Raw genomic sequence first — 115,343 nt, 5'->3', positions numbered from 1 at the left:
GCTACCGGGCGCTGATCGACGAAGTTAACGTTTGGGTTTTACCCGATATCGGTGAAGAGCCTGGCGGTGGGTTGACGCTAAAAGGCCCCACGGAGGATGAAAAGGCGATCGAAAGCCGCCTCGAGGAAGGATGCTACTACCTGCTGTTTGATGCGCGCACCCACCGTGGCGCTAATCAGGAGGTTCGCGATTGGGTTAGCCGCGTTCTTTCGCCAACCCATCTCATCTGCCACGCCGACGAACAGTTCCAGCGACTGTGGTTTCCCGCCTACGGTTTGCTCCCCCGCTGGCACCATGCCAAACCCGGCCATGGTGAAAAACCCGCCGGACTGGAAACGCTGACGATCACCTACTATCGCGATCACATCGAACATCGGATTATCGCGCAGATCATGAAGACGTTGCTGGCAGAGCATCAGGTACAGTTAAATATTCAGGAGATCGACTACGATCAGTGGCATGCGGGTGAAATCGTCAGCGATATCTGGCTCAACAGCGCCAACTTTACCCTACCGCTGGATTTCTCGCTGTTCGCCCATTTGTGCGAAGTCCCGTTGCTGCAAAACTGTATCTCGCGGGACTGGGAAAACGATGCGGCCCGCTGGCGAACGGGCGAAATGAGCCTGGCGGCATGGTGCCAACAGCTGCTCGCTACAAAGGCCATTGTGCCGCTAATCCACCACTGGCTCATCATTCAAGGACAGCGCAGTATGCGCGGGTTACGCATGAACACCCTCGGCTGGTTTGATTTTAAATCAGCGTGGTTTGCACCACCGGATCCTTAGATCCGGCTCTTGATTGCCGCATAGCAACAAAATCATTACACTAACGCCGTTCTCAACGGGGTGCTAAATAAAAACATACACAAAATCATTCACGCTGCATCAAGGCGGCAAGCGAGTGAGTCCCCAGGAGCATAGATAACTATGTGACTGGGGTGAGCGACAAATCTGCCGGGAGCAGATTTGAACGCTGCTTGCAGCGGCCCCGAAGGGGCGAGGCCCGGAGATGGGCCGAGTAACGCAGCCAACACAGAGGCAGCGTGAATGATGAAGTGTATGGGCTGAGAGATACCCGTCGAACCTGATCCGGATAATGCCGGCGAAGGGATTTGAGGCTGCAACTCAAGTCCTTTGCCACCCAACTTTATGAGGTGCAAAGTGTTTAAAAAATGTCTTCCGCTTTTACTGCTGTGCGCAGCGCCTGCTTTCGCCAAACCTGTACTGACCGTATATACCTACGACTCGTTCGCAGCTGACTGGGGCCCGGGCCCGACAATAAAAAAAGCCTTTGAAGCTGACTGCAACTGTGAACTGAAACTGGTCGCGCTGGAAGATGGCGTCTCGCTGCTTAACCGCCTGCGCATGGAAGGAAAAAACAGTAAAGCTGACGTCGTACTGGGCCTCGATAACAACCTTCTGGAAGCCGCCACCCAAACCAAACTGTTTGCCAAAAGCGGTGTAGCAAGTGAAGCCGTAAACGTGCCCGGCGGCTGGAAAAACGATACCTTCGTTCCGTTTGATTACGGCTATTTCGCCTTCGTTTATGATAAGAACAAGCTGAAGAATCCGCCCAAAAGCCTGAAAGAACTGGTAGAGAGCGATCAAAAATGGCGCGTCATTTATCAGGACCCGCGTACCAGCACGCCGGGGCTGGGCCTGCTGCTATGGATGCAGAAAGTCTATGGCGATAAGGCGCCGGAGGCCTGGCGCGCGCTTTCGGCAAAAACCGTCACGGTCACCAAGGGCTGGAGTGAAGCCTACGGCCTGTTCCTGAAGGGCGAAAGCGACCTGGTACTCAGCTACACCACCTCTCCGGCCTATCACATCATCGCCGAGAAAAAAGACAACTACGCCGCAGCCAACTTTAGCGAAGGCCACTATTTGCAGGTAGAAGTCGCCGCCCGTACTGCGGCCAGCAAACAGCCGGAACTGGCCGAGAAATTCCTCAAGTTTATGGTGTCTCCGGCCTTCCAGAACGCGATTCCGACCGGCAACTGGATGTATCCGGTAACCCAGGTCGCCCTACCGTCTGGATTCGAGCAACTGAATAAGCCAGCCACCGCGCTGGAATTTACGCCGCAGCAGGTTGCGGCTCAACGCCAGGCATGGATTAGCGAATGGCAACGCGCCGTCAGCCGTTAATTCCCGGCTGGCTGGTTCCAGGGCTTACCGCCGCCACGCTGATGGTGGCCGTTGCCCTGGCCGCGTTTCTGGCGCTGTGGTTTAACGCCCCACGGGGGAAGTGGCTCTCACTGTGGCAAGACGACTACCTGTGGCACGTGGTGCGCTTTTCTTTCTGGCAGGCTTTTTTATCCGCAGTGCTGTCGGTCATCCCGGCGATTTTCCTTGCCAGAGCGCTCTATCGCCGCCGTTTTCCAGGACGACAGGCGCTGCTGCGCCTGTGCGCGATGACGTTAATCCTGCCAGTGCTGGTCGCAGTCTTCGGTATTCTTAGCGTGTACGGTCGTCAGGGCTGGCTGGCCTCGATCTGGCATACATTCGGGCTGGAATGGACGTTTTCGCCGTACGGTCTGCAGGGCATTCTGCTGGCGCACGTCTTTTTCAATCTGCCGATGGCCAGTCGTCTGCTGTTGCAGTCTCTGGAGAATATTCCCGGCGAACAGCGACAGTTAGCCGCTCAGTTAGGTCTGCGCGGCTGGCATTTCTTCCGCTTTGTTGAATGGCCGTGGCTGCGTCGGCAAATCCTTCCCGTCGCGGCGCTCATCTTTATGCTCTGTTTCGCCAGCTTCGCCACCGTTTTGTCGCTGGGCGGTGGACCGCAGGCCACAACCATCGAGCTGGCGATTTATCAGGCGCTGAACTTTGATTACGATCCCGCCCGCGCCGCCATGCTGGCGTTGATCCAGATGGTTTGTTGTTTAGCGCTGGTGCTCCTCAGCCAACGTCTGAGCCGCGCCATTGCCCCCGGTACCACGTTGGTTCAGGGCTGGCGCGATCCCGACGATCGTCTGCACAGCCGCCTGGCAGACGCACTGCTGATTATTCTGGCCCTGCTGCTACTGCTGCCGCCGCTGCTGGCGGTAATTGTCGATGGTTTTAACCGCCATATGCTGGATGTTCTTAAGCAACCTGTACTGTGGCACGCGCTGGGAACCTCGCTGCGTATTGCGCTGGCGGCAGGTGCGTTGTGCGTTGTTCTCACCATGATGCTGTTATGGAGCAGTCGTGAACTGCGTGCCCGACAGCAGGTGCTGGCAGGTCAGATGCTGGAACTTAGCGGCATGTTGATCCTCGCCATGCCGGGCATCGTGCTGGCAACCGGCTTCTTTCTGCTGCTCAATAACACCATTGGACTCCCCGAATCAGCCGACGGCATTGTCATTTTTACCAATGCGCTGATGGCGATCCCTTACGCGCTGAAGGTGCTGGAAAACCCAATGCGGGACGTCACCACCCGCTACAGTATGTTGTGCCAGTCGTTGGGAATTGAGGGATGGTCGCGCCTGAAAGTGGTTGAACTGCGTGCCCTGAAGCGCCCGCTGGCGCAGGCGATGGCTTTTGCCTGCGTGCTGTCGATTGGCGATTTTGGCGTGGTCGCGCTATTTGGTAATGAGGATTTCCGCACCCTGCCGTTTTATTTATATCAGCAGATTGGCTCTTATCGCAGTCAGGATGGCGCAGTTACGGCGTTATTGCTGCTAATCCTGTGCTTTACGCTGTTTACCGTTATTGAGAAATTGCCGGGTCGAAATGTTAAAACTGATTGATATCACATGGCTTTATCACCATTTGCCGATGCGCTTTACGCTGTCGATCGCGCGCGGTGAGCAGGTCGCGATCCTCGGGCCCAGCGGCGCCGGGAAAAGTACGCTGCTGAATCTGATCGCCGGCTTCCTCACGCCTGCCAGCGGTACCATGTTGATTGAAGGTGAAGATCACACCGCCACGCCTCCCTCACGTCGCCCCGTTTCGATGCTGTTTCAGGAAAATAACCTGTTCAGCCACCTGAGCGTGCAGCAAAACATCGGCCTGGGCCTTAACCCGGGATTGAAGCTGAACGCATCGCAGCGGGAGAAAATGCATCACATCGCCCAGCAAATGGGGATCGACTCACTGCTGGAGCGCCTCCCCGGTGAGCTTTCCGGCGGTCAGCGACAGCGCGTAGCGCTGGCGCGTTGCCTGGTGCGGGAACAACCCATTTTGCTGCTTGATGAACCGTTCTCTGCGCTCGATCCCGCCCTGCGCCAGGAGATGTTAACGCTGGTTGCCGAGGTCTGTCGCGATAAACAGCTTACGTTGCTGATGGTGTCCCACAGCGTAGAAGATGCGGCGCGAATTGCGTCCCGTTCGATTGTGGTCGCCGACGGGCGCATCGCCTGGCAGGGCAAAACGGATGAGTTATTAAGCGGTCAGGCCAGCGCCTCGACGCTCTTGGGCATCAAAGCCGAGTGATTGATTTCCCAGGCCGGATAAGCGTCAGCGCCATCCGGCAAAAGAATCGTCAGAAACCCACGACTTTACGCAGAATATCAATATACACCGGCATCAGCGGATGGCGCAGTAACGCCACCAGCGCGACCACGCCGATCCCAAGCGTCAACGGCGCCAGATACAGTAAACGGCTGCGGGGGAAATACGCGGTTAAGCGATCGACTGCCGCTTTGCCGCTACGCCACAGTCGCCAGCAAAACCAGCCCCCTACCCATAGCAACAGCGCCGTCGCCAGCAGCAACCATTTAAAATCCCCGCTCTGCATCTCAGAAGGAATATCAATTGCCGCCCCCGCCAGGATCCCCGGCAGGAAGTAGAACGGCGGCCACAGTACGCAACCAATAATATTCGGGACGATAAATTTAGCGACAGGCAGATCCAGCATGCCCGCCACCATTGGCACCAGCGGACGCGTCGGTCCCACAAAACGCCCCACCAGAATGGTAAACATGCTGTGCTGATGCAGCGCGTGCTCGGTTTTATCCAGCAACGCCTTGTTCTTTTTCATGAACGACCAACGATGCAGCGGCTTTTTAAAGCGCCAGCCCAACCAGAAAGAGATCCAGTCCCCCAACAGGCAACCAATGATGCCCGCAAGCCAGGCATGCCAGAAGTTCAGTTCGCCACTGCCAATCAGCGCCCCCAGTCCCGCCATCATCACGGTACCGGGCAGAATCAGACCAACCAGCGCCAGTGACTCCAGAAAGGCCACCAGCAGTACGGCGATCAGGGAGTACAGGGCGGACTGAAGAATAAAGTGTTCCAGCAATGCTTGCATAATGTGTCCGTCAGATTTACGAAGCAGGGATTTTGATAACCCGTCTCAACTTCGTCAAGCCATCAATTGTCTGAATAGATTGCGAGTTATGACAACTTTCAGGACACATCATTCACTTTTTATTCACATCCGGCGCGAAACTCGCTCGGACTGGCGCCAGTACATTTTTTGAAAACGCGAGAAAAATAGAGCTGATCGTCAAAGCCAACATTGCGCCCCACCGTAGCAATGGGCATACGAGTGGTACTCAGCAATAGCTTGGCCTGGCTGATACGCTGATCCTCGCGCCAGCTTAATACGCTGATACCCAACTGCTGACGGAACAGATGCGACAAACGGGAAGGCGACAGGCAGACGTGCTGTGCGACGCTGGCAATATCAAAATTACTGTCCGCCAGGTGATCGCTGATGTACTGGCAAGCGTCGCGCACGCGGTTGTCCATGGGGGGATGCAGCGATTCATTAATGGCTTCCATACGGCGGAGCAATAACTGTTCCAGTAAATTAATCGCCAGCAGTTCGGAATAGCGACCTTCTCCCTGCCCGGCGTTAATTATCTGCCCAAACAGTTCGTTAAAATGCGGCTGATGTGCTTCATCCGGACGAAAGAATCCAGTCTGGGCAAAAATGGCCGGCCAGGTCAGCCACTCCTGCCAGTAGGCTCGTGGGCGAAAGTAAACCCACTGGTGATACCACTCGCTGGCATCAGGATGGCGTCCGTAGTGGTGAATTTCTCCGGGCGGAAACAGCAAAATATCGCCAGGCCGACAGACAAATTGTTTGCCCTGATTATTGATAACCCCTTCGCCACGGATAGTGAGATTGAGGATATAGCCCTTCATACCCAGCGGCCTGTCGATAAAAAAATCCAGGTATCCGTTCGCCTCGATGGGGGTTAATCCGGCCACCAAATGCGCGTTAAACGAATAGCCTGGCAGCAGGGGATCGTTTTGCGTTTCAGCCATAATTTCAATACTCCCTATGTTCTGCTAAGAAACAATTTGTCCATATTACGCCAGACATCATTGCCGTCGCCCCTGCGGGCCGCTGTGTTTGCGGTAATGGACCATCAACCCCGCTTGTGAAAAGCACTTTGTAAAAAATATGTACTGCGCCAACGTTAAAATCGGCTAACAAAAGTGTCTATAACTACGGCAGAAATGTCCACATTGATTATTTGCACGGCGTCACACTTTGTGATGCCACAGCATTTTAGTCCATAAGATTAGCGAATCCTGCCTGACGGTTTTTATCCCTACTAACTACTGTTTATCCATACCTGTATTTTTGGATGGAGTAAGACGATGGCGATTGCAATTGGCCTCGATTTTGGCAGTGATTCAGTACGCGCTTTGGCAGTGGAATGTGCCACCGGTGAAGAAATCGCCACCAGCGTAGAGTGGTATCCACGTTGGCAGGAAGGACAGTATTGCGATGGCCCAAACAACCAGTTTCGCCATCATCCACGCGACTACATTGAATCGATGGAAGCGGCGCTGAAAACCGTGCTGGCCGAACTGAGCGTTAAACAGCGTGCGGAAGTGGTCGGGATTGGCGTTGACAGCACCGGTTCAACCCCGGCCCCCATCGATGCCGACGGCAACGTACTGGCGTTGCGTCCGGAGTTCGCTGAAAACCCAAATGCAATGTTTGTCCTGTGGAAAGATCACACTTCAGTAGAAGAAGCTGAAGAAATTACCCGTCTGTGCCACACACCGGGCAAGATCGATTACTCCCGCTATATCGGCGGTATTTATTCCAGCGAATGGTTCTGGGCCAAAATCCTGCATGTGACCCGTCAGGACCACGCGGTTGCCGAGGCCGCGGTTTCGTGGATTGAACTGTGCGACTGGGTTCCGGCCCTGCTCTCTAATACCGTACGTCCACAGGATATTCGTCGCGGTCGCTGCAGCGCCGGGCATAAATCCCTGTGGCATGAAAGCTGGGGTGGTCTACCGCCAGCCAGTTTCTTTGACGAACTCGACCCCATCCTTAACCGCCATCTGCAATACCCGATGTTTACCGATACCTTCACAGCCGACCTGCCGGTTGGCACCCTGTGCGCCGAGTGGGCGCAGCGTCTGGGACTACCGGAAAGCGTGGTGATTGCAGGCGGCGCTTTTGACTGCCATATGGGCGCGGTCGGCGCGGGCGCACAGCCCAATACGCTGGTGAAAGTCATTGGCACGTCGACCTGCGACATTCTGATTGCTGACAAACACAGCGTCGGCGAGCGCGCGGTGAAAGGCATTTGCGGCCAGGTTGATGGCAGCGTGGTGCCGCATTTTATTGGCCTCGAGGCAGGCCAGTCCGCGTTCGGCGATATCTATGCCTGGTTTAGCCGTGTGCTGAGCTGGCCGCTGGAGCAGCTTGCCGCGCAGCACCCGGAGCTGAAGACCCAGATTAAAGCCAGCCAAAAACAGCTGCTACCAGCGCTAACCGAAGCCTGGGCGAGAAATCCGTCGCTGGATCACCTGCCGGTGGTGCTCGACTGGTTCAACGGTCGCCGTACGCCCAATGCCAACCAGCGTCTGAAAGGAGTGATTACCGATCTGAATCTGGCAACCGACGCGCCAGCGCTGTTCGGCGGTCTGATTGCCGCCACCGCCTTTGGTGCACGCGCCATCATGGAATGCTTCACCGAACAAGGCATTGCGGTTAACAACGTAATGGCGCTAGGCGGCATCGCCCGTAAAAATCCGGTCATCATGCAGGCCTGTTGTGACGTGCTCAACCGTCCGCTACAGATTGTCGCTTCAGACCAGTGCTGCGCACTCGGTGCGGCTATCTTTGCCGCCGTTGCCGCGAAAGTACACACCGATATCCCAGCCGCTCAGCAACAGATGGCAAGCGCCGTGGAAAACACGCTGCAACCTCGACCAGAGCAGGCTCAACGTTTTGAACAGCTTTACCGCCGCTACCAGCAGTGGGCGGTTAGCGCTGAACAACAATACCTTCCGACTGCCGCTCCGGCGCAACAAACCCCGGTAGACCAGGCAACCCTGACACATTAAGGACACGACAATGACGATTTTTGATAACTATGAAGTGTGGTTTGTGATTGGTAGCCAGCATCTGTATGGCCCTGAAACCCTGCGTCAGGTAACCCAACATGCCGAGCACGTCGTTAACGCGCTGAACACTGAAGCTAAACTGCCCTGCAAACTGGTTTTAAAACCGCTGGGTACTTCACCTGACGAGATTACCGCTATTTGTCGTGACGCTAACTACGACGATCGCTGCGCAGGTCTGGTGGTCTGGCTGCACACTTTCTCTCCGGCCAAAATGTGGATTAACGGTCTGACTATCCTCAACAAGCCGCTGATGCAATTCCATACCCAGTTCAACGCCGCCCTGCCGTGGGACAGCATTGATATGGACTTTATGAACCTGAACCAGACCGCGCACGGCGGCCGTGAGTTCGGCTTCATCGGCGCACGTATGCGTCAGCAGCACGCCGTAGTCACCGGTCACTGGCAGGACAAACAAGCGCACGAACGCATCGGCTCCTGGATGCGCCAGGCCGTGTCCAAACAGGATACCCGCCATCTGAAAGTCTGCCGTTTTGGCGACAACATGCGTGAAGTCGCGGTCACCGATGGCGATAAAGTCGCTGCGCAGATCAAATTCGGCTTCTCGGTAAATACCTGGGCCGTAGGCGATCTGGTGCAGGTAGTGAACTCCATTAGCGACGGCGAAATCAACGCGCTAATCGATGAGTATGAAAGCACCTACACCATGACGGCGGCAACGCAAGTCCACGGTGAGAAACGTCAGAACGTACTGGAAGCAGCCCGTATTGAACTGGGGATGAAGCGTTTCCTGGAACAGGGCGGATTCCACGCCTTTACCACGACATTTGAAGATTTACACGGCCTGAAACAGCTCCCGGGTCTGGCCGTACAGCGTCTGATGCAACAAGGCTACGGCTTTGCGGGCGAAGGCGACTGGAAAACCGCCGCTCTGCTTCGCATCATGAAGGTGATGTCAACCGGTCTGCAGGGCGGCACCTCATTTATGGAGGATTACACCTATAACTTCGAGAAAGGCAACGATCTGGTGCTCGGCTCGCACATGCTGGAAGTGTGCCCGTCTATCGCGGTGGAAGATAAACCGATCCTCGACGTTCAGCATCTCGGCATTGGTGGTAAAGACGATCCCGCTCGTCTGATCTTCAACACCAAAACTGGTCCGGCAGTCGTTGCCAGCCTGATCGATCTTGGCGATCGCTATCGCCTGCTGGTTAACTGCATCGACACGGTTCAAACACCGCACTCCCTGCCGAAACTGCCGGTGGCTAACGCATTGTGGAAAGCCCAGCCTGATCTGCCGACCGCATCTGAAGCCTGGATCCTGGCCGGTGGCGCGCACCACACCGTCTTCAGCCACGCGCTGGATCTGAACGATATGCGCCAGTTCGCTGAAATGCACGATATCGAGATCGCCGTGATCGACAACGATACCCGCCTGCCGGCCTTTAAGGACGCGCTGCGCTGGAACGACGTCTATTACGGTTTTAAACGTTAATTATGTTGTTGCCGGATGGCTCTGCGTTTGCCCGCCATCCGGCACAGAGGAATCAACATGTTAGAAGATCTCAAACGTCAGGTGCTGGAAGCCAATCTGGCGTTGCCTAAGCACCACCTGGTCACCTTGACCTGGGGGAACGTGAGTGCCGTCGATCGCGAGCGCGGCGTGTTTGTGATAAAACCTTCCGGGGTCGATTACAGCGTTATGACCGCAGAAGATATGGTCGTAGTCAGTATCGCCACCGGTGAGGTTGTAGAAGGTACGAAGAAACCCTCCTCCGATACCCCAACGCACCGTCTGCTGTATCAGGCATTCCCGACCATTGGCGGCATTGTTCATACCCATTCGCGTCATGCAACCATCTGGGCGCAGGCGGGCCAGTCGATTCCAGCCACGGGTACCACCCATGCGGACTATTTCTACGGATCGATTCCCTGCACACGGAAAATGACCGAGGAAGAAATCAACGGCGAATATGAGTGGGAAACCGGTAACGTGATCGTTGAAACCTTTGAGAAACAAGGCATTGACGCTTCGCAGATGCCTGGCGTGCTGGTGCACTCTCACGGTCCGTTTGCCTGGGGAAAAAACGCCGAAGATGCGGTACACAACGCCATCGTGCTGGAAGAAGTCGCCTACATGGGGATCTTCTGTCGCCAGCTCGCGCCGCAATTGCCGGATATGCAGCAAACCCTGTTAGATAAACATTACCTACGTAAACACGGCGCAAAAGCTTACTACGGCCAGTGAAAACAATCTGAGCGCGCCCGGAATCTCGGTGGCGCGCTCTCTGGTTATTCCTTTATATATTCCGCAAACGCACTTCGATACACACAGTTATTAGCACAAACGTATTTAATCACGTTGTCATAATGTCCCTGCGCCTCTTCACCATCCAGTGAATGAAAGAAAATGTAATCTGTAATCGTTGACTGCCAGCGCTGTCCATTCAACAGATAATTAATCACCGTATCACGATGACCATTTATTCTGTCATGCCCTTGCCAGTGAAAGAAAGCATTCCCACGTTCAATAATCTCAGTACGCCAAATTTGACCTGACCATGTTCTATACTCAATATATTGACTTACTGATTTAATTGTAGGGTTAGATAACTGAGTATTAACAAATAAATAGTGTTCATATCCTACCTGTAACGCCTGAGTATAAATATCCATAATAGGCCTCCATAATACTACGCACCCAAGCTATTGATATAAAACACTCGAGCTATCAGATGAATAAAATTATATTCAGCGATAAAAAGCAAATTATACAGAGAGATATTCCCGACGAAATCGAACCGAAAATCCGTTTTTATCCAGACAATAGCAAGCCATAAAAATATATTATATTCAATCTGCTAACCCGAGTATTTGATTAAAATAGTTACACTAACCATGAATAAAAACAAATAAAAAAAATAACCATTTTTCCTGAACCGAGGGATGAGTAACAAAACCGTACGAGCACGATTCCGAAAATGACATAAAAATCCTGAAACGGACTTCCAATTAATGAAACAAACATAATTACAAAACAATAATAAATAAAAATAGCCATGACAGGCCAATAAAATAATTCAAGGAAGAGTTTTCAATTAAGGCATTCATTTATTAAATACCAACCTCTATCCTGTAACACTTTTACTGCGGAGGGCATTTTACTGTTACTGTCACAATAACTTCCTACAGTTCTCATTTTTAACTGTACAAAATAACAGTACAATCGTGTAAACCAGGCTATAATAATGCCTGGTTTTTTAATGGGTACGCAGCGTGGCGCAGGCAGGCTTTATTTTAACCCGGCACTGGCGGGACACTCCGCAGGGAACTGAGGTCACATTCTGGCTGGCTACAGACGACGGGCCGCTACAGGTCACGCTCGCACCTCAGGAGTCGGTCGCGTTTATTCCTGTCAGTCAGGTTCCTCGCGTAGCGTCATTATTACGCAATGAAAACGGCTATCGTCTGACGCCGCTGCAATTGCAAGACTTCCACCGCCAGCCCGTTTCCGGCCTGTATTGCCGCTCACATCGCCAGCTCATGCGGCTGGAAAAGCTGCTGCGTGAAAACGCAATTACCGTCTACGAGGCCGACGTGCGTCCGCCGGAACGGTATCTGATGGAGCGTTTTATCACCTCACCTGTGTGGGTTGAAGGCGACAGACATAACGGTACGCTGGTTAATGCCCGGTTGAAGCCGAACCCTGACTATCGACCGCCGCTGAAATGGGTCTCGCTGGATATCGAAACCACGCGCCACGGCGAACTCTACTGTATCGGCCTTGAAGGCTGTGGGCAGCGTATTGTCTACATGCTCGGCCCGGCAAACGGCGATGCCTCAGCGCTGGATTTTGAACTTGAATACGTCGCAAGCCGCCCGCAGTTACTGGAAAAGCTCAACGACTGGATTGCCCGTCACGATCCTGATGTGGTAATCGGCTGGAACGTCGTGCAATTCGATTTACGCGTCCTGCAAAAGCATGCTGAACGTTACCGCATTCCCCTGCGTTTTGGCCGTGACAATAGCGAGCTGGAGTGGCGCGAACATGGCTTCAAAAACGGCGTATTCTTCGCGCAGGCTAAAGGTCGCCTGATTATCGACGGCATTGAGGCGCTTAAATCCGCATTCTGGAATTTCTCATCCTTTTCACTGGAAACGGTGTCACAGGAGCTGCTGGGCGAAGGGAAGTCGATAGATAATCCCTGGGACAGGATGGACGAAATAGATCGCCGGTTTGCCCAGGATAAGCCCGCACTCGCCACCTACAATCTCAAAGACTGTGAGCTGGTCACGCGTATTTTTCATAAAACCGAGATCATGCCATTTTTGCTGGAACGATCGACGGTAAACGGCCTGCCGGTCGACCGGCACGGTGGTTCCGTTGCCGCCTTCGGCCATCTCTACCTACCGCGAATGCACCGGGCGGGCTATGTGGCACCGAATCTGGGGGAAGTTCCCGCGCACGCCAGCCCCGGTGGCTACGTGATGGACTCGCGCCCGGGTTTGTACGACTCCGTGCTGGTGCTGGATTACAAAAGCCTGTACCCGTCAATTATTCGTACTTTTTTGATCGATCCAGTGGGACTTATCGAAGGGATGGCACAGCCGGATCAGGAACACAGTACCGAGGGGTTCCTTGACGCCTGGTTCTCACGCGAAAAGCACTGTCTGCCGGAAATTGTTACCCAGATCTGGCATGGGCGTGATGAAGCCAAACGCCGCGGCAATAAGCCGCTCTCACAGGCGCTGAAAATCATCATGAACGCGTTTTACGGCGTGCTTGGCACCACCGCCTGCCGCTTTTTCGACCCGAGGCTGGCTTCGTCTATCACCATGCGCGGTCACGCGATCATGCGTCAGACCAAAGCGCTGATTGAGGCTCAGGGTTACGACGTCATCTATGGCGACACCGACTCCACCTTTGTCTGGCTTAAAAAGGCGCACTCGGAAGACGATGCGGCCCGGATTGGTCGGGAGCTGGTGAGCTATGTCAACAACTGGTGGGCGCAATCGCTGAAGCAGCAAAACCTGACCAGCGCGCTGGAGCTGGAATTTGAAACCCACTTTTGTCGCTTTCTGATGCCGACCATTCGCGGTGCAGATACCGGCAGCAAAAAACGCTACGCCGGAATGATTCAGTCAGGTGCTGAGCAACGCATGGTATTTAAAGGTCTGGAAACGGTACGCACCGACTGGACGCCGCTGGCCCAGCAGTTTCAGCAGGAGCTGTACCTGCGAATTTTTCGTAACGAGCCTTATCAAGAGTTTGTTCGCGAGACTATCGACCGTCTGATGGCGGGTGAACTGGATGAACACCTGGTGTACCGCAAACGCCTGCGCCGCCCGTTGAGCGAATACCAGCGGAATGTTCCGCCGCACGTTCGCGCCGCGCGGCTCGCCGATGAGCAGAATGTCAAACTGGGGCGTCCGCAGCAGTATCAGAATCGTGGCACGATTAAATATGTCTGGACGATAAATGGACCTGAACCTGTTGATTATCAGCTATCTGCACTTGATTACGAGCATTATCTGACCCGCCAGATCCAGCCGGTTGCCGAGGGAATTCTTCCCTTTATTGATGATAATTTTGCTACACTACTCACAGGACAACTGGGGTTATTTTGACGCGTGACGAAACCGCCGCCATCCAGTACCATAGCGCCCTTTCCATTCCTGGACCCATTTAACACCCCTACCACTGATTTATTAGCCTGGTAGCGGGGTCGTATGCTCTCAATAACGGGGACTAGCCCGGAAAATGACGAGTATTGCCTGCAATTAAAGATATAGAGCCGAACATATATGCCTTTTACACTTGGTCAACGCTGGATCAGCGATACAGAAAGCGAATTGGGACTTGGTACTGTTGTCGCCATGGATGCGCGAACCGTCACTTTACTTTTCTCATCGACGGGTGAAAACCGTCTGTATGCGCGCAGTGATTCCCCCGTGACCCGCGTGATGTTCAATCCTGGTGACACGATTACGAGCCATGAAGGCTGGCAACTGCATGTCGATGAAGTAAAAGAAGAAAACGGCCTGCTTGCCTATATCGGAACCCGCCTTGATACCGAAGAAACCGGTGTAACGCTGCGTGAAGTGCTGCTCGACAGCAAACTGGTTTTCAGTAAACCCCAGGATCGCCTGTTTGCCGGCCAGATTGACCGTATGGACCGCTTTGCGCTGCGCTATCGCGCACGTAAATTTCAGAGCGAGCAGTACCGTATGCCGTGGAGTGGCTTGCGTGGTCAACGTACCAGCCTGATCCCCCACCAGCTCAACATTGCCCATGATGTCGGCCGTCGTCATGCCCCTCGCGTGCTGCTGGCAGACGAAGTGGGTTTAGGTAAAACCATTGAAGCTGGGATGATCCTGCATCAACAGCTGCTGTCAGGTGCCGCGGAGCGCGTGCTGATCATCGTCCCGGAGACGTTACAGCACCAGTGGCTGGTCGAAATGCTGCGTCGTTTCAACCTGCGCTTTGCGCTGTTTGATGATGAGCGTTATGCCGAAGCGCAGCACGATGCCTACAACCCGTTTGAAACCGAACAGTTGGTTATCTGTTCGCTGGACTTTGCCCGTCGCAGTAAACAGCGTCTGGAGCACCTGTGTGATGCCGAATGGGATCTGCTGATTGTCGATGAAGCCCATCACCTGGTGTGGAGCGAAGACGCGCCCAGCCGTGAATATATGGCCGTTGAACAGCTGGCAGAGCGCGTACCAGGCATCCTGCTGCTGACCGCAACGCCGGAACAGCTGGGCCTGGAAAGCCACTTTGCGCGCCTGCGCCTACTGGATCCAAGCCGCTTCCACGATTTCGCCCAGTTTGTTGAAGAACAGAAAAATTACCGTCCGGTCGCCGACGCCGTCGCCATGTTACTGGCTGGCAACAAGCTGAGTAACAATGAGCTGAACATGTTAGGTGACATGATTGGCGAACAGGACATTGAGCCGTTACTGCAGGCGGCAAACAGCGACAGCGAAGACGCCCAGAGCGCGCGTCAGGAGCTGGTTTCGATGCTGATGGACCGCCACGGCACCAGCCGCGTGCTGTTCCGAAATACCCGTAACGGTGTGAAAGGTTTCCCGAAACGCGAGCTGCATACCATCAAATTGCCGTTGCCAACCCAATACCAGACGGCCATTAAAGTCTCCGGCATTATGGGCGCGCGTAAGAGTGCGGAAGACCGCGCGCGCGACATGCTCTACCCGGAGCAGATTTATCAGGAATTCGAAGGCGACACCGGCACCTGGTGGAACTTTGACCCGCGCGTGGAATGGCTGATGGGCTACCTGACCAGCCACCGCTCGCAAAAAGTTCTGGTTATCTGCGCGAAAGCCGCCACTGCGCTTCAGTTGGAGCAGGTTCTGCGCGAGCGCGAAGGTATCCGCGCCGCCGTGTTCCATGAAGGGATGTCGATCATTGAACGTGACCGCGCTGCGGCCTGGTTTAGCGAAGAAGATAGCGGCGCCCAGGTGATGCTGTGCTCTGAAATCGGCTCCGAAGGGCGTAACTTCCAGTTCGCCAGCCATCTGGTGATGTTTGATCTGCCGTTCAATCCGGATCTGCTGGAACAGCGTATTGGCCGTCTGGACCGTATTGGTCAGGTGCATGATATCCAGATCCACGTTCCATACCTGGAAAAAACCGCGCAATCCGTGCTGGTGCGTTGGTACCACGAAGGTCTGGATGCGTTCGAACACACTTGCCCGACCGGACGTACCATCTATGACACGGTATATAACAATCTGATCGGCTACCTGGCTGAGCCAGAAAACACGGATGGCTTTGACGATCTGATCAAAACTTGTCGCGAACAACATGACGCGCTGAAAGCGCAACTGGAGCAAGGTCGCGATCGCCTGCTGGAGATCCACTCTAACGGCGGCGAAAAAGCGCTGGCGCTGGCTGAGAGTATTGAAGAACAGGACGACGATACCAGCCTGATCGCCTTCGCCATGAACCTGTTTGATATCGTTGGTATTAATCAGGATGACCGTGGCGACAATTTGATCGTACTGACACCGTCCGATCATATGCTGGTGCCGGATTTCCCTGGGCTGCCGGAAGATGGCTGTACCATTACGTTTGAGCGTGATGTTGCCCTGTCGCGTGAAGACGCGCAGTTTATTACCTGGGAGCATCCGCTGATCCGTAATGGTCTGGATCTGATCCTCTCCGGCGACACCGGAAGCAGCACCATTTCTTTGCTGAAAAACAAAGCATTACCGGTCGGTACTCTGCTGGTTGAACTGGTCTACGTCGTTGAAGCGCAGGCGCCAAAACAGCTGCAGTTAAACCGCTTCCTGCCGCCAACCCCGGTACGCATGCTGCTGGACAAAAACGGCAACAACCTTGCCGCGCAGGTTGAATTCGAAACCTTTAACCGTCAGCTCAGCGCCGTTAACCGCCACACCGGCAGTAAACTGGTCAACGCCGTTCAGCAGGATGTTCATGCCATTCTGCAACTCGGTGAAGCGCAGGTAGAAAAATCGGCCCGCGCGCTGATCGATGCGGCACGCAAAGAAGCGGACGAGAAACTGACGGCTGAACTCTCCCGTCTGGAAGCGCTGCGTGCCGTTAACCCGAACATCCGTGATGACGAACTCAGCGCCATTGAAAGCAATCGTCAGCAGGTGATGGAAAGCCTGGATCAGGCGGGATGGCGTCTGGATGCCCTGCGCCTGATCGTCGTGACGCATCAATAACGGAGCCTGACATGGGGATGGAAAACTATAATCCGCCGCAGGAACCCTGGCTGGTTATCCTGTATCAGGATGAGCACATTATGGTGGTCAACAAGCCGAGCGGCTTGTTGTCCGTGCCGGGTCGTCTGGATGAACACAAAGACAGCGTGATGACGCGTATTCAGCGCGATTATCCGCAGGCTGAATCCGTACATCGTCTGGATATGGCAACCAGCGGCGTGATTGTAGTGGCGCTAACTAAAGCGGCAGAGCGCGAGCTAAAGCGCCAGTTTCGCGAACGCGAGCCGAAGAAACAGTATGTCGCACGCGTCTGGGGACATCCCGCTCCGGCCGAGGGGCTGGTTGATTTACCGCTGATTTGCGACTGGCCGAATCGGCCAAAGCAGAAAGTGTGTTATGAGACCGGAAAATCGGCGCAGACCGAGTATGAAGTGGTGGAGTTTGCGGAAGATAACACCGCCCGGGTCGTGCTCAAACCCATTACCGGACGCTCCCACCAGTTACGTGTGCATATGCTGGCATTAGGGCATCCGATCCTGGGCGACCGCTTCTACGCCCCGCCACAGGCCCTGGCGTTAGCGCCGCGCCTGCTGCTGCACGCAGAGATGTTAACTATCACGCATCCCGAATACGGCAACAGTATGACGTTTAAAGTTCCGGCAGATTTTTAAACGCAGGACCCATGTAGGCCGGGTGCTTCGCTTGCCCGGCCTACATTCATTAACGTAGGCCGGATAAGGCGCTAGCTGCCATCCGGCATAACGATTATTTAAAGCCTTTCTGTTCTTTAATTAGCTCGTAAGCTTTTTGAATTTCCTGCGCTTTTTGCTTCGCCATTTCCATCATTTCTGGCGGCAGACCTTTCGCCACCAGTTTGTCCGGATGGTGCTCGCTCATCAGCTTACGGTATGCGCGCTTAATGGTGGTCGCATCATCGGTCGCTTTCACACCCAGCACATTGCAGGCGTCTTCCAGCGTCGGACCGCGTTGCGCCTGCTGCCAGCCACCAGCGCCGGATTGCTGCTGATATCCGCCGCCGAACTGAGCGCCGCCCTGCATCATGCGCAGAAACTGATCAAACTGGGTACGTGAGATCCCCAACTCTTCAGCAATCACATACAGCACTTCACGCTCGTTAGGATGCAACGACCCATCGGCAAAAGCCGCCTGGATCTGAATCTCCAGAAACATGCGGATCAGATCGAAGCGACCAAAACAGACGCTGCGAAACTGACGCATTTTTTCACGTAATGGGTAATTGTCCGATTTTCCCACCCGGAAGGCATGTTGCGCGGCGGTACGCGAGTCGCCGTGCAAATTCATTCGATCCATTAATTGACTGGCGATATGGATATCGGCTTCCGTGACGCGACCTTTGGATTTGGTCAGATGCCCCATCACCTCAAAAGTGGTGGCAAAAAACAGCGCCTGGCGTTCACGCTGGTTGGCAAACCACGCCATTTTGCGCATGCGGGCTTTGTCGAACATGTGGCCAACTAACAGGCCCAGAACCACACCCCAGAAGCCGCCGCCCATCATTAAGGCCACGGCGACACCAATTATCTTTCCCCAATACTGCATAGACTCCCCAAATCTTTCTGCTCTCAGCCAGGATATGTCCCACAATATAAGGTGCTTTTACCGATTTACGGCTGCGGTCAATTGTGGGACATCGCCTATAATTTGCATTATCATACCTGTCATTCTATGCCGTGCCTAACACCACAAACGCTATACCCGTTGGATTTCGAGTTGCAACAAGGCGGCAACGCAGTGACCAATTCGTCTGGAACGAAGATGCAGCTTGAAAGGTGGCGGGATAAAATGGGCAGGATTAATACTAGCGAAGTGAAGATGAGATAAGTTAGGCTGTGACCGTTTGTCACGCGCGACGCTACTGATGATGGAACAATAAATACAACGTATGAAAAAACGTATTCCCACTCTTCTGGCCACCATGATTGCCAGCGCCCTCTATAGCCATCAGGGTCTGGCAGCCGATCTCGCCTCACAGTGTATGCTGGGCGTGCCAAGCTATGACCGTCCTCTGGTACAGGGCGAGACTAATGAATTACCCGTCACCATCACTGCTGACAACGCGAAAGGGAATTACCCGGATGACGCGGTGTTTACCGGCAATGTGGACATCGCACAGGGTAACAGCCGTCTGCAGGCCGACGAAGTGCAGCTTCATCAGAAGCAGGCAGAAGGCCAGCCGGAGCCAGTTCGTACCGTCGATGCGCTGGGCAATGTCCATTATGATGACAATCAGGTTATTCTGAAGGGGCCGAAGGGCTGGTCTAATCTGAATACCAAAGATACCAACATCTGGGAAGGTGATTATCAGATGGTAGGCCGTCAGGGGCGCGGAAAAGCCGATCTGATGAAGCAGCGTGGGGAAAACCGCTATACCATTCTGGAAAACGGTAGCTTCACCTCTTGTCTGCCAGGTTCCAATACCTGGAGCGTCGTCGGTAGCGAAGTCATTCACGACCGTGAAGAACAGGTCGCAGAGATCTGGAACGCCCGTTTTAAACTGGGTCCGGTTCCGGTCTTTTACAGCCCATATTTACAGTTACCCGTCGGCGATAAGCGTCGCTCTGGTTTCCTGATACCGAACGCAAAATACTCTACCAATAACTATTTTGAGTTCTATCTCCCGTATTATTGGAACATTGCGCCCAATATGGACGCCACCATCACGCCGCATTATATGCACCGTCGTGGCGGTATCATGTGGGAGAACGAATTCCGCTACCTCACCCAGGCGGGCGCAGGTCTGATGGAGTTCGACTATCTGAATTCCGATAAAGTGTACGAGGATGATGACACTCATAAGAAAGATGATAATTCACGTCGCTGGCTGTTCTACTGGCAACACGCCGGTGTAATGGATCAGGTATGGCGTTTTAACGTCGACTACACCAAGGTCAGCGATTCCAGCTACTTTAACGACTTTGACAACAAGTACGGTTCCAGTACCGACGGCTACGCCACGCAAAAATTCAGCGTCGGCTATGCGGTACAAAACTTTGATGCGACGGTTTCGACCAAGCAGTTCCAGGTCTTTGACGATCAGAACAACAGTAGCTATTCCGCTCAGCCACAGTTAGACGTCAACTTCTATCAGAATGACGTCGGTCCGTTTGACACCCGAATTTATGGGCAGGCGGTCCATTTCGTCAATACCAAGGACTACATGCCAGAAGCGACGCGTGTTCATCTTGAACCAACGATTAATCTGCCGTTGTCGAATAACTGGGGAAGTATCAATACTGAAGCGAAGCTGCTGGCGACGCACTATCAGCAAACTAACTTGGATTGGTACAACAGCAACCCGCGTAACGTTAACAAGCTTGATGATTCAGCCAACCGCGTCATGCCGCAGTTTAAAGTTGACGGCAAGATGATCTTCGAGCGCGATATGAACATGTTAGCGCCGGGCTATACCCAAACGCTGGAGCCCCGTGCTCAGTACCTGTATGTACCGTATCGCGACCAAAGTCATATCTATAACTATGACTCATCCCTGCTGCAATCTGACTATAGCGGACTGTTCCGTGACCGTACCTATGGCGGTCTGGACCGCATCGCGTCTGCTAACCAGGTAACGACCGGGGTCACATCTCGCGTTTATGATGACGCGGCCGTTGAACGTTTTAATATTTCTGTGGGTCAAATCTACTATTTCACCGAGTCTCGCACCGGCGATGACCATATCGAATGGGAGAATGACGACAAAACAGGCTCATTGGTATGGGCTGGCGACACCTACTGGCGCATCTCCGAACGCTGGGGTTTACGCAGTGGGATCCAGTACGACACGCGTCTGGACAGCGTTGCAACCAGCAGCAGCAGTATCGAATACCGCCGCGACGAAAACCGTATGCTGCAGCTGAACTACCGTTATGCTAGCCCGGAATATATCCAGGCAACTTTGCCGAATAAAAACGACAAGAACTATTGGAATGCCCCTCAGTATGAAAACGGGATTTCACAGGTGGGCGCGGTAGCAAGCTTCCCGATCGCCGACCGCTGGTCGATTGTCGGGGCTTACTACTTTGATACCAACGTGAACAAAGAAGCGGATTCCATGCTGGGTCTGCAGTACAACTCCTGCTGTTACGCCATTCGCTTCGGCTACGAACGTAAGCTGAACGGCTGGGATGACACTCAGAAACATGCAGTTTATGACAACACGATCGGCTTTAATATCGAACTACGCGGCCTGAGTTCTAACTACGGTCTCGGCACCAACCAAATGTTGCGTTCTAACATTTTGCCGTATCAAAGCTCTTTATGATCTGATTGATTTACAACGTAATCCGCTTTGCGGTTAATTGAAATGGAAAAAGTATGAAGAACTGGAAAACGCTGCTTCTCGGTATCGCCATGATCGCGAATACCAGTTTCGCTGCCCCGCAGGTAGTCGATAAAGTCGCAGCCGTCGTCAATAACGGCGTCGTTCTGGAAAGCGACGTCGATGGCTTAATGCAGTCAGTAAAACTTAATGCGGGTCAGGCTGGTCAACAATTACCGGACGACGCCACGCTGCGTCATCAGATCCTGGAACGTTTGATCATGGATCAAATCCTCCTGCAGATGGGTCAGAAGATGGGTGTTAAAATCTCTGACGAGCAACTGGATCAGGCGATTGCCAACATCGCCAAGCAAAACAACATGACGCTGGATCAGATGCGCAGCCGTCTGGCACAGGATGGCTTAAGCTATTCGACCTATCGTAACCAGATCCGCAAAGAGATGACCATCTCTGAAGTGCGTAACAACGAAGTTCGCCGTCGCGTTACTATCCTGCCTCAGGAAGTGGATGCCCTGGCGCAGCAGGTCGGCAACCAAAACGATGCCAGCACCGAGCTGAACCTGAGCCACATTCTGATCCCATTACCGGAAAACCCAACTTCTGACCAGGTTAACGCGGCTGAAAGTCAGGCGCGATCTGTTGTTGATGAAGCGCGTAACGGTAGCGATTTCGGCAAACTGGCTATCACCTATTCCGCTGACCAGCAGGCGCTGAAAGGCGGCCAGATGGGTTGGGGACGTATTCAGGAGCTGCCGGGCATCTTTGCCCAGGCGCTAAGCACCGCGAAAAAAGGCGATATCATAGGCCCAATTCGTTCTGGTGTCGGCTTCCACATCCTGAAAGTTAACGATATGCGTGGTCAAAGCCAGAGCATCTCCGTGACTGAAGTTCATGCCCGCCATATTCTGCTCAAGCCATCGCCGATCATGACCGATCAACAGGCGCGTCTGAAGCTGGAACAAATCGCAGCTGATATTAAGAGCGGTAAAACAACCTTCGCGGCAGCGGCTAAAGAGTTTTCTCAGGATCCGGGCTCTGCCAACCAGGGCGGCGATCTGGGCTGGGCTGCAGCGGATATTTTCGATCCCGCTTTCCGCGATGCGCTGACCAAACTTCACAAAGGCCAGATGAGTACCCCGGTGCACTCCTCTTTCGGGTGGCATCTGATCGAGCTGCTGGACACGCGTAACGTTGATAAAACTGATGCGGCGCAGAAAGACAGAGCTTATCGTATGCTGATGAACCGTAAATTCTCGGAAGAAGCGGCAACCTGGATGCAGGAACAGCGCGCCAGCGCCTACGTTAAAGTTCTGAGCAACTAATGACTCGTATTCAACGCGTTGTGATCACTCCCGGCGAACCCGCCGGGATTGGCCCGGACCTGGTGGTTCAGCTCGCCCAGCGTGAGTGGCCTGTAGAACTCGTTGTCTGTGCGGATGCCGCACTCCTCAGTGACCGGGCAGCAATGCTCGGTTTACCGCTTTCACTCCTCCCATACTCTCCAGATACCCCAGCCAGACCGCAATCAGCAGGTACGTTGACGCTGTTGCCGATTGCGCTGCGGGCGCCTGTTATCGCGGGTCAGTTGGCGGTAGAGAACGGACAATATGTAGTGGATACGCTGGCTCGCGCCTGCGATGGTTGTCTGCAAGGTGAGTTTGCGGCGCTGATTACCGGTCCGGTACACAAGGGCGTAATCAATGACGCAGGCGTCCCGTTTACCGGACATACCGAGTTTTTTGAAGAGCGCTCACAGGCGAAGAAAGTCGTCATGATGCTGGCGACTGAAGCACTGCGCGTTGCCCTGGCAACCACTCATTTGCCTCTCAGAGCCGTTGCCGACGCCATTACGCCTGCTCTGCTTAAAGAAGTGATCGGTATTTTGCATCATGATTTGCGCACCAAGTTTGGCATTGCCGATCCGCATATTCTGGTGTGCGGTCTTAACCCGCATGCCGGTGAAGGTGGTCATATGGGAACGGAAGAGATAGACACCCTCATTCCGGTCCTTGATGAACTGCGTGCGCAGGGGATGAAATTAAACGGCCCGCTGCCCGCAGATACGCTGTTTCAGCCCAAATATCTCGACCACGCGGATGCCGTGCTGGCAATGTACCACGATCAGGGTCTCCCCGTGCTAAAATACCAGGGATTTGGTCGCGGTGTGAATATCACGCTGGGCCTGCCCTTTATTCGCACATCCGTCGATCACGGCACCGCGCTTGAACTTGCGGGTCGTGGGCAAGCAGATGTCGGCAGTTTTATTACGGCGCTTAATCTCGCCATCAAAATGATTGTTAATACCAATGAATAATCGAGTCCATCAGGGCCACTTAGCCCGTAAACGTTTCGGGCAAAACTTCCTCAACGATCAGTTTGTGATCGAAAGTATTGTCTCTGCTATTAACCCGCAGAAAGGTCAGGCTATGGTCGAAATCGGCCCGGGCCTGGCAGCGTTGACCGAACCTGTAGGCGAACGCCTGGACAAGCTCACGGTCATTGAGCTGGACCGCGATCTCGCCGCCCGCCTGCAAACACACCCGTTTTTAGGGCCGAAGCTGACGATTTATCAGCAAGATGCCATGACCATGAACTTCGGCGAACTCGCACAAACGATGGGTCAGCCGCTGCGCGTATTCGGCAACCTGCCGTACAACATCTCCACGCCGCTCATGTTCCATCTTTTTTCCTATACTGATGCCATCGCCGACATGCATTTCATGTTGCAAAAAGAGGTGGTCAACCGTCTGGTTGCAGGGCCAAACAGTAAAGCGTATGGTCGATTAAGTGTCATGGCGCAGTATTACTGCAATGTGATCCCGGTACTTGAAGTGCCGCCATCCGCATTTACGCCTGCGCCTAAAGTCGATTCCGCCGTGGTGCGTCTGGTCCCTCACGCGACAATGCCGTACCCCGTTAAAGATGTTCGTGTGCTGAGCCGTATTACCACTGAAGCGTTTAATCAGCGTCGCAAAACGGTACGTAATAGTCTCGGCAACCTGTTTAGCGTTGAAGTACTGACAGAACTGGGCGTTGATCCGGCGATGCGAGCGGAAAATATCTCTGTCGCGCAATACTGCCGGATGGCTAACTATCTGTCAGAAAACGCGCCATCGAAGGAGAGTTAAACATGATCAATTCGCCCCGAGTGTGCATTCAGGTACAAAGCGTCTACATTGAGGCGCAATCCTCACCTGATGATGAACGTTACGTTTTTGCTTATACCGTGACTATCCGCAATTTGGGGCGAGCGCCTGTGCAGCTGTTGGGGCGTTATTGGTTGATCACCAATGGTCATGGCCGTGAAACCGAAGTTCAGGGCGAAGGCGTGGTTGGCGTTCAGCCCCACATCGAACCTGGCGAAGAGTACCAGTACACCAGCGGTGCGGTGATTGAAACACCGCTGGGCACCATGCAGGGTCATTACGAAATGATCGATGAGCAAGGGATCGCCTTTACCATCGACATTCCCGTGTTCCGACTCGCCGTTCCTACACTCATTCATTAAAACAATAGCTATGGCAACATACCTCATTGGCGACGTTCACGGTTGTTACGATGAACTGGTAGCCTTGCTGCACCAGGTTGACTTTAATCCAGAACAAGACACCTTATGGCTCACCGGCGATCTGGTCGCGCGTGGGCCAGGGTCGTTAGACGTTTTGCGCTACGTTAAATCGCTTGGCGACAGCGTACGGTTAGTCCTCGGTAATCACGATTTACACCTGCTGGCCGTGTTTGCTGGCATCAGCCGTAATAAACCGAAAGACCGGCTCACGCCGCTGCTTGAGGCACCGGATGCTGACACGCTGCTTAACTGGCTACGTCGCCAGCCGCTGTTGCAGGTTGATGAAGAGAAGAAACTCGTCATGGCGCATGCAGGGATTACCCCACAGTGGGATCTGCAGACGGCGAAGGACTGTGCTCGCGATGTTGAAGCTGTGCTGTCGAGCGACTCTTATCCATTCTTCCTTGATGCCATGTACGGCGACATGCCAAATAACTGGACCCCGGAGCTGACGGGGCTGGCGCGCCTGCGTTTTATTACCAACGCGTTTACCCGCATGCGTTACTGCTTCCCCAACGGTCAGTTGGATATGTACAGCAAAGAGTCGCCAGAAGATGCGCCTGCCCCGCTGAAGCCGTGGTTTGCCATTCCTGGGCCTGTCAGTGAAGCCTATAGCATTGCATTCGGGCACTGGGCATCGCTGGAGGGCAAAGGCACGCCAGAAGGTATTTACGCGTTAGATACGGGGTGTTGCTGGGGCGGGGATCTCACCTGTCTGCGCTGGGAAGACAAACAGTACTTTGTACAGCCATCAAATCGCCATCTGAATCTGGATCCCGGCGAGGCCGTCAACGCCTGATAGTCGTCTGCCGGATGGCGGTGCTTACACCTTATCCGGCAAACGAATGTGCAATCTGTAGGCCTGATTAGCGCAACGCCATCAGGCATCCACATTAACGACGTTCCAAAATCTCGAAGCAGTAGCTGTGGGAGTTTTGCGCGTCAGCATCGTGGAATTCACTGAACACCGATTCCCAGTCATCCGGTTCGTAGTCCGGGAAATGCGTATCCCCTTCAACTTCCGCATCAATGTGTGTCAGATACAGTTTTTGCGCTTTCGGCAGGAACTGCTCATACACACGCCCACCGCCAATAACCATGATTTCAGGTTCATCGCCACAGGCCGCGATCGCTTCCTCAACAGACTTCACCCACTGCACGCGATCGTCGGTGCCAGGCTTGCTGCTGATGACGATATTTTTACGCCCTGGCAACGGTCGCCCGATGGATTCCCACGTGTGGCGTCCCATGACAACCGGCTTGTTTAAGGTATTACGTTTAAACCAGGCGAGATCGGCAGGTAGGTTCCATGGCATGGCATTTTCCATACCGATGACGCGATCTACCGCTAACGCCGCAATCAGACTGATCATTGAATGTTTCCCGGATACAAAAAAATTGTCGCCACTATACGGAAAGCGCAATCTTTCGTCGACTGGCGGAAAGAGGATGAGCATGAAAATTTTCCGTTCTGCTGGCGAACCGACCTATTTAAGGTGGTACGCCAGCATTACAGTAGTTCAAAAACAGCCAATTAGCAGTAAAGTTTGCAGAACATCACATTTTTTACCCTATGCTGACGGTTTCACTTCCGGCTCATCGGCGACGTCGCCCGTATGCTTACCTTCATCCGTGCCTTGCCAGCCATGGCGTTGAATTAATGATAAGTGCTGACGATCTTCCGCAATAATTTCACTCAGCATTTCGCTGGTGCGTTTATATACCGCCGCGCGGGACGTTGCGTCATTTTCCCCTTTCACCATCTCCTCAACCATCAGCGTGTTGAAGCGGCGGAATACATCGGCCCGCTCACGCGCTTCATAGCGTCCAAGCCCAAGACCTTCCAGTGCCAGACGTCCGGTCTTCAGCGCGCCCTCAAAGGTTTCACGTTCCGGCATCTCCACGCCAGCCTGGCGCAGGCGGATGTAATGATCCACGTCGCGCGCACGGGCAATAATTTGCAGATGCGGGAAATACTGTTTCACCATTTCGGTCAGTTGCAGGCTGGTTTGCGGATCATCAATGGCGTTAATAATAACTTCAGCTTTAGCCGCCCCGGCAGACTCCAGCAGATCCATCCGCGTCGCATCGCCATAGAAAACCTTCATGCCGAATTTACGCAGCGTTTCGATATGGTCCGGGTCATGATCAAGAACCACCATTTTGACCCCGCTTGACAACAACAGACGACCGGTTATCTGACCAAATCGCCCAAACCCGGCGATGATCACCCGAGGTTGTTCCTCGTCGATTTCATCTGCTTCCCGCTCTTCACCGGTCGCCGATTTTTCCAGACGCGTCAGAATTACCAGTAAAATCGGCGTCGCCGCCATCGACAGCGCCACCGCCAGCGTCAACGATTTCGCCCAATCAGGATCAAGCACGTTTGCCATTTGCGCCGCGCCAAACACCACGAAGGCAAACTCACTGCCCTGCCCTAATAACACGGCAAACCATCTGCGCTGCTTGTTCGGCACCTGTAAGGGTTTCGCTATCAGCCACAGCATGACGGTTTTGATAACCAGGAAACCGACCAACAGAATGATAATGCGCAAGGGATTATCAATCAGCGTACCAAAGTCGATAGACATCCCGACGCCGATGAAAAACAGTCCCAGCAGCAGCCCTTTAAATGGCTCGATATCGCTTTCCAGCGCGTGACGATACTCAGAGCTTGCCAGCAGCACGCCAGCCAGGAACGCCCCCATCGCCATCGACAGTCCAACCTCTTCCAACAGCAGACCGAAGCCAAAAACGAGGAACAGCGCAACGGCACTGAATACTTCCCGCAGGCCAGAACGAGCGACAAAACGCAAGGCCGGACGCGTCACATAACGCCCCAGCAACACCACCAGCACCAGGGCGCTCGCCACCTTAAGGGCGGAGAGCGCAAACGCCCCAAGCGTTGTCGATGCTCCGCTCGCCGCAAGTAATGGGATCATCGCCACCAGAGGAATAGCGGCGATATCCTGGAACAACAGCACGGCAAACGCGCTGCGTCCCATTTGCGAAACCATCAGGTTCCGCTCATTCATCGCCTGCATAGCAATAGCCGTGGAGGAAAGCGCCAGCGTCATGCCGATCAGTTCCGCTACCTGCCAGCGCAGGCCGAGGAACATACAGAACAAACCAATCAGACCGCCGCATACCACCATCTGCAGCGCACCACCACCGAACACCGAGGCCCGCAGTTTCCACAAACGTTGCGGATCCAGCTCCAGACCGATGACAAACAGCATCAGCACCACGCCGATCTCGGCAAAATGCAGGATTGATTCAGCGTCGGTCACCATCCTCAGACCCCATGGTCCAATAATGCACCCTGCGATGAGATACCCCAGCACTGATCCTAGCCCCAGTCGCACGGCAATGGGGACAATCAGCGCCGCCGATCCGAGATAAATCAGCGCCTGTATTAGCGTATGGTTATCCATGATGAACCTCCTGCCACTCCAACAGACGCTGTTTGTAATGACGCGCCTGCGCCTGCAGAGTTTCATCATCACAGATAAACGTACAGTGCATCGCAAACGGCGGCAGCCATTTGAGGCCACAGTAGAGCGCCGTTGCCTGTAAGGGCTGGGAAAGCACATCAAATCCGGGATGGGAGCCAATATCAAAGTGGTTTTCGCCGCCGCCGGTCGTCACTGCCCACAGCAGATGTTTACCGTGGAGCGCAGTCCCGCCGTGGCCATACGCCCAACCGTGCGAAAGGACCTTATCCATCCACAGCTTGAGTAAGGGAGGAGTGCTATACCATTGCATAGGATGCTGCCAGATAATCAAATCAGCGCGCGCCAGCGCATCCTGTTCTGCGGCAATATCGATATTGAAGTCGGGGTAGAGCTGGTAGAGCGAGCGGATCTCCACGCCCTCCAGCATCCTTGCCTGTTCAAGCATCCGCTTATTCGCATGCGAGTGCTGCGGATAGGGATGCGCATAAATGATGAGGATCATGATTAGCCTGTTTCACTGCATTATTGTAATAACAGTGAGTTTAGTCAGTTAATCCGCAGGCTAACAGTCAATATTATTGAGTGGTTGAATGGAGAAAACTGAACTAGTTATCCAGTTCGCTCATATCTTTAACCTGATCGCGGTTAATTTGTTCCGTCTTACCCGTTTGCGCATTTTTGTACGACACCAGGCCTGTATCATCATCGACTTGCGGTTTGCCGTCGGTCACGATTGTTTTGCCATCGGTCGTTTTAACCGCCTGGTTCGAGGAGCAACCGGCAACGGTGAACAGTGCTGCTGCGGTAAAAATAGAGGTGATCAGAATATGTTTTTGCATGGTGTTCTCCCTGCTTTTCAGTCGTTTTCAGTGATATACCCGTTAACTGTAGGCTAACTGACTGAGTTGCAGGGAAAATACAGAACACTCCTAATAACCCGTCCTGGTCACGGGTTTACTGCGGATCGTCATTTGGCTGGTTTGCGCCAGCGTCAGACCTCGCGTTTCCGGGGCGAAAGCGATGGACACGAGCAGGCCGATCAGCGAAATTCCCGCCCCCATCAGCATGACATTACTGATCCCGTATTTGGTGATGAACACCGGCAGCGCCCAGGTTGAAACAATGGTGCCGATACGGCTTAAGGACATAATCACCCCGACGGCAGACGCACGAATATCGGTGGGAAACAGTTCGTTAGGGTATAGCCATTGCAGGTTTCCAGGTCCCCCAGAGAAAAACGCGTATACGGCAAACGCCAGCACCACCAGCCACGCGCCCATATCAGGGATTAACCCTAGCACGGCCAGCGCCAGCGTCATCATAATGAAGCTGCCAATTAACAGCGGTCGTCGGCCCGCGCTATTAAGCCAGAACATGGGAGGAATGCACCCCAACATAAAGCATAAGCTGATTACCACATTTCCTAACGCGGCGCTTTTCCCGGCACCAAGCCCCAGCAGCCCCACAATCTGCGGACCAAAGGTATAAATGGCAAACATCGGGATCACCTGACAAGTCCAGATAGCGGCGACAAACAGTACAAACGGGAAATGACGGCGATTAAATAGCTGAAGAAAGCGCGTCTCCTGCGGCGCTTCTTCGTCGAACACCACCGGTTCGCCGAACAGTTTGATCATCATCTCCTCACATTCTTTCACCCGACCTTTACGCAGCAGCCAGCGCGGCGATTCAGGAAGATCGAAACGCCCAATCAGGATCAAAATGCAGGGGATCACCGCGCTGCCCAACATCCAGCGCCATCCACCCTCAACATCATACAACCAGTAGCCGACCAGATCGGCACAGGTGGCGCCGACATACCACATAGCGGCGATAAAACCGATGGAGAAAGCGCGTTGGCGGGTATTGGAAAACTCGGTGATCATCGAGGTGGCGATCGGGTAGTCGGCACCAATCACAATACCGATCAGCACGCGCATTACCAACAGCTCAACGGGCGAGGAGACAAACATGGTTGCCGCCGATATCACGCCAATGGCGATAATATCGATAATGAACATTTTGCGCCGCCCGACCTTGTCGGAAATGTAGCCAAACAGCGACGTCCCCACAAACAGCCCCGCGAGCGTACCGGCGCCCAGCAGACCAATCCACTGCGCATCCAGTTTCAATGCTGGCGTGAGCTGTTCCAGTGCCACGCCAATCATCACCAGCACATAACCATCCAGAAACGGCCCACCGCTTCCCCACAGCATTATCCGGCGGTGAATAGAGGTGAATTTGATGTCATCAAAGTTCCTGGGCTGCTGCATGGTTATGTCCTGTTTTATTTTAACTTAATGCCTGATGACGTTACGCTTATCAGGCCTACGCATTGTTCCTGTAGGCCGGATAAGGCGAAGCCGCCATCCGGCACCAGGTTTAGCCGTAGCGGAACTCCACGCCAAACGTCCCACGCGGGTATTCCCATTTTTCCAGCGCTGTATCCAGTCCGAGAATGCGGCACGTTCCGCATTCCAGGCATCCGGCATAATCAAAACGTACGCTACCGTCATCCTGCTTTTTATACAGGCCAGCCGGACAGGCCTTAATCAGCACCTCCAGCGCCTGTTTATCAGGATCGGTTTTGAGAATGATATGCGGACTGTCTTCATCCACATTGAACTTATTGACGCCCAGTTTGACGTCCACGTTGACGGGAGATGTCATAATACGGTCACTCCTTTCAGGCCATCTTTCATCAGGTTGATGAAGCCCACTTTCTTCGCATGGCGCAGGATTTTTTTACGCATTGGCACCGGTGCCGAACCATCCACGGTGAACAGGTCGCGCGCAATGCTGACCGCCATTTCCGGATAAGCGGTAAACATGCGTGGGTTATCAAGAAAAGCGGGTAGCTTTTGATACATGCGCATATCGCGCATTGGGCCTTCGTCCAGATGCTGACGGTATTCCTCCAGCGACTGCTTGCTAAAATCGTCGCGCTTCATTGCGGAAAGCACCGTTTTCGCCGCCGCTTCACCTGCGGATATGGCGAGATCCATACCGCGAATGGTAAAGCCGAGGTTCATACACATTCCGGCAGCGTCACCAGCAATCAATACGCCGTCCCCCACCAGTTCTGGCTGCATGTTTATACCGGCTTCCGGTACTACGTGCGCGGCATATTCCACCAGCTTGCCACCGGCGATAAGCGGGGCAACCGCCGGATGCTGTTTGAAATCTTCCAGCATTTGCGGAACCGATTTTTTCGCATCTTTCAGATGATGAAGGCCGCAGACCAGTCCCAGAGAAAGGGTCGTTTCATTCGTATAGAGAAAGCCACCGCCCATCAACCCATCGGTGGGCGATCCGGCAAACAGACAGGCAGCCCCTTCGTTCCCTTGTAACTGGAAACGATCTTCAATTACCGATTTCGGCAACTCGATCAGCTCTTTTACGCCGACGGCAACATGCGATGCCTCTACGCGCTTTGCCATACCCAACTTTTCAGCCAACAGAGAATTCACTCCGTCGGCAAGGATCACCACTTTGGCTTCCAGAATATCGCCATCGGCTTCCACGCCCACGACTTTGCCCTCGCGCTGCACAACGTTATCCACGCGGATACCGGTGATGAGCTGAGCGCCCGCCTCTTCGGCCTGTTCCATCAGCCAGGCGTCAAATTTACTGCGTAAGACAGAGTAAGAAACCTGCGACGATTTGGCGTCTTCGCCGTTGCAATAGTCGATGGTCATCGCCCCTTTGTCGGTCATAAAGGCGAGTTTTTCGTGGGTGATGATGCGTTCAATGGGGGCCTGCTCAGCAAAGCCGGGAATGATGTTCTCCAGGCTATGCGCATACATGCGCCCACCGGTGACATTCTTCGCGCCAGCAGAATTGCCGCGCTCGATAACCAGCACCTGTGCGCCCTCCCGAGCCAGCACCAGCGCCGCAACCGAACCCGCCAGACCTGCACCCACGATGATGGCATCAAAGATATCTTCGGACATACGTACTCCTGTCAGCGGCAGGACACCTTCGCATCCTGCCCGAAATGGTTTAACGCGCTAAAGCAGCCGTCAGCGCAGGCAGGATCTTCAGCGCATCGCCAACGATGCCAAAATCCGCATACTGGAAGATCGGCGCATTTTTATCTTTGTTGATGGCGAAAATCGTCTGCGCGCCGTTGGCGCCGACCATATGTTGGATCTGCCCGGAGATCCCCACGGCCAGATACAGTTCAGGCTTGAGCATCAGGTTGGAGATGCCGACGTAGCGTTCGTGTTCCATCCACTTCTCGTTTTCCGCCACCGGACGGGAGCACGCCAGCTCGGCACCAATCGTCTGGCACAGCGCCTCCGCCAGCGAGATATTTTCTTTGCTGCCGATCCCGCGTCCCACGCTAACCACCAGACGGGCTTTGTCGAGGTCGACGCTGTTGCTCTGACGTGCCTGAGTTGCCGTACGAGTAACGGCTATAGCCGGAGCCTGCCATGACACACTGTGCACCTCGCCGCTGCGGGCGGTATCCGGTTGCTGCGCGTCAAACGTTCCACTGCTGAGCGTTATCACGGCGAACGGCGAAGCGATTGTTTCTGCCCCCATCGCCAGGCCGCCGTAGACCATATGTTTTACCGCCGCTTTTCCGTCCTGCACGGCGACTGCACTGGCGTCATTTGAGACCGCTGCCGACAAGCGAAAACCCAGTTTTGCCGCTAACAGCTTGCCGCGACGCGTATTTGGCAGCAGCACCGCCCCGCCCTCGCTGTGCTGACGAATAGTTTCGGCCATCACATCAGCGTAGTCTTCGACCATACGCTCTTCTGGTTTGCCGCTGAGTAACCAGACATCATCTGCGCCTAAATGGCATGCCGTCGCGCAGTCCGCTTCACTCAGCACAAACGTGTTAACTTTTTCACCTAAAGCCTGCGCACCATTCATCAGTTCCGGCAGACGAGAAGGGGTATCGCTGAATACCCAGATACTGGAAAATTTGTTCATAACATCCCCTGATAATTAAATGATTTTGCGAAGATTCTCGACAAACGCGGCAATCTGTTCTTCACCGTCACCTTCAATTACAACGCGCTGACGCTCGCGCTGCTTCGGTGCAGCAACGTGTTGTTCGGAATATGCCTGCGCGCTGTTCAGGCCAATGTCTGCCGGCGACCAGACCTGAACCGGTTTTTTCGCCGCGCCAAGAATGGCTTTCATGGAAGGGATTTGTGGGGTGTTGATGTCCGTTGAGACCGCGATCACCGCCGGAAGCGGAATGCTCAGAGTTTCGACTTCATCTTCCAGTTCACGCTCTACCGTCAGAGTGCTGTCGGTAAGAGAGAGGATTTTACTCACGCCGTTAATCGCCGGAATGTTCAGCGCTTCGCCCACCAGCAGACCAACCTGCTGAGCATAAAGATCGGAAGAACCGTCACCGCAAATAAGCAGATCGAAACCTGCTTTTTGCGCGGCGGCAGCCAGCGCGTTGGCAGTTTGTTGCGGCAGCGCCTGCTCAAATTGATCGTCAATAACAACAATCAGTTCATCTGGGCCACGGGAAAGCACATCTTTTCGCCCTTTTGCATTGGTCAGCGCTTTGCCGCCGACGCTCATGGCCACAACCTGGGCCTCTCCTGACTGTTGTTTCAACTGACAAGCCGCTTCGATCGCATTCAGATCATACTGGCTTATTTTGCCATCCGCTTTGCTGAAATCGAGTGAACCATCAGCATTATTAATCGCAATATCCTGTTCATCAGGTACGCATTTGTAGCAAGTAATTATCTTCATTGCATCTCCAGAAATCATGAAGGAAACGTATTTATATCGGCAGTGTTAAATACAGATATCACGCTCTTTAATTCGGAAATAAAACCTTAATCACCAATATTGAAAATGTCACACATTGAAATTCGTAACTTTCAATAGTGTTATGCACCTCACCAATATTGAAAGAGTCACGTCAAATATGAAAATTTTCAATATTGTCTGCGGGTTCAACAATATTGAACGCCAGTCACTTAAAAAAGTTAAAAAACCACAACCAACTAATTGATTAAAAACAAAAAATATCAAATTTTAAAGCGAATTACTCAGCATAAAAAAGTGTGACAAAGATAACAGAACCACCCGATATGAATACTCATTATGGGTTACTCACTGAGGCGCTCCCAGAGGTTAAAAAGTTATCAACAAATCATTAATAATAAATAAACAAACGATCATGCACGGGCACGCTAAATAAGTTTCGTTTTCACACTGGAATTCACTTATGAAAAATGAAAAGAGAAAATCGGGAATTGAACCGAAGGTTTTTTTTCCGCCATTAATAATAGTTGGGATACTTTGTTGGCTAACTGTAAGAGATCTCGATGCCGCTAACGTCGTTATTAATGCGGTATTCAGTTATGTCACCAATGTCTGGGGCTGGGCATTTGAATGGTATATGGTCGTCATGCTCTTCGGTTGGTTCTGGTTGGTCTTTGGCCCGTATGCCAAAAAGAAATTAGGCGACGAAAAACCAGAGTTTAGTACCACCAGCTGGATTTTTATGATGTTCGCTTCCTGTACATCCGCCGCGGTGCTGTTCTGGGGTTCCATCGAGATCTACTACTACATCTCCACCCCGCCGTTTGCTCTCGCGCCTAACTCCACGGGCGCGAAAGAGCTGGGCCTGGCGTACAGCCTGTTCCACTGGGGACCGTTGCCGTGGGCAACCTACAGTTTCCTTTCTGTGGCTTTCGCCTACTTCTTCTTTGTGCGCAAGATGGACGTCATCCGTCCCAGCTCCACGCTGGTACCGTTAGTGGGCGAGAAGCATGCGAAAGGGCTGTTCGGCACCATCGTCGATAACTTCTATCTGGTGGCGCTGATCTTTGCAATGGGTACCAGCCTCGGTCTGGCCACTCCGCTGGTAACCGAGTGCATGCAGTATCTGTTCGGTATTCCGCATACGCTGCAACTCGACGCAATCATCATTACCTGCTGGATCATATTGAACGCCATTTGCGTGGCCTGCGGCCTGCAAAAAGGGGTCAAGATCGCCAGCGACGTGCGTAGCTATCTGAGCTTCCTGATGCTGGGCTGGGTGTTTATCGTCAGCGGCGCCAGCTTCATCATGAACTACTTCACCGACTCCGTCGGCATGCTGTTGATGTATCTGCCGCGCATGCTGTTCTATACCGATGCCATCGGTAAAGGCGGCTTCCCACAGGGCTGGACCGTCTTCTACTGGGCGTGGTGGGTCATTTACGCCATCCAGATGAGTATCTTCCTGGCCCGTATTTCTCGTGGTCGTACCGTCCGTGAACTGTGCTTCGGGATGGTGCTGGGCCTGACCGCGTCGACCTGGATCCTGTGGACAGTCCTTGGCAGCAACACGCTGCTGCTGATGGATAAAAACGTTCTCAATATCCCGCAGCTGATTGAACAACACGGTGTGGCGCGCGCCATTATCGAAACCTGGGCTGCTCTACCGCTCAGCACCGCCACCATGTGGGGATTCTTCATCCTCTGCTTTATTGCCACCGTGACGCTGATTAACGCCTGCTCTTACACCCTGGCGATGTCCACCTGTCGTGAAGTCCGCGATGGTGAAGAACCGCCGCTGTTAGTGCGTATCGGCTGGTCCGTTCTGGTCGGCATCATCGGTATCGTTCTGCTGGCGCTGGGTGGGCTGAAGCCGATTCAGACCGCGATTATCGCCGGAGGATGCCCGCTGTTCTTCGTCAACATCATGGTGACGCTGTCCTTTATTAAAGACGCCAAAGTGCACTGGAAAGACAAGTAATTCTAATTAACCCAATTGATCAAGAGGCTGAAAGATGGATTTCAACTTAAATGACGAGCAGGAGCTGTTTGTCGCCGGTATTCGTGAATTGATGGCCAGTGAGAACTGGGAAGCTTATTTTGCCGAGTGCGATCGCGACAGCGTCTACCCTGAGCGTTTTGTTAAAGCACTGGCGGATATGGGCATCGATAGCCTGTTGATTCCGGAAGAACACGGTGGACTGGAAGCGGGTTTTGTTACCGTCGCTGCAGTCTGGATGGAACTCGGACGCCTGGGCGCACCAACCTATGTGCTGTACCAGTTACCGGGCGGTTTTAACACGTTCCTGCGTGAAGGGACTCAGGAGCAAATCGATAAAATCATGGCGTTCCAGGGAACCGGTAAGCAGATGTGGAACTCTGCCATCACCGAGCCGGGAGCGGGATCGGATGTTGGCAGCCTGAAAACCACTTATACACGTAAAAATGGTAAGGTTTATCTTAATGGCAGTAAGTGCTTTATCACCAGTAGCGCCTATACCCCGTACATCGTGGTTATGGCGAGAGATGGTGCATCGCCGGATAAACCTGTTTACACCGAGTGGTTCGTTGACATGAGCAAAGCGGGTATCAAGGTCAACAAGCTGGAGAAACTCGGTCTGCGCATGGATAGCTGCTGTGAAATCACCTTTGACGACGTTGAACTGGACGAGAAAGACATGTTCGGTCGGGAAGGTAATGGTTTCAACCGCGTGAAAGAAGAGTTCGATCATGAACGTTTCCTCGTCGCGCTGACCAACTACGGTACGGCAATGTGCGCTTTTGAAGACGCCGCGCGCTACGCCAATCAGCGCGTGCAGTTTGGCGAAACGATCGGCCGCTTCCAGCTGATTCAGGAGAAGTTCGCGCATATGGCGATCAAACTGAATTCCATGAAAAACATGCTGCTTGAAGCGGCATGGAAAGCGGATAACGGCACCATCACTTCGGGCGATGCGGCAATGTGCAAATACTTCTGCGCCAACGCCGCGTTTGAAGTGGTCGATACCGCCATGCAGGTGCTGGGCGGTGTAGGTATCGCGGGTAACCATCGCATCACGCGTTTCTGGCGCGATCTGCGCGTTGACCGTGTTTCTGGTGGCTCTGATGAAATGCAGATCCTGACGTTGGGTCGTGCGGTACTCAAGCAATACCGCTAATTCAGCACGATTCGTAGGCCGGATAAGGCGTTTACGCCGCCATCCGGCAACATGCCCGGTGGCGCTGCGCCTACCGGGCCTACAAAAAATGCCAGGAGCAAAATTATGAATCATTTACCAATGCCAACCTTTGGCCCACTTGCCGGGGTACGCGTGGTTTTTTCAGGGATCGAAATTGCCGGCCCGTTCGCCGGACAGATGTTCGCCGAATGGGGTGCTGAGGTTATCTGGATTGAAAACGTCGCATGGGCCGATACCATCCGCGTGCAACCTAACTATCCACAGCTCTCACGCCGCAACCTGCACGCCCTGTCGCTGAATATTTTCAAAGATGAAGGCCGGGAAGCGTTTCTGAAGCTCATGGAAACCACCGATATTTTCATTGAAGCCAGTAAAGGCCCGGCCTTTGCTCGCCGCGGCATTACCGATGACGTGCTGTGGGAACATAACCCAAAACTGGTTATCGCCCACCTTTCCGGCTTCGGCCAGTTTGGTAACGAGGAGTACACCAATCTTCCGGCATATAACACCATCGCGCAGGCGTTCAGCGGCTATCTGATCCAAAACGGTGATGTTGATCAGCCGATGCCGGCCTTCCCGTACACCGCCGATTACTTCTCCGGGATGACCGCAACGACAGCAGCGCTGGCAGCCCTGCACAAAGTACGCGAAACGGGTAAGGGTGAAAGCATTGATATCGCCATGTACGAAGTGATGCTGCGTATGGGTCAGTACTTCATGATGGACTACTTCAACGGCGGCGAAATTTGTCCACGCATGACCAAAGGCAAAGACCCGTATTACGCTGGCTGCGGTCTCTATAAATGCGCCGATGGCTATATCGTCATGGAACTGGTCGGCATCACGCAAATCAACGAGTGCTTCAAGGATATTGGCCTCGCCCACATTCTTGGCACACAGGAAGTCCCGGAAGGTACCCAGCTTATCCATCGCGTGGAATGCCCTTACGGCCCGCTCGTGGAAGAGAAACTGGACGCCTGGCTGGCAACGCACACCATCACCGAAGTCCAGGCGCGCTTTGCTGAGCTGAATATCGCCTGCGCGAAGGTACTGACCATTCCTGAACTGGAAGGCAACCCGCAGTACGTTGCCCGTGAATCTATTACTCAGTGGCAAACGATGGACGGCCGCACCTGCAAAGGGCCGAACATCATGCCGAAATTTAAAAACAACCCAGGGAAAATCTGGCGTGGCATGCCGTCACACGGCATGGATACCGCCGCCATTCTGAAAAACATTGGTTATAGCGAAGCAGACATAAATGAGCTGGTCGGCAAAGGCCTGGCCAGAGTTGAGGAATAAACGCGACGCGCTGACCCGCTGGTTGGTTAGCGCTCACGCCTGATTTCAGTGGATAAAGCATTATGGATATCGTTGGCGGACAAAACTTACGTCAGATGTGGGACGACCTGGCCGGGGTGTACGGAGATAAAACGGCGTTAATTTTCGAATCCTGCGAAGGAATCGTTCGGCAGTATAGCTATGCCTCGCTCAATGAAGAGATAAACCGCACGGCGAACCTTTTCCATTCCTTAGGGATCCGCAAGGGCGACAAGGTCGCATTGCATCTGGATAACTGTCCGGAATTTATCTTTTGCTGGTTTGGACTGGCAAAAATTGGCGCCATTATGGTGCCGATTAATGCCCGCTTGCTGGGCGAAGAGAGCGCCTGGATCCTGCAAAACAGCCAGGTGAGCCTGCTGGTCACCAGTGCCGAGTTTTATCCTATGTACCGCCAGATACGGCTGGAAAATACCACTCCGCTTAATCATATCTGTCTGATTGGCGAGCAGCTTCCGGTTGACGACGGCGTGAGCCACTTTACCCAACTGCAAGCCCGCCAGTCGACTAATCTGTGCTATACGCCTGCGTTATCCACTGACGATACGGCGGAAATTCTGTTTACCTCAGGTACCACCTCGCGGCCTAAAGGGGTGGTGATTACCCACTACAACCTGCGCTTTGCGGGCTACTACACCTCCTGGCAAATCGCTCTGCGCGATGATGACGTCTATATGACGGTGATGCCCGCTTTCCATATAGACTGTCAGTGTACGGCCGCCATGGCTGCCTTCTCCGCAGGCAGCACCTTTGTGCTGGTGGAGAAGTACAGCGCCAGGGCGTTCTGGGATCAGGTGCGTAGATATCAGGCGACGGTCACCGAATGCATCCCGATGATGATCAGAACGCTGATGGTCCAACCCGCAGCCCCAACGGACAGACAGCATCACCTACGCGAAGTGATGTTCTATCTCAATTTATCCGAACAGGAAAAAGATGCCTTTATCGAACGCTTTGGCGTCAGACTGCTGACCTCCTACGGTATGACCGAAACCATCGTGGGCATTATTGGCGATCGCCCCGGGGACAAACGGCGCTGGCCCTCTATTGGTCGCGTGGGTTTTAGCTATGAAGCTGAAATCCGTGACGATCACAACCGTCCCCTGCCTGCCGGAGAAATTGGCGAAATCTGCATTAAAGGCGTGCCGGGAAAAACAATTTTCAAAGAGTACTACGCGCAACCCGACGCTACTGCCAAAGCGCTGGAACCTGAAGGGTGGTTGCATACCGGTGATTCGGGTTACCAGGATGCGGACGGTTTTTTTTATTTCGTCGACAGACGCTGCAACATGATTAAACGCGGTGGGGAAAATGTCTCCTGCGTCGAGCTGGAAAATATTATTTCTGCGCATCCGAAAATTCAGGACATTGTGATTGTCGGTATTAAAGACTCGATCCGTGATGAAGCCATTAAAGCTTTTGTCGTCCTTAATGAGGGTGAAACATTAAGCGAAGCTGAGTTCTTCAGCTTCTGCGAAAACAATATGGCGAAATTCAAGGTTCCTTCTTTTATGGAGATAAGAACCGACCTGCCGCGCAATTGTTCAGGAAAAATAATCAAAAAAAATCTGAAATAACCCTTCCGGTCGGAATTCCTCCGGCCGGGAAACCTAATTATCTGGAGATGAACTATGAGTGAATCATTACATCTGACCCGTAACGGCCCGATCCTGGAAATTACCCTTGACCGGCCTAAAGCCAATGCCATTGACGCTAAAACCAGCTTTGCAATGGGGGAAGCTTTTCTTAATTTTCGTGATGACCCGGAATTACGCGTAGCAATTATCACCGGCGGCGGAGAGAAATTCTTTTCTGCGGGCTGGGACTTAAAAGCGGCGGCCGAAGGTGAAGCGCCAGATGCCGATTTTGGCCCAGGCGGCTTCGCCGGTTTAACCGAAATTTTCGACCTCGATAAGCCGGTCATCGCCGCGGTAAACGGCTACGCGTTTGGCGGCGGTTTTGAGCTGGCGCTGGCGGCGGATTTTATCGTCTGTGCGGAAAATGCCAGCTTCGCGCTGCCGGAAGCAAAACTCGGGATCGTGCCTGACAGCGGCGGCGTACTGCGTTTACCTAAACTGCTGCCACCGGCAATCGTTAACGAAATGGTGATGACCGGCAGACGAATGAGCGCCGAAGAAGCACTGCGCTGGGGCATCGTCAACCGCGTTGTCAGCCAGAGCGAACTGATGGATAGCGCGCGCGAACTGGCGCAGCAGCTGGTAAATAGCGCCCCGCTGGCTATCGCCGCGCTGAAAGAGATTTACCGTGCGACCAGCGAAATGCCGGTGGAAGAAGGCTACCGGTACATCCGCAGCGGTGTGCTGAAGCACTATCCATCGGTGCTGCACTCGGAAGATGCGCTCGAAGGACCACAGGCATTTGCGGAAAAACGCGATCCGGTATGGAAAGGTCGTTAATGTGCCTATGCCGGATAAGGTATTTACGCCGCAATCCGGCAATAAAACCGAGATAAGACAATGAGCTATTACGCCTTTGAGGGCCTGATTCCGGTGGTACATCCGGATGCCTATGTCCATCCCAGCGCTGTGCTGATTGGCGATGTCATTGTGGGGGCCGGGGTTTATATTGGTCCACACGCCTCATTGCGCGGTGACTATGGTCGCCTGATTCTGGAAGCCGGTTCTAACCTGCAGGATGGCTGCATCATGCACGGCTATTGCGACTCCGACACTATCGTGCATGAGAATGGACACATCGGCCATGGCGCAATCCTGCACGGCTGCGTGGTGGGCAGAGATGCGCTGATTGGCATGAACAGCGTGATTATGGACGGTGCGGTGATTGGCGAAGAGAGCATTGTCGCTGCCATGAGCTTTGTCAAAGCCGGATTTCAGGGAGAGGCAAGGCAGATGCTGGTTGGTTCACCGGTTCGCGTACTGCGTGAAGTCACGGACCAGGAGCTGCACTGGAAACGGCTGAACACCAAAGAGTATCAGGACCTTGCAATCCGCTGCCAAACAGGACTACACGAAACCTTGCCATTAACGCAGGTCGAAAAAAACCGACCGCGCCTGAAAGGCACGACGGACGTAAAGCCAAAATCAGCACGGTAATTTATGCCGGAGAAGCGCTCACGCCGATCCGGCAAATCACCATTATCGACGCATGCTCTTGGAGAGCATCATCTGCCATTTCTGCTCACGGTTAAGCTCTGTTGGGGGAACCGCTGGCAGTCGCGGCGTTTTCGCCACACTCACCTTTTTCTCCTGCAAATTGTGATTCAAGCGTCTGTAGAGATGAGAATCAATACTGATGACTTTCACCAAACGCTGGCACTGGCAGCCGCGGCCTGCAATTTGATTAGGGATCATCTTAACTTCACAAACAATTTCTCCCACTTCCGACAGAATATAAGAGAGCGTATTAATTGCTTTGCAGTGTTCAATATCAAAATGGCGGGAAATTTCCTTTGCTGTGATCCAACGATCTTCAGCCATCATCCAGTCAGCAATTAACAAATAAAGCGGTCTTTCAACATATTTTTCACACATAAGCACACCATTTCACAAATTAAAAATCTGGCTACGGCCTGTCCAAATTAATAAAAACTAAGCCATATTAAAATTGTGGATATAAGGGATAGTATGCGACTTGAATGTTGATTAGTGTGAGCAATATCGTGCTTATTACATTGAAAATGTGGTTATGAAAGCGCGGTTGGCCAGGAATGACCTTATGAGAGATAAAAAAGGGTTTCTTTACAGAAACCCTTTCCCAATTATATTGCAGGCCCGGTTAGCGCAATTATCACCGGGCCTTTTTTTTATGACTTTTTGATCTGCGCGTGCATTTCCTGAACCGAGGTCACCTTCTCGGTAGCATCGGCATTCAGCGCCATCGCCGTTGCGAAACCACCGTTCAGGGTGGTGTCATAATGCACTTTGTACTGCAGTGCGCTGCGGCGAATCAGCTTGGAGTCTTCAATAGCCTGACGGCCTTCGGTAGTGTTGATGATGTAAGTGTACTCGCCATTCTTGATACGGTCCTGAATGTGCGGACGGCCTTCATGCACCTTGTTCACCAGACGTGGATTGATACCCGCTTCGCCCAGCACAATCGCGGTACCGTGCGTCGCATCCAACTCGAAACCAAACTTCAGCAGCTTCGCCGCCAGGTCAACCACGCGCTCTTTATCGCCTTCGCGAACGGAGAGCAGCGCACGCCCCTGTTTTTTCATGGTGGAGCTGCTGCCGAGCTGTGCCTTGGCGAACGCTTCCGCGAAGGTACGGCCCACGCCCATCACCTCACCAGTAGAGCGCATTTCTGGCCCTAACAGCGGATCAACGCCCGGGAACTTGTTGAACGGCAGCACCACTTCTTTTACCGAGTAGTACGGCGGGATAACTTCTTTGGTGACGCCCTGCTGTGCCAGCGTTTTCCCGACCATCACGCGCGCTGCAACTTTCGCCAACGGTACGCCCGTTGCCTTGGAGACGAACGGAACGGTACGCGCCGCACGCGGGTTCACTTCAATCAGGTAAACTTCGTTATTCTTCACCGCAAACTGGACGTTCATCAGACCGCGAACCTGCAGTTCGAAGGCCAGTTTCTGCACCTGCTGGCGCATCACATCCTGAATTTCCTGGCTCAGGGTATACGCAGGCAGAGAACATGCGGAGTCACCGGAGTGCACGCCCGCCTGTTCGATGTGCTCCATGATACCGCCAATCAGCACCATTTCACCGTCGCAGATGGCATCCACGTCCACTTCCACCGCGTCATCAAGGAAACGGTCCAGCAGTACCGGCGCATCGTTAGAAACGCTGACCGCGGTCTGGAAGTAGCGACGCAGGTCGGCTTCGTCGTAGACGATTTCCATCGCGCGGCCGCCGAGAACGTAGGACGGACGAACCACCAGCGGGTAGCCAATCTCTTTCGCCTTCTCAACCGCCATTTCAATGGCGGTCACGGTGGCGTTAGCCGGTTGTTTCAGCTTCAGACGGTCAACCGCCTGCTGGAAGCGTTCACGGTCTTCCGCACGGTCGATAGCATCCGGGCTGGTGCCGATAACCGGCACGCCTGCCGCTTCCAGCGCGCGCGCCAGCTTCAGCGGAGTCTGGCCGCCGTACTGCACGATAACGCCTTTCGGCTTCTCGATGCGCACGATTTCCAGCACGTCTTCCAGCGTTACCGGCTCGAAGTACAGACGGTCGGAGGTATCGTAGTCGGTAGAAACGGTTTCTGGGTTACAGTTGACCATGATGGTCTCGTAACCGTCTTCGCGCAGCGCCAGCGAGGCGTGTACGCAGCAGTAGTCGAATTCAATGCCCTGACCGATACGGTTTGGACCACCGCCCAGCACCATAATCTTGTCACGATCCTGAGTTGGATTCGCTTCGCACTCGTCTTCATAAGTGGAGTACATGTAAGCGGTATCGGTGGCAAATTCTGCCGCGCAGGTATCCACGCGCTTGTAGACCGGGTGCAGGTTATATTGGTCACGCAGCTTGCGGATTTCCGCTTCGCGTACGCCGGCCAGTTTCGCCAGACGCGCATCGGCGAAACCTTTGCGCTTCAGTACGCGCAAGAAGTCAGCGTCGAGGCCGTTGATGCCAAGGTCTGTGACTTTTTCTTCCAGGCGCACCAGTTCTTCAATCTGCACCAGGAACCAACGGTCGATGTTGGTCAGGTTGAACACGCCATCGACGGACAGGCCAGCACGGAAAGCATCGGCGATGTACCAGATACGCTCAGCGCCCGCGTCTTTCAACTCGCGGCGGATTTTGGTCAGCGCTTCCGGGTCATCCAGACTTACTTTCGGGTCGAAGCCGGTCGCGCCCACTTCCAGACCGCGCAGCGCTTTTTGCAGAGACTCCTGCTGGGTGCGGCCAATCGCCATCACTTCACCGACAGATTTCATCTGGGTGGTCAGACGGTCGTTAGCGCCAACAAATTTCTCGAAGTTGAAGCGTGGAATTTTCGTCACAACGTAGTCGATGGACGGCTCAAACGAAGCCGGAGTCCGCCCGCCGGTGATGTCGTTCATCAGTTCGTCGAGGGTGTAACCTACCGCCAGCTTGGCTGCGACTTTAGCAATCGGGAAGCCGGTTGCTTTGGACGCCAGCGCCGAGGAGCGGGAGACGCGCGGGTTCATCTCGATAACAATCAGACGACCGTTTTTCGGGTTTACCGCAAACTGGACGTTAGAACCACCGGTTTCAACGCCGATTTCACGCAGTACCGCCATCGAGGCGTTACGCATGATTTGATATTCTTTGTCGGTCAGCGTCTGGGCTGGCGCAACGGTGATGGAGTCACCGGTATGGATGCCCATCGCGTCGAAGTTTTCGATGGAGCAGACGATGATGCAGTTGTCGTTTTTATCACGTACCACTTCCATCTCGTACTCTTTCCAGCCAATCAGCGATTCATCAATCAGCAGTTCGTTGGTTGGGGAAAGATCCAGACCGCGTTCGCAAATTTCTTCAAACTCTTCGCGGTTGTAGGCGATACCGCCGCCGGTGCCACCCATGGTGAAAGACGGACGGATAATGCACGGAAAGCCGACGTCAGCGGCAACCGCCAGCGCTTCTTCCATGGTGTGAGCGATGCCTGAACGTGCGGTATCGAGACCGATTTTTTTCATCGCGATGTCGAAGCGACGACGGTCTTCCGCTTTATCAATGGCATCCGCCGTCGCGCCAATCATGGTCACGCCGAACTCAGCCAGTACGCCCTGACGTTCCAGCTCCAGCGCACAGTTCAGCGCCGTCTGACCGCCCATGGTTGGCAGCACCGCATCCGGGCGCTCTTTCTCAATGATTTTGCGTACCACTTCCCAGTGAATCGGCTCGATGTAGGTGGCATCGGCCATTTCCGGGTCGGTCATGATGGTCGCCGGGTTGGAGTTCACCAGAATAACGCGGTAACCCTCTTCACGCAGGGCTTTACAAGCCTGCGCGCCGGAATAGTCAAACTCACACGCCTGACCGATAACGATCGGACCCGCGCCCAGAATCAGGATACTTTTTATGTCTGTACGTTTTGGCATGGCTCTTTTACTCCTGATTATTTCGCGGACTGACGGTATTGCTCAATTAACTCGATAAAGTGGTCGAACAGCGGCGCAGCGTCGTGTGGACCCGGGCTTGCTTCAGGGTGCCCCTGGAAGCTGAACGCCGGTTTGTCGGTACGATGAATCCCCTGCAGGGTGCCGTCGAACAGCGACTTGTGGGTCACGCGCAGGTTGGCAGGCATGGAGGCCTCATCGACCGCAAAACCGTGGTTCTGAGCGGTGATCATCACGGTGTTGTTATCAATATCTTTTACCGGATGGTTGCCGCCGTGGTGGCCGAACTTCATCTTAATGGTCTTCGCACCGCTTGCCAGCGCCAGCAGTTGATGGCCGAGGCAGATGCCAAATACCGGAATATCGGTTTCGAGGAATTTCTGAATCGCGGCAATCGCGTAGTCGCACGGCGCCGGATCGCCAGGACCGTTGGACAGGAAGATACCGTCCGGATTCATCTTCAGAACATCTTCAGCAGAGGTTTTCGCCGGCACAACCGTCAGGCGGCAGCCGCGATCCGCTAACATACGCAGAATGTTACGTTTAGCGCCAAAATCGTAGGCCACTACGTGGAACGGCAGTTCATCGGCGGATTTAGCTTCCGGCAGGTCACCGGCCAGCGTCCAGCTACCTTGTGTCCAGCTATAAGGCTCCGCGGTGGTCACTTCTTTCGCCAGATCCATACCGTTCAGACCTGGGAAGGCTTTCGCTTTTTCCAGCGCCAGCGCCGCATCCGGGTTATCACCCGCGATAATGCAGCCGTTCTGTGCGCCCTTTTCACGCAGCAAACGCGTCAGCTTACGGGTATCGATATCGGCAATTGCCACAATATTATGGCGTTTGAGGTAAGAAGAGAGGTCTTCGGTATCGCGGAAGTTGCTGGCAATCAGCGGCAGGTCGCGGATGACCAGGCCTTGCGCATGTACTTGAGAAGATTCTGCATCGGCTTCATTGGTGCCGACATTACCGATATGAGGATAAGTAAGAGTGACGATTTGGCGGGAATAGGAAGGATCAGTGAGGATTTCTTGATAACCGGTCATTGAAGTATTGAAAACGACTTCCCCAACCGCCGAACCTGTTGCCCCTATGGCCCGACCGTGAAACTGGGTTCCGTCTTCCAGAACCAATAGCGCTGACTTAATCAAAACACCCTCCAGAGAATATTCACTCACTTTATTTGCATATTAATTCATTGACACCTCATGAATCAATGCAAATTTGCTTACCTATGGATTTCTGGCAAACGGCGGCATTCTAGAGATAGCCCACGTAAAAGTCTACCCAAAAGGGCATTTTTTATTATTATTTTACGCCACTGGGATAAAACACACGATTTAACAGGCAAAAAGATCAGCTAACTTGGGGTAGAAAACGCTTGCGGAAGATAAAGAGTGTAAAAACAGGAAGCGCGATAGAAAAAAGTGGACCATTTGGTCAAAATTTACATTGAAATAACAAAATAACTCTGCAAAACACCAACAAACAGGCCATTAAATAAAAAATCAAATTAAAAAGCGAAAAAATAAAAGGGCAATAAAATATTGCCCTATGTAATCAAATAGTTATGATTACAATAACCACATCACGAAGGGTAATAAAAGTTATAAACTGCGTAAATCAAGCACATCTTTCATATCAAAAAGACCGTTTGACTTTGATTTCAGCCAAATTGCCGATCGTACTGCGCCATTGGCAAAGGTCATGCGGCTGGAGGCTTTATGCGTGATCTCAATGCGCTCGCCAATATCGGCAAACATCGCGGTATGCTCACCAACGATATCTCCCGCCCGCACCGTGGCAAAACCGATCGTACCGGGTACGCGCTCACCGGTGTAACCTTCACGCGAATAGACGGCACACTCTTTTAAATCTTTATCCAGCGCCCCGGCAATCGCCTCCCCCATCGCCAGCGCAGTGCCTGACGGCGCATCCACTTTATGACGGTGATGGGCTTCAATAATCTCAATATCGGTGTAATCCCCCATCACTTTCGCCGCCTTCTCCAGCAGCTTAAGCATAACGTTAACGCCAACGCTAAAGTTCGCGGCGAAAACGATAGCAATGTCCTGCGCAGCATCACGAATAGCCTGTTTGCCCGCGTCATCAAAGCCAGTGGTGCCAATCACCATCCCTTTACCGTGCTGGCGGCAAAACGCCAGATGCGCCAGCGTGCCTTCCGGGCGAGTAAAATCGATGAAAACATCAAAATCATCTTTCACCGCCTCAAGACTACTTTGCACGGTAACGCCCGTTTTACCGGCTCCCGCTAACTCTCCGGCATCGCTTCCCAGCAAAGAAGAACCTTCGCGCTCCAGCGCCGCGCCGAGCTGTACGCCATCCATGCCAAGAGTGGCCTGAATCAACTGACGCCCCATGCGCCCTCCGGCTCCCGCGATGGCAACGCGGATTTGTGCATCATGCATAGCTATTCTCTTTTGTTAATTTTACGTAAATCGTTTTCAGATTAACCAGCACATCGCTGCGCCGCCAGCCGAAAACGTCGATAATTAGAATTTAATGATAAACAGGCAGAGATATCAGTAAAAGGCATGACGATCAGCGAAAACCACATGATTCTCTGACCACCAGCGCAGGTGGCAGAATAATGCGTTTCGGAGGTTCGTCATTTCCCTGAATGCGACTATAAAGTAGCTCCCCAGCCTTGCGACCTATCTCTTTTGCGGCCACCGACACGGTGGTGAGCGCAGGTTGTACCAGCGCCGCTTCAGTGATGTCATCGAACCCCACCAGCGCAAAATCGCGCCCTGGTTCACGCCCCATTTTACGTAATGCCTGCATAACCCCAAGCGCCACAATATCCTGATAACAAACGGCGGCGGTAATTTCCGGGAACCGCATAAGAAGCGACTCTGCCACTTTTGCGCCGTCAATTTGGCTGGCCTGTGTCGCCACTATCCATTGCGGATTCGGCGATATTCCCTGCTCCAGCAACGTGCTGGTGAATCCACCGATACGCTGTGCCCGGCTCCCGGAACTTGGGCTACCACCGATAAACGCAATATTCTTATGCCCCATTTTGACTAAATGGGTGGTGGCCATTTGCGTACCGAGAAAGTTGTCGGTTCCCACAAAATCAAAATCAGGGTCGCTAAGAGGGCGAACCACCATGATGGCGGGAATATTGCGCCTTTTCAGCGCCTCGAAGAAGGAGGTCGGTGTTTCGCGCGCCGCGCAGAGCACCATGCCGCAGGCATTATTGCGCATCAACGAGTCGACAAATTTTTGCTGCCTTTCTCCTGACTCTTCGCTGTTTGCCAGAAACAGAAGCAGGTCATGCCGCTCCATCTCATGGCTTAGCCCTGCTGTCATCTCACCGTAAAAAGGGTTAGTGATATCGTGTAACAACAATCCGACCTGATTACTGCTCCGGTTACGCAGGTTAGCGGCGGTTTGATTATAAACGTAGCCGGCATCGTCCAGCGCTTTGAGCACCCTGTCACGTGTGGCCTGAGAAATGCGCCCCCGGTTACGCAACACCATTGAAACGGTTGCCGTGGAGACTCCCGCGCGTTCAGCAACCTGCGCCAGCGTGACTGTAGTCATGACCTCTCCTGTTTATTTCGAAGGTTAATCGAATAACCGAAATATTGCCTTTTTACGTGTGATTCACATCACGCTAACGTGCATTTCACCGCACTGGATTCTGATTATGGCGGGTTAATCGCGTTAACCACACTATGAAAATAAGGTTAATCGATTAATCTTAAATAAGCCAACACGGAGACAGAATATGCGTACAACCTATAATAAATTCCCTGAGGTTAACGTTCAGGGCTATGACAACCACGCCTGGCAGGGTTGGTCGTCAATTCATTCAGTGCTTAACACCAGGGTTTCTACCTCCGCCAAAACCGTATTGATCGTGGATTGCTATCCGGGCGTGCGGCTTGACGAGCTGGAGCAACAGCTTGTTACGACATTAGATACCGCACTGGTGCTGAATATTGAATCTGCCCGCCGCGATGAGCAGGCCCTGCATGATTTACTGGCGCGTAACCTTACCGACGATCGCGTATTCGGCGTTCTCTCCTGTCATCACCTGGATGAATTTTTTGATAGCGACAAACTCAGCCAACTCCGCCAACAGATTGATGCCGTTACCTCAGGGCTGGTTGTCGTGTACGGCTCAGGCGCTGCGCTGGCACACCCTGGTGACGTACTGGTTTATGCCGATCTTCCGCGCTGGGAAATTCAACAGCGTATGCGTCATAACGGGCTGGGTAACTGGGGTGCAGAAAACCAGGATGAAGATATTCTTCGTCGTTACAAACGTGCTTTTTTCATTGAATGGCGGGTATTCGACAAACACAAAACGCCGTTACTCAAACGCGCCGATTATTTGCTCGATACCACGGTAGAAAATAGTCCCGCGATGGTCAGCGGCGAGGCGTTACGCGCCGGTCTGCAACAAACCACCGAACAACCGTTTCGCGTTGCCCCTTTCTTTGACCCAGGCGTCTGGGGCGGGCAATGGATGAAACAACGCTTCGATCTCGATCCCTCAGCCCCCAATTACGCGTGGTGTTTTGATTGCGTGCCCGAGGAAAACAGCCTGTTACTGCGTTTTGGCAACGTGCGGATCGAGATCCCCTCTCAGGATCTGGTGCTGACCTGTCCCCGCCCCCTGCTGGGTGAAAAAGTTCACGCGCGCTTTGGCGCGGAATTCCCGATCCGTTTTGACTTCCTCGACACTATTGGCGGCCAGAATTTGAGTTTTCAGGTTCATCCGCTCACGGAGTACATTCAACAGCAGTTTGGTATGCACTATACCCAGGATGAGAGCTATTACATTCTCGAAGCCGAGCCGGACGCCGTGGTGTATCTCGGGACCAAAACCGGGATCGCACCGCAGGATATGCTCGACGACCTCCGGGCCGCGGGTCGTGGCGAAAAAACCTTTGATGATGAACGATTCGTTAACCAGATCCCTGCACATAAACACGATCACTTCCTGATCCCCGCCGGAACCGTACACTGCTCGGGTGCAGGAACCATGGTGCTGGAGATCAGTGCAACGCCCTATATCTTCACCTTCAAGCTGTGGGATTGGGGCCGCTTAGGGTTAGACGGCTTACCGCGTCCGGTGCATCTGGATCACGGTCAGCAGGTTATTGACTGGCAGCGCGACACGCAATGGGTGCACGACAACCTCGTCAACCGTATTGAACCCCTTGCTGAAGGGGAGGGTTGGCGGGAAGAAAGAACCGGAATGCACGAACGCGAATTTATCGAAACGCGTCGCCATTGGTTTACGGCACCGGTCACTCACCATACCCATGGCGGCGTCAACGTCCTGAACCTGGTCGAAGGTGCGCAGGCCGTTGTTGAAAGCCCGAGCGGCGCGTTTCCCCCGTTTGTCGTCAACTATGCAGAGACCTTTATCATCCCTGCCGCCGTCGGAGAATATCGTATTTCACCGTTTGGCAAAGGCGTCGGTCAACAGCTCGCCACGATTAAAGCCTGGGTTAGAGGATAAGCGCATGATTAACGTAATTGTTGCCACGCATGGTCCCCTGGCGGACGCGCTTCTCGCCAGCGGTCGTATGGTTTATGGAGAATTACCGCACGTTTACCCCGTCACGCTGAGTGAACAGGCAGGTATCGAAGGGTTTAAAGAGACGTTCTCTCAGGTTCTCACCAGTGCCGGAAAAGACGCTGACGGCGTACTGGTGCTGTGTGACATGCAAAGCGGTACTCCGTGGAATGTCGCCTGCCATCATGCTTTTTCTTCACAAACGGTTCCTCCCGTTGCCGTCGTAGCGGGGGTCAATTTCCCGATGCTGTTACAAAGCGAGGAGATTTGCCATTTAACGGATGTTCACGCCGCAGCCGTCGAGCTGTTGGCGCTGACGATACCCACGCTGATTAAAGCCGCCCCGGTTTTATCCGTTCAGTCCGACGATTTTTAAAGGAAAACACTATGAGTATTTCTTTTGTACGTATCGATGACCGCGTAATCCATGGGCAGCTCGTGACACGTTGGGCCAAAGAGCTGCCCTGTGATGGGATCGTCGCTATAGACGACGCCGTCGCGGCCGACCCTTTGCTCTCTTCGGTGATGAAAGGCGCCGTACAGGACACCAAAGTTTGGTTGTTTGATACGGCCACCGCGATTGAAAAATTGCCAAAAGTCATTGCCAGCGAGAAACGTTATTTCGTCATTGGCAAATCCCCCGTCACGCTCAAACGCATTGAAGAAGCAGGTATCAGCCTGAAAAATGCCAACGGCAAGATTAATGTAGGTCCGATGAGCGCGCGTGCTGATACCACCACCATCGGCCCGAATCAGTCGGTCAACGGGGATGAAATTGCCGCCTTTGACTGGCTGACGCAACATGGGCACCTGGTTGAGTTTCGCCTGGTTCCTGATGCCAGTTGCTACAGCTGGCAGGACGCACGTCAGAAGCTGAAATAAGGAGCGCACGATGATTATCGAAGCTACGTTGATTGGCATACTTTGCTATCTCGGCGCCCTCAGCAGTCCCTGGCTTCTGGGGCTGACCGGCGGCTGGTATCTGATCACCCGCCCGCTGATTTCCGGAATGCTGGTCGGGATAATTCTTGGCGACATTAAAACCGGGATCATGATTGGCGTCGCGGTTCAGGCGGTGTATATCGCGATGGTAACGCCTGGCGGTTCGATGCCGGCCGATCTCAACTTTGTCGCTTACCCCGCAATCGCTTTAGGGATCCTTTCAGGAAAAGGCCCCGAGGTCGCGGTCGCGTTGGCGGCGACTATCGGTATCGCCGGAACCATTTTGTTTAACGCGATGATGGTACTGAACTCTTTCTGGAATCACCGGGCAGATGTGGCGCTGGAACGGGGTGACGAACGCGGTATTTACCTGAACAGCGCCATCTGGCCACAGGTGACAAACTTTGTCCTGCGTTTTGTGCCAACTTTTATTGCGGTTTACTTCGGCGCGCAATACATCAGCGGTTTTATGGACAGCTTGCCGAAAATAGTTCTGTCAACGATGAACGTACTGGGCGGCATTTTACCCGCCGTCGGGATCGCGATTTTGCTAAAGCAGATCATCAAAAACTACACCATGCTGATCTACTTCCTCGTCGGTTTTGTCTGCATCGTATTTTTAAAACTCAACATGGTCGCGCTGGTGATCGTCGGTTCGCTGTTGGCGTTGATCCATTACAACTACAAACCGGAACCGCCGCAGGCCGCGAATGCAAAGTCGGTAGCCGATGATGATGAGGATGAATTCTGATGGAAGAACGTACACTTACGCGTAAAGATCTTCGCCGCTGCTGGCGCGCATGGATGATGCACAACTTGTCATCGATGAGTTTTGAACGTCTGGAATCTTTTGGCTTTTGTCTGAGTATGCTTCCGGTGGCGAAAAAGCTCTATCCCGACGCAGCCCAACGTACTGAAATGCTGCGCCGTCATGCCTCATTCTATAATACGGAACCCCAGATAGGCGCGATCGTAAACGGCATGGTGCTGGGGCTGGAGGAGAAAAAAGCGAACGGTGAACCGATCGATGGGGAGACCATCAATACCCTGAAGGTTGGCCTGATGGGCCCTATTGCCGGGATCGGCGATTCAATGATCCCTGGCATGCTGATCCCTATCCTGCTCAGCATCGGCATGGCCCTGGCGGCCGGCGGTAACATTCTCGGGCCGCTGTTTTATACCGTTGCCTGGCTGGCCATCATCATTCCCGGTTCGTGGTTCTTGTTCCTGAAAGGCTACAAAATGGGTTCTGGCTCGGTGGAAATGCTGGTGAGCAGCAAGTCTGCCCGTCTGCGTGAAGCGTTATCGCTGCTGGGTGTGTTTGTCATGGGGGGCGTGGCGGCCAGCTACGTTAAACTTGGCACCGGGCTGGAGTTTATTACCAAAGATGGGGTGAATATCCATGTTCAACAGATGCTGGACGGTATCTTCCCGCAGTTACTGCCGCTGATTGTGGTGCTTGGTACCTGGTATCTGATGGCCAAGCGCGGTGTGTCACCAGTGAAAGCGATGATTTTACTGTTGATACTGGCCGCCCTCGGCGTCGCCACGGGCCTGTTTGCGGGATAACACACAGAAAACGGTACAACCGGGGCTATGCCCCGGTTTTTTTATGGATGAAAGTTTTGCCATAGCTCGGGGTGCTTGTCCGGGCGTGAGATAAACTGGAAACGCGCCGGGTCCTCGATGAATTGTTGATAAACAGGTGCGGTGGTAATCGAGAATTCCGTATATTGTCTGGGCGTAACGGCCTGCAGTCGTCCAGGGATGTAACGCGGATTATGCTGCCAGATAACGTTGTTGCCCTGCAGCAGCGGATACCATGCCAGTCCTTTATGCGCACGCACGGCGTCGTACTCAAAACCATATTCACGATCGCACCACGCGCCAAAGGTTAACGGTACATCCGGGTCTGCGGATATAGTCGCATGCCCCCAACCGGGTGGTACCAACACTTTCTCACCGGGTCCGGCAATTACAGCAAAACAGCGGCCTGGGTCGTCCTCAACATATTCCTGCATATAAATGATCGCTTTTCCCTGCCAGATTTCATAAAGCTCCGGCGGAGACCAGCCGCTGTGCTGACTAATACGATGAATATGTCCCTGACTACGCACCGGCTCTTCTCCCAGCCGTCCCGCCGCATAGGTGACCACGCCAAACAACAGCATCCGCTTTTTCAACTCTTCTCGATCCTGCATTCGCGCCACATCCATCGCTATGGCATACACCTCTTGCGGCCCTTCACAGTGCGGATCGCGCAGCGAGGCGCGAATCTGGTCGAGTTGACGAATCTCCGGCATCGGCCCGGTAACCTCATCCCCATAGCTAAAACCAAGCGGGTGATGATGGACCGTCATATCCAGGCCGTAAGAATGCGCTAAGTCACCCATTCTGTACCTCCTTCGCCTGAACCGTCTTATTTTCCTCAAAGACCCTTATTCTGAAGCCGCTGGCGAGCGCTGCATAATCATGACCCGCAATCCCTGGCCATACGGCGAGCGCCGACAGAACCTCTTCCCCGGTGTTGATTAACCGATGCGCGGTAAAGCCGGGGATAATGTGGACAGATCCCGCGAATACTTTTTCCAGCCTCGCGTCGCCCTGCTCAGTTTGCAACAGCAGCAAACCGGTGCCACGCAGACCAAAATAGACTTCCCCCTGTTCGCGGCGCGCATGGAAATGCCCGCGAGTCATAAAATACTCACAGCCGACCCGGCCAGGGTAAAGATGGGTAACGCCGGTGTAGAGTTCACCTTCAGCGGGAGAGGTATCCAGCATCTCGACGTCATACACGACCTGCTCGCCAGCCAGCTGTTGACGGGCGTGTTCATCGGCAAAAACGTCTGGAAGATCCTCAATACGGGTGGATTTACGCAATAACAGGCCATCAGCTAAAGCGCCGCTTGCCCACGCCACCTGCGGTGGCTGGATAAAAGAAAGGTTCATATGTGTCTCCGGCCCGAGGAGAACAACAGGATCAGATTAGCAGATTAATCGATTAACCTGCTATCGCTATCTGCATATTGCGGGCCGGATCACAGCCTCAAGGTGGCAGCGTCAGTACCTCTGCCACCCACTGCTGGAACCCCTCAACGTCCAGCCCCAGCGCGACCAGGGCATTTGCCGGATGCCCTAAACGTCCTTCAATGTCCACCACCGTCGTACCCGAGGTATATTCACCCTGGGTTTCAACCGCTACGAAGCACGGCTGCAGGGTAAACAGTTCCGGGCGCACCAGCCAGGCAATAGCGCACAGGTCGTGCATTCGTAGCCCCGTATTCATACTGCCGCTACGGTAATGGCTAAACAGCGCGTGCAGCATTTTTCCCGTCTGGTTAAGCTGCGGCAACATCGCCAGATAGTCAGGGGTGAGCATGGCCTGATTAGTGACATCCAGCCCGCACATCACAATCTCCAGCCCGCTCTGGAAGACTTTTGCGGCGGCCTCGGGATCAATAGCAATATTAAACTCGGCGTTTGGCGTGAAGTTCCCGCGCCCGGCAGAACCGCCCATAATCACCAGACGGTGAATGTTGAATATGCATTCAGGATAATGAGTCAGCAGCAGCGCAATGTTGGTCAGGGGGCCAATTGCCACCAGCGTCACAGGCTGCGGGGCATGCATCAACGCATCGCGAATGGCCTGGAAGGCGGGTTTTGCCATCACCTGGCGGTCGTGTTCGACAAATTCATACCCTTCCATACCTGATTCACCGTGTACGGAAGCGGCATCTCGCAGCGGTCTCACCAGCGGCATCGATGCCCCCTGCGCCAGCGGAATATCGGCATTCCAGAAGTGCAGCAGTTGCAATGCATTACGGGTGGTTTTTTCCACCGACACATTACCTGCTACCGTGGTCATCAGTTGCAGATCCAGCTCAGGGGCAAACAGCGCGGCGGCAATAGCGGCAGCATCATCAATGCCGGGATCGGTATCAAGAATGATCGGTAAGCGCATGGTTTCTCCATAAAAAAATGCCAGACGTTAAGTCTGGCATCTTCTCATAATCGTAACCGGAAAGACTTACTCTACTTCACGAACATCCACACGCAGCTCTTTCGGTACTTCGAAAACGATGTTTTCTTCACGCCCTGCCAGCGGAATAGCTTCCCCACCGCCAAGCTCCTGCAGGCGAGCAATCACGTTTTGCACCAGGATATCAGGCGCCGAGGCACCGGCCGTCACGCCCACGCACCTGGCTCCTTTCACCCACGCTTCCTGGATATCGGTCGCATCGTCAATCAGATACGCCGCTTTCCCCATTCGTTGGGCCAGTTCAGCCAGACGGTTGGAGTTAGAAGAGTTTTTCGAGCCGACCACCAGCACAACATCGGCCTGCTCTGCCAGCGCACGGACCGCTTCCTGGCGGTTGGTCGTGGCATAACAGATATCGTCTTTGCGCGGCCCGACAATTTTCGGGAAACGGCTTCGCAGCGCGTCAATAACGTCAGAGGTGTCATCAACGGAGAGAGTAGTCTGCGTCATGAAGGACAATTTGCCTTCATTTTTTACATTCAGTTTCAGCACATCTTCAGGTGATTCGACCAGATACATTCCCCCCTGCGGGTTACTGTACTGGCCCATCGTGCCTTCAACTTCCGGATGCCCGGCGTGACCAATTAAAATTGACTCTTCACCGCGACGGCTGGCGCGGGCAACTTCCATATGCACTTTCGTTACCAGCGGGCAGGTCGCATCAAAAACCGTGAGGTCGCGGCCTTTGGCTTCGTTACGCACCGCCTGAGACACGCCATGAGCGGAGAAAATCAGGATCGCGCCATCCGGTACTTCGCTGATTTGCTCAATAAAAATAGCGCCGCGCTCGCGCAGGCTATCCACCACATAGCGGTTATGCACCACTTCATGACGGACATAAATCGGTGCGCCGTAAATAGCCAGCGCGTTTTCCACAATGCTGATAGCGCGGTCTACGCCAGCGCAAAAACCGCGCGGGTTGGCCAACAGGATCTGCATTTTACGCCTCCAGTGCCGGTTCGACTTCCAGCACTTCAATATCAAAATGAACGGTATGCCCGGCCAGCGGATGGTTGAAATCAACCGTGATCGAATCACCGTTGATTTCGCGGATCACACCAGGCATCTCACTGCCGTCCATTGCGGTAAAGAGCATGATAGCGCCAATTTCTGGCTCGCCCGCGTCCATAAATTCCCGACGCGAGAAATACTGAATTAAGTCCGGGCTTGACACGCCGAAGGCGGCATCCGGCTCCAGAGCAAAAGTGGTTTTATCACCTTCTTTTAACCCCAGCAGGTGTTGTTCCAGTCCTTCAGACAGAGAACCGTCGCCCAGGCGAAACAGCGCAGGCTTGCCGTTATTGCGAGTTGACTCTGCGGTGGAGCCATCATCGAGCTTAAGGGTGAAGTGCACCAGCACCGCACTGTTACTCTGTACTGATTTAGACATGCAGGTTGCTCTTTAAAATTGCTGCCGCCTGTTTGCCCGATAGCGCTACGCTTACCGGGCCTACAAGGATCGCAGTATATTGTAGGCCGGATTAGCATAGCGCCATCCGGCATTTTTTTATGCGGCTTTTTTCTCTTTCGACGGTAAGAAGCCTTCGAGGACAATCAATGCCGCACCGATACAGATCGCCGTATCAGCAAGGTTGAATGTCGCGAAATGCCAGTCACCGACGTAAAAGTCAATCATATCAACCACGAAGCCGTGCCACAGGCGGTCGAACAGGTTGCCCAGCGCACCGCCAATGATTAACGCATACGCGATGTTGTTCAGCTTCTGCGTCGCCTTCGAGCGATACATCATCACCATCAGGATAACGCAGATACCAATGGCGATACCGGCAAAGAACCAACGTTGCCAGCCACCGCTGTCGGCTAAGAAGCTAAACGCCGCACCATAGTTACGCGCGTAGTGCAGATTAAGCGACGGGAACAGCGACACCGTATCCCCCAGAGCAAAGTTCTGGAGGATCAGGTATTTGCTGCCTAAATCGATAATCAGCACGACTACCACCAGCCACAGCCAGCGTAGTCCTGTTGAACAGAGAGGCTTACTCATCAGGCAAACTTACGTTGTTCGCCATCACCGGCGATGTTGCTGACACAGCGTCCGCAGATATCTGCATGTTCCGCCACCTGGCCGACATCGGTAGTGTAATGCCAGCAGCGCGGACATTTCTCACCTTCGGCTTTGCTCAGTACGATTTTCAGACCTTTGAGCAGTTCGCTCTGCTGAGCATCAGCAGGAGCCGCTGCATAATCCGCAACCGTCGCACCGGAGGTCAGCAGAACAAAGCGCAACTCTTCACCCAGCGCGGTCAGTTTCGCCGCCAGCTCTGGTTCAGCGTACAGAGTAACCGCCGCTTCCAGCGAACCACCGACTTTCTTATCCGCACGCGCCTGCTCGATGACCTTGTTCACTTCGCCGCGCACTTTCAGCAACTCGTCCCAGTAGGCATCGTTCATCGCTTCGGTTTCGCCTAAGCCAAACAGACCTTCGTACCATTCACCGGTAAAGACGTACTTCTCACGCTCGCCCGGCAGGTAACCCCAGATTTCATCGGCGGTGAAGGACATGATCGGCGCCATCCAGCGTACAAGCGCTTCTGCAATATGGAACAGCGCAGTCTGGCAACTACGACGCGCCACGCTGTCCGCTTTCGCGGTGTACTGACGGTCTTTGATGATGTCGAGGTAGAACGAACCCATTTCTACGGAGCAGAAGCGCATCAGGCGCTGTACTACTTCGTGGAAGTCATAGGCTTCATAAGCTTTCAGGATCTCTTCCTGCGCCGCTTGCGCACAACCTACCGCCCAGCGATCCAGCACCACCATCTCTTCCGGTTTCACCATATCTTTTACCGGATCGAACCCGTTCAGGTTCGCCAGCAGGAAGCGCGCGGTGTTACGGATACGACGATAGCTGTCGGCAGCACGTTTCAGGATTTCGTCAGAAACGGCCATTTCGCCGGTATAGTCGGTAGAAGCGACCCACAGACGCAGAATATCCGCGCCCAGTTTGTTCATTACGTCCTGTGGACTTACGGTGTTACCGATAGACTTGGACATTTTGCGCCCCTGACCATCAACGGTGAAACCGTGGGTCAGTACCTGACGGTATGGCGCTTTGCCCTTCATTGCAGTGGAGATCATCAGAGAAGACATGAACCAGCCGCGGTGCTGGTCAGAACCTTCCAGATACATATCTGCCGCATGGCCTGCAAACTCAGGACGCACGTCCACGACGGATGAGTGGGTTGAACCGGAGTCAAACCACACGTCCAGCGTATCCGGGACTTTGACATACTGGTCAGCTTCATCGCCGAGGATATCTTTCGGATCGAGATCCCACCACGCCTGGATACCGTCAACTTCAACGCGTTTGGCCACTTCTTCCATCAGTTCGATAGCACGCGGATGCAGCTCTTCGGTGTCTTTGTGAACAAACAGAGACATCGGCACACCCCACGTACGCTGACGGGAGATACACCAGTCAGGACGGTTGGCAACCATCGATTCAATACGTGCCTGGCCCCAATCCGGGATCCATTGCACGCCTTTGATCTCTTTTAGCGACTGCGCGCGCAGACCTTTCTGATCCATGCTGACGAACCACTGCGGAGTCGCACGGAAGATGATCGGCGATTTGTGGCGCCAGCAGCACGGGTAGCTGTGCTGCATCTTCTCAACGTGCAGCAGAGCGCCTTTATCGCTCAGCAGCGCAACGATTTTGTCGTTGGCTTTAAAGACGTTCACACCGTCCAGATCCGGATAGGTACCCGCCAGATATGCGCCGTCCGGGCCAACCGGGTTAGCGATTTCCAGACCGTATTTCTGGCTAATGACGTAGTCATCCGGACCGTGGCCGCCGGCGGTATGGACCGCACCGGTACCCGCATCCAGCGTAACGTGATCGCCAAGAATAGCCGGCACGTCAAAGCCCATAAACGGATGGGTAAAGCGCAGCAGTTCCAGCTCGGCGCCTTTTACGGTGCCCAGAATAGTGTATTCAGCCGCACCAATACGCTGCATGACGCTTTCAACCAGATCCTTCGCCAGAATCACAGCCTGCCCGTCAATCTGCACCAGCGCATAGTCAAAATCAGGCGCCAGAGAGATTGCGCGGTTCGCCGGTAACGTCCACGGGGTGGTAGTCCAGATAACCAGTGAGATCGGGCCATTGACGTCAGAAACGCCAAATTTCGCTTTTACCGCGTCCTGATCGGCGGCGTGGAACGCAACGTCGATGGACGGGGAGGTTTTGTCATAATACTCAACTTCCGCTTCCGCCAGCGCGGAACGGCAATCAACGCACCAGTGCACCGGCTTCGCACCTTTGTGCAGGTGACCGTTGCCGATGATTTTACCCAGCGCACGAATGATGTTGGCTTCAGTTTTGAAGTCCATGGTCAGGTACGGATGCGACCAGTCGCCCAGCACGCCAAGACGGATAAAGTCTTTACGCTGACCGTCAACCTGCGTCGCTGCGTATTCACGGCATTTGGCGCGGAACTCAGCGGCGGTGAACTTCTCGCCCGGCTTGCCGTATTCCTGCTCTACTTTCAGCTCGATAGGCAGGCCGTGGCAGTCCCAGCCCGGAACGTAAGGCGAGTCGAATCCCGTGAGTCCTTTGGACTTCACGATAATGTCTTTCAGAATCTTGTTAACCGAGTGACCAATATGAATGCTGCCATTCGCATAAGGAGGGCCATCATGCAGAATGAAGGTTTTTTTGCCTTTTTTGGCCGCACGAATGATGCCGTACAGGTCATCATCAGTCCAACGCGCCAGCATTCCCGGTTCACGCTTGGCGAGATCGCCGCGCATCGGGAACCCTGTTTCCGGCAAATTCAGGGTTGATTTATAGTCACTCATCAGATTCTCGGTTCCGTATTTAAAACTCGTATAGGCATTAAGCCGGTTTTGTTAGCCCAAAAAATTCACGGGCAGTCAACTCATCACGCGCAATCTGCGCTTTTAGTTCATCCAGCGAGGCAAATCGCTGTTCGCTGCGTAATTTTTTACGCAGTACTACATCTATATGGCGACCATACAGGTCCATTACAACGTCCAATAGATGCACTTCCAACTGTTGGCGTACGCCTGCTACCGTCGGGCGTGTGCCGATGTTGGCGACGCCGGGTAAAGGTTTGTCACCCAGCCCCATTACTTCAACCGCATAAACCCCTTTCACCGGAGAAACCTGGCGACGAAGCGGTAAGTTTGCCGTCGGAAAACCGATAGTGCGCCCTAACTCGTCACCGTGAACTACGCGTCCTGAGATAGTAAAAGGATGCCCAAGCAGGCTTTCGGCCAGTTGCAGGTTATCTTCCGCCAGCGCCTGACGTACCGCGGTGCTGCTGATGCGCACACCGCCTTCACAGAAGGTTTGGGTGCTGGTGATATCAAAACCATACTCAGCGCCCGCTTCCTGTAATAACAAGAAATCGCCCGCACGGCTAGCGCCAAAGCGGAAATCATCACCAACGGCAAGAAATTGTACACCAAGGCGCTTCACCAGCAGATCGCTGATGAAGGTCTGCGCCGTTAATGCAGCGAAGCGCCTGTCAAAACGCACGCACAGCACGTAATCAACGCCGCACTCCGCCAGATAACGCAGTTTTTCCCGCAGGCGGGTGAGGCGCGCAGGTGACTTGTCCGTCGCAAACAGCTCCAGCGGCTGCGGCTCGAAAATCATCACCATCACCGGTAAATTGCGTTTGCGCCCTTCTTCCCGTAAGCCCTGCAGCAACGCACGATGGCCACGGTGCACGCCGTCGAAATTACCAATAGTCAGCACACACCCATGCGGGGCCTGACTGAGATTATGTATGCCTCGTATCAGCTTCATGTCTGGCTCAAAACAGTGAAAATCGTGAAAGTATACCCTGTACCGCGTTCAACGTTAACCGGCGATTGTTTCTACGAAACAGAAAGAGGATGGTTTTCATCGTTATGAAACAAATTGACGCCCTTCACGGGCACACCAATGCAATTTTTCTCGTGGAAAGGCTGTATTCACGCCCCGCAAGCTGGTAGAATCCTGCGCCATCACTACGCAACGAGTGCTGCAATTTAAACGGCGCTTATTTGCACAAATCCATTGACAAAAGAAGGCTAAAAGGGCATATTCCTCGGCCTTTGAATTGTCCATATAGAACACATTTGGGAGTTGGACCTTGGCTAATATCAAATCAGCTAAGAAGCGCGCCGTTCAGTCTGAAAAGGCCCGCAAGCACAACGCTAGCCGTCGCTCTATGATGCGTACTTTCATCAAGAAAGTATACGCAGCTATCGAAGCTGGCGACAAAGCTACTGCACTGAAAGCATTTAACGAAATGCAACCGATCGTGGACCGTCAGGCTGCTAAAGGTCTGATCCACAAAAACAAAGCTGCACGTCATAAAGCAAACCTGACTGCACAGATCAACAAACTGGCTTAATCGCCTGCTTGTTGTCGCTTTGTGAAAAAACCCGCGTAAGCGGGTTTTTTTATGCCCGCCGTTTGCAGCCGGATTCGACAGCAACCGTCATTCACTAGGCATTGAGCTGATAGTCTCTGTCTGGCCGAAGGTGGATAACCGCCCCAAGAGATATCGGGAGATGCGTGAAAACGGCTGACCACTGAACAGAATTCCGGTATTTATCCGCGAAGGTGGTCAGTACCGGAATTTATTAAAGCAGTAGAATCCTTCCGGCTGTAGGCAACCACCGCAGCCGGAAGCATTACGACGATCAGGCTGATTGCAGCTTAAATAATGCCGAGTAGTCCGCATTGCAAATACGCTGCACCGCTGGATGCTGGATCATTCTTTCCGCAAATATGGCGTGATACTCCTCCATCACATTCTCTACGCGTCCAATTTCAACAATTGAATCATCGGCATAGAAATTGTGGGAATAAAGCGTAGGCGCAACAAAAATAGCGTTATGCGTTGCGCCGAACGCTTTCATCAGCGCGGCGTCATCAAACTCGCCAAGGATTTCAACGTTCAGCCCTTGTGAGTTAATCCAGTTCAGCAGCTTACGCCCGAGCATCGAACGGCGCCCAGGGATCAGTAATCGACGCTCTTCGAGGCAGGCCGGAAATGGTTTCTCAGGCAATGGCTGGGTGCACCAAAAGCTCACGCTGCATTCGCCAATCCGCACTGAGAACAACCCTTCCTGCTGCGTAGAATCGATCGGGCAGTCGGAGATAATCATATCCAGTTTATGCTGGCTGAGCTGATCAAGCAGCATCTCGTGCGTTGATTCAAAACAACGCAGATGGATTTGTTCATCTTCAACGACTGCGGCATTCAGCACGCTGCTGACCAGCTGTTTGGACAAAGCATCCGCCACGCCGACATCGAACAGTAAATTCGACTCTTTGCGATAGTTCACGATATCCAGCATTTCCTGGCTTAACGTGAACATCTTATCCGCATAACGAAAAACCAATTCGCCTAATTCGCTGGGCTCCAGTCCACGCCCCTTCCGCTTGAACAACTTTCCCTGTAAGCGTTCCTCAAGCGCTTTAATCTGCCCGGTAATGGTCTGCGGTGTCAGATAAAGCGCCTCTGCTGCACCAACCACCGATCCTTCTTTATATACATGCCAAAAGTAGTACAGGTGGTTGTAGTTTATATGAGACATACACTCTCCCTGAAAATTGTCACGAAAGGGTTATCCCGTCAGGCTGCTGCGTTCAACCGGGTGCGTAACCAGCAGTAACCTATTACCGCCGACAGCAAAGAACCGATCAGGATCCCCAGTTTCGCCCAGTTAATCAGCTCAGGATCGACGGTCCCAAACGCCAGGCTGGCGATGAAAATCGACATCGTAAAGCCAATGCCGCACAGAATGCCGACCGCCATAATTTGCTGGAAATTCGTTCCCTCCGGCAATTGCGCCATCCTGAAGCGTAACGCCAGCCAGCAAAAGAGGCTGATACCCAGTGGTTTCCCGATTAACAGGCCAGCAATGATCCCCAGCGGTAACACCGAGGTCAGTCCATCAATGGTGACGCCCTGCAGTGAGACACCCGCGTTAGCGAAGGCAAACAACGGTAGGATCAGGTATGCCACCCACGGGTGCAGAACATGCTCCAGACGCTTCGCCGGTGAACGCCCGTGTTTTTCCTTCAACGGAATGAAGAAACCGACGATCACACCCGCCAGAGTTGCATGCACGCCAGACTTCAGTACGGCCGTCCACAGCACTACGCCAACCAGAATATAAATACCGGTACGTCTTACACCGCACAGATTCAATGCTGCCAGGACAAGGATCGCGCACGCGGCAACGCCCAGCGACAACAGCGAGAGATCGCTGGTGTAGAACAACGCGATGATCACAATAGCGCCGAGGTCATCGATTATCGCCAGCGCCATCAGGAAGATTTTCAACGCCAGCGGGACACGGCTGCCCAACAGCGCCAGCACGCCTAATGCAAAAGCGATATCCGTTGCCGCCGGGATCGCCCAACCCTCACGGGTGATAGGGTCAGCATAGTTGAATGCCAGATACAGCAGCGCCGGGACAATCATGCCCCCGATAGCGGCAATGATCGGAAACGCCGCCTGGCGCAGACTGGCCAGCGAACCTTGCATTAACTCACGCTTCACTTCCAAACCGATCAACAGGAAGAACACCGCCATCAACGCGTCATTGATCCACAGCAGCATATTTTTGTTGATCTCAAGCGCGCCAACCCGCAGTTGAACGGGCGTTTCCAGAAAGGCGTGGTACCATCCACTGGTAACCCCGATATTTGCCATCAGCATAGCAACCACGGCAGCGATGATCAGAATGATGCCCCCCGAGGCGTCACTACTAAAAAAACGATGCAGATGTTTCACTTTTATTCTCTCTATTGGGTGAATACTTCGTAAATACTATCTTACACCTTCAGAAAGCTCGTTAAAATTAGATTATTCATGATGAATAGATCGATTTTAACGAACCATTAAAATAAAGTCGTTCAGGATTTTCCGAACGGAAAACAGAAATAAAAAAGCCTGAAACTTTTCAGTCCCAGGCTTTTTATCAAAGATTATTGAGTCGAGAATTAGCGCGTCAAATCGTCAAAAAATTTCTTCACACCGTCGAAGAAGCTTTTAGAGCGCGGACTGTTTTGCTCGCCGGTCGGGCCGCCAAAGCTGTCCTGCAGATCTTTCAGCAACTGCTTCTGCTTGTCGTTGAGGCCTACCGGGGTTTCAACCACCACACGGCACAGCAGATCGCCCTGTGCGCCGCCGCGTACTGACTTAACGCCTTTACCACGCATGCGGAACAGTTTGCCGGTCTGCGTTTCGCCCGGGATTTTTAACTTCACGCGACCGTCCAGCGTCGGCACTTCAATCTCGCCGCCCAGCGCTGCCATCGCAAAGTTAATCGGCACTTCGCAGTACAGGTTATTGCCTTCACGTTCGAAAATTGGGTGCTGTTTTACCTGCACCTGAACGTACAAATCGCCTGCTGGCGCGCCATGTTCACCGGCTTCACCTTCACCCGCTAAACGAATACGGTCGCCAGTATCAACCCCTGCCGGGATCTTAACGGACAGCGTTTTGCTCTTCTCAACGCGACCATGACCATGGCATTTGTTGCACGGGTCTTTAATCAACGTACCGCGGCCCTGACAGTGTGGACAGGTCTGCTGTACGGCAAAAAAACCCTGACGCATCTGCACCTGACCAGAACCGTGACAGGTTGGACAGGTCTGGGGTTGCGTGCCCGCCTTCGCACCGCTGCCGTGGCAAACATCACACTCTTCCAGCGTCGGAATACGGATCTCTTTGGTGACGCCACGCACGGCTTCTTCCAGAGTGAGATCCATGTTGTAACGTAAATCAGCACCACGTGAGGCGCGCTGACGACCGCGACCGCCGCCAAAGATATCGCCAAACACGTCACCAAAGATATCGCTGAAGTCGGCCCCGCCGCCAAAACCGCCGCCACCGCCCATACCGCCTTGCTCAAACGCTGCATGGCCGTACTGATCATAAGCCGCACGTTTTTGCGCATCGGTGAGGATCTCGTACGCTTCTTTGATCTCTTTAAACTTGGCTTCGGCCTCTTTATCACCCTGGTTGCGGTCCGGGTGATATTTCATGGCCAGGCGCTTGTAGGCCTTTTTGATTTCACGCTCTTCCGCTGATTTGGAAACGCCTAAAATCTCGTAATAGTCTTGCTTAGCCATCTCTTTTTATCTGCCCCTAACATGCGTGCACGGGCGGAGAGGAAACCTCTTCGCCCGTGCCAGTAATTACCCGTTCAAAGGGCGATTATTTTTTGTCTTTCACTTCTTCAAACTCAGCGTCGACAACGTCGTCATCTTTCGCGTTGTTTGCAGAAGCATCAGCACCTGCTGCGCCAGCCTGCTGCTGTGCGTGCTGCTGCTGAGCGATTTCCATCAGTTTCTGGGAAACCTGTGCCAGCGCCTGCATTTTCGCTTCGATATCCGCTTTGTCTTCGCCTTTCAGAGAAGTTTCCAGCGCAGTCAGTGCAGACTCGATGGCAGTTTTGTCATCAGCCGGCAGTTTGTCGCCTGCTTCTTCAACCTGCTTGCGAGTGCTGTGCAGCAGATGGTCACCCTGGTTACGGGTCTGAACCAGCTCTTCAAACTTACGGTCAGATTCTGCGTTCGCTTCTGCTTCACGAACCATTTTCTGAATTTCTTCTTCGTTCAGACCAGAAGAAGCCTTGATGGTGATCTTCTGCTCTTTACCGCTATTTTTGTCTTTCGCGGAAACGTGCAGGATACCGTCGGCATCGATGTCAAAAGTAACTTCGATCTGCGGCATACCGCGCGGAGCCGGGCTGATGCCATCCAGGTTAAATTGACCCAGATCTTTGTTATCAGCGGCACGTTTACGTTCACCCTGCAGCACGTGGATGGTTACTGCAGACTGGTTGTCTTCAGCAGTAGAGAACACCTGGCTGTGCTTGGTCGGGATAGTGGTGTTTTTCGCGATCAGTGCAGTCATCACGCCACCCATGGTTTCGATACCCAGAGACAGCGGGGTAACGTCCAGCAGCAGCACGTCTTTCACATCACCGGTCAATACACCACCCTGAACGGCAGCACCGATTGCCACAGCTTCGTCCGGGTTAACGTCTTTACGCGGCTCTTTACCGAAGAACTCAGCAACTTTCTTCTGTACCATCGGCATACGAGTCTGACCACCGACCAGGATAACGTCCTGAACGTCGGAAACAGACAGACCAGCATCCTGCAGAGCAACTTTCAGCGGCTCGATAGAACGGTTAACCAGGTCCTCAACCAGGCTTTCCAGTTTCGCACGGGTCACCTTGATGTTCATATGTTTCGGACCAGTCGCGTCTGCAGTGATATACGGCAGGTTCACGTCGGTCTGCTGAGCGGAAGACAGTTCGATCTTCGCTTTCTCAGCGGCTTCTTTCAGACGCTGCATCGCCAGCGGGTCGTTACGCAGGTCGATACCCTGATCTTTCTTAAATTCGTCAACCAGGTAGTTGATCATACGGCTATCGAAGTCTTCACCACCCAGGTGGGTATCACCGTTGGTTGCCAGAACTTCGAAGGTTTTTTCACCGTCAACTTCGTCGATTTCGATAATAGAGATATCGAAAGTACCACCACCCAGGTCATAAACCGCGATAGTACGGTTGCCGACTTCTTTATCCAGACCGTAAGCCAGTGCAGCTGCGGTTGGTTCGTTGATGATACGTTTTACTTCCAGACCTGCGATACGGCCGGCGTCTTTGGTTGCCTGACGCTGAGCATCGTTAAAATATGCAGGTACGGTGATAACTGCTTCAGTTACCGGTTCACCCAGGTAATCTTCAGCCGTTTTCTTCATTTTTTTCAGCACTTCAGCAGAAATCTGCGGCGGTGCCATTTTCTGACCTTTTACATCAATCCATGCATCACCGTTGTCAGCACCGATGATTTTGTATGGCATGATGGCTTCATCACGCTGCACTTCTTCGTCCTGGAAGCGGCGGCCAATCAGGCGTTTAATCGCAAACAGGGTGTTTTGCGGGTTTGTCACTGCCTGACGTTTAGCCGGCTGACCAACCAGAGTTTCACCATCCTGGGTATAAGCAATGATAGAAGGCGTGGTGCGATCGCCCTCGGCGTTCTCCAGCACACGTGCAGTAGTGCCATCCATAATCGCTACACAAGAGTTGGTAGTACCCAGGTCGATACCAATAATTTTACCCATCTAAACGTCTCCACTAAAAATTCGGTCATCATGTGGTTGTGAATCTGTAATAAGGGCGAAACGTGCGGTTTCAACTACCCTGAATCGTTTTTTTTCAGACTCACCACTGCGGTTGTCTACAAGATGGGGTCGTAACCCACGTCATCAAGGGGGGCATGAAAAATTTTTTTAGTCTTGGGGCAATAAATTCGCAGAAAAAAGGCAAAAAGAGAGAAAAATGAATAGTCGCCAACCAGAATTAATTCATACAGACAATTAAACCAGGAAAGTTATTCACATAAAAATTGTAATAAAAATAAAATATTACGAGCATGAATCGTTTTTATGACGACGGTAATATGGTCTGAAGTCACACACTTTTGCAGCCGTCAAAGAGAAACTCCATGAAATCTGTGTTAACCCTTCCCGCCAGCCTGCTTATGGGCCTTCTGCTGAGCAGCACCGCCGTAACTGGCAAGCGTGATGCCCATCACAGGGAAAATAATTCATTTTCCCTTCGTTAGATCATAGACAGTGCCCTCTCCCCTGATTATCATGCCGCGCCCCGAAGACAGCGATCGTTATTCGGGGAAACTATTTCACCATTCAATCAATGATGATTTTGAGGAATTATGGGCAACACTAAGTTGGCTAATCCGGCACCGCTGGGCCTGATGGGCTTTGGCATGACCACCATTCTGCTTAACCTGCACAACGCGGGTTTCTTCGCTCTGGACGTTATTATTCTGGCGATGGGCATTTTCTACGGCGGTATCGCGCAAATTTTTGCCGGACTGCTGGAATATAAAAAAGGCAACACCTTCGGTTTAACCGCCTTTACCTCCTACGGTTCGTTCTGGCTGACGCTGGTTGCGATCCTGCTGATGCCGAAAATGGGCCTGGCGGATGCAACCAATGGTCAGTTCCTGGGCGCTTACCTCGGTCTGTGGGGTGTGTTCACTCTGTTCATGTTCTTCGGTACGCTGAAAGCCGCGCGCATGCTGCAGTTCGTGTTCCTGAGCCTGACAGTGCTGTTCGCCCTGCTGGCCGTTGGCAACATTGCGGGTAACGAAGCGATCATTCACGTTGCTGGCTGGGTAGGCTTAGTGTGTGGCGCAAGCGCCATTTACCTGGCGATGGGTGAAGTGCTGAACGAACAGTTTGGCCGTACCATCCTGCCGATTGGTGAAGCGCACTAATCTGATGCAATCCCCCCTGACGGGGGGATATTCCTTACAAGCGCTGTAACTCTGCCTGTACGCTCGAATCGCGATGATAAAGATCCTGTCGCAGCCAAATCCCCAAACCTAGCCCTACCAGCGATAACGCCAGCACATACCAGGCCGGAGCCATTGGCGACACGCTCATTAACATCGTGACGGCGATTGGCGTCAGACCACCAAAAATGGCGTACGACACGTTGTAAGAAAAGGATATTCCGGTAAAGCGGACTTCCGCCGGAAACGCGCGCACCATCACATAAGGCACAGCCCCCACCACGCCAACGCATAACCCCACCAGCCCGTATAACAGGAACAAATGCTGGGGATGGCTGCCGGTCAGGTGATAGAAAAACCAGCTTGAACAGGCCAGCAGCAGGCTGCCGACAATAAAGGTTTTGCTGGCGCCGACCCGGTCGACAATAAACCCGGCCAGCAGACAACCGACGCATAGCATAATGGTAGCGACACTGTTGGCTTGCAACGTTAGCGCCGGCGCAAAGCCATACTGCTTCTGCAACCAGACTGGTGACATCAGGATCACCACCACAATCCCGGCTGAAAGCAGCCAGGTCAGCAGCATTGAAATAACCACCGCTTTTTTATGTTTGCTCACCACTGACTTCACCGGTAGCTCTTGCGCCAATGCTTTACGCTGCTGCATTTCGAGAAATATGGGCGTCTCCTGCAGCCAGCGACGCAGGTACATCGCCACCAGCCCAAACACGCCCCCCAGCAGGAAAGGAATACGCCAGCCGTAATCATGCACCGCCTGCTGCGTCAGGCTGGTGTTCACCAGCGTCGCAACCACCGACCCCAGCAGAATTCCCACCGTCAGGCCGGCAGTCAGCGTTCCGCAGGCAATGCCGATGCGACGCTCCGGTACATGCTCCGCCACAAACACCCACGCGCCCGGAACTTCTCCGCCGATGGCAGCGCCTTGCAAAATACGCATCAGCAGTAACAGTAGCGGCGCGAGGATCCCCATTGAGGCGTAGGTAGGCAACAGACCAATCGCCAGCGTCGGTATCGCCATCAGCAAAATGCTCAGGGTGAACATTTTCTTGCGCCCGACCAGATCGCCAAAGTGCGCCATGATGATGCCCCCCAGCGGACGCGCCAGATAGCCGGCGGCAAAAATGCCGAAGGTTTGCACCTGACGTAGCCATTCAGGGATGTCTGCGGGGAAGAAGAGCTCGCCAACAACAGCGGCAAAGAAGACAAAGATAATGAAATCATAAAACTCAAGCGCACCACCAAGGGCAGCAAGCGTAAGGGTTTTATAATCCTGGCGATTCAGCGGTCGAGTGTGTTGTGACATAGCAAACCATGAGTCAGTGAAGTAATTGAATCTGTTCTTTGATATATGTAAAGCAAAAATTACTATATCGTAAACAATTCAATACTCCACTGTCATTGGCACTTATGTCACGATCGGGCTATTTTCAGGCATTTGTATCGCGCATTGCGCTTTTAGGACGAAAAGATGCTACAACAGCCGGTGCGGTTTCCACATACGGCCCATCTAATAGCTGTATACAATACGGTACACTTGCAAAAATACCCGGCACGATAACCTTACCGTCGGCATCTTTCACACCTTCCAGCGTCTCTTTGATCGATTTTGGCTGCCCAGGCAGATTCAGGATCAACGCCTGCTTGCGAATCACGCCAACCTGACGGGAAAGAATCGCCGTTGGCACAAAGTGCAGGCTTATCTGGCGCATCTGCTCACCAAAGCCTGGCATCTGACGGTCGGCTACGGCAAGCGTCGCATCAGGCGTTACGTCACGACGGGCCGGACCCGTTCCGCCGGTAGTCAGCACCAGATGACAACTCATTTCGTCTACCAGCTCGCATAAGGTCTGTTCGATGATCGCCTGTTCATCCGGGATCAACCGCGTTTGCAGCTCAAAAGGGGTGGTAAGGGCAGACGCCAGCCACTCTTCAAGGGCCGGGATACCTTTATCCTGGTAAACGCCGCTGGAAGCACGGTCAGAAATGGAAACCAGGCCAATGCGTAAAGTATTCATGATTATTCCGTTTAAACAGTCTCGTTAAACAGAATGATACACTGCGAAGGGAAGGACAGACAGGTTTCAGAAGAGGTAGCGTGACCCATATCAGGGCCACGCACTAATGATTACAGCAGATCGCCGATCATTTTTTCCAGTTTACCCTGGTCTACAGCAAACTTACGGATACCGTCCGCCAGTTTGTCTACAGCCATCGGATCCTGGTTATGCTGCCACAGGAACTCAGCTTCGGTGATGCGTGCAGGACGCGCTTTCACTTCGCCGGAGAAAGACAGTTTACGTTCGATAGCGCCTTCGCTTTCCGCCAGTTCTTTCAGCAGTGCCGGAGCAATCGTCAGACGATCGCAGCCTGCCAGCTCAATGATTTCTCCGATGTTACGGAAGCTCGCACCCATAACTACGGTTTCGTAACCGTGCTGTTTGTAGTACTCGTAAATTTCCGTTACGGAAACCACACCCGGATCTTCTGCCGGTGCATACTCTTTCTTGTCGGTATTGGCTTTGTACCAGTCAAGAATACGGCCAACGAACGGAGAAATCAGATATACGCCAGCTTCTGCACATGCACGCGCCTGCGCGAAGGAGAACAGCAGAGTCAGGTTACAGTTGATGCCTTCTTTTTCCAGCTGCTCAGCGGCACGGATGCCCTGCCAGGTTGAAGCCAGTTTAATCAGGATGCGATCGTTGCTGATGCCAGCATCGTTGTACATTTTGATCAGGCGTTTTGCTTTAGCGATGGACGCGTCAGTGTCGTAGGACAGACGAGCGTCAACTTCAGTGGAGATACGACCTGGGACCAGTTTCAGGATCTCCAGACCGATATTTACTGCCAGCTTGTCGGTCGCGTCGACGACCTGCTGCGCACGGTCGTTGCTCTGCTGCTTAGCCCAGGCTACAGCGTCATCAATCAGCTTGCGGTATTCCGGGATCTGCGCTGCGTTAAGAATGAGAGAAGGGTTAGTTGTGGCATCCTGAGGCTGATACAGCTTCATTGCCGCGATGTCTCCGGTGTCGGCCACTACTGTGGTGAACTGACGAAGGGAGGTCAATTTGTCCGTCATGATAGCGATTCTCTTTAAACAGCTTGTTAGGGGGATGTAACCGATCTTCCCTGATGATAGCACGACGCACTCTCAGCGCAACCGCCTGGATTGTCCGACCAGCCGCTCAGCCCTGATTACGCATCGCCAAGCCTGTGATGCGCAATTAAGGGATATAACGATTGTTATGATAAACTCCCGCAATCAATCACCTTATAAGGTATATACTGGTCGATTATTGGTAGCGCTTACATGGGAATCTTCGCGCTTACCGGCATCAACAAGAGGGATGTTAATGCCTGATTTTTTCTCATTTATTAATGAAATACTCTGGGGATCGGTGATGATCTACCTCCTGCTTGGCGCAGGATGTTGGTTCACCTGGCGTACAGGGTTTATTCAGTTTCGCTATATTCGCCAGTTTGGCAAAAGTCTTAAAAACAGCATCAGCCCGCAGCCGGGCGGTTTAACTTCCTTTCAGGCTTTATGCACCAGTCTTGCCGCACGTATCGGTAGCGGGAATCTGGCGGGCGTGGCGTTGGCGATTGCCGCTGGCGGCGCGGGAGCCGTGTTCTGGATGTGGGTCTCGGCGATCATTGGTATGGCGACGTCATTTGCCGAGAGCTCTCTTGCCCAACTGTATAAAGAGCGCGACAGCAAGGGACAGTTTCGCGGCGGTCCTGCGTGGTATATGGAGCGTGGGCTGGGCATGCGCTGGATGGGCGTTCTTTTTGCCATCTTTTTACTCATTGCTTATGGTCTGATTTTTAACAGCGTTCAGGCTAATTCGGTCTCTCATGCGCTGACCTTTGCTTTTGATATCCCTCCCCTCTTCACCGGTATCGCACTGGCAATAGTGTCATTATTGGCAATCGTTGGCGGCATTAAAGGCGTTGCCCGCCTGATGCAATGGTTCGTTCCGATGATGGCGCTGTTGTGGGTCGGTTGCAGCATCGTCATCTGTCTGTGGCATTTCGGGCAGCTCCCCGGCATTATCATGACCATTATAAAAAGTGCCTTTGGCTGGCAGGAAGCCGCAGCCGGTGCCGCCGGGTATACACTAAGCCAGGCCATTGCCAGCGGCTTTCAACGCGGTATGTTTTCTAATGAGGCCGGAATGGGATCAACTCCGAACGCGGCCGCGTCAGCAGCATCCTGGCCTCCGCATCCTGCGGCACAAGGCATTGTGCAAATGATCGGAGTATTAGTTGATACGCTGATTCTCTGTACGGCCAGCGCGATGATTGTTCTGTTGGCGGGTAATGACGCCAGCTATGTACCGATGGAAGGCATCCAGTTACTTCAGAAAGCGATGGTTTCAGTGACGGGAGAATGGGGTGCCGGATTCGTGGCGTTAATTGTGATTCTGTTTGCCTTTAGCTCTATCGTAGCCAACTACATCTATGCGGAAAATAACCTCGTTTTCCTGAAGCTGGACAATATCCGCGTCATCTGGCTATTACGGATCGCCACCGTTAGCACCGTTATCGGCGGAACGTTAGTCAGCGTTCCGCTGGTCTGGCAGTTGGCGGACATCATTATGGCGTGTATGGCCATCACTAACCTGACGGCGATTCTGCTGCTTTCACCGGTTGTGCAGACTATCGCCTGCGACTATCTACGCCAACGCAAACTCGGGGTGCGCCCAGAATTCGATCCGCGCCGTTATCCTGATATCAGACAACAACTTGCGCCCGAAAGCTGGGATGAGACGCCGCGCGGCTAGCGCGTCAATCGCAACCATCGATCAATTCTGTCGTTTTTTTTGCTAAAGTCGCAGTAAATTTCCTGCAAGGACTGGATATGCTGATTCTGATTTCACCTGCAAAAACGCTCGACTACCAAAGTCCGCTGGCAACGACACGTCATACATTGCCCGAACTGCTGGATCACTCTCAGCAGCTTATTCACGTGGCGCGCCAACTCTCTGCTCCGCAAATTGGCAAGCTGATGGGAATTAGCGACAAGCTGGCGGATCTGAACGCCACGCGTTTCCATGACTGGCAGCCTGATTTCACGCCGGAAAACGCGCGCCAGGCCATTCTGGCGTTTAAAGGCGACGTGTATACCGGACTACAGGCTGAAACCTTCAGCGAAGCGGATTTCGACTTCGCTCAGCAACACTTACGGATGTTGTCCGGGCTGTACGGCGTTTTGCGTCCGCTGGATTTGATGCAGCCTTACCGTCTGGAGATGGGTATTCGTCTGGCCAATGCGAAAGGTAAAGATCTCTACCAGTTCTGGGGAGATACCATCACCGATAAACTTAACGAAGCGCTGGAAGCGCAAGGCGACAGCGTAGTGATTAACCTCGCCTCGGATGAGTATTTTAAATCCGTGAAGCCGAAAAAGCTCAATGCGGAGCTTATCAAACCGGTCTTCCTCGACGAGAAGAACGGCAAGTTCAAAGTCATCAGCTTCTATGCCAAAAAAGCGCGCGGCCTGATGAGTCGCTACATTATTGAGAACCGCTTAACGCAGCCAGAACAGCTGACCGCCTTTAACAGCGAAGGCTATTTCTTTGATGAAGACGCGTCAGGAAATGGCGAACTGGTGTTTAAGCGCCAGGAGCAGTAGTAAAAAGGCCGGATGGCGGCGAACGCCCGATCCGGCCGACAGCTTTTGTAGGCCCGCTAAGCAAAGCGCCAGCGGGCACAACCGTTAACCGCGGGTCATCATCAGCTTGCGCAGTTCAGCAAAATCAGCAGGCAGGTGATGAGAAAGTAGCGGCAGGTCCGCGCGTTCCGCCAGCGCTTTTGGCAGAGCCAGCGTCAGGTCAAGAATCTCTTCAACGCTTTCTTTAAACTTGGCCGGATGCGCAGTACCGAGGAACAGGCCGTACTCGCCAGGGTTCAGTTGGTCACGCAGCGCACGGTAAGCCACCGCCGCATGCGGTTCTGAGGTGTACCCCATCTCATGCAGCTCACGCATCGTGTCCTGAGTAGTGGCATCGTCAACAGCGGCATAACCCAGCTCATTCAGACGCCAGATTTTACGGCGGAACAGTTCTTCCACCCGCGGCCAGTTATTTGGCTGGCTGACATCCATCGCATTCGACAACGTCGCCTGTGTCGCTTTCGGCACCCACTCACCTTGTGCAAGAAAGCGTGGAACCGTATCGTTGACGTTGGTCGCCGCGATAAAACGCTTCACCGGCAAGCCCAGTGATTTTGCCAGCAGCCCGGCAGTCAGATCGCCAAAGTTGCCGCTGGGAACGGAAATAACCAGTTGATTACGCGCCTCTTGCGGCAGTTGAGCCACGGCCTCAAAGTAGTAACAGATTTGAGCCAGCAGACGGCTGATGTTGATTGAGTTAGCCGAATTCAGCCCCAAAGCTACCTTCAGCTCTTCGTCATCAAACGCCTGTTTCACCAGCGCCTGACAGGCATCAAAATCGCCATCAATCGCCACGGTTTCAATATTGCCACCCAGTGTACAGAACAGTTTTTCCTGTAATGGGCTAATCTTGCCGTTCGGATAAAGGATCACCACGCGCACATTTTTCAGGCCATAAAAGGCATGTGCGACTGCCGCACCAGTGTCTCCAGAGGTCGCCGTCAGAATGGTGACCGGTTTGTCGCCGCTGATATGCGTCAGCATCTGCGCCATAAAGCGCCCGCCAAAGTCTTTAAATGCAAGCGTTGGGCCGTGGAACAGCTCCAGACAGCCGATATCCGCGGCAACCTGAGCAACCGGTGCCGGGAAGGCAAACGCCGCGCGCACGCGCTGTTCCAGAATCTCCTGTGGGATTTCATCACCGATAAATGCGGAAAGGATCTTCGCGCTGCGGCTAACGAAATCCTGGTTCAACATCTCATCGACTTCTGACAGATTGAATTCCGGCAAATCGTGCGGAAAAAACAATCCCTGATTCTTGCCAAGCCCTTGCGTGACGGCCTGTGCAAAGCTGACCTGTTCGTTATGATCTTTCAGATTATACAGTTTCATTGATTATCCCAGTACCCGTGCGCCCGCCGTGTCCAACCGGCAAATATGAACAAAGCCTTCCTGATTTTGCAGATAATTTTTACCCAGCCAGTCTGCTACACGCTGCGCCGTATCCGGCTTGTCGCACAAAGCGAACAGCGTCGGCCCCGAACCGGAGATGCCGCTGGCCAGCGCCCCGATTTCCGCTACCGCCTGACGCGCCTGGCTAAAGCCTGGCAGCAGGCGGGTACGGTATGGCTCAGCAATGACATCTTTCATCAGCTTCGCGGCAAGCCCTGGCTGACGGGAATAGCAGGCATGGATAAACCCAGCCAGATGCCGCCCGTGGGCGATACAGTCCTGGCGGCGATACTGCGCAGGTAAAATCGCCCGCGCTTCTGCCGTCGACACTTTAATCCCCGGATACGCGAGGACCCACAGCCACTCATCAAAGCCTGGCACCTGCTGGCTGATAATGCCGTTTTCTTCGATCATTAACTGCATACCGCCCAAAAAGCACGGAGCGACGTTATCGTAATGAATACTGCCGGAGATACGCCCTTCCAGCTCACCCATTATCGCCAACAGGCGCGTATCGTTGAGCGGTTTACCGCAATGCTCGTTCATGGCGACCAGCGCCGCCACAACGGAACACGCGCTGGAGCCTAACCCGGAGCCAATCGGCATATTTTTTTCCAGCGTCATCGCCACCGGAACGCTTTTACCCAGCTCCTGACAGAATCGCTCCCAGCACTGGTAGACAATATTTTCTCGCGGCTCAGGCGGCAGCTTATTGGCAAAGCGACCGAGGTTGTTGAGGCTGAAATCGTCAGCCGCCTCAACGGATACCACATCGCCTAACAGCGAACCGTCCACCGGGGTTACCGCTGCTCCGAGCACATCAAACCCGACGCTCATATTGGCGCTGGAAGCCGGGGCATAAACTCTCACCATGTCAGACTCCTAACTTCCATGAAAGGGTGCGTAGGAGGTCGGCAAATACGCCCGCCGCCGTCACGTCGTTACCCGCGCCGTATCCGCGCAGAACCAACGGTAGCGGCTGATAATAGTGGCTGTAAAACGCCAACGCGTTTTCACCGTTTTTCACTTTGAACAGCGGATCGTTGCCGTCTACTGCTTCTATTTTCACGCGACAGACGCCATCCTCTTCAATATTGCCAACATAGCGTAATACTTTCCCCTCATCACGGGCTTTCTCCACACGCGCGGCAAAGGCGTCATCCAGCTGCGACAATTTCGCCATAAACGCGGAAACATCACCGGAATCATCAAACTCTTTTGGCAGGACCGGCTCAATGACAATGTCAGAAAGCTCCAGCTCACGACCGGTTTCACGGGCCAGGATCAGCAGCTTACGCGCCACGTCCGTACCGGATAGATCGTCACGCGGATCGGGTTCGGTATAGCCCAGTTCACGCGCCATGGTGGTGGCCTCAGAGAAGCTCATGCCTTCATCCAGCTTGCCGAAAATAAACGACAGCGAACCAGAAAGAATGCCGGAGAAACGTTGCAGTTCATCGCCCGCGCTGAGCAGATTTTGCAAGTTCTCAATTACCGGCAAGCCCGCGCCTACGTTGGTGTCGTACAGGAATTTACGACGAGACTTCGCCGCAGCAAAACGCAGCTGATGGTAGTAATCCATCGACGACGTGTTGGCCTTTTTATTCGGCGTAACCACATGGAAGCCTTCGCGCAGGAAATCCGCATACTGATCCGCGACCGCCTGACTTGACGTACAGTCGACAATCACCGGGTTGAGCAGATGATATTCTTTCACCAGACGAATTAAGCGCCCCAGGTTGAAAGGCTCTTTCGCGCTTTCCAGCTCCGACTGCCAGTTTTCCAGATTCAGACCATGGACGTTGGTCAGCAGGGCCTTCGAGTTCGCCACACCGCACACGCGCAGATCGATATGCTTCTTTTTAAGCCAGGTTTGCTGACGTTTAAGCTGCTCCAGCAGCGCACCACCCACGCCGCCAACGCCAATGACAAATACTTCAATCACCTGGTCGGTGTTGAACAGCATCTGATGGGTCACACGCACGCCAGTGGTCGCGTCGTCGTTATTCACCACTACCGAAATGGAACGCTCAGACGAGCCCTGGGCGATTGCCACGATATTAATGTTCGCGCGAGCCAGCGCGGCAAAAAATTTCGCCGAGATGCCACGCAACGTGCGCATACCATCGCCAACGACCGAGATGATCGCCAGACGCTCAGTCACCGCCAGCGGCTCCAGCAAGCCTTCTTTCAGTTCGAGATAGAATTCATCCTGCATGGCGCGTTGCGCACGCGCACAGTCGCCCTGCGGGACGCAGAAGCTGATGCTGTATTCAGAAGAGGATTGGGTGATCAGCACCACCGAGATGCCCGCGCGCGACATCACGGCAAAAACACGCGCCGCCATCCCCACCATGCCTTTCATCCCAGGGCCGGAGACGCTAAACATCGCCATGTTATTGAGGTTAGAAATCCCTTTTACCGGCAAATCGTCATCATCACTGCTGGCACCGATGAGCGTGCCGGGCGCTTGTGGATTGCCGGTATTTTTAATTAGGCACGGGATCTGGAACTGGGCAATAGGGGTAATGGTGCGCGGGTGCAGCACTTTAGCGCCGAAGTAAGAAAGCTCCATCGCTTCCTGATAAGACATCGACTTCAGCAGTCGGGCGTCGGGTACCTGGCGCGGATCGCAGGTATATACGCCATCGACATCGGTCCAGATCTCACAACAATCGGCGCGCAAACAGGCGGCCAGTACGGCGGCAGAGTAGTCAGAGCCATTACGCCCCAGCACCACTAACTCTCCTTTCTCATTCCCGGCGGTAAATCCTGCCATCAGAACCATATGGTCCGCAGGAATACGGCTGGCGGCAATGCGGCGCGTAGATTCGGCAATATCAACGGTAGATTCGAGGTAATGGCCTACCGCCAGCAATTTCTCTACCGGGTCGATGACCGTCACGTTGTGCCCGCGCGCTTCCAGCAGGCCAGCCATGATGGCGATCGACATTTTTTCACCACGGCAAATAAGCGCAGCATTGATGCTGTCCGGGCACTGACCCAGCAGGCTGATACCGTGCAGGACGTGCTTAATCTGTGCAAACTCTTGTTCAACAAAGGCTTTGAGCGGAGCCTGCGGGAAACCCGGTTGCGCGGCGGCAAGACCCACCAACAGCTCAGAGAAAATGCGTTCGGCGTCGCTGATATTGGCTAAAGCATCCTGACCACCGATGGTCTTCTCAATCATCGCCACCAGATGGTTGGTAATTTTTGCGGGGGCAGAGAGAACGGTCGCGACCTGCCCCTGTCTGGCATTGCTTTCCAGAATATCGGCAACCCGCAGAAAGCGCTCTGCATTTGCCACTGATGTACCGCCGAACTTCAACACTCGCATGGTTTACCTCATTGCCTTTGGTCGAAAAAAAAGCCCGCACTGTTTAGGTGCGGGCTTTTTCTTGTGTTTCCTGTACGCGTCAGCCCGCACCGTTACCTGTGGTAATGGTGATGGTTGTGGTAATGGTGATGCTGATGCGTTTCATGATGTTGTGTGCTCTGTAATTATTTATTATCTGTCCTGTATTCTTTTAGGGTTAAAGTATCTGCTGACCTAAGTCAATAAATTTTTAAATTGGTCACATTCCGAAACTTGTTCACGAGCGACTGCTTGCCCTTTTAGTTTCGACCAATACAGTATGTCACCCCTACTTGAATCCAGAATAAAACACCACACAGTAAAAACAGTTCGATACTTTATTTCGTGATGCTTTTTTCTATATCATGTAAAAAACGGTGCAACATTGCCGTATCTCGCTGTCCTAACAGACCCATTCGCTGTTGCAGCCAGTCCGTCAACTTGATGTCGTCAGAAACGTTCAGCGTGGCTAATAAACGCAAAACGCGCGCGCGCAATGCCTGTAGCTGAAGCTCATCCGTCACCTCAATGTTTTTGACGGGTTGTTGTATTAAACCTGCTAATTGATAGCAATACACCATCACCGCCTGCCCCAAATTGAGTGAAGGATAGTCAGCCACCATAGGTACACCGGTGAGTACATCCGCCAGAGCCAATTCTTCGTTGGTCAGCCCTGAATCTTCACGACCAAAAACCAGCGCGGCGTGATCCATCCACGTTGATTTTTCCTGCAGCAAAGGAACCAGTTCGACCGGCGTAGCGTAGTAATGGAACTTCGCCCGACTACGCGCAGTGGTCGCGACGGTAAAATCTACGTCGTACAGCGCCTCCGCCAACGTTGAAAAAACGCTAATATTATCAATAATATCGCCAGAACCATGCGCGACCCATCGCGTGGCGGGTTCCAGGTGGGCTTCGCTGTCAACGATGCGTAATTGGGTGAACCCCATGGTCTTCATAGCGCGGGCAGCCGCACCAATATTTTCCGCTCTGGCGGGGGCAACCAGAATAATTGTTAAACGCATTTCGATACTCTTTTTGGCCAGTCTGCAAGGAATAATGTGACGTGCTTCAACATATTACGCAGTGCGAATTTACATATTTTTAACAGAAATCACTGAAAAAGCATTTCGCATCCATTAAAAAATGCTAAACTATTTCCCGGGTGTACTATTGCTTTTTATGTTAACAAAAGTTGCATATCCCTCTGTTTATCCATGATAATTTAATTTAAAATGGATCGCACCGGTTGGATTCATTACATTTATTAATTTGCTCGTGCAACTAGTTGTAATATTGCAATTTTGTGATGAAAGCAAACATTTGGATACGTTGATTTCATCAAACTGTTAACGTGCTACAATTGAACTTGATATATGTCAACGAAGCGTAGTTTTATTGGGTGTCCGGCATGTCTTAGCCTGTTATGTTGCTGTTAAAATGGTTAGGATGACAGCCGTTTTTGACACTGTCGGGTCCAGAGGGAAACTACCCACGACCAAGCTAATGATGTTGTTGACGTTGATGGAAAGTGCATCAAGAACGCAATTACGTACTTTAGTCATGTTACGCCGATCATGTTAATTTACGGCATGCATCAGGCAGGTCAGGGACTTTTGTACTTCCTGTTTCGATTTAGTTGGCAATTTAGGTAGCAAACATGCAGACCCCGCACATTCTTATCGTTGAAGACGAGTTAGTAACACGCAACACGTTGAAAAGCATTTTCGAAGCAGAAGGCTATGATGTATTCGAAGCGACAGATGGCGCGGAAATGCATCAGATTCTCTCTGAATATGATATCAACCTTGTGATTATGGATATCAATCTGCCTGGGAAAAATGGCCTGCTGTTAGCGCGTGAACTTCGCGAACAAGCTAACGTTGCGCTGATGTTCCTGACGGGCCGTGATAACGAAGTCGATAAAATTCTCGGCCTCGAAATCGGCGCAGACGATTACATCACCAAGCCGTTTAACCCGCGCGAACTGACTATCCGTGCTCGTAACCTGCTGTCCCGTACCATGAACCTGGGTACTGTCAGCGAAGAACGCCGTAGCGTCGAAAGCTACAAGTTCAATGGCTGGGAGCTGGACATCAACAGCCGCTCTCTGATTGGTCCTGACGGTGAGCAGTATAAACTGCCACGCAGCGAATTCCGCGCCATGCTTCACTTCTGTGAGAATCCGGGCAAAATCCAGTCTCGCGCAGAACTGTTGAAAAAAATGACCGGTCGCGAACTGAAGCCGCATGACCGTACCGTTGACGTGACGATCCGCCGCATTCGTAAGCATTTCGAATCAACGCCGGATACGCCAGAAATCATCGCCACCATTCACGGTGAAGGCTACCGTTTCTGCGGCGACCTGCAGGATTAATTCAATCCTCACTGGTATAAAAACGGCGCTTTATGCGCCGTTTTTCATTTCCCCTACTGCCCTATTTCCACAAGCGAAATTCGTCGCTCTGCGCAGGCTGAAGCTCTGGAAGTTCTGTAGATTTTAGCTTTGGTTTTGGCTGTGCCAGCGAGTGCCAGTCAAGATGACGCGTCAGGAACATGACCCCACACAGCGCGAACAACAGCACGCTGGTTCCCAGCAGTAAAGAGCTATCCTGTGAACGTAGCAGCACCCACATCACGCCATCCAGCCCCAGCAGCGCCACGGTGAACAAAATACTGCTCCGCCAGCCCTGCAATATCGCCTGCAGATACACACCGTTCATCAACGCCCCCACCAGACTTGCCGTCATCCATGCCGCCGTAAAACCGATGTGTTCCGACAGTGCCAGCAGCAGCAGATAAAACATTACCAGCGATAGCCCCACCAACAGATACTGCATCGGGTGCAGGCGCAGATTGGTCATACTTTCAAGTACGAAGAAAGACATAAAGGTCAGCACAATCAGCAGGATGGCATACTTTGTTGCCCTGTCCGTTAACTGGTACTGATCTGCTGGCGTGGCGACGGCGACGCTAAACGCTGGCATGCCCAGCCAACCAATCTTTTCGTCGTTAAAGCGCTCGCCGAGGTTGTTCGCAAACCAGCTGCTTTGCCACTGAGCCTTGAATCCTGATTCGCTAATTTCGCGCTTAGCCGGGAGAAAGTCCCCAAGAAAGTTGGGATGCGGCCAGTTGCTGGTTAAGGTCATTTCACTGTTACGTCCAACCGGAACGACGGAGAAATCGCCGGTTCCGCTCAAATTAAGCGACAACGCCATGCTCAGATTTTTCTCAGCCCAGCTCGCATCGGGTAGCGGAATGTGGATCCCCTGCGCACGTCCATCCAGCCCCGTCCCAGGCTCAACGGCCAGCGACGTTCCATTGACCTGCGGCGCTTTTACCACGCCAATCCCGCGCGCGTCCCCCACGCCAACCACAATAAACGGTTTGCCGATGCTGATATTAGGATGATTTAAATCACTCAAGCGTTCGGCGTTAAACTCAGCCTTCACCGAAACATCATTGTGCCAGACCTGGCCCTCATAAATACCGATTTTACGCGCTTCAACGTTCTGATTCCCCTCAACTACCAACGATTCCGGCAGCCAGAAATGGATATAGCTACGCTTACGCTGGATTTCTTTGCCATCCTCCAGTGAGGTGTAAAGTTCCGTTACCGGAATGGCTATCAGCGGTCCTACCATCTTTTGCGGCCCGCTGGTGCTCTGTCGGATAGCATCTTCGACTTCATCGCGGTAATCCGATCGCTCCACGATGATCTGCCTGACCATCGTCAGCGGAATTAACAGCAGCAGTATTGCGCCACCTAAGGTGACTATTTTCCAAAACAGGGGTGATTTAAACATAGCGTTCTCCTTTGCAATATCAGCAAGGTAGAACAGCTATGTGCGGAGAATTTGAAGTTATGTGAAGTGACCGTGAAGCGTAAACGAGGCCTGTGCGCCGCCTTGTGGTCGGTTGCACAATGTCACCGTCCCCTCGTGCAGTCGCGCAACCTCACTGACAAACGCCAGCCCTAAACCGCTGCTCTTATGCCCATTTTCACGGGGCAGCGAATAGAAACGCTCAAAAATACGCGGCAACGCGAAGTCGGGGATCCCGCTGCCGCTGTCGATTATCTGCAACGTGACCAGTTCATCCTGCTGATGCGCGCTCAGCGTAATCGTCCCGTCCTGTGGCGTGAAGTCGATAGCGTTGTCGAGCAAATTCCCCAATGCCTGCTCCAGTAACGCAGGATCGGCGGCAACGCTAAGCGATGAAAGCATAATGGTAAGCGTGATGTTTTTTGCCGCCAGTTGCACGCTACGCGCCTCTTTGAGCTGAGCAAACAGCGCATCTACCGCCACTGGCGTCAACGTAATGTCCTGTCGATTCTCCAGTCGCGCCTGGCGTAACAGGGTTTCGACCAGCGCCTGCATGCGCGCATTTTGCGTCAGAATATTATCGGTAAAGCGCGCAACCACGTTCGGCGGCGGACCTTCGCGCAAAATTTCAGCCGCGCCGCGAATGGCCGCCAGCGGACTTTTCAGTTCATGCGTTAACGCATAAACATACTGCTCAATGTAGTTTTTGCCCTCCAGCTTCAGTCGCATACTTTCCAGCGCCTGCGCCAGTTTACGTAGCTCGCTGCTGCCTAAATCAGGCAGTGGGACGGGGCGATTCTCGGTAACGGAGTCGGCATAGCGCGCCAGCCGGGCGATGGAGCGGTTTATCCACCATACCATCCCGATGCCAATCACTAAGGCAATGCCCAGCAATACGGCGCTGGCCCACAGCATCCGCCGTTCACTGCGTTTAATCACCGGCGCCATCGCCGCGTTCGGTTTACCGACGCTAAGCACTCCGATAATACGTCCGCCGTCTACGATCGGCGCGGCCACGTACATCACTGAACTTTCCGGATCGTTCGGGTTTTGCGGCGTACTGCGGGCGCCATATTGCCCACGCAGGGTTAACCACACGTCGTTCCAGCGAGAATAGTCCTGACCGACAGCCTGGTTTGCGGAATCAAACAACACTTTACCCTGCGCGTCCGTCATGTAGACATGGTATTCATTACGGACTTTGTTAATGCCGCTGATATTGGCGCTGAATGGGCGGTTATGCAGTTGCGAAAATGCCTGCGCCAGCTTGCCGTTGGCGGGAGAGTCAGAGAGCAAGTCATCGCGCGCCAGCGCGGCCAGCAGCGTGGCGGTATCAATCAAAGTGCCTTCGGTCGCCCGGCGGACGCCTGGTTTAATTTCCTGCACAAAGATCGACAAAACGAACCAGGCGGCGACGGCAACAATCAGAAAATAGCCGAGCAACAAACGCATGCCAATGCGCATCAGACGCTCCTCAGGCTATATCCCATACCGCGATGCGTATTGATGGGGGAAAGCTCAGGGTTGATAGCCCTCAACTTGGCGCGCAGCGTTTTGATGTGAGTATCGACCGTTCTGTCAAAGGTGTCCTGTGCATCGGCCCAGACTAAATCCATCAACTGCTGGCGTGAGTAAATGCGCCCCGGCGACAACAGCAACGTTTTCAGCAACAGAAATTCATAGCGCGTCAGGTTTAACGGCTTGCCGAACCAGGTAATCTGCGCGGCCAGCTCATTAAGTTCAAAATCGCCGCAACGCGTCGTCGATGAAGGAGCAGAGAATTTCTGCACCCGCCGCAGCAGCGTACGCACGCGGGCGCACACCTCGCGCGGTGAGAAAGGCTTGGCAACATAGTCATCCGCGCCAATTTCCAGCCCCAGCAGGCGATCCACCTCATCGCTACGCGCGGTCAGAAACAGGATCGGCAACGCTGGATGCCGCTCCAGCAGGCGTCGACACAGTTCAAAACCGCTGATATCCGGTAGTCCGACATCCAGAATGATTGCATCAGGACAACGCTGGCGAGATTTCTCCAGCGCAGGTAACCCGCGCTCAAACGCTTCCACGCTAAAACCTTCCTGCTGCAGCATGTAGATGAGCGTATCGGCAATGCCCTGCTCATCCTCAACCAACCAGATCAACGGTTGTTGCATTTTGCTTCCTTGTTATTCCCGCCACGGCATGATGGGCACCGCGCTGATGGCATTTTTGGGCGATCCATCGACCACTTTATCTGAATAGGCCAGATAGGCCAGTGCATTACGTTTCGCGTCGTAAAAACGCACGACCTGTAAGGATTTAAACACCAGCGAGGTACGTTTTTTAAATACCACTTCGCCCTGCGCTTTGCCGTTCTTGATTCTGTCGCTCAGTTCTACCGGCCCCACCTGCTGACAGGAAATGGCGGCATCGGAGGTATCTTCCGCCAGCCCCAGCCCACCTTTGATGCCGCCGGTCTTCGCCCGGCTCACGTAGCAGGTCACGTTGGTAACATCAGGATCGTCAAACGCTTCGACCACAATTTTATGATCCGGCCCAAACATTTTGAACACTGTATCGACAGATCCAATCTGCTCCGCATGGGCGACCTGCGCTAACATCAGCAGAATTGAGGAAATGATTAAGCTCTTATATTTCATATTGTTACCATTTTTAAAAGTTACTCTGTGTAATTATTCGACATTCTAAGATAAAACGTATACAGATCACAGGATTACAATAATCACGCTTTCGAATGATCGAAAAAAGCATTTATGAGCAAAAAAAACACTGAATGCTAAAACAGCAAAAAATGCTATTATCCTCATACCTGACGTCAGGTACTCGTTGTTGAAAGGATGAGGATATTTTATGGATCAGGCTGGCATTATTCGCGACCTATTAATCTGGCTGGAAGGTCATCTGGATCAGCCTTTGTCGCTTGACAATGTGGCGGCAAAAGCAGGCTATTCCAAGTGGCACCTGCAGAGAATGTTTAAGGACGTGACGGGCCATGCTATTGGCGCCTATATCCGCGCCCGTCGTTTATCGAAATCCGCAGTGGCGCTGCGCCTGACTGCACGCCCAATTCTGGATATTGCGCTGCAATATCGCTTTGACTCTCAACAAACCTTTACCCGCGCGTTCAAGAAACAGTTTTCCCAGACGCCTGCGCTGTATCGCCGTTCGCCGGAATGGAGCGCGTTTGGTATTCGCCCGCCTATGCGACTGGGTGAATTTGCCATGCCTGCGCACGAGTTTGTCACGCTGGAAGATACGCAACTGCTTGGCACCACGCAAAGCTATTCCTGCTCGCTGGAGCAGATTTCAGATTTCCGTCATGAAATGCGAATTCAGTTCTGGCGCGACTTCCTTAGCCAGGCTCCTGCGATCCCACCAGTGCTGTACGGGCTGAACGAAACGCGTCCGAGCCTCGAAAAAGATGATGAGCAGGAAGTGTTTTACACCACAGCACTGACGCCGGAACAGGCCAATGGTTATGTGCCGTCGGCACAGCCTATCCTGCTACAGGGCGGCGAGTATGTGATGTTTACCTATGAAGGGCTGGGGACCGGTGTACAGGAGTTTATCCTGACGGTTTACGGCACATGCATGCCAATGCTGAACCTGACGCGCCGTAAAGGGCAGGATATCGAGCGATACTACCCGGCAGAAGATGCCAAAGCGGGAGATCGCCCGATCAACCTGCGCTGCGAATTCCTGATTCCGATTCGCCGCTAGCGCTGCAGTTCGTCTAACGCAGGGGCGTCCAGATGTGAGATGTCCCCTGCCGTTTCAACTACCCATCCCGGCGCAAGCCACAAACTTTCCTGGTAATCGACGCGAGAAATAGAACAGTTGCGCAGACGCAGGCGACGTTCAGCCCATGCCGGTAACCCCAGAATCGTACTCACCAGACAACCCAGTGCAATACCGTGACTGACCAGCAGCGGACGACTCCCTGGCGGCAACTCCAGACAGGATGCCAGCGCCGCGTGGACGCGATCGCTCAGTTCCTGCATCGATTCCCCTTCAGGAATACGCCCCTCCACCGTACCGTTCACCAACTGGCGACGCCAGCCCTCTTCTTCCGACGTCAGCGTATCGATATGGCGTTGCTCCAGCACGCCCATATTCAGCTCGCGCAAACGTGAGTCATAGGTGATATCACAGCCACAGGCCTGGGCGATGATTTCTGCGGTGCGTCGTGTACGACCTAAATCGCTGCTGATGACATGCGTAATACCAAACGTGCGGGCGCGTTCGCCCACCTGCATGGCTTGCTGTTCACCTTTAGCGGTCAGTGGGCTGTCTGACTGGCCTTGAATACGTCGCTCGGCGTTCCACTGCGTTTCGCCATGGCGAACAAGGTATACCTGTAACATGCTTTTTTTCCGTTATACTGCGATGCGATGAATTTTCAAACTGAGCTTAATTATGCACAAGGTTATCTCTGCGACCACCAATCCTGCCAAAATTCAGGCAATTCTGCGGGCATTTGAAGAGATTTTCGGGGAAGGATCCTGCCATATTGAACCCGTCGCCGTCGAGAGTGGCGTGCCGGAACAACCTTTCGGAAACCAGGAAACGCGCACTGGCGCACGAAATCGCGTTGATAATGCGCGCCGTCTGCACCCGCAGGCTGATTTCTGGGTCGCTATTGAAGCGGGAATTGACGACGATGCGACCTTCAGTTGGGTGGTGATTGATAATGGCGTCCAGCGCGGCGAAGCCCGTTCAGCCACGCTGCCATTGCCAGCTGTCATTCTCGACAGAGTCCGTCAAGGCGAAGCGCTCGGTCCGGTGATGTCGGACTACACGGGTATTGATGAGATTGGCCGCAAAGAGGGCGCAATCGGCGTCTTTACCGCGGGCAAGCTGACGCGCTCAAGCGTATACCACCAGGCGGTGATTCTGGCGCTCAGCCCATTTCATAACGCAGTGTATTTATAGCATTGTGCCGGATGGCGGCTTCGCCTTATCCGGCCACAACCGCGCCACATCCTTAGGCCTGATAAGCGAAGTGCCATCAGGCATTTTTTAGCAGCACCTGCTCCAGCCAATGACGCAGATCCACCGGTGCGGATTTGAGGCTGTTCGACCCCCGTGTAATGGTGGCGATCCCCGCCCCGAGCTCGTTTTTAAGCTCGCGCTGACTCATCTCGCCGCGCAGCAGCTCTTCAATGATACGCACGCGCGTGCCCAGCGCTTCGCGCTCATCCGGCGTTAACATCAAATTGAGCAGGGGCAGGTGTAAGTCTTGTTCATAGGCGTGTTTAAGCAGATCGACAAAACGTAACCACTCCTGGTGACGCTGTTCTGCCATCTCTGCCGAATAGGGTGATTGCTGAGTCATAAGTTATCGCCATCGTTGCGGGGGAAGCGTGCTTGCCTCCCCCTTTTGTACTCTTTAACGAGTACGATAGCATAACACAACCGACACGATCAGTAACGACGTTGCCATTCTGCGTCGCTCATCAACTCCGGTTTGTCACCGAGGAAATAGCGATAGTACGCATCATAAGCCAGCACGTTCTTCACGTAGCCACGCGTCTCAGAGAATGGAATGCTTTCGACAAACGCGACAGCATCGATACGACCCGCGCTATTGCCAAGCCAGGTGCGAACGCGCCCCGGTCCAGCGTTATAGGCCGCCGACGCAAAAATGCGGTTATTGCCGAATTGCTGATAGACATACTGTAAATAGCTGGTACCAATGTTGATGTTGGTATCAGGATCCAGTAGTTGGCTCGGGCTGCTGTAACCTGGAATCGAGAACATTTTCACCGTATGCGTCGCCGTACCCGGCATAATCTGCATCAGCCCGCTGGCACCAACCGGCGATTTCACTTTCGGGTTCCAGGCGCTTTCCTGACGCGCTATCGCCATCGCATAGCTTGGCGGAATATCCTTGCCGCTGGTGTAGCGTGTAAACAGATCCTTGTAGGCCAGTGGGAAACGCTCTTCCAGATGATCCCACAGCTTACCGGCGATCGTCGCTTGTACGCTCAGATCCCACCAGTGATTGTTGAACGCATAACGCGCCAGCTGAGCCTGCTCAGACTTCGTGCGACTGGTGACCAGATTCGCCCATTCACTGCGCGCGGTATTGTCCAGGTTCCAGTACATTAGCTCGCGCACACGTGCCATTTCCGGTCCCTGAGTCAGCGCAGAGTCAACGTTTGCCGGGGCTTTATCCACTTTCAGCTCGTACTCTTCACCCAGACGCTGTGCCGCCACCATCGGATAGAAACCGCGCTGCTGCATGAGCTGATGCAGAATCTCTTTGGCTTCCGCCTCACGCCCGCGCTCAAGCAGCAGATCCGCCTGCCAGTAACGCCACTCATCTTTCTCTTTTGCTTCCATTGGCAGACGCGCCAGCCAGGTATTCAGACCACGACGATCGCCGGTTCCCAGCGCCATGCGCACACGGCGCTCCACAAGCGAGGTGGAATTCGAGCGCATAATGGCGTCATCGCGCCATTTGGCCTGCTCATCGGTAACGTCATTGCCCATCAGACGCCAGGCGACGATGTCGCGCAGCTCCTGGGTTTGCTCGTCATTCAGCTGTTGCGCCTGCGCCAGAGACGGGATCATCAGGCGGGCATTTTCCGCATCCTGACGCGCCACGCTGGAAAAAGCCACCGCCGCCATCTGTCGGGTGAAATCCGTCGCGCCAGTGGTGCGTGCAAAGGTCATCACCGAATTCGGATCGTTGGCCAGCGCGATGATCGCCGAAGCGATAGTTTGGTATTGCGCGGGCATTTGTCCAGCCAACGCCGTGACCAGACCGGTATTCCCGGCTTTCATCGCCAGACGAATACGCTCCAGATACGCCAGCGGATCCTGAGTTCCTGAGGCGCGCCATACGCCGAATAATTTGTCACAGGCGTTCGGCTGGCTTTTCCCACTCAACCACAGTTCTTTCGCGCCCTGCCAGGCCTCTTCGGTTTGCCCGGTGCTCCATTTCGCAAAGTAATAGTTGCATTGCGCTTCCGTGGTACCCGGTTTTTCTGGGCTGAACGCCAGTAGTCCACGCCAGTCCTCCCGTCGCGCCAGTTCATTCACGAAACGTGATTGCAGAGTACGCGCGGGGGGCAGCGTCGGGTTGGCGCGCACAAAATTGGTAACGGTAATGGTGGGCTGATTCATCAGATCGTCAGTAATCTGACGATATTCCAGATAAGGATACAGAGGATAATTCTTCAGGCCGGGCATCATCTGCTCTACGATATCCATCTGTCGGTTATCCCAGGCCTGTTTAATTTGCGCATAGCGACTGCGCTGCTCATCCAGGGAATCGGCTCGCGCCACTTGACTGACCGTCAGCAGACATACGCTGGCCGCCAGCAGGCGCCAGGTAAATTGATTGGCTTTGTCCACAAGCTCTTCCTCTTCTCATGTTACGTCTGTGCAGCATCATGCCGCTTAATTAGTTCATGCTAACCAGACATTGCAGAATGCGCCACGTCACGGACACTTTTTTACTTTTGTTGCGAGTGAGATCTGCTGGCTGGGATTGGGCAATGAAAAAGGCTACACTTCGCCCTTGATAACTATTTACCAATAATTAGCCCTAAATAATTCAAGTTGCAGCAAGGCGGCGAGGGAGTAAATCCCCTGAGCGTACAAAGTGCGTGACTGGGGGGAACGACAAATCTGTCAGGAACAGATTTGAACGCTGCGGAGCAGCGGCCCGCAAGGGCGAGGCTCATGGATGAGCCGAGTAACTCACAGCCAACGCATCTGCGACTTGAAGTATGACGGGATAAATAAAGAGGCGAGTCCAACGTGGCCCAATTTGTTTATACCATGCATCGTGTCGGCAAAGTCGTTCCGCCGAAACGTCATATTCTTAAAAACATCTCACTGAGCTTCTTCCCTGGCGCCAAAATCGGTGTTCTTGGTCTGAACGGCGCGGGTAAATCGACCCTGCTGCGCATCATGGCCGGCATTGATACCGATATCGAAGGTGAAGCTCGCCCACAGCCTGGCATTAAAATCGGTTACCTGCCGCAGGAACCGAAACTGAACCCGGAACATACCGTTCGTGAATCCGTGGAAGAAGCGGTTGCCGAAGTGGTTAACGCGCTGAAAGGTCTGGATGAAGTGTACGCAAAGTACGCCGAGCCGGACGCCGACTTCGATAAACTCGCTGCGCAACAGGGCAAGTTTGAAGAGATCATTCAGGCACACGACGGTCATAACCTGAACGTGCAGCTTGAGCGTGCCGCTGACGCCCTGCGTCTGCCGGACTGGGACGCTAAAATTGAGAACCTCTCCGGTGGTGAACGCCGCCGCGTCGCGCTGTGCCGCCTGCTGCTGGAAAAACCAGACATGCTGCTGCTCGACGAGCCGACTAACCACCTGGACGCCGAATCCGTTGCGTGGCTGGAACGCTTCCTGCACGACTTCGAAGGCACCGTGGTGGCGATTACCCACGACCGTTACTTCCTAGACAACGTTGCGGGCTGGATTCTGGAGCTTGACCGCGGCGAAGGTATTCCATGGGAAGGCAACTACTCCTCCTGGCTGGAGCAGAAAGATCAGCGTCTGGCGCAGGAAGCGTCTCAGGAAGCGGCTCGCCGTAAATCCATTGAGAAAGAGCTGGAGTGGGTGCGTCAGGGCGCTAAAGGCCGTCAGTCTAAGGGTAAAGCCCGTCTGGCACGCTTTGAAGAGCTGAACAACACCGAATACCAGAAGCGTAACGAAACCAACGAACTGTTTATCCCACCAGGAGCACGTCTGGGTGATAAAGTCGTTGAAGTCACCAATCTGCGTAAATCCTACGGCGATCGCGTTCTGATTGACGACCTGAGCTTCTCCGTACCGAAAGGCGCCATCGTCGGCATCATCGGTCCGAACGGCGCGGGTAAATCTACCCTGTTCCGTATGATGTCCGGTCAGGAAAAGCCAGACAGCGGCACCATCACACTAGGTGAAACCGTCAAGCTGGCTTCCGTTGACCAGTTCCGTGACGCCATGGACAACAGCAAAACCGTGTGGGAAGAAGTTTCCGGCGGGCTGGATATCATGAAGATCGGCAACACCGAGATGCCAAGCCGCGCCTACGTAGGCCGCTTCAACTTTAAAGGTGTTGATCAGGGTAAACGCGTAGGCGAACTCTCCGGCGGTGAGCGCGGTCGTCTGCACCTGGCGAAGCTGCTGCAGGTTGGCGGCAACATGCTGCTGCTTGATGAACCAACCAACGACCTGGATATCGAAACCCTGCGCGCGCTGGAAAACGCCCTGCTGGAGTTCCCGGGCTGCGCGATGGTCATCTCGCACGACCGTTGGTTCCTCGACCGTATCGCGACCCACATCCTGGATTACCAGGATGAAGGTAAGGTTGAGTTCTTCGAAGGTAACTTTACCGAATACGAAGAGTACAAGAAACGCACGCTGGGCGCAGATGCGCTGGAGCCGAAGCGTATTAAGTACAAGCGTATTTCGAAGTAATTACCGTTAAGCGCCGGATGGCGGCGTTACGCCTCATCCGGCCTACGAGGTTAGTGCGACTTGTAGGCCGGATAAGCGCAACGCCATCCGGCATTTACGCTATCTCTGCTCGCCCATCAACTCTTTCACCAACTCCACGCAGCGCAGAAATCGACCGTCATAGTCGGGTTCCTGAACGTGCACAAAATTGATATTGTTTTCCTGCAGCATCTCGACCAGCAGCGACTGAAACGCTTTTCTGTCAACCGAACTGCCGAGACTGCGTAAGCCATCCGCCACCCATGGAGTATTGTTCTCCAGCAGGATCACCAGGTCAAAGCGATACTCGTCAATCAGGGCCTGCACAAACGGGTGTTCACGCCCTTCATACTTTTTGCAGAAGGCCTGAGTGGTAACGAAATCGGTGTCGATAAACGCCACTTTATTGGCATACTTGACAGCAAAATCAATGTATTGGGCTTGTCCCAGGGCGATTTTATCGTAGTCGGAATACTGCAACGCCATCTCATCACCGCCCAAATGGGAGAAGACGTAATCACGCCCATATTCCCACGCACTGGTAGTGTTAAAGATATTGGCGAGCTTGTTCACCAGCGTCGATTTTCCGCTCGACTCTCCGCCGAGGATCGCCACGGTGCGCACGAAAAACGGCTTCACTTCTGTAGGAATATACTCCCAGTAGCGAAACGGGTTCTCACGGATTTGCCCGCCGCTGATGTTCATAAACGTTCGTTTGGGATCCACCAGCACGGTTTCGATCCCCAGATGTTCCAGATACTGCGGGGCATCTGACTCTTCAGAGGTGTAAATCCAGTTAGGCTGGATCCCTTTCTCCTGCATAAACGTTTTGATCCCGTTGCTCCACACATCCCAACCGTGTGGATACGGCTCCATACCCTCTTCGTTGAAGGCGTGAATACGGATATTTTTCTGATACTTAAAGGTTTGCAGCAGCCAGCGTAGACGATCGGGCACCGTGGGCTGTTGCGACATAGCGCTGTCTTCAAACAGGCTGCGATCGCGCGTGTCGTCATACCCCATGATGATATGCAGTTCATCGACCTGACTACACGCGCGCTGGATAAGATAGATATGGCCGGTATGCAGCGGATAAAACTTACCGAATACCACACCGATATTCTTCTGCTGGCGCGGAAACTCCAGCCCGAGAAACCGGTGCAACGCCTCCAGCTTTTGCGCGCTGGGACTTTTAATTTTGGCATTCAGCAGTTGACTTAAATATCCCTTGGTCATGCCACTGGCATCTGCCACCTGTTGCAGGGTACAGCCCTTTTGCTTAATGGCAGTTTTCAGATAATCAAATGACACAAGAGCCTCCTGCTGTAAAAATAAACGTAATACCCAATACCGCCGGAAAGACGACGGGTATTTTATTATAGGTCGTCAAACACGCTTAAAGCATCCGTAAGCTTCTTAACGCCAAAGACCTGCATCCCTTCCGGCACTTTTTTCGGCACGTTGGCGGCAGGAACAATCGCCCGACGAAAGCCGTGCTTCGCCGCTTCTGAAATACGCTCCTGGCCGCTGGGTACCGGACGGATTTCACCCGCCAGTCCCACTTCGCCAAAGACCACTAAGTCCTGCGGCAGCGGTCGGTCGCGCAGGCTGGAAACCATTGCCAGTAGCAGTGCCAGATCGGCGCTGGTTTCGGTAACCTTCACGCCGCCAACCACGTTGACGAACACGTCCTGATCCGCCATCTGCAAGCCGCCGTGACGATGCAGCACGGCCAGCAGAATCGCCAGACGGTTCTGCTCCAGACCGACCGCCACACGACGCGGATTCGCCATCATCGAATGGTCGACCAGCGCCTGAATCTCCACCAGCAACGGGCGCGTGCCTTCCCAGACCACCATCACCGAACTGCCGGAGGTGACTTCATCGCCACGGCTTAAGAAGATAGCGGAAGGGTTGCTGACTTCACGCAGCCCCTGTTCGGTCATGGCAAAGACGCCCAGTTCATTCACCGCGCCAAAGCGGTTTTTATGGCTACGCAGAGTACGGAAACGAGAATCGGCGTCGCCGTCGAGCAGCACCGAGCAGTCAATACAGTGCTCCAGCACCTTTGGACCGGCCAGCGAGCCGTCTTTGGTGACGTGGCCGACCATGACAATCGCCACGCCGCGCGTTTTGGCGAAGCGGGTCAGGTAAGCCGCGGTTTCGCGCACCTGTGCCACGCTGCCCGGCGAAGACTGAATATCCGCCATGTGCATCACCTGAATGGAGTCGATAACCATCAGCCTCGGCTGTTCTTCTTCGGCAATCAGGCAAATTTGTTCGATGCTGGTTTCCGACAGCATGTTCAGATTCGCCGTCGGCAGACCGAGTCGATGCGCGCGCATCGCCACCTGTTGCAAAGACTCTTCGCCGGTGACGTACAGGGTTTTCATCTGCTCAGCGAGCTTGCACAGCGTTTGCAGCAGCAGCGTTGATTTCCCTGCGCCGGGGTTACCGCCAATCAGGATGGCGCTGCCGGGCACCACACCGCCGCCCAGCACGCGGTCAAACTCTTTAAATCCGGTGGAAAAACGCGGCAACTCTTCAAGGCTGATATCAGACAGCTTCTGCACTTTTGCGATGCCCGCATTCCCGGCATAGCCGCTGAGCCGCTCGTTACGCGCCACCGTTGGTGACGCAGCAAGGCGTACCTCGGTAATGGTGTTCCAGGCCTGACAGGCGCTGCATTGCCCTTGCCAGCGCGGGTAATCGGCCCCGCATTCGTTACAAACAAAGGCGCGTTTTGGAGCTTTGGCCACGTTTTACCTCTTTCGTTAGCGCGTTTACCGGACAGCGTGGGCGCTTATCCGGCCTACGGTCACTTTGCCATCAGGCAATTAAATCATTTCTGGTTCATGCTGCCAGAGAGAATGCAGAACACGCCCATCAGGTCAGCGTGACGGATCGTAATCTCCGTCTTTTCATTCACTTTGGGTTTGGCATGATACGCTATACCCAGTCCAGCCGTTTTGATCATCGGCAGATCGTTGGCGCCATCGCCGATCGCCACCGTCTGCGCCATTGGGATCTCATACTCCTGCGCCAGGCGAGTCAGGGTGTTGGCTTTGTACTGCGCATCGACGATATCGCCGATCACGTTGCCGGTGAATTTACCGTCCATGATCTCCAGCTCGTTTGCCACAGCCGCCGTCAGACGTAGTTTGTTACGCAGATAATCGGCAAAGAAGGTAAAACCGCCGGAGGCAATTGCCACTTTCCAGCCGAGCGTTTCCAGTTTTAACACCAGCTGAGTCAGGCCAGGCATCAGTGGTAGCGTTTCGCGCACCTGGTGCAAAATATTGGCATCAGCGCCCTTCAACGTCGCCACGCGGCTGCGCAAGCTGGCGGTAAAGTCCAGCTCGCCGCGCATCGCGCGTTCGGTGACTTCGGCAACCATTTCGCCGGTTCCCGCCAGTTTGGCAATTTCATCAATACACTCGATCTGGATAGCCGTTGAATCCATGTCCATCACCAGCAAACCCGGCGTGCGCAAATGCGGAATTTTACCCAGTGGCGCAACATCCAGTTTGGCATCATGCGCCAGTTTTGCCGCACGCGGCGTTAACGAGCCCGCCAGACGAATCACCTGATAATCCTCAACGCACCACGCCGCCACGATCACCATCGCCGCACCCAGTTTGCTCTGGTATTGCGTTAACCGTTGTTTATCCAGCCCACGACCATACAGCAGCCAGCCACTGCGGCCCGCGTGGTAATCCAGCGGCATGACTTCATCACCGCTTAAAGAGAGAGGCAGACCTGGCCACAGAGAAACATCTTCAGGTAGATCGCACCAGGTAATGTTAGGCATTAAAGCTCCTGTAAAATCGTTCGGGTCGGAATCATCAGGGGAAAATAACGCATGAGGCTACCCTGTAACCAGCGCTTCTGGCAACATTAAGTCTCAAATTTTCAGCAGGTGGAATATGGCTCGCACAAAACTGAAATTCCGACTTCATCGTGCAGTGATTGTATTGTCCTGCCTTGCGCTGCTCGTTGCTCTGATGCAGGGCGCGTCCTGGTTTAGTCAAAGCCACCAACAGCAGCGTAATCCGCAGCTCGAAGAGCTGGCGCGCACGCTGGCTCGCCAGGTCTCCTTGAACGTCGCCCCGCTGATGCGTACCGAAACGCCGGATGAAAAGCGCATTAAAGCGGTACTCTCGCAGCTCACGGAAAGTAGCCGTATTCTGGATGCGGGGGTCTACGATGAACAGGGAGACCTGATTACACGCACCGGTGAGAGCGTCAACGTTCGAGACCGACTGGCGTTGGACGGCAAAAAAGCCGGGGGCTATTTTAACCAGCAGATTGTCGAGCCCATTCAGGGAAGAAATGGTCCGCTGGGCTATCTACGCCTGACGCTGGATACCCACACGCTCGCCACCGAAGCCAAGCAGGTGGATAACACCACCAACATCTTACGCCTAATGCTGCTTCTGTCACTGGCAATTGGCGTGGTGCTCACCCGTACCTTATTGCAAGGCAAGCGCACCCGCTGGCAGCAATCCCCTTTCCTGCTGACCGCCAACAAACCGGTACAGGAAGAAGACAACGAGAAGAAAGAGTAATAACAGAAAGGAAATCGACCATGACGACACTACGCCTGCTTATCTCAGACTCTTACGATCCGTGGTTTAACCTCGCGGTGGAAGAGTGCATTTTTCGCCAGATGCCCGCCACGCAGCGCGTCCTGTTCTTGTGGCGTAACGCCGATACGGTGGTGATTGGCCGGGCGCAAAACCCGTGGAAAGAGTGTAATACCCGCCGTATGGAAGAAGACAACGTGCGGCTCGCCCGTCGCAGCAGCGGCGGCGGCGCGGTGTTCCATGACTTAGGCAATACCTGCTTTACCTTTATGGCCGGTAAACCGGAGTACGACAAAACCATCTCTACCGCTATTGTCCTCCATGCCCTGAACGCGCTGGGCGTAGACGCCGACGCCTCCGGGCGTAACGATCTGGTCGTGAAAACGCCTGACGGCGATCGCAAAGTTTCCGGCTCTGCTTATCGGGAAACGAAAGACCGCGGATTCCACCACGGCACGCTGTTGTTGAACGCCGATCTCAGCCGCCTGGCAAACTATCTCAATCCGGATAAAAAGAAACTCGCCGCCAAAGGCATCACCTCGGTTCGCTCACGCGTAGCGAATCTAACGGAGCTGTTGCCGGGCATCACCCATCAACAGGTCTGTCAGGCCATCACGGAAGCCTTTTTTGCCCACTACGGCGAACGTGTCGAAGCGGAAATTATCTCGCCGGACAAAACCCCGGATCTGCCGAACTTTGCCGAAACCTTTGCCCGTCAGAGCAGTTGGGAGTGGAATTTTGGTCAGGCGCCCGCTTTCTCGCATCTTCTGGACGAGCGTTTCACCTGGGGCGGCGTTGAGCTGCATTTCGACGTGGAAAAAGGTCATATCACCCGTACGCAGGTCTTTACCGACAGCCTCAATCCCGCGCCGTTAGAAGCGCTGGCGGGTCGTCTGCAGGGGTGTTTGTACCGTGCGGATATGCTGCAACAGGAGTGCGAAGCGCTGCTGGTTGATTTCCCACAGCAGGAGAAAGAGTTACGCGAGCTGTCAGCGTGGATTGCCAGTGCAGTGAGCTAAACGCTGGCCTGAAAATGCCGGATGGCGGTCCGGCATACATCGATTGTATGCCCGGTAAGCGCAGCGCTACCGGGCATCACAACACTTACTCTTTATCGCCCAGCAGAACGGATTCCAGTGCGATTTTGATCATGTCGTTGAAGGTCGTCTGACGTTCAGCGGCAGTGGTCTGCTCGTGAGTACGGATATGGTCGGACACGGTGCAGATGGTCAGCGCTTTCGCACCAAACTCAGCCGCAACGCCGTAGATACCCGCCGCTTCCATTTCCACGCCCAGCACGCCGTATTTTTCCATTACGTCGAACATTTCGCCGTCCGGAGAGTAGAACAGGTCAGCGGAGAACAGGTTGCCCACGCGCGCGTCTACGCCCAGCGCTTTTGCCGCATCAACTGCATTACGCACCATGTCGAAGTCAGCGATAGCTGCGAAGTCATGATCTTTAAAACGGATACGGTTTACTTTGGAGTCGGTGCAGGCGCCCATACCGATAACCACGTCACGCAGTTTAACGTCCATACGCACAGCGCCGCAGGAGCCTACGCGAATGATTTTCTTCACGCCAAAATCGGTGATCAGCTCTTTGGTGTAGATAGAGCAGGACGGGATACCCATCCCGTGACCCATAACGGAGATCTTACGGCCTTTGTAAGTACCGGTGAAACCTAACATGCCGCGAACGTTGTTCACTTCACGAACATCTTCGAGGAAAGTTTCAGCAATATGCTTTGCGCGCAGCGGGTCGCCCGGCATCAATACGACGTCAGCGAAATCACCCATTTCTGCATTAATATGTGGAGTTGCCATCTTCAGTTCCCTTTTGATTTATTGTTTTTGTCGGGGGGGTAGCAATGCCTTACCCAACCGACAAAACGAATTCAAATACCCTAAGGATTTCGCGTTGTAGGAAGGCGACGAATTCGGAACCCCCGGGAGCATAGATTACCTATGTGACCGGGGTGAGCGAATGAAGTCAACGCATCTACAGCGCGAAAGACAACGGGTATCACAGCATGTTTTTACCGTAGTCCATCGGCGATGTACCAAAGTAGCTCGCCAGCGTCTGGCCAATATCCGCGAAAGTTTCACGGTGGCCTAAAGAACCTGGTTTCACTTTCGGGCCGTAAACCAGCACCGGAATGTGCTCACGGGTGTGGTCAGTGCCGGTCCAGCTCGGGTCACAGCCGTGGTCAGCGGTCAGGATCAGAATGTCATCTTCACCCACCAGTTCCATCAGTTCAGGTAAACGGCGGTCGAACAGTTCCAGACCTGCAGCGTAACCAGCGATATCGCGACGATGTCCCCAGGAAGAGTCGAAATCAACGAAGTTAGTGAAGACGATGGTCTTATCACCCGCTTCTTTCATCTCTTTGATGGTGGCGTCGAACAGCGCGTCCAGGCCGGTAGCTTTCACTTTTTTGGTGATGCCACAGTTAGCGTAGATATCCGCGATTTTACCGACGGAAACCACGTGACCGTCTTTCTCGTCGACCAGTTTCTGCAGCACTGTCGGTGCTGGCGGCTCAACGGCCAGATCGTGACGGTTACCGGTACGCTGGAAATTACCAGCTTTATCACCGATAAACGGACGCGCAATAACACGACCGATGTTGTAACCACCTTCGGTCAGTTCTTCACGAGCGATTTCACACAGTTCGTAGAGTTTATCCAGGCCAAAAGTCTCTTCGTGACAGGCAATCTGGAACACGGAGTCTGCGGAAGTATAGAAAATCGGCTTGCCGGTTTTCATATGCTCTTCACCCAGTTGATCCAGGATCACGGTACCGGAAGAGTGGCAGTTGCCGAGGTAGCCCGGCAGGTTGGCACGTTTGACCAGTTTATCCAGCAGTTCCTGCGGGAAGCTGTTGTCATGATCGGAGAAATAACCCCAGTCAAACAGAACCGGAACACCCGCGATTTCCCAGTGGCCAGACGGCGTGTCTTTCCCGGAAGAGAGTTCATGCGCCCAGGCGTAGGCACCAATCACTTCCGCGTTACCGTCCATACCAGCAGCAATTTTACCGGTAGAACCTTCGTGAGCTTTCACCAGGCCCAGACGGGTCAGGTTAGGCAGATTCAGTGGACCTTTGCGACCCTTGTCAGCTTCGCCTTTCGCACAGGCTTCTGCAATGTGTCCCATAGTGTCTGAGCCTACGTCGCCAAAGCGATCCGCATCTTCAGTCGCACCAATACCAAAGGAGTCCAGCACCATAATAAATGCACGTTTCATCTTGTTCTCCAACATCTGCGCCGCAAAAAAGCGATCAGATCAGTATACAGTTATTCGGTAATACGACGATAGACTGTCGGTGTAATTTCTGGCGCTTTATCGTCAAGGCTAATTGCCGCTTTGACCGCTTTCGCCGCTTCCTGCCAGCTGGCTTCGTCTTTGGCGTGGATCACCGCCAGCGGACGCTGTCCGTCTACGCTGTCGCCCAGACGCGCCATGTCGCTAAAGCCAACGCTGTAATCAATGGTGTCCGAAGCCTGACGACGACCGCCGCCCATGGAAACAACCGCCATTCCCAGCGCACGGGTATCCATAGCGCTGACAAAACCTTCGGTATCAGCATATACCGCTTTGCTGAGCATTGCCGTCGGCAGGTACTTCGCATAATTTTCGACGAAATCGGTCGGGCCTTTCTGCGCTGCAACCATGCGACCAAAAATCTCTGCCGCTTTGCCGTTATCCAGCACCGCCTGCAATTTTGCACGGGCTTCGGCATCATCTTTCGCCAGATTGCCGGAGATCAGCATTTCCACGCACAGCGCCATCGTGACGTCTAACAGACGTGGATTGCGGTATTCACCTGTCAGGAACTGCACCGCTTCGCGGACTTCTACCGCGTTACCTGCGCTGGATGCCAGTACCTGGTTCATATCGGTTAACAGCGCGGTGGTACGTACACCCGCCCCGTTCGCCACGCCGACAATCGCTTCGGCAAGCGCTTCAGAAAGCTCATAGGTCGGCATAAAGGCGCCGCTGCCTACTTTCACATCCATCACCAGCGCATCCAGCCCTTCCGCCAGCTTTTTCGCCAGGATAGAGCCGGTAATCAGCGGGATGGAATCCACCGTCGCGGTAATATCGCGGGTGGCATAAAAACGTTTGTCCGCCGGTGCGAGCGAGCTGGTTTGCCCAATAATCGCCACACCCACGTCTTTAATAATTTCACGGAAACGCGCGTCGTCCGGGAAGATGTCAAACCCTGGGATGGCTTCCAGTTTATCGAGCGTACCGCCGGTATGACCCAGACCACGTCCGGAGATCATCGGAATATAGCCGCCACATGCAGCGACCATCGGGCCTAACATCAGTGACGTTACGTCACCCACGCCGCCGGTAGAGTGTTTATCCACAATCGGGCCGTTCAGTTGCAGGCTTTTCCAGTCCAGCACGGTTCCTGAATCACGCATTGCCATGGTCAGCGAAACACGCTCAGGCATTGTCATATCGTGGAAGAAAATGGTCATCGCCAGGGCGGCGATTTGCCCTTCAGAGATGGTGTTGTCGCGAATCCCATTGATAAAGAAACGAATCTCTTCATCGCTCAGAGCATGACCATCACGTTTTTTACGAATAATTTCTTGTGCGAGAAACATGGTAACCCCCGATAAATCAGGTTAAGTGCAGCGGAAAACCCACTGCAATGAATGATTACTCTAAACAATTCGAGTCGCAGGAAGCGGTAAGGAAGCTCATCCCCAGGCGCTTACTACAGTAAGTGACTGGGGTGAGGGAGTGCAGCTAACGCACCTGCGGCTTGCAGTATGACGAGTAATTAGTAGCTGCTTGCGCTCTTACCGTCGCCGTGACCCAGCGCTTTCAGCAGGCTCGCCAGCAGGCTGGATGCGCCAAAACGATAGTGACGGGAATCGGCCCAGTCAGCACCAAACAGTTCGTCGGCAATCGCCAGGAACTGCTGTGCATCTTCTGCAGTACGCACGCCGCCTGCCGGTTTGAAACCTACAGTTTTAGAAACGCCCATGTCGCGGATCACTTCCATCATGATGCGTGCGCTTTCCGGCGTCGCATTTACCGGCACTTTACCGGTAGAGGTTTTGATGAAATCAGCACCCGCTTTGATGGAGATTTCAGACGCTTTACGGATAAGACTCTCTTCTTTCAGCTCACCGGTTTCGATGATCACTTTCAGCAGCACGTTTGCCGCCGCACACGCATCTTTACATGCTTTAACCAGATCAAAACCAACCTGCTCGTTACCGGCGATCAGGGCACGGTAAGGGAACACCACGTCAACTTCATCCGCGCCGTAGGCAATCGCCGCGCGGGTTTCAGTCAGCGCAATCTCGATGTCGTCGTTGCCGTGCGGGAAGTTGGTCACGGTTGCAATACGGATGTCCGGAGTGCCTTGCTCTTTCAGCGTCTTACGCGCGATAGGGATGAAACGCGGATAGATGCAAATAGCGGCAGTGTTGCCTACCGGGGTCTTCGCCTGATGACACAGCGCGATCACTTTTTCATTGGTGTCGTCGTCATTCAGGGTGGTCAGGTCCATCAGTTTCAGTGCACGCAGGCTGCTTGCTGTTAAATCGGTCATAACATTCTCCAACGGCATCGCCGTATAAAATTTCACCTTGCGAGTTTGTTAGTATTCTAACATCCGCTCGCTATTACACTTCGATATACATCACAGTTAATGAAAACCACATACAGATTTGCATTACTCTAATGAGATCTACTTCAAATAAATCACCTTTCAAGAAGGGATGCGGTGGCATCAGGCGCATCCGGATCAAAGGTTGTGGCGGCGTTGCTTTCTACAATGGCGTTACACCTTCGGGATAAAAAGGAATCAACGATGCCCACTTCAAGCGAACTCGCGCTGCAACAGCGTTGCCAACAAATCGTGACCAGTCCGGTGCTCAGCCCTGAGCAGAAACGCCACTTCCTGGCGCTGGAGGCTGAAAACGCGCTGCCTTACCCGCAACTACCTGCTGAGGCTCGCCAGGCGCTGGATGACGGGGTGATCTGCGATATGTATGAAGGTCATGCCCCGTTCAAACCGCGCTATGTTTTACCCGACTACGCGCGTTTTCTGGCCAACGGTTCCTCATGGCTGGAACTGGAAGGAGCCAGGGATCTTGATGACGCGTTATCCTTACTCACCATCCTGTATCACCACGTTCCGTCAGTCACCTCGATGCCGGTCTATCTCGGCCAGCTCGACGTTCTGTTGCAACCATATGTTAGAATTCTAACACAAGATGAGATCGATATTCGAATAAAACGTTTCTGGCGTTATCTCGACAGAACCCTGCCAGACGCATTTATGCATGCCAATATCGGCCCCGCTGATACGCCTGTCACCCGTGCAATTTTACGCGCAGACGCAGATTTAAAGCAGGTTTCGCCTAATCTGACGTTCATTTATGATCCGCAAATTACACCTGACGACCTGCTGCTCAACGTGGCGCAAAATATCTGCGAGTGCAGTAAGCCGCACATTTCCAACGGCCCCGAAAATGATAAAATTTTCACAAAAGGTCAGTATGGCGTCGTCAGCTGTTACAACTCATTGCCGCTCGCCGGGGGTGGAAGCACGCTGGTCAGGCTCAATCTGAAAGCCATCGCAGAGCGCAGCACCTCTGTCGATGACTTCTTTACGCGCACCCTACCGCACTATTGCCAGCAGCAAATCGCCATCATTGATTCACGATGTGAATTCCTCTATGAAAAATCACATTTCTTTGAGAATAGCTTCCTGGTGCAGGAAGGGTTGATTGATCCCGAACGTTTTGTCCCTATGTTCGGCATGTATGGCCTGGCGGAGGCGGTGAATCTGCTGTGCGATAAGGCGGGGCAGAATGCTCGCTACGGAAAAGACGAGGTCGCCAATCAGCTCGGCTATCGCATCAGCGCCCAACTGGCGGAGTTTGTAGAAAGTAGCCCGGTGAAATTTGGCTGGAAGCAGCGCGCAATGCTGCACGCACAGTCAGGGATCAGTTCAGACATCGGCACCACGCCGGGCGCGCGTCTGCCCTATGGCGATGAGCCGGATCCGATCACTCACCTGCAAACCGTCGCGCCGCATCATGCGTATTATCACGCGGGGATCAGCGACATTCTCACGCTGGATGAAACCATCAAGCGCAATCCTCAGGCGTTGGTGCAATTGTGCCTCGGGGCGTTTAAAGCTGGGATGCGTGAGTTTACCGCCAACGTGAGTGGTAACGATCTGGTCCGCGTCACCGGCTATATGGTACGCCTGTCGGATCTGGAAAAATATCGCGCCGAAGGTTCACGCACCAACACCACCTGGCTGGGCGAAGAAGCCGCGCGCAATACCCGCATTCTGGAACGACAACCTCGCGTGATTAGCCATGAACAGCAGATGCGCTTCAGTAAGTAAGATCATTCCTTTCTCCTGCGTCGACGGGCCGGGCAGTCGCCTGGCTCTGTTTCTGCAAGGATGTAACCTGCGCTGTAAAAATTGCCACAATCCGTGGACGATGGGACGCTGCAACGACTGCGGGGAATGTATCCTGCATTGCCCGCATGAAGCGCTGAGCCTGAGTGCGGGGAAAGTGAGATGGCAATCCGACGTATGTCAGCAGTGCGATACCTGCCTGCACATGTGCCCACAGCAGGCCACGCCGATGGCGCAAACCCTGAGCGTTGATGAAGTGCTGCAGCATATTCGCAAGGCGGTGCTGTTTATTGAAGGAATTACGGTCAGCGGCGGCGAAGCGACCACCCAGTTGCCGTTTATCGTGGCGCTGTTTAACGCGATCAAAACCGATCCGCAGCTGCAACACCTGACCTGCATGGTAGACAGCAACGGCATGCTGAGCGAAACCGGCTGGCAAAAACTGCTGCCGGTATGCGACGGCGTAATGCTCGATTTAAAAGCCTGGGATAGCGCGTGTCATCGACAGTTGACTGGCCGCGATAACACGCTGATTAAACAAAGCATTACCTTTTTGTCCGGGCAGGAAAAACTTGCGGAACTGCGCCTGCTGGTTATTCCTGGCCACGTGGATTATCTACAGCATATCGATGCGCTGGCGGCGTTTATCAAACGTTCAGGTGATGTACCAGTGCGGCTAAATGCCTTTCATGCGCACGGGGTGTACGGCGAAGCGAAGGACTGGCCGAGCGCCACGCCTGAGGATGTGGAGCAACTGGCGCAAAAATTGCGCGAGCGCGGAGTGGATAATTTGATCTTCCCGGCGCTGTACCTGTGATTGCCGGCTGTGACGCATCCGTCGTCCGGCAATTAAAAATCAAATAACGCCGTCGTATTGCGATACAGCGCATCAGCGATAACATCCGCAGGTTCCGGGCGCAGCTCGCAGAGGACATCAAAGACTCTGACCACCTGCTCCGGGCGATTCGGCTGTCCCTGAAAGCCGTTGAGCGGCATATCCGGCGCGTCAGTTTCCAGCAGCAGTGAGTCCAGCGGCAGTTGCGCCATTACCTCGCGGGTTTTACTGGCGCGCGGCCAGGTAATGGTGCCGCCCACGCCAATTTTGTAGCCCAGTTGCACAAAACGTTCGGCCTGCTGCACGCTCCCGGAAAATCCATGCACCACGCCGGTTCGCGGTAAAGCATGGCGTTTCAGGTGCATAGCCAGCTTGTCATGAGTGCGCCGCGAATGCAGGATCACCGGCAGTTCGTAACGCTTCGCCAGCTTAAGCTGCGCTTCCAGCAGCCGCTCTTGCTTATCGAATTGCGGATCGTCCCGATAAAGATCCAGCCCAATCTCACCTACTGCCACCAGCTTTTGCGGACGCTTATCCAGCGCCTGCTGCAACTGCTCCAGGCAGTCATCGCTATGTTGCTCAATAACAATGGGGTGCAGCCCCAGGGCAGCAAACAATGGAGGGTAATTTTCCGCTAACGCCAGTACACGGGAAAAATTTGCCGCCTGGGTGGCCGGAACGATAATGCTTTGCACGCCGACGTCAGCCGCGCCCTGAATACTGGCAGATTCATCGCCCGTAAACGGCGGAAAATCAAAGTGACAATGCGTATCAATAAAACGATAACTCACGCCAAATCCTCATTATTAAACGTCGTGTCGTTAGCCTGAGGCGCATTGGTCACCACCGGCGCGTGAGCATCGTTAGCCACCGGCGCGGGAGGAACCACGACCGGTCCCGGCACCACAATCTTCGGCGTCTGACGAGGCAACGGCGCATTTTTCGCCAGCAGCTTGCCGACGGTTGCCAGGAAGTAACGACCACACAGGCGTCCGGTCTTGTAATCTTCCCGCAGCGCCGGAATACGGCTTCCTAATGCCATGCTATGGAGCGGTTTGGGCGGGTAGATCTCAAAGATACGCAGCTTGCCCGGCGGTTTCTCAATAAAACTCTGAATCGCGCGATAGCTGGCTTCATGGTGCTGGACCAGATTCAGCAGCGGTTGCAGGCTGCTTTCGCCCAGCCAGCGTTCCATACGCTTGAACCACTGCGGGGTGTAATACATTTGCGAAGGCACGGTGCGGATAACTACCAGCGTTTTTGCCCCCTGCTTCGCCGCTTCCTGCACGGGAATGGCGTCGCTGACTCCCCCATCGAGATAATTCACACCATCCAGCGCAACCCCGGCGCGGTAGAACCCGGGAATCGCGCTGGAGGCACGAATAAGATCGAGCCAGTTTTGCCGGTTCGGCGAAAAATAGCCTGGCGTGTAGTCATCGCCCCGACAGGCGCACATATAAAACGATTTCCCTGCGGCAAACAGGCGCTCGGCGTTATCCATCGCCAGCGGCATCTGGGACGCGGTCGAATCCACTAGCCAATCGAGATCGATTAAATTTCCCCCCCGCACAAAGCGCACCGGGTCAAAAAATTCACGTCGGGTAGTGTAACGCATGATGACTTTACGACCGTAACCCGGCTGGTTACAAAGATAAGCTGAAAGGTTTTGCGCACCAGCGGAGGTCCCGTAGAAGAGATCAAAAGGATTGAACTGCGCGCGCATGAATTCATCCAGTACGCCAGCGGTGAAGATGCCTCTTTGTCCGCCGCCCTCACACACCAGCGCCATACTGCCTGGTTGAAACGGACGTAACGATAACGGCGCAATATTACCGAGCGTGACGGGTATTCTCTGCCCCACCTCTGCCTTCCTGTTGTTTTTGTAATAGAACAACAAAGTAACGCAAATTGCCTGATGCTAAAACCGTAAAAGCCAGTCCGGTGGACTGGCTTAGTAGCAAGTTATCTTTACGGTTAATCCCCAAAATAATTCGAGTCACAAGAAGGCGGCAAGGGCGTGAATCCCGATCTGCTTACTCTGGTAAGTGATACGGGCAAGCACGCGTAGCCAGCGCACCTTTAACTTGAAGAATAAAGGGGATGTCGCTAGGGCCGTTTACGACCTGTAAACAGGCTGACCAGAAACAGAATGATCCCCACCACAAAAACAATTTTCGCTGCGCCAGCAGCGGTACCCGCCAGTCCACCAAAACCCAGTGCAGCGGCAATTAACGCGATAACCAGAAATATGATGCCCCATCGAAACATGCGCTTCTCCTTTACCATAGTTAATGTCACCGCTTGATATGAGCACTCAGGCTGCCCATCGGCGATATTTTCAGTGTGGTGCACAACACGCCTCCCGACAAACGTCGGGAGGACGAATTAAGTCTAATTAGTGAGTTTTAAGATCGTTTTTGACGCTTTTCACGCCATCAATCGCTTTGGCTATGCTCTCAGCGCGATCGCTTTGAGCCTGTGATTCAACGGTTCCTGAAAGCTGTACCACGCCATCGGTGGTTTCAACTTTCACTTTGCGGGAAGGGACAATATCATCGGCCAGCAGCTTAGCTTTTACCTCACTGGTGATTGCCGTATCGCCCGCATAGCCTTTTACAGAAGTGTCTTTGCTATCACGTACGTGCAGTTTGTCGCTAACGGAGGTCACACCCTCAACGCCTTTGGCGACTTTAACTGCCTCTTCGGCCTGTGCCTGGCTTTCAACAAACCCGCTTAGCGTCACCACCTTCTGGTCGGTTTTAACGGAAATGTCGGTGCTCTTAATGCTATCGTGATCCACCAGCGCGGCTTTTACTTTCGCAGTGATGGTGCTGTCATCCATGAAATTACCGACTTTGTTCATGGAGCTATCGACTTTCTGCCCCGCACTTTCGACGCCGGATTGCGTTTTATCCGTCGTGGAGTTTTCTGCATAAGCAGAACCCGTTGCAACAGCGGAGGTCAGCATCACGGCCAGCAGCGTTTTAGAAATCTTAAGTCCTGTCATTGTCATCGATGTATTCCTGTATGTTTGCTAAAAGCTGCGCTCTGCCGTAAACGGCTTGAGCCAGCAACTAATCTTGTAAGTGGAATAAATATCAGCAATAGAAGCTGCAACAGGCAGCCTAAAAAGCATTTAACGCCGACATTTATGTCATCACATTGTTAAATATAGTTCAGGATTTCGTGATCGCAGTCCAGATTGACTAAAAAACGTGCAAACAAAAGAAAAACGAGAGGTTTTAAGAACATTCCGCAAGGGATTTAAAAGACAGGAAAAGTTGTAGGGCACGGCGGATACCGTGCCCTGAAGGTCGATTAGTGTTCGCGCGTTTTGCGGAACTGAACGTCAGGGTAACGTTCCTGGGTGAGATTCAGGTTAACCATGGTTGGCGCGATATAAGTGAGGTTATCGCCGCCATCCAGCGCCAGCTGAATTTCGTTTTTACGCTTGAATTCTTCGAATTTCTTCACGTCAGAACACTCTACCCAGCGTGCTGTCGCTACGTTGACCGACTCATAAATCGCTTCAACGTTGTATTCGCTCTTCAGGCGTGAAACCACCACGTCGAACTGCAGCACACCAACAGCGCCCACGATCAGATCGTTATTAGCGATCGGACGGAAAACCTGCACTGCGCCCTCTTCGGACAGCTGAACCAGCCCTTTCAGCAGCTGTTTCTGCTTCAACGGATCCTTCAGACGAATACGACGGAACAGCTCCGGCGCGAAGTTCGGAATACCGGTGAACTTCATCATTTCGCCTTGGGTAAAGGTATCGCCAATCTGGATAGTGCCGTGGTTGTGCAGACCCAGAATATCGCCCGGATACGCTTCTTCCACGTGAGAACGGTCACCGGCCATAAAAGTCAGCGCATCGGAGATAACCACGTCTTTACCAATGCGCACCTGGCGCATTTTCATCCCTTTCTCGTACTTGCCGGACACCACGCGCATAAACGCCACGCGGTCACGGTGTTTCGGGTCCATGTTGGCCTGAATTTTAAACACAAAGCCGGTGAACTTCTCTTCTGAGGCTTCAACAACGCGGGTGTCGGTTTTACGCGGCATCGGCGCAGGCGCCCACTCCACTAAGCCATCCAGCATATGATCAACGCCGAAGTTACCGAGCGCGGTACCGAAGAATACCGGGGTGATTTCGCCCGCGAGGAACAGCTCATGGTCGAACTCGTTAGACGCGCCCTGCACCAGTTCCAGCTCGTCGCGCAGCTGCTGCGCCAGGTCTTCCCCCACGGCGGCATCGAGTTCCGGGTTGTTCAGACCTTTAACAATGCGCACTTCCTGAATGGTGTGGCCTTTACCCGTCTGGTACAGGTAAGTTTCGTCTTTATATAGGTGATAGACGCCTTTGAACAACTTACCGCAGCCAATCGGCCAGGTGATCGGCGCACAGCCGATTTTCAGTTCATTCTCGACTTCATCCAGCAGCTCCATCGGATCGCGGATGTCACGGTCGAGTTTGTTCATAAAGGTCAGGATCGGGGTATCACGCAGACGGGTAACTTCCATCAGCTTACGGGTCCGGTCTTCAACACCTTTTGCGGCGTCGATGACCATCAGGCAGCAGTCCACCGCCGTCAGAGTACGGTATGTATCTTCAGAGAAGTCTTCGTGCCCTGGGGTGTCCAGCAGGTTTACCAGGCAGTCATGATATGGAAACTGCATCACAGAGGTGGTAATGGAGATACCACGCTGCTTTTCCATTTCCATCCAGTCAGATTTCGCATGCTGGCTGGAGCCACGGCCTTTTACCGTACCGGCGGTCTGAATCGCCTGTCCGAATAACAGTACCTTTTCAGTAATTGTCGTTTTACCGGCATCCGGGTGAGAAATAATGGCAAAAGTGCGGCGTTTGGCCACCTCTTGCAAATAAGGAGACAACGTCATAGTCAAATCTTCTTAGGTAAGCACGGCAACAGGCCGTGCAAGTTGAATACGAAAAATTGCGGCTATTTTACCCATCAACGGGGGGGAGGCAATCAGTGTTTACACAGGAGCCGCTCCAGTTCACTTAATGACGCTACGGTCCAGGTCGGCTGAATGCCCGCTGGCTGCTCGCGGTGGTGCGTATTTAGCCAGCAGGTGGATAGCCCGGCGTTAATGCCGCCAAGAATATCGGACTCTGCGGTGTCGCCCACCATCAGTACGCGAGAACGCTCAGGATTGCCCGCCTGCTCCAGCGCATGGTCAAAAATACGGGGATCGGGTTTTGCCACGCCAACCTGCTCAGAAATCACCAGCAGGTCGAAATAGTCGCGCAGCCCCGTCCGCTCAAGGCGGATTTGCTGCAACGCCGTAAAGCCGTTAGTAATAATACCGATTTTTGTTTTATCACGAATCGCATTGAGCAGAGAAACCGCCCCTGGCAACGGCGAGCAGATCTCCGCCATCGCATTGATAAAGGCGTCATTAAGCTGGCCTGGCTCAACCTTCAGGCGTTCAGCCCAGCTCTGAAAACGAGCGTGCTGGAGTTGTAATGAGGTTATCGCACCGTTTTGATAATCCACCCACAGCGGTTTATTTACGGCCTGGTAGTCCTGAAAATCTTCAGCGGTAAAGGTAATGCTATAGTCGAGAAACATCCGCTGTAAGCCGGTAAACGAGTCAAACGTAAACAGCGTTTCGTCGGCATCAAAGAAAATCCAGTCCCACTTCTTCATCATTACACCTTGTCTTACATGCTGATTGGCAATGCCATTATAATGGCGTCTTCATGACCATCGGCCGTCGGATAGTAATTGCGCCGGATCGTCGCCTCGTTAAAGCCCAGGCTTTCGTACAGCGCGATAGCGGCAGCATTTGAGGCGCGTACTTCAAGCCACAGTGTCAAAATGCCACGCTTTTCCAGCTCATCGATCAGGTATTCCAGTAGCTCACGCCCCAGGCCCCGGCGCTGAAAGTCAGGATCGACGGCAATATTGAACAGCGTAGCTTCATCCAGCACGACCTGTGTAATCGCAAAGGCGGCCATTACGTCGTCAACCCTCAACTGAAAATTGAGGTAGCGATCGCCCTGGTTGCTGGCAAATGTTTTTTCACTCCACGGAAAAGCGTGGGCGCGTTTTTCAATCTGAAATGCTGCAGGTAAATCAGTCGGTTCGAGGGAAGAAATCGTGTTCATATGCGCAGATTTGTTGCCATAACGCGGCGCGGGCCGCGGGGTTTTCCCGTAATTCATTAAACGCAGGACTCTCGACCTGAGCGCCCTCCAGCAGCAGCGGCTCTTCGGTTCCCAGCCGCCAGCTATTACAGCGACTGCCCTGCGGCAGCATGGCGACGCGGTCAGGCGTCAGTTGTAAAACCTGATCCGGGCTGACGGTTAATGCGCGTAAAATATCGCTCATCAACGGTTCAGTTAGTGCGGGTAATTGTGCAGCAACCATCACCAAACGGACGTGCGCAGGAATTGAAATCGCGATCTCGCCCTGCAGTGCGCCGGGACGACGCAATGACCACTGCGTAATGCCCAATTGCTGTAACTGCCAGTCTCGTCGGGATGTCATAGCGAAACACTCCTGTCTATCAGGGGCGCAAATATAGCAAATTTGTCGAATCCGTGCCATCAAACAACTATAATCCCCCGCTGTACAATTTAAGGAGCACTCCATGTCTGCTTTTACCCCGGCAAGTGAAGTCTTGCTGCGCCACAGTGATGATTTCGAACAAAGCCGTATTCTGTTTGCCGGTGATTTGCAGGATGACCTGCCTGCCCATTTTGAATGCGCCGCCAGCCGTGCGCACACTCAGCAGCTTCACCACTGGCAGGTGCTTAACCGCCAGATGGGCGACAACGTTCGCTTTAGCCTCGTCGCCCAGGCCGATGACGTTGCCGATAGCGATACGCTGATCTACTACTGGCCGAAGAATAAGCCGGAAGCCCAGTTCCAGTTGATGAACATTCTGTCACTGTTACCGGTGGGCACCGATATTTTTGTTGTTGGTGAGAACCGCAGCGGCGTACGTAGCGCAGAGCAGATGCTGGCCGAATACGCACCGCTGAACAAAGTCGACAGCGCGCGTCGCTGTGGCCTGTACCATGGTCGTCTGGAAAAACAGCCGGTCTTTGATGCAGAAAAATACTGGGATGAATACCAGACCGAAAATCTGACCATCAAAACTCTGCCGGGCGTATTCAGCCGTGACGGCCTCGATGTTGGCAGCCAACTACTGCTCTCCACGCTGACGCCGCACACCAAAGGCAAAGTTTTGGATGTCGGCTGCGGTGCAGGCGTACTCTCCGTCGCCTTAGCCAGCCACTCGCCAAAAGTGCGCTTAACCCTGTGCGATGTTAGTGCCGCCGCCGTTGAAGCCAGCCGCGCAACGCTTGCTGCCAACGGTATTGAAGGAGACGTAATCGCCAGTAACGTCTTTTCTGACGTGACGGGTCGCTTTGATATGATCATCTCCAACCCACCGTTCCACGACGGGATGCAGACCAGCCTCGATGCCGCGCAAACGCTGATTCGCGGTGCAGTGCGCCACCTCAACAGCGGCGGTGAACTGCGTATCGTGGCGAACGCCTTCCTGCCTTATCCGAAGGTACTGGATGAAGTGTTTGGCTTCCACGAAGTTATCGCGCAGACCGGTCGCTTCAAGGTCTATCGCACCATCATGACGCGTCAGGCGAAGAAGTAGAACGGTCATCCCATGCCGGATAAGGTGCCTGCACCGCCATCCGGCAGGGTTTGCTAAATGCGGGGTGGCACTTCGTTTACACGGCCTGCGTTTAGCGCCCATTTTTACATCAATTAAGCGCGTCCTGGGCAATTAACTATTGACGAAAAGTTGAAAACCACTAGAATGCGCCTCCGTGGTAACGATACTTTTTTGAGTGTCGATGGTATGCGAAGGTGGCGGAATTGGTAGACGCGCTAGCTTCAGGTGTTAGTGTCCTTTCGGACGTGGGGGTTCAAGTCCCCCCCCTCGCACCATAATCCACGTTGATATTGCTCGCACTGGGCGAAGGTGGCGGAATTGGTAGACGCGCTAGCTTCAGGTGTTAGTGTCCTTAGGATGTGGGGGTTCGAGTCCCCCCCCTCGCACCAATTATCTTATTTCCCTCTCGATTTTCTTCCCTGTTTTGTTCATCCCTGATTCCCGTTCATCATCACCAGAACAATGCCGCCGATCAGCGCCGCACATGAAGGCAACAGGACAAAATGCCGCAAACGCTTGTGGTACAGCATGAGTGAAGTCAACAGTAATCCTAATACAATCATCGCCTTCCATACGTAGACCGACAGGTCGCTAAATGCCATCCCGGCAATCAGTATTCCCGGCAGCAGAACACCCCATCCACTGCCCAGCGTACGTTGCAACATGGTACCACCTATTACATTGATAATGATAACCAATATCATATGATAAATTTTCTCATTTGTCAGTTGGAAGGCACTATCAAGTATATGAGTTTTACTTAACGATTGATGACATGAATAATTTAAGGTGATAAATTGCTCGCCGGTTAGCTTTTCAACTAAAAACAATAAAAACCTCTGCGAATGATACCCCGTTCGTTATTTGTTTTATTTACCAACACACCTTCGTACATTGCAGATAACTAACAATATTTACCTATGACAGTACAATCCTGGCGAGCTCTGCGCACCAAAAAATACCAACTCTCTTTACGATTATTTCTGCTGCTCAACGCAGTCTCCGCACTGTTTACGCTTTTTTTTCCCCTGTTTGCCGTCAAAGCGTTGTCAGTACCGGCATTGCTGATTCTCGTGATGAGTACATTGTTGCTGGCATGGCATAGGAAATATGTGGATAAAAGAATTAATCTTCCTTTTATTTCAATCGTTTTTGGTTTGCTATGGGCATTACATATTTTCCTGAAATATAACGCTCTGGGTCATAATGATTATTATTTTCTATTAATCGCGCTTCTCAGCGTGCTGTTTATTGGTTCTATCGCTTTTGCCAATAATATCATCGCGTTTACGCTTCACTCATTGCCTTCCGTCGCCGTCTGTTTATGGCTGAATGGCAGCGAGCATGGTTTGCGAATTATCTATTTTATGGCGCTGCCCATGGCCGGGATCGCCATCCAGCATGTGATACAAAAGCGCTACGATGGCTTCGCCCAGCAGCTGATGTATAAACTGCTGGAAGAACGGGAAACCCTGAACGGGCTCAGCATGCTCGACCCGCTAACCGGTTTGTACAATCGTCGGGGGCTGCAACACCGACTCGATACGCTGTTGGCCTTGAGCAACGCGAAGCACTACGTCTTGCTGCTGGATATCGACCATTTCAAAGCCTATAACGATCACTAC

General features: G+C 53.4%; 103 protein-coding genes, 2 tRNA genes, 2 pseudogenes, 1 riboswitch and 1 other annotated feature (2 of these 109 cut by a window edge). Of the genes and pseudogenes, 44 read left to right on the top strand and 63 right to left on the bottom strand.

Annotated features, from left to right (window positions below; genetic code table 11):
* From sgrR to thiQ, 4 genes are all read left to right on the top strand, one after another.
* Positions 1-785 carry the 3' end of an HTH-type transcriptional regulator SgrR gene (gene sgrR, locus WC7_RS21840; protein WP_016151680.1) on the top strand. Its footprint begins 871 nt before the window's first position, so the window shows 785 of its 1,656 coding nt (coding positions 872-1,656); its start codon lies beyond the left edge, outside the window; its stop codon occupies positions 783-785.
* Positions 786-1,024: 239 nt separating this feature from the next.
* Positions 1,025-1,127, top strand: a riboswitch (TPP riboswitch).
* A 33-nt stretch (positions 1,128-1,160) separates the two neighbouring features.
* Positions 1,161-2,144 carry a thiamine ABC transporter substrate binding subunit gene (gene thiB, locus WC7_RS21845; RefSeq protein ID WP_016151679.1) on the top strand — a complete coding sequence of 328 codons (984 nt, stop codon included), beginning with the start codon at positions 1,161-1,163 and terminating at the stop codon, positions 2,142-2,144.
* Entirely contained in the window at positions 2,120-3,730 is a 1,611-nt protein-coding gene (gene thiP, locus WC7_RS21850; protein ID WP_016151678.1) for a thiamine/thiamine pyrophosphate ABC transporter permease ThiP, read from the top strand. Before thiB ends, thiP begins: the two co-directional genes overlap by 25 nt.
* Entirely contained in the window at positions 3,714-4,415 is a 702-nt protein-coding gene (gene thiQ, locus WC7_RS21855) for a thiamine ABC transporter ATP-binding protein ThiQ (RefSeq protein ID WP_016151677.1), read from the top strand. The genes thiP and thiQ overlap by 17 nt, the downstream gene beginning before the upstream one ends.
* 49 nt (positions 4,416-4,464) lie before the next feature.
* Here thiQ and WC7_RS21860 read toward each other — a convergent pair whose 3' ends face one another.
* Both WC7_RS21860 and araC read right to left on the bottom strand, forming a co-directional pair.
* Positions 4,465-5,232, bottom strand: a complete 768-nt coding sequence (locus WC7_RS21860; protein WP_016151676.1) for a DedA family protein — start codon at positions 5,230-5,232, stop codon at positions 4,465-4,467.
* 119 nt (positions 5,233-5,351) lie between these two features.
* Positions 5,352-6,197 (bottom strand): arabinose operon transcriptional regulator AraC, encoded by an 846-nt coding sequence (gene araC / locus WC7_RS21865; RefSeq protein ID WP_003018834.1) that lies wholly within the window; start codon positions 6,195-6,197, stop codon positions 5,352-5,354.
* Between the two features lie 339 nt (positions 6,198-6,536).
* Here araC and araB point away from each other — a divergent pair, with 339 nt between their 5' ends.
* The 3 genes from araB to araD are packed head-to-tail and all read left to right on the top strand — an operon-like array spanning position 6,537 to position 10,512.
* A complete protein-coding gene (araB, locus tag WC7_RS21870) occupies positions 6,537-8,246 on the top strand; it encodes a ribulokinase (RefSeq protein WP_016151675.1) in 1,710 nt (569 codons plus the stop codon).
* A gap of 10 nt (positions 8,247-8,256) precedes the next feature.
* Complete coding sequence (gene araA, locus WC7_RS21875; protein WP_016151674.1) at positions 8,257-9,759, top strand: L-arabinose isomerase; 1,503 nt, start codon at positions 8,257-8,259, stop codon at positions 9,757-9,759.
* Between the two features lie 57 nt (positions 9,760-9,816).
* Complete coding sequence (gene araD / locus WC7_RS21880) at positions 9,817-10,512, top strand: L-ribulose-5-phosphate 4-epimerase (protein WP_016151673.1); 696 nt, start codon at positions 9,817-9,819, stop codon at positions 10,510-10,512.
* Between the two features lie 44 nt (positions 10,513-10,556).
* Here the strand turns inward: araD and WC7_RS21885 are convergent, their stop codons facing one another.
* On the bottom strand, positions 10,557-10,940 hold the full coding sequence (locus WC7_RS21885; protein ID WP_016151672.1) for a DUF4751 family protein: 384 nt from the start codon (positions 10,938-10,940) through the stop codon (positions 10,557-10,559).
* A 600-nt stretch (positions 10,941-11,540) separates the two neighbouring features.
* Between WC7_RS21885 and polB the strand changes: the two genes are divergently transcribed.
* The 3 genes from polB to rluA all read left to right on the top strand — a co-directional run bounded on the left by polB (position 11,541) and on the right by rluA (position 17,647).
* The gene (gene polB / locus WC7_RS21890; RefSeq protein WP_016151670.1) at positions 11,541-13,892 is read left to right on the top strand and encodes a DNA polymerase II; all 2,352 of its coding nucleotides are present in this window, start codon (positions 11,541-11,543) and stop codon (positions 13,890-13,892) included.
* Between the two features lie 177 nt (positions 13,893-14,069).
* The gene (rapA, locus tag WC7_RS21895) at positions 14,070-16,976 is read left to right on the top strand and encodes an RNA polymerase-associated protein RapA (protein ID WP_016151669.1); all 2,907 of its coding nucleotides are present in this window, start codon (positions 14,070-14,072) and stop codon (positions 16,974-16,976) included.
* 11 nt (positions 16,977-16,987) lie between these two features.
* Positions 16,988-17,647, top strand: coding sequence for a bifunctional tRNA pseudouridine(32) synthase/23S rRNA pseudouridine(746) synthase RluA (rluA, locus tag WC7_RS21900; RefSeq protein ID WP_016151668.1), 660 nt, complete (start codon positions 16,988-16,990; stop codon positions 17,645-17,647).
* Positions 17,648-17,741: 94 nt separating this feature from the next.
* Here rluA and djlA read toward each other — a convergent pair whose 3' ends face one another.
* On the bottom strand, positions 17,742-18,557 hold the full coding sequence (gene djlA / locus WC7_RS21905; RefSeq protein ID WP_016151667.1) for a co-chaperone DjlA: 816 nt from the start codon (positions 18,555-18,557) through the stop codon (positions 17,742-17,744).
* Positions 18,558-18,900: 343 nt separating this feature from the next.
* On the opposite strand from djlA, the gene lptD reads away from it, so the two are divergent.
* From lptD to apaH, 6 genes are read left to right on the top strand one after another with little or no spacing between them, the layout of a single operon-like run.
* The gene (lptD, locus tag WC7_RS21910) at positions 18,901-21,279 is read left to right on the top strand and encodes an LPS assembly protein LptD (RefSeq protein ID WP_016151666.1); all 2,379 of its coding nucleotides are present in this window, start codon (positions 18,901-18,903) and stop codon (positions 21,277-21,279) included.
* A 53-nt stretch (positions 21,280-21,332) separates the two neighbouring features.
* On the top strand, positions 21,333-22,619 hold the full coding sequence (surA, locus tag WC7_RS21915) for a peptidylprolyl isomerase SurA (protein ID WP_016151665.1): 1,287 nt from the start codon (positions 21,333-21,335) through the stop codon (positions 22,617-22,619).
* Positions 22,619-23,611: a 4-hydroxythreonine-4-phosphate dehydrogenase PdxA gene (gene pdxA, locus WC7_RS21920; RefSeq protein WP_016151664.1), complete on the top strand. Its 993-nt coding sequence runs from the start codon at positions 22,619-22,621 to the stop codon at positions 23,609-23,611. The genes surA and pdxA overlap by 1 nt, the downstream gene beginning before the upstream one ends.
* Complete coding sequence (rsmA, locus tag WC7_RS21925; RefSeq protein ID WP_003018865.1) at positions 23,604-24,425, top strand: 16S rRNA (adenine(1518)-N(6)/adenine(1519)-N(6))-dimethyltransferase RsmA; 822 nt, start codon at positions 23,604-23,606, stop codon at positions 24,423-24,425. Before pdxA ends, rsmA begins: the two co-directional genes overlap by 8 nt.
* Before the next feature lie 2 nt (positions 24,426-24,427).
* Positions 24,428-24,805: a Co2+/Mg2+ efflux protein ApaG gene (apaG, locus tag WC7_RS21930; RefSeq protein WP_003018867.1), complete on the top strand. Its 378-nt coding sequence runs from the start codon at positions 24,428-24,430 to the stop codon at positions 24,803-24,805.
* Between the two features lie 10 nt (positions 24,806-24,815).
* Entirely contained in the window at positions 24,816-25,664 is an 849-nt protein-coding gene (gene apaH, locus WC7_RS21935) for a bis(5'-nucleosyl)-tetraphosphatase (symmetrical) ApaH (protein WP_016151663.1), read from the top strand.
* 94 nt (positions 25,665-25,758) lie between these two features.
* Here the strand turns inward: apaH and folA are convergent, their stop codons facing one another.
* The 9 genes from folA to WC7_RS21980 all read right to left on the bottom strand — a co-directional run bounded on the left by folA (position 25,759) and on the right by WC7_RS21980 (position 34,050).
* Positions 25,759-26,238 carry a type 3 dihydrofolate reductase gene (folA, locus tag WC7_RS21940; RefSeq protein ID WP_016151662.1) on the bottom strand — a complete coding sequence of 160 codons (480 nt, stop codon included), beginning with the start codon at positions 26,236-26,238 and terminating at the stop codon, positions 25,759-25,761.
* A 198-nt stretch (positions 26,239-26,436) separates the two neighbouring features.
* Positions 26,437-28,299, bottom strand: a complete 1,863-nt coding sequence (kefC, locus tag WC7_RS21945) for a glutathione-regulated potassium-efflux system protein KefC (protein ID WP_016151661.1) — start codon at positions 28,297-28,299, stop codon at positions 26,437-26,439.
* Entirely contained in the window at positions 28,292-28,822 is a 531-nt protein-coding gene (gene kefF, locus WC7_RS21950) for a glutathione-regulated potassium-efflux system oxidoreductase KefF (protein WP_016151660.1), read from the bottom strand. Before kefF ends, kefC begins: the two co-directional genes overlap by 8 nt.
* Before the next feature lie 103 nt (positions 28,823-28,925).
* Positions 28,926-29,159, bottom strand: coding sequence for a YgdI/YgdR family lipoprotein (locus WC7_RS21955; RefSeq protein ID WP_003018880.1), 234 nt, complete (start codon positions 29,157-29,159; stop codon positions 28,926-28,928).
* A 90-nt stretch (positions 29,160-29,249) separates the two neighbouring features.
* On the bottom strand, positions 29,250-30,593 hold the full coding sequence (locus WC7_RS21960) for an MFS transporter (RefSeq protein WP_016151659.1): 1,344 nt from the start codon (positions 30,591-30,593) through the stop codon (positions 29,250-29,252).
* A gap of 109 nt (positions 30,594-30,702) precedes the next feature.
* Entirely contained in the window at positions 30,703-30,990 is a 288-nt protein-coding gene (gene fixX, locus WC7_RS21965) for a ferredoxin-like protein FixX (RefSeq protein ID WP_000203736.1), read from the bottom strand.
* Positions 30,987-32,273: an FAD-dependent oxidoreductase gene (locus WC7_RS21970; protein WP_016151658.1), complete on the bottom strand. Its 1,287-nt coding sequence runs from the start codon at positions 32,271-32,273 to the stop codon at positions 30,987-30,989. Before WC7_RS21970 ends, fixX begins: the two co-directional genes overlap by 4 nt.
* A gap of 49 nt (positions 32,274-32,322) precedes the next feature.
* Positions 32,323-33,264, bottom strand: coding sequence for an electron transfer flavoprotein subunit alpha/FixB family protein (locus tag WC7_RS21975; RefSeq protein ID WP_016151657.1), 942 nt, complete (start codon positions 33,262-33,264; stop codon positions 32,323-32,325).
* A 15-nt stretch (positions 33,265-33,279) separates the two neighbouring features.
* Complete coding sequence (locus WC7_RS21980) at positions 33,280-34,050, bottom strand: electron transfer flavoprotein FixA (protein WP_016151656.1); 771 nt, start codon at positions 34,048-34,050, stop codon at positions 33,280-33,282.
* Positions 34,051-34,531: 481 nt separating this feature from the next.
* On the opposite strand from WC7_RS21980, the gene caiT reads away from it, so the two are divergent.
* The 6 genes from caiT to caiE all read left to right on the top strand — a co-directional run bounded on the left by caiT (position 34,532) and on the right by caiE (position 41,662).
* Positions 34,532-36,049, top strand: coding sequence for an L-carnitine/gamma-butyrobetaine antiporter (caiT, locus tag WC7_RS21985; protein ID WP_016151655.1), 1,518 nt, complete (start codon positions 34,532-34,534; stop codon positions 36,047-36,049).
* A 34-nt stretch (positions 36,050-36,083) separates the two neighbouring features.
* Positions 36,084-37,226 (top strand): crotonobetainyl-CoA dehydrogenase, encoded by a 1,143-nt coding sequence (gene caiA, locus WC7_RS21990; RefSeq protein ID WP_003018898.1) that lies wholly within the window; start codon positions 36,084-36,086, stop codon positions 37,224-37,226.
* 105 nt (positions 37,227-37,331) lie between these two features.
* On the top strand, positions 37,332-38,549 hold the full coding sequence (gene caiB / locus WC7_RS21995; RefSeq protein ID WP_016151654.1) for an L-carnitine CoA-transferase: 1,218 nt from the start codon (positions 37,332-37,334) through the stop codon (positions 38,547-38,549).
* Between the two features lie 62 nt (positions 38,550-38,611).
* A complete protein-coding gene (gene caiC, locus WC7_RS22000; protein WP_016151653.1) occupies positions 38,612-40,165 on the top strand; it encodes a crotonobetaine/carnitine-CoA ligase in 1,554 nt (517 codons plus the stop codon).
* Positions 40,166-40,219: 54 nt separating this feature from the next.
* Positions 40,220-41,005, top strand: a complete 786-nt coding sequence (gene caiD, locus WC7_RS22005) for a crotonobetainyl-CoA hydratase (RefSeq protein ID WP_000004376.1) — start codon at positions 40,220-40,222, stop codon at positions 41,003-41,005.
* A gap of 60 nt (positions 41,006-41,065) precedes the next feature.
* Complete coding sequence (caiE, locus tag WC7_RS22010) at positions 41,066-41,662, top strand: carnitine operon protein CaiE (RefSeq protein WP_016151652.1); 597 nt, start codon at positions 41,066-41,068, stop codon at positions 41,660-41,662.
* A gap of 42 nt (positions 41,663-41,704) precedes the next feature.
* Here caiE and caiF read toward each other — a convergent pair whose 3' ends face one another.
* From caiF to WC7_RS22035, 5 genes are all read right to left on the bottom strand, one after another.
* Positions 41,705-42,100 carry a carnitine metabolism transcriptional regulator CaiF gene (caiF, locus tag WC7_RS22015; protein WP_016151651.1) on the bottom strand — a complete coding sequence of 132 codons (396 nt, stop codon included), beginning with the start codon at positions 42,098-42,100 and terminating at the stop codon, positions 41,705-41,707.
* A gap of 272 nt (positions 42,101-42,372) precedes the next feature.
* Positions 42,373-45,600, bottom strand: a complete 3,228-nt coding sequence (gene carB / locus WC7_RS22020; protein ID WP_016151650.1) for a carbamoyl-phosphate synthase large subunit — start codon at positions 45,598-45,600, stop codon at positions 42,373-42,375.
* 17 nt (positions 45,601-45,617) lie between these two features.
* Positions 45,618-46,766 (bottom strand): glutamine-hydrolyzing carbamoyl-phosphate synthase small subunit, encoded by a 1,149-nt coding sequence (carA, locus tag WC7_RS22025; protein WP_016151649.1) that lies wholly within the window; start codon positions 46,764-46,766, stop codon positions 45,618-45,620.
* 456 nt (positions 46,767-47,222) lie between these two features.
* Entirely contained in the window at positions 47,223-48,044 is an 822-nt protein-coding gene (gene dapB / locus WC7_RS22030; protein WP_016151648.1) for a 4-hydroxy-tetrahydrodipicolinate reductase, read from the bottom strand.
* Between the two features lie 133 nt (positions 48,045-48,177).
* Positions 48,178-49,185: a LacI family DNA-binding transcriptional regulator gene (locus tag WC7_RS22035; RefSeq protein ID WP_016151647.1), complete on the bottom strand. Its 1,008-nt coding sequence runs from the start codon at positions 49,183-49,185 to the stop codon at positions 48,178-48,180.
* 187 nt (positions 49,186-49,372) lie between these two features.
* Here WC7_RS22035 and WC7_RS22040 point away from each other — a divergent pair, with 187 nt between their 5' ends.
* Genes WC7_RS22040 through WC7_RS22060 form a run of 5 tightly spaced genes read left to right on the top strand, consistent with a single transcriptional unit; the run spans position 49,373 to position 53,686 of the window.
* Positions 49,373-51,118 (top strand): class I mannose-6-phosphate isomerase, encoded by a 1,746-nt coding sequence (locus tag WC7_RS22040; RefSeq protein WP_016151646.1) that lies wholly within the window; start codon positions 49,373-49,375, stop codon positions 51,116-51,118.
* Between the two features lie 4 nt (positions 51,119-51,122).
* Positions 51,123-51,551 (top strand): PTS sugar transporter subunit IIA, encoded by a 429-nt coding sequence (locus WC7_RS22045; protein ID WP_016151645.1) that lies wholly within the window; start codon positions 51,123-51,125, stop codon positions 51,549-51,551.
* 11 nt (positions 51,552-51,562) lie between these two features.
* Positions 51,563-52,057: a PTS sugar transporter subunit IIB gene (locus WC7_RS22050; RefSeq protein ID WP_003837349.1), complete on the top strand. Its 495-nt coding sequence runs from the start codon at positions 51,563-51,565 to the stop codon at positions 52,055-52,057.
* Between the two features lie 10 nt (positions 52,058-52,067).
* Positions 52,068-52,868, top strand: coding sequence for a PTS mannose/fructose/sorbose/N-acetylgalactosamine transporter subunit IIC (locus WC7_RS22055; RefSeq protein ID WP_016151644.1), 801 nt, complete (start codon positions 52,068-52,070; stop codon positions 52,866-52,868).
* The gene (locus WC7_RS22060; protein ID WP_016151643.1) at positions 52,868-53,686 is read left to right on the top strand and encodes a PTS system mannose/fructose/sorbose family transporter subunit IID; all 819 of its coding nucleotides are present in this window, start codon (positions 52,868-52,870) and stop codon (positions 53,684-53,686) included. The genes WC7_RS22055 and WC7_RS22060 overlap by 1 nt, the downstream gene beginning before the upstream one ends.
* Before the next feature lie 41 nt (positions 53,687-53,727).
* Here the strand turns inward: WC7_RS22060 and WC7_RS22065 are convergent, their stop codons facing one another.
* From WC7_RS22065 to WC7_RS27065, 9 genes and pseudogenes are all read right to left on the bottom strand, one after another.
* Entirely contained in the window at positions 53,728-54,510 is a 783-nt protein-coding gene (locus tag WC7_RS22065) for a glucose-6-phosphate isomerase family protein (protein ID WP_016151642.1), read from the bottom strand.
* Complete coding sequence (locus WC7_RS22070) at positions 54,503-55,066, bottom strand: glucose-6-phosphate isomerase family protein (RefSeq protein WP_016151641.1); 564 nt, start codon at positions 55,064-55,066, stop codon at positions 54,503-54,505. Before WC7_RS22070 ends, WC7_RS22065 begins: the two co-directional genes overlap by 8 nt.
* Before the next feature lie 97 nt (positions 55,067-55,163).
* Positions 55,164-56,078 (bottom strand): ribonucleoside hydrolase RihC, encoded by a 915-nt coding sequence (gene rihC / locus WC7_RS22075; RefSeq protein ID WP_016151640.1) that lies wholly within the window; start codon positions 56,076-56,078, stop codon positions 55,164-55,166.
* A gap of 66 nt (positions 56,079-56,144) precedes the next feature.
* Entirely contained in the window at positions 56,145-57,095 is a 951-nt protein-coding gene (gene ispH, locus WC7_RS22080) for a 4-hydroxy-3-methylbut-2-enyl diphosphate reductase (protein ID WP_016151639.1), read from the bottom strand.
* Between the two features lies 1 nt (position 57,096).
* Positions 57,097-57,546 carry an FKBP-type peptidyl-prolyl cis-trans isomerase gene (gene fkpB / locus WC7_RS22085; protein ID WP_003018929.1) on the bottom strand — a complete coding sequence of 150 codons (450 nt, stop codon included), beginning with the start codon at positions 57,544-57,546 and terminating at the stop codon, positions 57,097-57,099.
* 117 nt (positions 57,547-57,663) lie between these two features.
* Positions 57,664-58,161 (bottom strand): signal peptidase II, encoded by a 498-nt coding sequence (lspA, locus tag WC7_RS22090; protein WP_003018932.1) that lies wholly within the window; start codon positions 58,159-58,161, stop codon positions 57,664-57,666.
* Positions 58,161-60,977: an isoleucine--tRNA ligase gene (gene ileS / locus WC7_RS22095; protein ID WP_016151638.1), complete on the bottom strand. Its 2,817-nt coding sequence runs from the start codon at positions 60,975-60,977 to the stop codon at positions 58,161-58,163. The genes lspA and ileS overlap by 1 nt, the downstream gene beginning before the upstream one ends.
* A gap of 37 nt (positions 60,978-61,014) precedes the next feature.
* Positions 61,015-61,953, bottom strand: coding sequence for a bifunctional riboflavin kinase/FAD synthetase (gene ribF / locus WC7_RS22100; protein WP_016151637.1), 939 nt, complete (start codon positions 61,951-61,953; stop codon positions 61,015-61,017).
* Positions 61,954-61,960: 7 nt separating this feature from the next.
* A pseudogene (locus WC7_RS27065) lies at positions 61,961-62,176 on the bottom strand (DUF2575 domain-containing protein).
* A 105-nt stretch (positions 62,177-62,281) separates the two neighbouring features.
* Between WC7_RS27065 and rpsT the strand changes: the two are divergent.
* Both rpsT and WC7_RS27280 read left to right on the top strand, forming a co-directional pair.
* A complete protein-coding gene (gene rpsT, locus WC7_RS22105) occupies positions 62,282-62,545 on the top strand; it encodes a 30S ribosomal protein S20 (protein WP_003018940.1) in 264 nt (87 codons plus the stop codon).
* Positions 62,546-62,636: 91 nt separating this feature from the next.
* A pseudogene (locus WC7_RS27280) lies at positions 62,637-62,720 on the top strand (hypothetical protein); the annotation flags it as partial.
* A gap of 117 nt (positions 62,721-62,837) precedes the next feature.
* Here WC7_RS27280 and nhaR read toward each other — a convergent pair.
* From nhaR to dnaK, 4 genes are all read right to left on the bottom strand, one after another.
* Positions 62,838-63,737, bottom strand: a complete 900-nt coding sequence (gene nhaR, locus WC7_RS22110) for a transcriptional activator NhaR (protein WP_016151636.1) — start codon at positions 63,735-63,737, stop codon at positions 62,838-62,840.
* A 38-nt stretch (positions 63,738-63,775) separates the two neighbouring features.
* Positions 63,776-64,942 carry a Na+/H+ antiporter NhaA gene (gene nhaA / locus WC7_RS22115; RefSeq protein WP_016151635.1) on the bottom strand — a complete coding sequence of 389 codons (1,167 nt, stop codon included), beginning with the start codon at positions 64,940-64,942 and terminating at the stop codon, positions 63,776-63,778.
* A gap of 209 nt (positions 64,943-65,151) precedes the next feature.
* Positions 65,152-66,285, bottom strand: coding sequence for a molecular chaperone DnaJ (gene dnaJ / locus WC7_RS22120; protein ID WP_008786151.1), 1,134 nt, complete (start codon positions 66,283-66,285; stop codon positions 65,152-65,154).
* 85 nt (positions 66,286-66,370) lie between these two features.
* Complete coding sequence (gene dnaK / locus WC7_RS22125) at positions 66,371-68,293, bottom strand: molecular chaperone DnaK (protein ID WP_016151634.1); 1,923 nt, start codon at positions 68,291-68,293, stop codon at positions 66,371-66,373.
* A gap of 611 nt (positions 68,294-68,904) precedes the next feature.
* Here dnaK and satP point away from each other — a divergent pair.
* On the top strand, positions 68,905-69,471 hold the full coding sequence (gene satP, locus WC7_RS22130) for an acetate uptake transporter (protein WP_003018969.1): 567 nt from the start codon (positions 68,905-68,907) through the stop codon (positions 69,469-69,471).
* 34 nt (positions 69,472-69,505) lie between these two features.
* Here satP and WC7_RS22135 read toward each other — a convergent pair whose 3' ends face one another.
* From WC7_RS22135 to tal, 3 genes are all read right to left on the bottom strand, one after another.
* Positions 69,506-70,813, bottom strand: coding sequence for an MFS transporter (locus tag WC7_RS22135; RefSeq protein ID WP_016151633.1), 1,308 nt, complete (start codon positions 70,811-70,813; stop codon positions 69,506-69,508).
* A gap of 124 nt (positions 70,814-70,937) precedes the next feature.
* Positions 70,938-71,525 (bottom strand): molybdopterin adenylyltransferase, encoded by a 588-nt coding sequence (gene mog / locus WC7_RS22140; protein WP_016151632.1) that lies wholly within the window; start codon positions 71,523-71,525, stop codon positions 70,938-70,940.
* Positions 71,526-71,635: 110 nt separating this feature from the next.
* Positions 71,636-72,589: a transaldolase gene (gene tal, locus WC7_RS22145; protein WP_016151631.1), complete on the bottom strand. Its 954-nt coding sequence runs from the start codon at positions 72,587-72,589 to the stop codon at positions 71,636-71,638.
* A gap of 274 nt (positions 72,590-72,863) precedes the next feature.
* Here tal and WC7_RS22150 point away from each other — a divergent pair, with 274 nt between their 5' ends.
* On the top strand, positions 72,864-74,294 hold the full coding sequence (locus tag WC7_RS22150) for an alanine/glycine:cation symporter family protein (protein ID WP_016151630.1): 1,431 nt from the start codon (positions 72,864-72,866) through the stop codon (positions 74,292-74,294).
* A gap of 77 nt (positions 74,295-74,371) precedes the next feature.
* Positions 74,372-75,145, top strand: coding sequence for a peroxide stress protein YaaA (gene yaaA, locus WC7_RS22155; RefSeq protein WP_016151629.1), 774 nt, complete (start codon positions 74,372-74,374; stop codon positions 75,143-75,145).
* 84 nt (positions 75,146-75,229) lie between these two features.
* Here the strand turns inward: yaaA and thrC are convergent, their stop codons facing one another.
* The 6 genes from thrC to yjjY form a co-directional block, all read right to left on the bottom strand.
* Entirely contained in the window at positions 75,230-76,516 is a 1,287-nt protein-coding gene (gene thrC, locus WC7_RS22160; protein WP_016151628.1) for a threonine synthase, read from the bottom strand.
* 3 nt (positions 76,517-76,519) lie between these two features.
* Entirely contained in the window at positions 76,520-77,449 is a 930-nt protein-coding gene (gene thrB, locus WC7_RS22165) for a homoserine kinase (protein WP_016151627.1), read from the bottom strand.
* 1 nt (position 77,450) lies between these two features.
* Positions 77,451-79,913 carry a bifunctional aspartate kinase/homoserine dehydrogenase I gene (gene thrA / locus WC7_RS22170; RefSeq protein ID WP_016151626.1) on the bottom strand — a complete coding sequence of 821 codons (2,463 nt, stop codon included), beginning with the start codon at positions 79,911-79,913 and terminating at the stop codon, positions 77,451-77,453.
* 23 nt (positions 79,914-79,936) lie between these two features.
* Positions 79,937-80,063: a sequence feature (Thr leader region), on the bottom strand.
* Positions 79,993-80,058 carry a thr operon leader peptide gene (thrL, locus tag WC7_RS25055; RefSeq protein ID WP_032337689.1) on the bottom strand — a complete coding sequence of 22 codons (66 nt, stop codon included), beginning with the start codon at positions 80,056-80,058 and terminating at the stop codon, positions 79,993-79,995. It overlaps the preceding feature by 66 nt.
* A 206-nt stretch (positions 80,064-80,269) precedes the next feature.
* Complete coding sequence (locus WC7_RS22175) at positions 80,270-80,956, bottom strand: tRNA/rRNA methyltransferase (protein WP_016151625.1); 687 nt, start codon at positions 80,954-80,956, stop codon at positions 80,270-80,272.
* A gap of 399 nt (positions 80,957-81,355) precedes the next feature.
* A complete protein-coding gene (yjjY, locus tag WC7_RS26550) occupies positions 81,356-81,496 on the bottom strand; it encodes a YjjY family protein (protein WP_042998021.1) in 141 nt (46 codons plus the stop codon).
* Between the two features lie 95 nt (positions 81,497-81,591).
* Here yjjY and arcA point away from each other — a divergent pair, with 95 nt between their 5' ends.
* Positions 81,592-82,308, top strand: a complete 717-nt coding sequence (gene arcA, locus WC7_RS22180) for a two-component system response regulator ArcA (RefSeq protein ID WP_001194359.1) — start codon at positions 81,592-81,594, stop codon at positions 82,306-82,308.
* A 61-nt stretch (positions 82,309-82,369) separates the two neighbouring features.
* Here the strand turns inward: arcA and creD are convergent, their stop codons facing one another.
* Genes creD through creA form a run of 4 tightly spaced genes read right to left on the bottom strand, consistent with a single transcriptional unit; the run spans position 82,370 to position 86,394 of the window.
* Positions 82,370-83,737, bottom strand: a complete 1,368-nt coding sequence (gene creD, locus WC7_RS22185; protein ID WP_016151624.1) for a cell envelope integrity protein CreD — start codon at positions 83,735-83,737, stop codon at positions 82,370-82,372.
* Between the two features lie 57 nt (positions 83,738-83,794).
* On the bottom strand, positions 83,795-85,219 hold the full coding sequence (creC, locus tag WC7_RS22190) for a two-component system sensor histidine kinase CreC (protein ID WP_016151623.1): 1,425 nt from the start codon (positions 85,217-85,219) through the stop codon (positions 83,795-83,797).
* Entirely contained in the window at positions 85,219-85,908 is a 690-nt protein-coding gene (creB, locus tag WC7_RS22195; protein WP_016151622.1) for a two-component system response regulator CreB, read from the bottom strand. The genes creC and creB overlap by 1 nt, the downstream gene beginning before the upstream one ends.
* A gap of 12 nt (positions 85,909-85,920) precedes the next feature.
* Complete coding sequence (gene creA, locus WC7_RS22200) at positions 85,921-86,394, bottom strand: protein CreA (protein WP_016151621.1); 474 nt, start codon at positions 86,392-86,394, stop codon at positions 85,921-85,923.
* A 211-nt stretch (positions 86,395-86,605) separates the two neighbouring features.
* On the opposite strand from creA, the gene robA reads away from it, so the two are divergent.
* Positions 86,606-87,475, top strand: a complete 870-nt coding sequence (robA, locus tag WC7_RS22205) for an MDR efflux pump AcrAB transcriptional activator RobA (protein ID WP_016151620.1) — start codon at positions 86,606-86,608, stop codon at positions 87,473-87,475.
* Here robA and gpmB read toward each other — a convergent pair.
* Entirely contained in the window at positions 87,472-88,119 is a 648-nt protein-coding gene (gene gpmB, locus WC7_RS22210; protein WP_016151619.1) for a 2,3-diphosphoglycerate-dependent phosphoglycerate mutase GpmB, read from the bottom strand. The genes robA and gpmB overlap by 4 nt on opposite strands.
* Before the next feature lie 52 nt (positions 88,120-88,171).
* On the opposite strand from gpmB, the gene yjjX reads away from it, so the two are divergent.
* Positions 88,172-88,687: an inosine/xanthosine triphosphatase gene (gene yjjX / locus WC7_RS22215; protein ID WP_016151618.1), complete on the top strand. Its 516-nt coding sequence runs from the start codon at positions 88,172-88,174 to the stop codon at positions 88,685-88,687.
* A gap of 76 nt (positions 88,688-88,763) precedes the next feature.
* Here the strand turns inward: yjjX and trpR are convergent, their stop codons facing one another.
* Positions 88,764-89,090, bottom strand: a complete 327-nt coding sequence (gene trpR, locus WC7_RS22220; RefSeq protein WP_019078321.1) for a trp operon repressor — start codon at positions 89,088-89,090, stop codon at positions 88,764-88,766.
* 89 nt (positions 89,091-89,179) lie between these two features.
* The gene (sltY, locus tag WC7_RS22225; protein ID WP_016151616.1) at positions 89,180-91,117 is read right to left on the bottom strand and encodes a murein transglycosylase; all 1,938 of its coding nucleotides are present in this window, start codon (positions 91,115-91,117) and stop codon (positions 89,180-89,182) included.
* A gap of 408 nt (positions 91,118-91,525) precedes the next feature.
* Between sltY and ettA the strand changes: the two genes are divergently transcribed.
* A complete protein-coding gene (gene ettA, locus WC7_RS22230; RefSeq protein WP_016151615.1) occupies positions 91,526-93,193 on the top strand; it encodes an energy-dependent translational throttle protein EttA in 1,668 nt (555 codons plus the stop codon).
* A 99-nt stretch (positions 93,194-93,292) separates the two neighbouring features.
* Here the strand turns inward: ettA and nadR are convergent, their stop codons facing one another.
* The 3 genes from nadR to serB form a co-directional block, all read right to left on the bottom strand.
* Positions 93,293-94,522, bottom strand: coding sequence for a multifunctional transcriptional regulator/nicotinamide-nucleotide adenylyltransferase/ribosylnicotinamide kinase NadR (gene nadR / locus WC7_RS22235; RefSeq protein WP_016151614.1), 1,230 nt, complete (start codon positions 94,520-94,522; stop codon positions 93,293-93,295).
* A gap of 65 nt (positions 94,523-94,587) precedes the next feature.
* Positions 94,588-95,970, bottom strand: coding sequence for a DNA repair protein RadA (radA, locus tag WC7_RS22240; protein ID WP_016151613.1), 1,383 nt, complete (start codon positions 95,968-95,970; stop codon positions 94,588-94,590).
* A gap of 83 nt (positions 95,971-96,053) precedes the next feature.
* On the bottom strand, positions 96,054-97,022 hold the full coding sequence (gene serB / locus WC7_RS22245) for a phosphoserine phosphatase (protein WP_003829946.1): 969 nt from the start codon (positions 97,020-97,022) through the stop codon (positions 96,054-96,056).
* Positions 97,023-97,137: 115 nt separating this feature from the next.
* Here serB and WC7_RS22250 point away from each other — a divergent pair, with 115 nt between their 5' ends.
* Both WC7_RS22250 and lplA read left to right on the top strand, forming a co-directional pair.
* Complete coding sequence (locus WC7_RS22250; protein ID WP_016151612.1) at positions 97,138-97,779, top strand: YtjB family periplasmic protein; 642 nt, start codon at positions 97,138-97,140, stop codon at positions 97,777-97,779.
* A 20-nt stretch (positions 97,780-97,799) separates the two neighbouring features.
* Positions 97,800-98,816, top strand: coding sequence for a lipoate--protein ligase (lplA, locus tag WC7_RS22255; protein ID WP_016151611.1), 1,017 nt, complete (start codon positions 97,800-97,802; stop codon positions 98,814-98,816).
* An 85-nt stretch (positions 98,817-98,901) separates the two neighbouring features.
* On the opposite strand, the gene deoD is transcribed toward lplA, so the two are convergent.
* The 4 genes from deoD to deoC form a co-directional block, all read right to left on the bottom strand.
* Entirely contained in the window at positions 98,902-99,621 is a 720-nt protein-coding gene (gene deoD, locus WC7_RS22260; protein ID WP_000224864.1) for a purine-nucleoside phosphorylase, read from the bottom strand.
* Positions 99,622-99,820: 199 nt separating this feature from the next.
* Positions 99,821-101,044 carry a phosphopentomutase gene (gene deoB, locus WC7_RS22265; protein ID WP_016151610.1) on the bottom strand — a complete coding sequence of 408 codons (1,224 nt, stop codon included), beginning with the start codon at positions 101,042-101,044 and terminating at the stop codon, positions 99,821-99,823.
* Between the two features lie 50 nt (positions 101,045-101,094).
* A complete protein-coding gene (gene deoA, locus WC7_RS22270) occupies positions 101,095-102,417 on the bottom strand; it encodes a thymidine phosphorylase (protein ID WP_016151609.1) in 1,323 nt (440 codons plus the stop codon).
* Positions 102,418-102,596: 179 nt separating this feature from the next.
* The gene (gene deoC, locus WC7_RS22275) at positions 102,597-103,376 is read right to left on the bottom strand and encodes a deoxyribose-phosphate aldolase (protein WP_016151608.1); all 780 of its coding nucleotides are present in this window, start codon (positions 103,374-103,376) and stop codon (positions 102,597-102,599) included.
* 261 nt (positions 103,377-103,637) lie between these two features.
* On the opposite strand from deoC, the gene WC7_RS22280 reads away from it, so the two are divergent.
* Both WC7_RS22280 and WC7_RS22285 read left to right on the top strand, forming a co-directional pair.
* Positions 103,638-105,188: a YjjI family glycine radical enzyme gene (locus WC7_RS22280; RefSeq protein WP_016151607.1), complete on the top strand. Its 1,551-nt coding sequence runs from the start codon at positions 103,638-103,640 to the stop codon at positions 105,186-105,188.
* Entirely contained in the window at positions 105,160-106,023 is an 864-nt protein-coding gene (locus tag WC7_RS22285; protein ID WP_016151606.1) for a YjjW family glycine radical enzyme activase, read from the top strand. Before WC7_RS22280 ends, WC7_RS22285 begins: the two co-directional genes overlap by 29 nt.
* A 32-nt stretch (positions 106,024-106,055) precedes the next feature.
* On the opposite strand, the gene WC7_RS22290 is transcribed toward WC7_RS22285, so the two are convergent.
* From WC7_RS22290 to holD, 8 genes are all read right to left on the bottom strand, one after another.
* Positions 106,056-106,832 (bottom strand): metal-dependent hydrolase, encoded by a 777-nt coding sequence (locus WC7_RS22290; RefSeq protein ID WP_016151605.1) that lies wholly within the window; start codon positions 106,830-106,832, stop codon positions 106,056-106,058.
* The gene (locus WC7_RS22295) at positions 106,829-107,902 is read right to left on the bottom strand and encodes a patatin-like phospholipase family protein (protein ID WP_016151604.1); all 1,074 of its coding nucleotides are present in this window, start codon (positions 107,900-107,902) and stop codon (positions 106,829-106,831) included. The genes WC7_RS22290 and WC7_RS22295 overlap by 4 nt, the downstream gene beginning before the upstream one ends.
* Positions 107,903-108,147: 245 nt before the next feature.
* On the bottom strand, positions 108,148-108,309 hold the full coding sequence (locus WC7_RS25040; protein WP_003019081.1) for a DUF1328 domain-containing protein: 162 nt from the start codon (positions 108,307-108,309) through the stop codon (positions 108,148-108,150).
* Between the two features lie 127 nt (positions 108,310-108,436).
* The gene (osmY, locus tag WC7_RS22300) at positions 108,437-109,054 is read right to left on the bottom strand and encodes a molecular chaperone OsmY (protein ID WP_016151602.1); all 618 of its coding nucleotides are present in this window, start codon (positions 109,052-109,054) and stop codon (positions 108,437-108,439) included.
* A gap of 305 nt (positions 109,055-109,359) precedes the next feature.
* Complete coding sequence (gene prfC / locus WC7_RS22305) at positions 109,360-110,949, bottom strand: peptide chain release factor 3 (protein WP_016151601.1); 1,590 nt, start codon at positions 110,947-110,949, stop codon at positions 109,360-109,362.
* A 92-nt stretch (positions 110,950-111,041) separates the two neighbouring features.
* Complete coding sequence (yjjG, locus tag WC7_RS22310; RefSeq protein WP_016151600.1) at positions 111,042-111,722, bottom strand: pyrimidine 5'-nucleotidase; 681 nt, start codon at positions 111,720-111,722, stop codon at positions 111,042-111,044.
* A 14-nt stretch (positions 111,723-111,736) separates the two neighbouring features.
* A complete protein-coding gene (gene rimI / locus WC7_RS22315) occupies positions 111,737-112,183 on the bottom strand; it encodes a ribosomal protein S18-alanine N-acetyltransferase (protein WP_005123887.1) in 447 nt (148 codons plus the stop codon).
* Complete coding sequence (gene holD / locus WC7_RS22320) at positions 112,152-112,565, bottom strand: DNA polymerase III subunit psi (protein WP_003837254.1); 414 nt, start codon at positions 112,563-112,565, stop codon at positions 112,152-112,154. The genes rimI and holD overlap by 32 nt, the downstream gene beginning before the upstream one ends.
* A 103-nt stretch (positions 112,566-112,668) precedes the next feature.
* Here holD and rsmC point away from each other — a divergent pair, with 103 nt between their 5' ends.
* From rsmC to WC7_RS22335, 3 genes are all read left to right on the top strand, one after another.
* Positions 112,669-113,697 carry a 16S rRNA (guanine(1207)-N(2))-methyltransferase RsmC gene (gene rsmC / locus WC7_RS22325; RefSeq protein WP_016151599.1) on the top strand — a complete coding sequence of 343 codons (1,029 nt, stop codon included), beginning with the start codon at positions 112,669-112,671 and terminating at the stop codon, positions 113,695-113,697.
* 209 nt (positions 113,698-113,906) lie between these two features.
* Positions 113,907-113,993: transfer RNA gene (locus WC7_RS22330), tRNA-Leu, on the top strand.
* A 28-nt stretch (positions 113,994-114,021) separates the two neighbouring features.
* Positions 114,022-114,107: transfer RNA gene (locus WC7_RS22335), tRNA-Leu, on the top strand.
* A 39-nt stretch (positions 114,108-114,146) separates the two neighbouring features.
* Here WC7_RS22335 and WC7_RS0124300 read toward each other — a convergent pair.
* Positions 114,147-114,422, bottom strand: coding sequence for a DUF1435 domain-containing protein (locus WC7_RS0124300; protein WP_019078313.1), 276 nt, complete (start codon positions 114,420-114,422; stop codon positions 114,147-114,149).
* A gap of 216 nt (positions 114,423-114,638) precedes the next feature.
* On the opposite strand from WC7_RS0124300, the gene WC7_RS22340 reads away from it, so the two are divergent.
* Positions 114,639-115,343: the 5' portion of a GGDEF domain-containing protein gene (locus WC7_RS22340; protein WP_016151597.1), read on the top strand. Its footprint extends 372 nt past the window's final position; 705 of the gene's 1,077 nt are visible here — the first part of the coding sequence; the start codon lies at positions 114,639-114,641; its stop codon lies off the right edge, out of view.

The organism is Citrobacter sp. KTE151, assembly GCF_000398845.1.
Taxonomy (GTDB): domain Bacteria; phylum Pseudomonadota; class Gammaproteobacteria; order Enterobacterales; family Enterobacteriaceae; genus Citrobacter; species Citrobacter braakii.
This window is presented reverse-complemented; position numbering and strand designations above follow the sequence as displayed.

What these genes read in the sequence shown, in the direction of transcription:
- rsmA (WP_003018865.1), top strand. Translation starts at nt 23,604, where the DNA reads ATGAATAATCGAGTCCATCAGGGCCACTTAGCCCGTAAACGTTTCGGG.
- deoC (WP_016151608.1), bottom strand. Translation starts at nt 103,376, where the DNA reads ATGACCGATTTAACAGCAAGCAGCCTGCGTGCACTGAAACTGATGGAC.
- thrA (WP_016151626.1), bottom strand. Translation starts at nt 79,913, where the DNA reads ATGCGAGTGTTGAAGTTCGGCGGTACATCAGTGGCAAATGCAGAGCGC.
- WC7_RS22040 (WP_016151646.1), top strand. Translation starts at nt 49,373, where the DNA reads ATGCGTACAACCTATAATAAATTCCCTGAGGTTAACGTTCAGGGCTAT.
- dnaJ (WP_008786151.1), bottom strand. Translation starts at nt 66,285, where the DNA reads ATGGCTAAGCAAGACTATTACGAGATTTTAGGCGTTTCCAAATCAGCG.
- WC7_RS22285 (WP_016151606.1), top strand. Translation starts at nt 105,160, where the DNA reads ATGAACAGCAGATGCGCTTCAGTAAGTAAGATCATTCCTTTCTCCTGC.
- caiF (WP_016151651.1), bottom strand. Translation starts at nt 42,100, where the DNA reads ATGTGTGAAAAATATGTTGAAAGACCGCTTTATTTGTTAATTGCTGAC.
- lptD (WP_016151666.1), top strand. Translation starts at nt 18,901, where the DNA reads ATGAAAAAACGTATTCCCACTCTTCTGGCCACCATGATTGCCAGCGCC.
- lplA (WP_016151611.1), top strand. Translation starts at nt 97,800, where the DNA reads ATGACGACACTACGCCTGCTTATCTCAGACTCTTACGATCCGTGGTTT.
- deoB (WP_016151610.1), bottom strand. Translation starts at nt 101,044, where the DNA reads ATGAAACGTGCATTTATTATGGTGCTGGACTCCTTTGGTATTGGTGCG.
- WC7_RS0124300 (WP_019078313.1), bottom strand. Translation starts at nt 114,422, where the DNA reads ATGATATTGGTTATCATTATCAATGTAATAGGTGGTACCATGTTGCAA.
- tal (WP_016151631.1), bottom strand. Translation starts at nt 72,589, where the DNA reads ATGACGGACAAATTGACCTCCCTTCGTCAGTTCACCACAGTAGTGGCC.
- creD (WP_016151624.1), bottom strand. Translation starts at nt 83,737, where the DNA reads ATGTTTAAATCACCCCTGTTTTGGAAAATAGTCACCTTAGGTGGCGCA.
- araA (WP_016151674.1), top strand. Translation starts at nt 8,257, where the DNA reads ATGACGATTTTTGATAACTATGAAGTGTGGTTTGTGATTGGTAGCCAG.
- gpmB (WP_016151619.1), bottom strand. Translation starts at nt 88,119, where the DNA reads ATGTTACAGGTATACCTTGTTCGCCATGGCGAAACGCAGTGGAACGCC.
- thrB (WP_016151627.1), bottom strand. Translation starts at nt 77,449, where the DNA reads ATGGTGAGAGTTTATGCCCCGGCTTCCAGCGCCAATATGAGCGTCGGG.
- araD (WP_016151673.1), top strand. Translation starts at nt 9,817, where the DNA reads ATGTTAGAAGATCTCAAACGTCAGGTGCTGGAAGCCAATCTGGCGTTG.
- rihC (WP_016151640.1), bottom strand. Translation starts at nt 56,078, where the DNA reads ATGCGCTTACCGATCATTCTTGATACCGATCCCGGCATTGATGATGCT.
- caiC (WP_016151653.1), top strand. Translation starts at nt 38,612, where the DNA reads ATGGATATCGTTGGCGGACAAAACTTACGTCAGATGTGGGACGACCTG.
- WC7_RS21980 (WP_016151656.1), bottom strand. Translation starts at nt 34,050, where the DNA reads ATGAAGATAATTACTTGCTACAAATGCGTACCTGATGAACAGGATATT.
- trpR (WP_019078321.1), bottom strand. Translation starts at nt 89,090, where the DNA reads ATGACTCAGCAATCACCCTATTCGGCAGAGATGGCAGAACAGCGTCAC.
- dapB (WP_016151648.1), bottom strand. Translation starts at nt 48,044, where the DNA reads ATGCATGATGCACAAATCCGCGTTGCCATCGCGGGAGCCGGAGGGCGC.
- osmY (WP_016151602.1), bottom strand. Translation starts at nt 109,054, where the DNA reads ATGACAATGACAGGACTTAAGATTTCTAAAACGCTGCTGGCCGTGATG.
- WC7_RS25040 (WP_003019081.1), bottom strand. Translation starts at nt 108,309, where the DNA reads ATGTTTCGATGGGGCATCATATTTCTGGTTATCGCGTTAATTGCCGCT.
- lspA (WP_003018932.1), bottom strand. Translation starts at nt 58,161, where the DNA reads ATGAGTAAGCCTCTCTGTTCAACAGGACTACGCTGGCTGTGGCTGGTG.
- rluA (WP_016151668.1), top strand. Translation starts at nt 16,988, where the DNA reads ATGGGGATGGAAAACTATAATCCGCCGCAGGAACCCTGGCTGGTTATC.
- dnaK (WP_016151634.1), bottom strand. Translation starts at nt 68,293, where the DNA reads ATGGGTAAAATTATTGGTATCGACCTGGGTACTACCAACTCTTGTGTA.
- yjjX (WP_016151618.1), top strand. Translation starts at nt 88,172, where the DNA reads ATGCACAAGGTTATCTCTGCGACCACCAATCCTGCCAAAATTCAGGCA.
- caiT (WP_016151655.1), top strand. Translation starts at nt 34,532, where the DNA reads ATGAAAAATGAAAAGAGAAAATCGGGAATTGAACCGAAGGTTTTTTTT.
- WC7_RS22070 (WP_016151641.1), bottom strand. Translation starts at nt 55,066, where the DNA reads ATGAACCTTTCTTTTATCCAGCCACCGCAGGTGGCGTGGGCAAGCGGC.
- WC7_RS21960 (WP_016151659.1), bottom strand. Translation starts at nt 30,593, where the DNA reads ATGCAGCAGCCCAGGAACTTTGATGACATCAAATTCACCTCTATTCAC.
- apaH (WP_016151663.1), top strand. Translation starts at nt 24,816, where the DNA reads ATGGCAACATACCTCATTGGCGACGTTCACGGTTGTTACGATGAACTG.
- WC7_RS21970 (WP_016151658.1), bottom strand. Translation starts at nt 32,273, where the DNA reads ATGTCCGAAGATATCTTTGATGCCATCATCGTGGGTGCAGGTCTGGCG.
- WC7_RS21860 (WP_016151676.1), bottom strand. Translation starts at nt 5,232, where the DNA reads ATGCAAGCATTGCTGGAACACTTTATTCTTCAGTCCGCCCTGTACTCC.
- deoD (WP_000224864.1), bottom strand. Translation starts at nt 99,621, where the DNA reads ATGGCAACTCCACATATTAATGCAGAAATGGGTGATTTCGCTGACGTC.
- fixX (WP_000203736.1), bottom strand. Translation starts at nt 30,990, where the DNA reads ATGACATCTCCCGTCAACGTGGACGTCAAACTGGGCGTCAATAAGTTC.
- fkpB (WP_003018929.1), bottom strand. Translation starts at nt 57,546, where the DNA reads ATGTCTAAATCAGTACAGAGTAACAGTGCGGTGCTGGTGCACTTCACC.
- djlA (WP_016151667.1), bottom strand. Translation starts at nt 18,557, where the DNA reads ATGCAGTATTGGGGAAAGATAATTGGTGTCGCCGTGGCCTTAATGATG.
- yaaA (WP_016151629.1), top strand. Translation starts at nt 74,372, where the DNA reads ATGCTGATTCTGATTTCACCTGCAAAAACGCTCGACTACCAAAGTCCG.
- holD (WP_003837254.1), bottom strand. Translation starts at nt 112,565, where the DNA reads ATGACATCCCGACGAGACTGGCAGTTACAGCAATTGGGCATTACGCAG.
- ribF (WP_016151637.1), bottom strand. Translation starts at nt 61,953, where the DNA reads ATGAAGCTGATACGAGGCATACATAATCTCAGTCAGGCCCCGCATGGG.
- robA (WP_016151620.1), top strand. Translation starts at nt 86,606, where the DNA reads ATGGATCAGGCTGGCATTATTCGCGACCTATTAATCTGGCTGGAAGGT.
- creB (WP_016151622.1), bottom strand. Translation starts at nt 85,908, where the DNA reads ATGCAACAACCGTTGATCTGGTTGGTTGAGGATGAGCAGGGCATTGCC.
- satP (WP_003018969.1), top strand. Translation starts at nt 68,905, where the DNA reads ATGGGCAACACTAAGTTGGCTAATCCGGCACCGCTGGGCCTGATGGGC.
- apaG (WP_003018867.1), top strand. Translation starts at nt 24,428, where the DNA reads ATGATCAATTCGCCCCGAGTGTGCATTCAGGTACAAAGCGTCTACATT.
- prfC (WP_016151601.1), bottom strand. Translation starts at nt 110,949, where the DNA reads ATGACGTTGTCTCCTTATTTGCAAGAGGTGGCCAAACGCCGCACTTTT.
- folA (WP_016151662.1), bottom strand. Translation starts at nt 26,238, where the DNA reads ATGATCAGTCTGATTGCGGCGTTAGCGGTAGATCGCGTCATCGGTATG.
- WC7_RS22055 (WP_016151644.1), top strand. Translation starts at nt 52,068, where the DNA reads ATGATTATCGAAGCTACGTTGATTGGCATACTTTGCTATCTCGGCGCC.
- WC7_RS22060 (WP_016151643.1), top strand. Translation starts at nt 52,868, where the DNA reads ATGGAAGAACGTACACTTACGCGTAAAGATCTTCGCCGCTGCTGGCGC.
- WC7_RS22175 (WP_016151625.1), bottom strand. Translation starts at nt 80,956, where the DNA reads ATGCGTTTAACAATTATTCTGGTTGCCCCCGCCAGAGCGGAAAATATT.
- creC (WP_016151623.1), bottom strand. Translation starts at nt 85,219, where the DNA reads ATGCGCATTGGCATGCGTTTGTTGCTCGGCTATTTTCTGATTGTTGCC.
- deoA (WP_016151609.1), bottom strand. Translation starts at nt 102,417, where the DNA reads ATGTTTCTCGCACAAGAAATTATTCGTAAAAAACGTGATGGTCATGCT.
- ispH (WP_016151639.1), bottom strand. Translation starts at nt 57,095, where the DNA reads ATGCAGATCCTGTTGGCCAACCCGCGCGGTTTTTGCGCTGGCGTAGAC.
- WC7_RS22035 (WP_016151647.1), bottom strand. Translation starts at nt 49,185, where the DNA reads ATGACTACAGTCACGCTGGCGCAGGTTGCTGAACGCGCGGGAGTCTCC.
- WC7_RS21955 (WP_003018880.1), bottom strand. Translation starts at nt 29,159, where the DNA reads ATGCAAAAACATATTCTGATCACCTCTATTTTTACCGCAGCAGCACTG.
- WC7_RS22050 (WP_003837349.1), top strand. Translation starts at nt 51,563, where the DNA reads ATGAGTATTTCTTTTGTACGTATCGATGACCGCGTAATCCATGGGCAG.
- carB (WP_016151650.1), bottom strand. Translation starts at nt 45,600, where the DNA reads ATGCCAAAACGTACAGACATAAAAAGTATCCTGATTCTGGGCGCGGGT.
- thiQ (WP_016151677.1), top strand. Translation starts at nt 3,714, where the DNA reads ATGTTAAAACTGATTGATATCACATGGCTTTATCACCATTTGCCGATG.
- caiB (WP_016151654.1), top strand. Translation starts at nt 37,332, where the DNA reads ATGAATCATTTACCAATGCCAACCTTTGGCCCACTTGCCGGGGTACGC.
- caiE (WP_016151652.1), top strand. Translation starts at nt 41,066, where the DNA reads ATGAGCTATTACGCCTTTGAGGGCCTGATTCCGGTGGTACATCCGGAT.
- caiA (WP_003018898.1), top strand. Translation starts at nt 36,084, where the DNA reads ATGGATTTCAACTTAAATGACGAGCAGGAGCTGTTTGTCGCCGGTATT.
- nhaR (WP_016151636.1), bottom strand. Translation starts at nt 63,737, where the DNA reads ATGTCTCATATAAACTACAACCACCTGTACTACTTTTGGCATGTATAT.
- WC7_RS21885 (WP_016151672.1), bottom strand. Translation starts at nt 10,940, where the DNA reads ATGGATATTTATACTCAGGCGTTACAGGTAGGATATGAACACTATTTA.
- WC7_RS22280 (WP_016151607.1), top strand. Translation starts at nt 103,638, where the DNA reads ATGCCCACTTCAAGCGAACTCGCGCTGCAACAGCGTTGCCAACAAATC.
- thrC (WP_016151628.1), bottom strand. Translation starts at nt 76,516, where the DNA reads ATGAAACTGTATAATCTGAAAGATCATAACGAACAGGTCAGCTTTGCA.
- rimI (WP_005123887.1), bottom strand. Translation starts at nt 112,183, where the DNA reads ATGAACACGATTTCTTCCCTCGAACCGACTGATTTACCTGCAGCATTT.
- kefC (WP_016151661.1), bottom strand. Translation starts at nt 28,299, where the DNA reads ATGGATAACCATACGCTAATACAGGCGCTGATTTATCTCGGATCGGCG.
- WC7_RS22045 (WP_016151645.1), top strand. Translation starts at nt 51,123, where the DNA reads ATGATTAACGTAATTGTTGCCACGCATGGTCCCCTGGCGGACGCGCTT.
- yjjG (WP_016151600.1), bottom strand. Translation starts at nt 111,722, where the DNA reads ATGAAGAAGTGGGACTGGATTTTCTTTGATGCCGACGAAACGCTGTTT.
- mog (WP_016151632.1), bottom strand. Translation starts at nt 71,525, where the DNA reads ATGAATACTTTACGCATTGGCCTGGTTTCCATTTCTGACCGTGCTTCC.
- serB (WP_003829946.1), bottom strand. Translation starts at nt 97,022, where the DNA reads ATGCCTAACATTACCTGGTGCGATCTACCTGAAGATGTTTCTCTGTGG.
- rapA (WP_016151669.1), top strand. Translation starts at nt 14,070, where the DNA reads ATGCCTTTTACACTTGGTCAACGCTGGATCAGCGATACAGAAAGCGAA.
- thiP (WP_016151678.1), top strand. Translation starts at nt 2,120, where the DNA reads ATGGCAACGCGCCGTCAGCCGTTAATTCCCGGCTGGCTGGTTCCAGGG.
- ileS (WP_016151638.1), bottom strand. Translation starts at nt 60,977, where the DNA reads ATGAGTGACTATAAATCAACCCTGAATTTGCCGGAAACAGGGTTCCCG.
- WC7_RS22150 (WP_016151630.1), top strand. Translation starts at nt 72,864, where the DNA reads ATGCCTGATTTTTTCTCATTTATTAATGAAATACTCTGGGGATCGGTG.
- araC (WP_003018834.1), bottom strand. Translation starts at nt 6,197, where the DNA reads ATGGCTGAAACGCAAAACGATCCCCTGCTGCCAGGCTATTCGTTTAAC.
- creA (WP_016151621.1), bottom strand. Translation starts at nt 86,394, where the DNA reads ATGAAATATAAGAGCTTAATCATTTCCTCAATTCTGCTGATGTTAGCG.
- WC7_RS21975 (WP_016151657.1), bottom strand. Translation starts at nt 33,264, where the DNA reads ATGAACAAATTTTCCAGTATCTGGGTATTCAGCGATACCCCTTCTCGT.
- pdxA (WP_016151664.1), top strand. Translation starts at nt 22,619, where the DNA reads ATGACTCGTATTCAACGCGTTGTGATCACTCCCGGCGAACCCGCCGGG.
- WC7_RS22250 (WP_016151612.1), top strand. Translation starts at nt 97,138, where the DNA reads ATGGCTCGCACAAAACTGAAATTCCGACTTCATCGTGCAGTGATTGTA.
- arcA (WP_001194359.1), top strand. Translation starts at nt 81,592, where the DNA reads ATGCAGACCCCGCACATTCTTATCGTTGAAGACGAGTTAGTAACACGC.
- araB (WP_016151675.1), top strand. Translation starts at nt 6,537, where the DNA reads ATGGCGATTGCAATTGGCCTCGATTTTGGCAGTGATTCAGTACGCGCT.
- surA (WP_016151665.1), top strand. Translation starts at nt 21,333, where the DNA reads ATGAAGAACTGGAAAACGCTGCTTCTCGGTATCGCCATGATCGCGAAT.
- caiD (WP_000004376.1), top strand. Translation starts at nt 40,220, where the DNA reads ATGAGTGAATCATTACATCTGACCCGTAACGGCCCGATCCTGGAAATT.
- kefF (WP_016151660.1), bottom strand. Translation starts at nt 28,822, where the DNA reads ATGATCCTCATCATTTATGCGCATCCCTATCCGCAGCACTCGCATGCG.
- WC7_RS22065 (WP_016151642.1), bottom strand. Translation starts at nt 54,510, where the DNA reads ATGGGTGACTTAGCGCATTCTTACGGCCTGGATATGACGGTCCATCAT.
- rsmC (WP_016151599.1), top strand. Translation starts at nt 112,669, where the DNA reads ATGTCTGCTTTTACCCCGGCAAGTGAAGTCTTGCTGCGCCACAGTGAT.
- WC7_RS22135 (WP_016151633.1), bottom strand. Translation starts at nt 70,813, where the DNA reads ATGTCACAACACACTCGACCGCTGAATCGCCAGGATTATAAAACCCTT.
- yjjY (WP_042998021.1), bottom strand. Translation starts at nt 81,496, where the DNA reads ATGACTAAAGTACGTAATTGCGTTCTTGATGCACTTTCCATCAACGTC.